Here is a 115343-nt window from a genome sequence, read left to right as displayed (position 1 = left end):
AGGCGATGTATGAATATTTTTTATATAGTCAGAATTGATGATGAACTGTCTATTGACACGGAAAAACTTTTTCTCATCCAAAAGATCCTCCAACTCATCCAGCGTAAAATCTGACGGATAGGTACGATCTTCTGTTTGTAAATAGACAATCTTATTTTCACTGAAAAAGCAACTTATTTCCTGTGCCTGAACAATTTTCAGATTATATCCTATCTTCACCAAGACTCTTGAAAGGGTAGATTTCTCTTTCCTGATCAGCTGCTTGATATCCTGCGAGCCATTGACATCGTTTGCCGGAATAAATGATTTAAATTTTTCTACAGCACCCGCAAGATCTTCTTCAAGGATTGGTTTCAAAAGATAGTCTATACTATTTAGTTTAAAGGCTTTTAATGTATATTGATCAAACGCAGTGGTATAAATGATAAATCCCTTGGTAGGAATTTTTTCAAAGATATCGAACGACAGCCCATCTCCCAGAACAATGTCAGAAAAGATCAGCTGAGGATGTTCGTTCTCAGAAAACCAGGCTACTCCCTCTTCTACTGATTCTATTTTAGTAACTACTTCAATTTCAGGAAAATTACTTAACATTCTTTCTAATTTCCTTGAAGCTGGTTTTTCGTCTTCGATAATAACCGTTTTGATCATTGAGTTTACAGTTTTAGTTTTAGAATTTTGGAAATAAAATTAGATAAAAAACAGGAGGTTTTAAAAATCAATTGGCTTTTTATCTTTTTTAAGTTCCTTATTCAGGATTTCATTTTCCCATGAGTCATCAAAAACAAAAAGAGAAAATGCTTTTATGATGAGAAAAATTGCCCAGATAGTCAATATCAAATGTCCGCTCAACACATTATAATGCATTCCGTTCTTAATAAGATCATTCCCGATAATGATTGCTGAAATAATTCCAAACCACATAAGGTTTTTATAGAATTTTTTCAATTGTTGAACTCTGTTGTGTGCTCTGTTATAATCCATGATATTGATTTTAAAAGTTATTATAAAGTTTTTGTTTTTCCTCTTTCCTGATCCATCAGCTCCTTAATTTTCTTCTCTTCCCAGTTTTTTCCAATTCCAAATATATTGACTGCATGAAACGCGATTCCTATTCCCCAGCCTAACATTGGCCATAAAAACCATAAATATCCGGGTGCCGTTATAATATTCAATAAGGCTAGAAAGGGAATTACAATACAGAAAGAAGTAAGGTTTCCATAGAATTCTTTTAATTCTTTTACTCTTTTTGAGGCTCTTTCGTAAGCGGTTGTTTCTTTGCTAAAAGTTTCCATAATATTTTGATTTAAGAGTTAATTTGTTTTTTTCTTGAATCAAAGGTATGATGGAAAAGAGCCTCAAATCAATTTTATATTACCGAATGGTAGATTATGCTTCCCGAATGGTAAAAACCTCAGATTAATGGATCCAGACAAGGTTTTTAATAAATAAAAGGGATTAGTTTTTTTGTCGTTTTACGGTATTCAACATATTCTTCCCCAAACTGTTCTACTAAAGCCTGTTCTTCAATTTTAATTCTATAGGCGAAAGCTAAAAACGGAGGAATAAAAGCAAATAGCAATGACAACCAGTTATTTAAATATAATCCCAGACCAAGTGATGTAAGTAAAGAAAAGGCATAAGACGGATGTCTCAGATATTTGTAGAAACCCTCTTTTTTTATCTTATGATCCTGTCTGATGGTCACATCAACTGTAAAATATTTCCCTAAGGATCTGATGATAACAAACCTGAAAATAATACCTATAAGAATAAATGCTTCACCTACATATAAAATCCATTTTTCTCCGGTAATTGGCAGTGTAGACAAATTGGAAATTGCTAGGGCTGCTACAATAGAAAATGGAATGGCCAGCCATAGGATATTAAGCGTGGATTTATCCTTGCCTTTTCTATCTTCTTTATTGGATTTCAAGATGTTTTTGTAAAGAAATTCACTAAGGAACCATGCAGCCATGGAAATAGAGAATAGTATTTGTAAGGGATTCATATCGTGATTTTTTAGTGTGAAAAAGGTAAAATTGTAAAAGACTGAATAATATCTTTTTATCGAATAAACTTATCTCCTATTCTGCTTACTTTGCAGCGGTATTAGTTCTTATTCTCTTTTTTCATCAGCTCACGGATTTTTCTCTCTTCCCATTTCTGCAGATAGCTGGTTTTGGAAAGAAAAACGACTGCAGCATGTGCTAAAATCCCAATACCCCAAAACGTTGCTGTAAAAAAGTTTTTAAACTGAAAATAGCTTTCTCCGGGTTTTAAATGGGTGTAATTGTAATAAACAATCACCAGATTGATAATAATATAGATGAAAAGATGGCTATAAAACCCTCTTAACCTTTCTACCTGGCGTTTTGCTTTCTGATATTGAATATCATCTTCATCAAATGTTTCCATCGTTTCTATTTTTTTGTTTGTCCATAATTTCACGAATCTTTTTTTCCTGCCAGGATTCTCCTATCCCAAACACCTGAAACGCATGGGACGCCAATCCAATTCCCCAGCCAAATACCGGAAACCAAAACCAATGACTTCGATTTCCTGTAAAAAGATTGATAAAAATCAAAAAGGGAATAACGATGCAATAAGAGATCAGATTGGTGTAGAATCCTCTGATTTCCTTTACTCTTTTTTGTGCTTTTTTGTAAGCTTTATAATCATCGTCCGGTTTCGCATTGACAATATTCGGTTTATCCGCAAGCATTGGAAGTTTTACTTTAAAATAATCCTCAGATTTTTCTATAAAAACATTTCGTTTGGTAAGCAATGAATAACGTTGTACAATATTGGCCAATCCAATTCCTGAACTCTCCTTAATCTGCTCTCTTACCTGTAGATTATTCTCAATACAAAGGATATCTCCCTCTGAAAATATTCTAATGACCAGCGGTTTTGAAGAGGTCGCAAAATTATGTTTGATGCAGTTTTCCAACAGAAGCTGCAGCGATAATGGTACTACATATTTCCGATAGTCTTCTTTTTTAACATCAAAGTTAAAATCTACACTATCTTCAAATCTTGTTTTTAAAAGGTCACAATACGTTTTTGCAAATTCCATTTCATCCTCTACGGTTACCAGTTCTTTATCTTTTTGTTCAAGTACATACCGATAAATCTTTGACATTGAAGCGGTAAACTTTTGTGCCTGATGCGGATTTTCGTCAATCAGGGAGCTTAAAACATTTAAAGAATTAAAAAGGAAATGAGGATCCAGTTGGTTCTTAAGGCTTTCAAATTGTGCGTTTGCAGACTTGGCGATAAGCTTCTGTTCTACCACTTCTTTTCTGGAAGTTTTCTTCAACTCTTCCATAAATCCTTTTGCGTGTAGGAAAGCTGAAATAAGCAATGCAATATTGATGGTAAACCAGTTGGCAAGGTTATATTTTCCTGAGAAAAACTCCTCGGTAGTACTTGCTTTCTGAATCAATACAAAATTGATATAGTTACACAAATAGACCAATACAATGTTAGCAATAACAATGGAGATAATACTTATAACTGCTCTTTTGGTTGTATCTTCAGACCAGGGAAATCTTTTATTGAGAAAACTATTGAGGAACCCATTCCCGCCTCCCAATACCACAGTATAGAGCAGGGAAATAAGTATGGTAAGTACAAAGCTCTCTATACTTTTCTCTGATGTAAAGGCAAAAAAGAAAAACATGGAGACTATGAGTGATACCCAAAATAGCGTTATAATTTCCTTACGTTTCATGATTCGTTTTCTTGATTCAAAATTAGCTTTTATTAAAGGTATGTAAAATTATTTCTTACTGAATAGTAGCTTTTCGTTTCTGAATGGTAATTGAAGTCATGATCGAAAAAGACTTTCCAATACTAGCTTTATTTTAACAATTAGAATTAACAATTCATTACACAAACAAAGCCTTTACATATATTATTCACTATAAAATAAACATTTCATTAAAAATAATTTTGTTCATTCCAATATTTATCCTAATTTAGGGAAATACAAATTAGCGTTATCCGAAAAGCTTAAAGAGTAGGAAACATCAAAAAAACAAACTAAAATGAAAAAACAAACCAAGCTAAAAGAACTAAAAAAATTAACCAGAGACGAGCAAAAGAAAGTCGGAGGAGGATTAATGATAAAAGATCCATTTGAAGATGATGGATGCGGATGGAACATGTGCAGAAACCAATTTGGAAGATGCTCAGTTTTTGCATGCTAATATTCAATTAGTTTAAAGTATAAAATAGGCTGCCTCAAAATGAGGCAGCCTATTTATTTTAATCTGTAATAAATGATGTTATTTACTATTTCTGAACTGTAGAAAAATGAAAAACAATCCATTACTTGCTCTTTTCAGCAGACAAACTCATGAAATACTCTGCTTCTCCTCTTCCCCAGTTCGGGTCTAAAACTGTTTTAGGTTTATAAGCATTAAATTTTGCAATTGCCTCCTTAAACATTTCTATTCCCTTGATTTTACTCCCTCCATATTGTTCTGGGGTAAAATAAATATCCTCTGCCTTAATAAGAGCAATTCTTGGGTTGGCAGGATCCAGTTTATCGGCTCTACTAAGCTCTTCAGATGCTCTTGCACCATCTGTCATAAAACGTTGCTGTGGATTAACCATCATTCTTAGGGAATAAGCCATTTTTTTCAATAGATGAATTTCTGCATTGTCTGCTCCGGCAAGATTCTGTGCAGTCCCTAGATATTTTTCAGCCTGTCCTGCTACGCCATCCAGCTCCTGCATATTTCCATCTCTCATCATGATTCTTCCTTTTTGAATGTAGGAAAAAGCAGCGTAGTATGACGGAAGCCATTGTCCACTTTCTTTACTTGCTATTCTCTGAAAATCATTTGCCAGAGCCTGAAATTCTTCTGTTGTTTTACAGGCTTCTATCTTTCCTATCTTTTCAGACATAATTTTTTCATAATCTGACTGAGCAAAAGCGGTTAAGCTCATCAAAACTAAAGCAAAACTTAAAATGTATTTTTTCATTATATTAATTTTAAAAAGTTAGTTATATTGTTTTTCCGAAGATATGTTTTTATAAATTACTGTTGATTACATCCTCTGTTTTATCTACTCCAAAGATGAAAAATACACCTACAAATACAAAGGTATTTACTGGAGGTAAAACAGCTGAACTTCTGGACCCGTCTGTTGAAAAATTATATCCATACACATTTTTTGATCCTAAAATATTGGAAACACTCAAAACAAATATGGGAAACACCTTTGCATCTTTCTTCCCGATATTAGGCAGATAATTAAAGCTGAGATTAAGACTATTATAATCTTTTAATTGCCCCTCATTTCTAGTATAATTAACTGCTTTTCCGTCTTCCCATCTTGATGCAATGTCGTAGTAAGGTCGCCCTTTTGTGTACAGGTAAGATAGGTTGGCTCCCACTTTCCATTCCGGAATAAATCTTTTAACCACTACCGATAATGTATGCTCTGCAGCAAAGTTAGGCTTCATGCTTACCGGATAATTAAGAAAGTCTCTTTTGGTATCCAGATAAGAGTAAGTAATCCAATAGTCAATGTTTTTAAAGGTTTTATTGTTATCTCTCCAGAATACTTCTACTCCTTTTGCGTAGCCGTAACCATCATTGTTTAAGGCTGTTTGTACCTGCTGTTGCTGATCTTTCCCCGGAATGATATTGTAGGTTTTGATCAGCTGATCATATTTTTTGTAAAAAGCCTCCAGACGTAGTGATCTTCCCTCTGAACTTCTTTGCACCTGAAGAACATAGTGTTCTGATTTTTGAAAACCAAGCTTAGCAGGTCCATTAATGTATTTGCTTTCTGGGTTTTGGTAGAAAATTCCATAAGCTAATGATGATGTCCAGTTCTTTGCTAAACGGTATGCCAGAGCAAATCGGGGTGCAAAATTATTCTTTCCCAAATAAGATGAATTCTCTGCCCTCACTCCTATTTTTGCTGATAATGCATTACTGAATCCCAAATCTGTTTCTACAAAGGCTGAGGAAATTAGATCTTTATAATGCTTTCGAACATCTTCAAAGTTCAATTTTTCATCGGCATTATTCAACTCAAAACCCCCTCTGATAGCACTGATTCTATTGATTTTTCTTTCAAGAACAGCTTTAAGGTTGATATAGTTTCCTTCTGTAAGCAATTTGGTTCTTTCTGATTCTACATTGTTGGTTTCTGTAGAAAAATTAAGGTCTGATCTGTTAAACGCATATGAGGTTCCCACATTCAGCAAATATTTTCCGAATTTCTGTCTAAAGGTCAAATTATGATAGGTGCTTTTTCCTTTCAATCTTACGAGAGAAAAATCACTTCCAGGTTCCAGACTTTCTGATTTCACACCCATATTATTACCGGTATACATTCCATAGTATTTTATGAATCCACCTGATTTTGTCTTAATTCTAAAATTAAAGTTACCATTCAGACCTTTTGGAGAGTCTACGAAGTTTGTATTATAATTGAATACTTTTTGCATTAGGTTTAAATCTGAATAATTCAAAGAAACCCCATAGGAATGTCTGTTGTCATTGGATAATTTTTGAAATCCACCACCAATAAAAATTGGTGAAACTGAAACATCATAGGAAGTCTGGTCCGGTAAATCAACACTTTCCAACAATAATGCTCCGGAAAGAGCCTGTCCGTATAATGCAGAATATCCACCACTTGAAAATACATTCCCTTTAAAAATAGAGGTATTAAACTGATCTCTTCCTGCTATTCCTGATACTGAATTGGAGAAATAATTGTTGATTAAAATTCCATCCATAAATATTTTAGCTTCTGTTCCTGTACCTCCTCTGATAAAAACCCCCTCTGTTCCTCCTACTTTCTGGACTCCAGGAAGATAGTTTAATGCAGAGGAAACCTGTGCATCAGCCCCTGCGATGGTATAAATATCCGTTGGTGTAAGTAAAGCACTTGCTCTTTTCTTATCACTCGCTTCAATGGACCCTGCAGAAACCACTATAGCATCAATCTCACTTACCTGTTCTTTAATTTCAATATTCCCTAATGAAATAGCCTGATTATCAATTACAATAGTTTTATTAATTTCCTCATACTTCGGGTGGGTAAAGGTTACAATATGACTCCCTTTTTCTGAAGTTTCAAAAGAAAAATTTCCTTGTACATCTGTTGTTGCTCCGTCATAGGTGTCTTTTAGGGTGACATTTACCTCGTTTATTCCCTTATTTTTAAAGGTTACTTTCCCGGATATCTTTATCTGAGAATATCCTATTGCAAAAGAGAGGAGAGCAATAAGAAAGAATATTTTATGAGCTTGTGCTTTCATGGCTATGTTTTCTGGATCAAAAGTAATACGATAAATACCCTTCTATAAAAAATTTATTACTGAAGGGTATTCTTTTGTTACCGAATGGGAAATTAATGAATCGGAATACAAAAATCTACGATCATTTTTCCTTCCGGATGTTCTTTAAAGTTGGAATGATAGATCTCAAACGGGAATGTTCTTCTCATGGAATGATGATGCTCATTCATCCACAGGAACAATGATACCCAGCATTGTTCAAAGTCATTGAGGGCTACTTCTCCAGTTCCTACAATAAATCTTCCGGCCTCTATGGTTTCTGAAAAAACTTCGCCCTGTGACATTTCCAGCTTTTCATCCAGGAGAATACAGGCATGAATTCTGACCTTATCCGGAGGAGTTACTTTGAAGCTATCATGGTACACTGAGATCATTTTTACATTTTCCCGAGGAAATAGATTCTTACTTTTTGCCCAATCTATCAATACATTGTAAGAGGGTTCTACTTGAGCAATCCCAAGGCTCATTACTGCCGCCAGATTCATTTTCGGCATTTGCTTCACTTCGATTTTTAAATTCATTGTTGTCCAATTTAATAGGTTTTCAATAGTGCAAATGTATTGGCTGAAAACGGTATCAATTTGTCCATTCTTGCTCTGTGTTTGTAAAATCTTGTGAAATGCTTCAGGAGCTGTTTTGCGGAATTCTGATGGAGGCAGTCCGTAATATTTTTTAAAGGTCTTGCTGAAAACAGAATGGTTTGAGAATCCAAAGTCAAGATAAATTTCCTTGATCTCCACCTGCTTATTTATGGCAAGAAAAAAGGCACTCTTTTCTATTTTTTTCCTAGTAATATAACTTTGAAGTGTTTCTCCTGTAATGAGTTTAAATATTCTGTGAAAATGAAACGGTGAATAGGCACTGATCTCTGCAATTCTTTCCAAAGAGAGATCTGCATCAAGATTTTCATCAATGTATTGAATTGTTTTTACAATCCTTTTTTTATATTCTTTCACTTCAGGATATTAATCTACAAAGTTATTGATCTGAAATAGGTATCATTTGTCTTTTATTGCTCTTTTTCAGGCTTTCTTTTAACCTCATTTAAAAATAATTATCTTGGTGCCCAACCAGCAGGTTTAGAGGGTAAAACAAGGTATATTACAATTCTGAACAATCAGATCTTTCGAAAAAAGACTGAAATCATAAAGGGTTCTGGAAAATCTTTTTTAAATTTATCATAAAATCATTATAAATCATTTAAAAATGAAAGTACAAACATTAGCATTATTGGCGGGATGTGCGCTTTTTGCCGTTTCTTGTGGAACTACGAAAACGTACAGCGTAAATGCCAAAAGCGGAACACAGACAGGCGGAACAGCAAAGTTTACCCAACAAGGAAATGATGTCATCATGAAGCTGGACATAACGAACCTTACCCCTGGAATACATGCTGTACACATTCATGAAAAAGGAGATTGTTCTGCTGCCGACGGAACCTCTACAGGCGGACATTGGAACCCATCCAAGAACGATCACGGAAAATGGGGTGCTGAGCATTTCCATATGGGAGATATAGGAAATTTGGTTGCTGACCAAAGCGGAACTGCAACACTTACATTCAAGACAGATAAATGGTGTCTTGGTTGTACAGATGAATCTAAGAACATTATCGGAAAAGGCCTAATTGTACATGCTGCTGCCGATGATTTCCATACTCAGCCTACAGGAAATGCTGGAGGAAGAGTGGGATGTGTAGAAATTAAGTAATCCTTTTATTCAATAAAAAAACCGCTAATTTTCATTAGCGGTTTTTTTATGTTTATGATTTTGTTCCCATATCTGAAACAATATTCATTGCTTCCTGTAGGTAAAGATCCTTTTTAAGGTTCTTGATCCACATTTCAGATTTTTTCTTGAACGCTTCATCTTTTTTCTCTCTTTCAACCTCACTTGGATACATGATAAACTGAAGTCCGTTTTCAAACTTAGTCAGTACCTTGAATTTTTCAATCTGAGATTTTCTATGTTTCATCACTTCATTGAATTTATTGATATTCAAAGTGATGCTTTCCTCTTTATCTAATTTTTCTCTCCATTGAGCAGATTCTAACAATAACTGGTAATTGTTGTTCTTAGCCATTCTGCCTGCGCTTGCCTTTTCAAGAGCCTGAATATTAAAGAAATTCAGTTTCTCGAATTTGGTAGCTGGAATTTTATCCCATGCCAGGGCATAATCATCATATCTCTCTCCTACTTCTGCATAGGTAAAGAAATCTTTCATCTGGATATCTGAAACAATTCCTTTTCTCTGTGTAGATTCTCCTGTAATTCTATAGAATTTCTGAATGGTTAGTTTTAAAGATCCAAAATCATCCTCAGTATTCAGGAATCTGTTCAGATCAACAAAAGTCTGTACTGTACCTTTTCCAAAAGATTGTGGAGATCCTATGATCATTGCTCTTCCGTTGTCCTGCATTACTCCGGCTAAAATCTCTGAAGCCGAAGCAGAAAGTTCATTCTGCATAATAACTAAAGGACCTGTCCAGATTGGAGTTTCATTTTTATTCTTTAGAGTCTGTATTTTTCCATTTCCATCCTTTACCTGAACATAAGGTCCGGCATCCATGAAAAGTCCCATAATATCTCCTACTTCTGTTAGGGAACCTCCACCATTATTTCTAAGGTCTAAGACAATTCCTTCAATATTCTGAGCTTTAAGCTTAACGATTTCATTTTTAATGTCATCTGAAGCATTTCTTCCTTTAGCGTTCTCAAAATCTGCATTAAAGCTAGGAAGATTGATAAACCCATATTTTTTTCCATTAGGAGCATTCACTACAATACTTCTTGCAAAAGTATCTTCAATAGCAACTTCCTCACGGATCATGGTTACATCTTTTATGGTGCCGTCTTTCTTCTGAACCGTTAGGGTAACAGGTGTTCCTTTTTCTCCTCGGATTAATCTTACAGCTTCATCAGAAAGCATTCCTACGACATTTACAGCATCATCTTTCGGCTTAGATTTTACTTTTAGAATCTTATCTCCTTCAGAAAGTTGCTTAGATTTCCATGCTGGAGCACCAATGGTAAGGGCACCCAGATAAAGATTTCCTTTTTTCTCCTGGATTAAAGCTCCAATACCTATTACTTTTCCGGTAAACTGGGTATCAAAATCTTCTTTATCCTTTGGAGAATAATAGTTGGTGTGTGGATCAAATACTTCGGTATATGAATTCATATACACTGTAAACCAATCCATTTTCTTTCTCTTTTTGAATCTGGTAAACGTATCTTTTACAAGATCTTTTACTTCATCTGTAGCTTTTTTGATCTTTTCGTCCTGAGTAAGAGGCTTAAATTTGATCGTATCCTGTAGTTTGTACTTCTGAACTGAATCTTTCTTTTCTTTTTGAGCCTCTTCCTTACTGTTCATAGATTCAATTTCCTGAAGGATATTGTATTTGATGAACTTTTTCCACTCATTATACTGTTCCTGCTTGTTGGCAGGTACCTTTTTAAGCTTTGGCTCTAGAGTAAGTGTTTCGTCTTCCTGAAGATTAAGCGGCTTACTGAAAATGTCCTGTGTAATCTTATCAATTTCATCTACTCTCTGGTAAAGTCTGTCTATGGTAAGCTTATAGAATGTAAGATCTCCCTGGTTGATATAATCATCAAGCTTGGTTTCATGCTTGCCGAATTCATCCATATCAGATTGAAGGAAATATCTTTTTGCAGGATCTACTAATTCAAAATAGTGCTTATAAACATCCTTTGAATAGGCATCGTTAATAGTTTTGGGACTATAGTGCAGGTAAGAAAGGGTATTTTTTACGCTCACCATTATTGTCTGCATCTTTTCATCATCGTTCTTTGGCGAGTTGAAGCAAAACATTAGACTGGTTAATGGAATCAGTAGTAAAAATTTATTCAGTTTGAAATTTTTCCACATAAACTGTCTTTATTTATAATTTTAAAATATAAGTATTGTAATGAGTAGCAATAATTAGCAGACTGTTACAAACTATCAAATTTAATACCTTATTTACAAATATCGTATAGTTTTAAGGTTTTTTTATTCAATAGGTGTACGTCTTTTTTTATTACAGAATCTTTCATCCTAAATATAGGATAAAAAAGTGAACCTGCTTTCATCAGTTAAGTTTCATTCTCCGAAAAGCATTGAATCTGTTGACATTTAAAGAAAAAGGTAGGAAACAATTATTTCCTACCCTAAGTATATTTATGAAATCAATACTTTTTAAAAAAGCTTATTTATCATCTTTTACAGTATCAAAAGCCATCACTTCCTCCAACTTCTTCATATATTCATAAGCTGTAAGGTCAAACTTAACAGGTACAATAGAGATATATCCGTTGGCCAAAGCTGTTTCATCAGCATCCTCAGAATCATCCATATTATTGAAATAACCGGTTAACCAGTAATATTTTTTTCCATGTGGATTTACTCTCTCATCGAAACTTTCTTCCCATTTAGCATTAGCTTGCTTACATACCTTTATTCCTTTTATCTCCTCTTTAGGAAGTTTTGGAATATTTACATTCAGAACAATTCCCTTTGGCATTGGGTTTTCCAGTGTTCTTTTTACTATATTCTGAATAAATTCTTTAGCCTGACTAAAATCTGCTTCCCAACTGAAATCCAGCAATGAGAATCCTATGGCAGGAATTCCCTCTACTCCTGCTTCTACAGCAGCAGACATTGTTCCTGAATAGATTACATTGATCGATGAGTTTGCTCCGTGATTAATTCCAGAAACTACGATGTCCGGTCTTCTTGTTAAAATTTTATCAAGAGCCATTTTTACACAGTCTACAGGAGTTCCGCTACAAGAAAAATCAACCTGTGCCCCGTCTAGGGTTACTTCTTCGTAACTTAGGGTAGAATTAATTGTGATAGCGTGGCCTTTTCCACTTTGGGGCGAGTTCGGAGCTACAACAATTACTTCTCCGATTTCATTCATAAAATTGACAAGGTTTCTGATACCTGGTGCTGTAATCCCGTCATCATTAGTAACCAGAATAAGTGGTCTTTCCATATATTATCTTAATTTTTTTTAATACAAATGCGTGCAATCTGTTCATTTTGAGAATTGAACAAAAAGAATTTTCACCCATCAAATGTAGCTAAAAATAAGATGTTATAAAACAGCAGATTTGTTATCATTGAAATAAATAGAGAGATTTCTATACTCAATTTGGAAGGAAACCTGTTGTAGAAATAGATAATGCCTCCAACTTAAAACAATACTCTATCTTCTTTTCTTAATTCTTCTAAATAGCTTTTCTTATCATCACGGTAGAAAAGGTTCATGGTTTCAAATGGAATCAGTTTAAGGTCTTTATTGACAATGTGAACACACGACTTTTTCACAGCCCGAACATCAAAATCATGGGCATCCATAAAATTCATGATAATAATTCTGAACAGATTATCATAATCGAGGTCAGGAGCACAGACCTCCGGAAGACAACAGAGTAACTGGTTGACCTTAGGTTTTACTTTATCTACAGAAATACCAGTACTGAATATATCCAGCAACTGCATGTGAAGCCCTTTATCTTGCTCGTAGACAATGGTATTTCTGGATTCATTATTCAGAAGATCAGCAGGATTAATATAACGTGTTAAAGGAATGGTTTCGTCTTCAAGCTTTAAAATATATCCCATTGCCAAGGCATCCGGATTACATGGAACCGGAATCATATCATCAGAATTCAAGATCGGAAACTGATTGATGATTTCCTGTCTCACTTCCGTTAAAGTGATTTTCTCGTGAGCCGAATCTTCCCTATTTCTCCCTGCAATTTCCACAGGCTGGAATGTAATTCCTCTTACACATTTTTGCTTCAGGGCAAATTCAATGATCTTCCCTATTTCATCTATATTTTTATCTTTTTGAAGAACAATAACTAAGGTAGTGGAAAGATTGAGTTCATTCAGCTTTTCCAATGCTTTCATCCTTACCGAACTGAGATCCTTTCCCCTAAATTCCTCTAAAACTTCCACTTTAAAAGAGTCGAACTGAAGATACACCTCAAATTCGGGAGCATACGTTGCCAGTTTTTCTGCAAAACCTGGATCATTGGCAATTCTTATCCCATTGGTATTCAACATTAAATGTTTAATAGGCTTGGTCTTGGCTATGTCCATAATTTTAAAAAACTCAGGATGGATGGTGGGTTCTCCCCCACTGATCTGAACAACATCCGGCTCACCCTCATTTTTAACAATAACATCAAACATCGCCTCAATTTCCTCCAGACTTCTATGACTGCCATAATGAGGTGATGACATTGCATAGCAGGTAGGACAGGTCAGATTACAACGATCTGTAACCTCCACAATGGAAAGGCAGCTGTGTTGTTCATGATCTATACAAAGCCCACAGTCATAAGGACATCCGTACTCCACGTCTGTTCCGAAGTGAAGTGGCATTTCCGAAGCTTTATTGTAGTTTCTTATATTTTTGTAATAGGCTACGTCTGAAGCAATTTTTGTTTTAAAGAAACCATGATCAGGACATCTTTTGGTCATAAAAACGGCTTCATCCTCTATAATAATCTTTGCACCTACTCTCTTCAGACATTCCGGGCAAAGACTAATGGTATAATCGTAGTATGTATAATTTCTTATCGGCATAATTAATTTTAAATTCCTTATCCACAAATATATCCGCTAATCAGGCCACAGATCAACAGACTAATCACAAAGGTTTGTATAAACTGTTTTCTGCTGAACTTCTTATCATCCTTTCTTTCGTAGATTAGCTTTACAACAAAGGTAACAATGATAGAAAAGAACAAGGCGCCTAAAATCATAATACCAACGATCATGATTACTAAACTCGTCAGGTCACCGGCTTCTAAAAGTGTTAAAGATTTCATCTTGAATATTTTAAATAGTGGATTGAGTGTTTTTCATAGTATAAATGTAGTAAATAATTACACAAATACATACTAATTGAATAGTTCCGAAATTTCCTAAAATTTCAACCCTGGGTTTAATAAAATCCAGCAAAAGCCTAAAGGTAAAGTAACTCAGCATAAAGATCTGAAAAAGAAACCCTGATGGATATCTTTTCAGTTTTTGAATATACTTCAGGCAAATCCAAAGAATGATTAAAAAACCAATCTCATACAAGGCAACAGGATGTCTGAGATACTGATCTCCCAGATTCATTCCAAAGATGGAATCTGTAGGAATACCATAGGTCTCCTCATAAATTCCCGTAAGGAAACAGCCGATTCGTCCAATGATCATGGCCAGCATTAAGGGAAAAACGATTAAATCACCTGTACTTTCCTTATGATTAACGACCTTTTTGGCAAGCTCCACACCTAATAATCCCAAGGCTAATCCACCCACAATGGTATTACTTGACCAGAATTTTTGAACACTAAAGCGAACAAACATTAAATAAGGATTTTCCAGATTTCCAATAAGTTTAGAGCCTAGTAAAGCGCCTGCTGTTGCCCCTATCAAAACTGCTGCAGAAATGTTGAATGATAGCTTTTCCTTTGATTTTCTTTTGAGATAAAAATAATACCGCATGCCCAGAAACATTCCTACCGCCTCAAAAAGAGGATGTGCAAGGATCGTTTTACCGAAAATATGAAAAGCTACAGGAAAATCCATTGCTCCAAAAATAATCCATTTCAGATTATTTACTACCTTTATTCTGACAAATAATTACCAAATGCGTATAGAATATGACATAAAACTGGGGTTTAAGGATGTAATGTTCCGCCCTAAACGTTCAACATTAAAGTCCCGCTCAGAAGTAGATCTGGAAAGGGAGTTTATTTTCAAACACACTAAAAAAAAATGGAGCGGCGTTCCTGTTATTGCTGCCAATATGGATACCGTAGGAACTTTTGAAATGGCTGTAGAACTGGCTAAGGATAAAATTATCACTGCTGTACACAAACATTATACTCCCGAAGAATGGAGTCAGTTTCTGCAAAGCCAGCCAGAAAGTATTCATCAATATATTGCCTTAAGTACCGGAACAGGAAAAGCAGATGAAGAAAAAATCCGGATAATTCTTGAAAAGCATCCCAAAATAGAGTTTCTATGCATCGATGTTGCCAATGGATATTCGGAACATTTTGTTCAGTTTGTGAAGTCGGCAAGAGCAAATTTTCCGGATAAAATCATCATTGCCGGAAATGTGGTTACTGGAGAAATGGTAGAAGAGCTTCTTTTGGTAGGAGCAGATATCATCAAAGTTGGGATTGGCCCCGGGTCCGTATGTACAACCCGTGTAAAAACGGGGGTAGGTTATCCTCAACTTTCAGCAATTATCGAATGTGCTGATGCCGCTCACGGATTAGGAGGTCACATTATTGCAGATGGAGGCTGTAAAGTTCCCGGAGATGTCGCTAAGGCTTTTGGTGGCGGTGCAGATTTCGTTATGCTGGGGGGAATGTTTGCCGGTCATGATGAAAGTGGCGGCGAAATGATTGAAGAAAATGGTAAAAAATACCGTTCATTCTATGGAATGAGTTCCAAAACAGCAATGGATAAGCATTCCGGAGGGGTAGCTGAATACCGTGCCTCTGAAGGAAAAACTGTGAAAGTGGCTTATAAAGGTCCTGTTGCAGAAACAGTAAAGGATATTTTAGGAGGAGTAAGATCTACCTGTACTTATGTGGGGGCTTCTAAACTTAAAGAACTTTCCAAAAGAACTACTTTTATCAGAGTTCAGGAACAGGAAAACCAAGTTTTTAATTAAAATTGAAATAAAAAAAAGAGGCTACACATTTTGTATAGCCTCTTTCTATTTTTTAAGTTAGCATTCCGCCATCTACGTTTAATGTCTGTCCGGTAATATATGCTGACATATCACTTCCGAAGAATACACAAGCATTAGCAATATCTTCCGGCTGCCCCCCTCTTTTCATTGGAACACCGTCTCTCCATCCCTGAACTGTTTTTTCATCCAAAACAGCTGTCATTTCAGTTTCAATAAAACCAGGAGCAATTGCATTACATCTGATATTTCTTGATCCTAGCTCCAATGCAACAGACTTCGTAAATCCAATTACTCCGGCCTTAGAAGCTGCATAGTTAGCTTGTCCTGCATTTCCTTTTACTCCAACTACTGAAGTCATATTGATGATAGATCCTGATTTTGCTTTCATCATCGGCTTAATCACTGCCTTTGTAAGGTTAAAAACTGAATCCAGATTTACCTTGATTACTTTATCCCAATCGTCCTTGGACATTCTTAATAACAGGTTATCTTTTGTAATCCCTGCATTGTTTATCAAAATATCAATCTTTCCAAACTCCTCCATTACGTCTTCTACTAGTTTTTGAGCTGCATCATAATCTGATGCGTCAGACTGATATCCTTTAATTTGGGTTACAGAACTTAAAGCTGCTTCTAATTCTTTAGCTTTGTCTACAGAGCCGGCATAGGTAAATGCTACTTTTGCTCCTTGCTGAGCAAACATTTCAGCGATCCCCTTTCCGATTCCTCTTGTAGCTCCGGTAATTAGTGCTACTTTTCCTTCTAATATTTTCATATCTATTGATAATTATTTTCTTTATAACTCGTTCAGCTTGTGATTGCTGACTCACTTAGTATTCATAATTCCTTTCCGGAATTAAACGGTTTGCAAAGATATTATAAATTGTTATTCAACACATTTAATTCATTAAAATACTGAACTTTTTTATGTGTTTTTTGTAAGTTTTATTAAAGTTCAGTCGAATTATTTCTAAATCTGGTGAAATAAATAAAGTCTGTCGTCTTATCTTTACTTACTTTCAATACTTCTTTCATCCAAAAATAAGAGTCATAAATAATCTCTGTTAAAGGCTCATTCTGAAAATTTAAAACGCCGTATTTGCTGTCTTTTTTTACAACAATTTCATTTTCAAAATTTTCAAATGCAATAATATCTTCGTAGACAAATGGTACAATTTCCGTTCCCTTTCCATCCAGAATACCATAAAGATTACTGGTATTCTTACATACAAGAGGCTTTGAATATTCATTAAGAATGTTAAAATATTCTATATCCTGACTTCTGACAAAATCAATTCCTTTGAGTTCAGCTCTAGATTGGGATGCCACTGAGAATTTGTAATATTTATTTTTATTGCTGATAATCAAACTTTCAGGGTAAAAACCAAGTACCTGATCATCTTCATTTAAAATATTTTTAAGTTCAGTAGTAAGAAGCTGATCTTCGTTTCCTTTTTTAAGGTAAATAAAATCCTTTCCTGAAATGGTAAAATCTTTAATGAAATCATACTCATGGGGCTTTATTACATTCCCCTGGAGGTCAACAATACCATATTTTCTTGATTTATCATTATAGATACTTAGAAAGTTATTAAATAAAGGAGTAAGGTGTTCAAAATTACTAGCGTATAATTGTCTATCCTTTTTAGAAAAAACCGTTGTCTTATTCTTTTTTTTAAGATAAATATATTCTTTCTTACCAAAGTACTCAGGGGTGATATCATTAAAAACTTCATCAGCAATGACATTTTCATCAGTATCAATCAATCCGTATTTTCCGGTGGACTTATTTTTTGTAATCAGAAATGGATATGCATTGATATTATCAATCTGCTTTGAAAACTTATGCAATGTCTGTCCATCATTTCCTATAATTTCACTCTGATTTTCTTCATTGATTATAAGTGCTTTTCCATTTTCAAAACTGTAGTCATCCTTAAATTCACGATCACTGGTTTGTTTACCATTAAAGTCGTACAAAAACCATTTCTTATCTTTCAAAACAAAGAATCTTTCTTTTCCCGCAAACCTAATTTTATCGGAATAAGGGATTATCTGCTTTCCATTGTAATCATAAACCGCATCCTTACCCTGCTTGGAAGAAATAATACGCTCTCTGCTCCACCACGGAGTGTTGAACTCATGATCATCTAAAGAAACAAGTTCATTCCCTTTTTCATCAATAATAGCAGACTTTCTCTTGTTATTGGCTTCTTCTGAGTAAAGGATAAATCTTTTTTTGAAAATGTGTGAAATTCCTCCTTTGTAGGGAGATTCAAAAGTGATACTTCCTGATGCATCTATAATTCCCTGCTTTTTGGAAACAGGGTCATACACCGTTCCGAATCCATCTGAATATGAACTTACCTCCTTTCCTGTTTTTTTGGAAAGGAGAACCTTCGTGTATTGGTTAGTTTGCGCAATACAAACTGTAGAACACAATACAAAAATTAGTTTTTTCAATTAAAATTTAAATAGAATTATTGACAATAAGAACGATCTCTCCTTTTAAAGTTTTACTCTTAGAAAATTCAATTAATTCATTGATAGTTCCTCTTTTAGTCTCTTCAAATTTTTTGGAAATTTCGCGGCTTAAACTTGCTTTTGTTTCTTCACCAAAGAATTCCTTGATCTGTTCTAATGTAGTATTGATCTTATGTGGACTTTCATAAAGGACAATCGTTTTTTTCTCCTCTGCAAGCTGTTTAAGTTTGGTTTGTCTTCCTTTTTTCTGGGGTAAAAATCCTGCAAATAAAAATTCATTATTGGGAAGTCCGGAAACCACCAGAGCCGGAATTAGTGCAGTTGCTCCAGGAAGACAGATCATTTCTATATTATTATCTGCTCCTGCTTTGGCCAATAAATAGCCCGGATCTGAAATTCCAGGGGTTCCGGCATCAGTAATAATTGCAATATTCTGACCGCTTTTAAGGTCTGTAATCACTTTCTCTGTTGCCTGGTGCTCATTGTGTAAATGATAAGATTTTAAAGGCTTAGAGATTTCAAAATGCTTTAAAAGTATTCCAGAAGTTCTGGTGTCTTCACATAAAATATAATCAACTTCCTTAAGAACATTTACTGCTCTGAAGGTCATATCTTCAAGGTTCCCAACGGGTGTAGGAACAAAATATAAGATTCCGCTCAAAATTATAAGAATTTATTTTCCACTAATATCCAAAGTCTCTGAGCATATTCATCCACTCCATTCCATTTTCTTTCATAGTAAAGGTCACTCAGATATTCCTTGGCTTCCTCCAGCGTTTTGAATTGGTTCAGATAGGCTACCGTTTCATTAAGGTCTGCCTGACTTCCGCCAAACAGCATTTTTGAAAAAGCAATTCTATCATTCAAATCCAGTCTAAACTCTGGTTTCGGCTTTTCAGCCTCCATAAAATTGGTAGGAATATTAGATTTTAAAACACTTCCTGTGTCTTCCTTTACAGATGTAGGTTGATTTTCCATTGGAAATTCTCTTTCCAGCGGATCATCGTCAAAGAGGGATTGAACAGCTTTCAACCCTTTGATATTAGCTAATTTTATTTTTTTCTCCTGATGATATTCATCTAAGTTTTCAAAACTTTCATCAGAAGGATGTCTTTCTGTTTCTTCCGGAACAGGTTTGTCTATTTCAACAATTTTTCTTCGGTCATAAACTTCTGCAAGAATATTTTCTTCCTTAGTTTCTTTTTCAGAATGATCATTTTTAATCTCATTCAGAATATTTTCTACATTAGAGGTTTCTGTTACCAGCTCTCCTTGTTCTAATGATATATTTGAAGTAGTAAATTGCTCTTCATTTTCCTCAATCAGCATTTCATCATCAAGCATTTCTGTATCGAAAATACTTGGAATTGTTTCAGTAATTACTTTGTTTTCTTTAAGTTCATTTACTGCCGCATAATCCACATCATTTTTTTCTTCGGATTCATTATCACCATCTATTTCATTCAGTTGATTGTTGAATATTGCCTCCTCTTCTGTAATGTCATCACTAAACATATCTTCATTAATATCCTCATCTGAATCAGGCTTAGCTTCTGAAAGAATTTTTTCTTCGTCTACAAAGCTCAGAATTGCATCCGGAACAATTGAATGTTCATTTTCATCAATTTCATTCAATTGATTGTTGAAGATTGCTTCTTCCTCTGTAACTTCTGTAGAAGAAATTGACGTTGGAGTACTTTTAACAGGCTCTTCTTGATTATTTTCTCCCACGAAATTTACTATGTTTTCATGGAATTCATTTTCAACAATCTCATTCAATTGGTTAGTGAAAACAACTTCTTCTTCATCAGACGCCACAATAAAACTGTCGTTTTCATGTTCATCAATTTCATTCAGCTCATTATTAAAGATCGCTTCCTCCTCCGTTACTTCATTTCCGGAATCATGATGTTCCAATTCTCCTGAAGCAAAAGAAATAGAATGATTATCCGAATGTTTAGACGGTTCATCTGCTATGAAATATTCGATGTTTTTTTCCAGCAGTTTCAAAAAAGAAATCCTGTTAGCAAGCTCATCTACAAGATCTTGCTTGGAAAGTAACTCGTCTACATTGTTTATTTTGTCCAGATTATCAATGATATTCTTGGATTCAAAAAGAATTTTTTCCTTTAAATCTTGGATATTTTGCATAATAAGATTCTTATTAAAATTGCTTACTTTTGATTTTGAAAATATACGGCTAATTTAACAAATGTTTTTAGAAAATACAATTAATCATTCCAAACAAAGTGGTTGGATGGAAGTGATTTGTGGCTCTATGTTTTCGGGTAAAACCGAGGAGTTGATCCGAAGATTACGGAGAGCTGAAATGGCAGGACAAAATGTGGAAATTTTTAAACCGAAACTGGATATCCGGTATTCTGAGGAGGATGTAGTTTCTCATAATCAGAATAAAATACGCAGCAGTGCAGTAGAAAACCCGAATGAAATTCTTCTATTGGCATCCAATTGTGATGTGGTAGGAATAGATGAAGCTCAGTTTTTTGACGAAAGCATTGTTGAGATTGCTAATCAACTGGCCAATAGCGGCGTAAGAGTAGTTGTTGCAGGATTGGACATGGACTTTTTGGGTCGTCCTTTTGGACCGATGCCTAATCTGATGGCTACCGCAGAATATGTAACAAAAGTGCATGCTATTTGCAAGAGAACGGGTAATCTCGCCAACTATTCTATGAGAACTTCTCAGGGAGATGATCTGGTAGAATTGGGAGAGACTGAAAGCTATGAAGCAGTAAGCCGTCGTGTATTTATTGATGAAGTCCTTTCAAAAAGGAAGTAATACATACACAAATTAAAATTGCAAAAAAGCAATAAAATATAGCAGTCAATAAAATACATTCACAGAATATTAATAAATGAAAAACGAAAAAGCAATATTATAAAATTTCAATAAAGGAGATATCAGCTAAAAATAAGCTTTTCTATTCCCTTTGCAGTTTTATCTTTTTGCATTTTCACTTAAAATAAAGCAGAAAGGGCACCAATGAACTACACAGTACATCAAATTGCAGAAATCACCAATTCACAGGTTATTGGAGATAATAATTTAATGGTTAAAAATATAGCTTATGACAGCAGGATTATTTATTCTACAAAGAATACTGCGTTTATTGCCATTAATACCCATAAGAATTCTGGTGAAAAGTTCATTGAATCTGCCATTGATAAAGGAATTACTATTATTATTTCCGAACATCAATATCCACAGTTTGAAAATATAACATGGATTATTGTTAAAAATTCTGTGGATTTTCTTCAACAATTAGCAAAATATCACTTTGAAAATTCGCATTTACGATCCATAGGAATTACAGGAAGTAATGGAAAAACCATTTTAAAGGAATGGTTATATCAATGTTTATGGAATGAATTCCCTACTGTAAAAAGTCCAAAGAGTTTTAATTCTCAAATTGGTCTCCCCCTTTCATTACTTCAAATTAATGATTCTCATCAGTTGGGAATTTTTGAGGTAGGAATTTCCAAGCCGGATGAAATGGAAAAACTTGAAAATATTTTCCACCCACAAATCGGATTGTTGACCCATATCGGAACTGCCCATGCTGCCAACTTTTCTTCTGAGCAAGAATTGATAGATGATAAGATCAAACTTTTTAAAGATTCTGAAGTGATCATTTATAATGGTGACCATACTTTGGTAGATCAAAAAATTAAAAAATTATATTCAGATAGAAAATTAATCTCTTACGGATATAAAGAAGGAAACCAAGTTTTTATCAAAAACAATATTTCCAAGGATGAAAACATCGTTGTGGAATATTTTGGTGAAGAAATCAGTTTTCCTGCCCACCAAAGAGACGAAGCAACGTTAACCAATGCTACAGCGCTTATCGCTGTTCTTAAAGAGTTAGGAGTCGAAAATAAAAAGATCGTTGAAAAAATCAACCTTTTAAAGGCCGTCGAAATGAGGCTTGAAGCCATCGAAGGAATTAAGGGCAATATTGTCATCAATGATTCATTTAACCTTGACCTCGATTCTTTGAAAACTGCCCTGCAATTTTTAAATGAATACAATAAACCTAAAAAATCATTGGTCTTAACGGATATTGTAGGGGTGAATGCTAATTCTCAGGAACTTTATGAAGAGGTTTCCGAATTGGTAAATGATCAACATTTTGATTCTGTCTTTCTAATTGGTGATGAAATTTCAAAGTTCAGTGAATTATTTAAGTCTAAAACGTATACTTTCATAGATACCAAAGAACTTATTGAAAGTAAACATCTTGCTGAAATAGAAAATCAAATCATTCTTTTAAAAGGAGCTAGAAAATTTGAAATAGAGAAGCTTAAAGATATCCTTGAACTCAGAAAGCATGATACTGTTTTAGAGATTAATCTAAACGCTATTCTTCATAATATCAATTATCACAAGTCGCTATTGAAACCCGGAACGAAAATGATGGCTATGGTAAAAGCTAATGCCTACGGTTTGGGTAGTTATGAAATCTCAGAGTTCCTACAACATCATCACATCGACTATCTTGGGGTAGCCTTTGCTGATGAAGGAGTAGAACTGCGTAAAAAGGGAATCACTACTCCTATTATAGTGATGAATCCTGAGCAACACAGTTATCAAACAATCATTGAATATAATCTTGAACCTGAAATTTACAGTTTCAGGGTGTTGGAACTATTTTATGAAGCTGTGCAGAAATCAGGATATGATAAAAAATATCCAATTCATATTAAACTGGAAACGGGAATGCACCGTCTTGGTTTTAAAGATTTTGAGTTGGATGAGCTAAGTGAAACTTTAAGCCATAAAAATCTTAAAGTTCAAAGTATGTTTAGTCATTTATCTTCCTCAGATATGCCGGAAGAGAAAGAATTTACTTTAAAGCAGCTGGAGGTTTTTGAAAAAAATTCTAGTTATTTAACTGAAAAATTAGGCTACGCTCCTATCCGACATATTTTAAATTCATCTGGAATTACAAGCTATACTGATCATCAGCATGATATGGTGAGAATTGGGATCGGGATGCTTGGAGAGTCACCAGATAGTGAAATACAAAAACAATTACAATCTGTTGTAAGTTTTAAAACAGTTATCTCTCAGATTTCCATGGTTGAAAGCGGAGAATCTGTAGGCTACAGCAGAAAATATAAAGCAGATCACAAGACGAAGATTGCAACAATCCCTGTTGGATATGCTGACGGTATTCCAAGACTGATCGGAAATCAGGTAGGACATTTGGGTGTTAATAAAACATTGGTACCCATTGTTGGAAATATCTGCATGGACATGATGATGATTAATGTCGAAAATGCTCCTTATGTAAAGGAAGGAGATACTGTAACAGTCTTCAACGCACAACCAAGTTTAAAAGAATTCGCAGGCTACTGCAAAACTATAACCTATGAAGTATTAACGTCCATTTCACCTCGGGTGAAACGGATTTATATAAAAGATTAACTATGAGAAAACTCCTGATTCTTCTTTTCGTATTCCAATTGCTATTGTTCAACTCTCAGGTAAAAAAAGACTTAGTAATTCCGAAGAACCCCAAAATAGGACTATCGCTAGCCGGTGGTGGTGCCAAAGGTTTTTCACATGTCGGAGTACTAAAGGTATTAGATTCATTGGGAGTAAAGGTAGATTATATTGCCGGAACAAGTATGGGAGCCATCGTTGGTGGTCTGTATGCTTCCGGTTATTCTGGGAAAGAAATAGAAAAAATCGTTATGGATACGGATTTCTATTCTTTGATTATGGATCCTAAATCTAGACAAGAAGGTAGTTTCTTCAATAAATCTGTAGACAAATATCTTTTATCTATACCATTAAAAAATGGGAAAATTACACTTCCCTCTTCCATTAGTACAGGCCAGAGAAATGTTTATCTTCTAAAGGAGCTTTTCAAAAACGTTTCCAATATTGAGGACTTTTCAAAAATGCCAATCCCTTTTTTATGTGTTGCTACCAATCTTGAAAGTGGAAATATGCAGATCTTTGAAAAGGGTGATCTAGTACAATCTATAATGGCAAGTTCTGCTTTCCCATCTTTAATGGATCCTATTAAGATAGGCGACAGTATTTATATTGATGGAGCTATGACGGTAAACTATCCTTCAAAGCCATTAAAAGATAAAGGAATTGATATCGTTATTGGGGTGGACCTTAATCAGGATCTATCAAAAAGAGAAGATTTAAACAATATTATTTCCATTCTGAATCAGGTTATTGACTTTGGAATAAAAAGGGATACAAAAAAACAATATCAGTATACAGATATCAATATTAAGCCTGACCTTAAAGGGATGTCTGCCACAAGCTATGATGACAAGAAAAAAATTCTTGACAGTGGCTATGTGGAAGGCTTAAAATACACTCAAATTCTGGATCAATTACCCAAACGTCCATTTGACCGCCTTAGACAGCGCGTAAATCCTATATATTCCAATGTATATAAGATAGACAGTATTTCTATTGAAGGAAGCAAAATATTCGGTAAAAACTATACGCTGGGGAAAATGGGATTGCGTCTTCCCTCTTTACAAACTTATGGCAGTATCAATAAGATGATTGATAAACTTGTTGCTACAAATAATTATAAATTCATCAACTATGATATCGTTCAGGAGAATGATGCTAATTATCTAAAGCTTTATGTAACGGAAGATGATGCCCGACATTTCTTAAGATTTGGATTGCATTATGATGAAGTTTTTAAAACTGGATTGCTATTAAACTACTCTGCAAAGAGACTTTTATTCAAAAATTCAAACCTTTCGGTAGATGTAATTGTAGGTGATAAGCTCAGATACTATGTAAATTATTTTATTGATAACGGATATATTCCAGGATTTGGTATTTATTCTTCAGGAATGAGCTTTGATCTGAAGAATGCCGATAATTATGTTATCGACAAATGGGAATGGGCCAGAAATGAGGCTTATATACAGTCCATTTGGAAAGATAAATTCGCTATTGGTGGTGGTATTAGCCACGACTACTTTAGAGCGGAAATTAATGGGGAAAACAGGCGTTATAGCCGCTTTTTAAATCCTTACATATTCTTGAAGACAGATACGCAAGATGACAAGGAATTTCCGACCAAAGGGGTTTACTTTGCAGCAGAAGGAAAAGTAATTGATCTTTTAAAATCTGAAGTAGAAAGAAGGATTGTCCAGATAAAAGCGGATTTGAAAGTAAATATCCCTTTAGGTAAACAGTTTACCTACCGTCTTAACTTATTTGGAGGTGTTACCCTTGGAGAGCATCTTCCCTCCTATTATCAATACAGACTGGGGGGACTTTTTGAACAGAATATTATTAACTTCAAAAGCTTTGGAGGATTTTATTTTGCTCAGTTGCATACAAATAATGTGATATTAGCATCCAATGATCTTCAGTTTAAATTCAATAAGAACTATTTTATCAGCGGAAACTTTACCTTTGCCAACCTTTCAAATGATATTAAATTTGAAGATGCAGTTAAAGTAAATTTTAGTTCACTTGGACTTACAGCTGGATATAAATCTCCTTTCGGGCAGATTAAAGTAAACTTCAGCCACTCACTTAAAAACAATCAAAAAGGCATATTCAGTGTTATTTTAGGACACTGGTTTTAATACAATGATACAATTCTTTTACGAAAATTTACCAGAGTCGGTAAACACAGATTACAAAAAATGGCTGGAAGATCTTATTCTTTCAGAAGGAAAAAAACTAGGAGAAATCAATTACATTTTCTGTGATGACGAATATCTTTTGAAGATTAATCAGGATTATTTACAACATGATTATTATACCGATATCATCACTTTTGATTATGTAAAAGGCAAGACAATAAGCGCTGAGATTTTCGTATCTTTGCAGCGCATTTCTGATAACGCCTCTACCCTTTCCCGAGATTCTGAAGAAGAATTAAGAAGGGTTTTAGCCCACGGTATTTTACACCTTGCAGGCTATAAAGACAAGACGGAAGAGGAAGAAAAAGAGATGCGAAGAATGGAAGATTTGTACTTAGCTAAATACAAGGATTTAAAGAATTGAAATTGAACAATCACTTAAAGTCCCATATCTAAAGTACTCTATTCTAGTAATAATACAAGTTTACTTAGAGTGCATTCTTCAAAAATGTTTCACGTGAAACATTGGTAATAAAGATAAGGTTTAAAGCTTAAACAAGCGAGATAAAAATGATTTCAGAAATATATGATGTGATCGTAGTAGGTGCAGGACACGCAGGATGTGAAGCAGCAGCAGCAGCAGCCAACCTGGGTTCAAAAACACTATTGATTACAATGAATATGCAGACCATCGGACAGATGAGTTGCAACCCCGCAATGGGTGGAATCGCAAAAGGACAGATCGTAAGAGAGATTGATGCAATGGGAGGATATTCCGGAATTATTGCAGACAAATCAGCAATCCAATTCAAGATGCTGAATCTTTCAAAAGGTCCCGCCATGTGGTCCCCAAGAACCCAAAATGATAGAATGCTTTTCGCAGAAGAATGGCGACTTGCATTAGAGAATACTCCTAATCTTGATTTCTTTCAGGATATGGTGAAACAGCTAATTGTAGAAAACAATAAAGTAACCGGAGTCATCAGTTCTTTAGGAATTGAAATCAAAGGAAAATCAGTAGTTCTTACCAACGGAACTTTTCTTAACGGATTAATTCACGTTGGAGATAAACAATTAGGTGGTGGAAGAATGGGCGAACCTAGAGCATTTGGAATTACCGAGCAATTGGTAACTTTAGGTTTCGAAGCCGGGAGAATGAAAACTGGTACCCCACCAAGAGTTGATGGAAGAAGTTTAGATTATTCTAAAATGGAAGAACAAAAAGGAGATGAAAATCCTCAAAAGTTCAGCTATCTTGATACTCCGAAATTAACAAAACAATTAAGCTGTCATATTGTTTATACCAACGAAACAGTTCATGATATTCTTCGTGAAGGATTCGACAGGAGTCCAATGTTCAATGGTACCATCCAAAGTTTAGGTCCAAGATATTGTCCAAGTATTGAAGATAAGATCAATCGTTTCGCAGAAAGAAACAGACACCAGCTTTTCGTAGAACCGGAAGGATGGAAAACTGTAGAGATCTATGTAAACGGATTCAGTTCATCTCTTCCTGAAGATGTACAGATCAAAGCGATGAGACATATTCCAGGATTTGAAAATGTAAAAGTTTTCCGTCCGGGTTACGCTATTGAATATGATTACTTCCCTCCTACCCAGTTGAAGCATACCCTAGAAACAAAATTAATTGATAATTTATATTTCGCAGGACAGATCAATGGAACCACAGGATACGAAGAAGCAGCAGGCCAAGGTTTAATTGCCGGAATCAACGCACACAATAAAGTTCATGAGAAAGGAGACTTTATCCTTAATAGAGATGAAGCCTATATTGGAGTATTGATCGATGACCTAATTACAAAAGGAACCGAGGAACCTTACAGAATGTTTACTTCACGTGCGGAATACAGACTTCTTTTAAGACAAGATAATGCCGATATCAGGTTAACTGAAAAAGCTTACCATTTAGGGCTTGCAAAAGAAGAAAGATTAAGAAAAGTAGAATCTAAAATAGCTGATAGTCAGTCACTTGAAGAGTTTCTTAAAGAAACTTCTTTAAAACCGGGTGTTATTAACCCTATTTTAGAATCTGTAGAAAGTAATCCTGTAGATCAAGCCTATAGAGCAGCTCAAATTCTTACAAGACCCAATATTACATTAGAGAAATTAGATGAAATTGATTTCATTAAAGAAGTTTCTAGTCAATATAATGATGAAGTAAGAGAGCAGGCACAAATTAATATCAAGTATAGAGGCTATATTGAGAAAGAAAAGGAAAATGTGGCTAAACTTAATCGTTTAGAAAACATTAAAATTCCTGAAGACTTTGATTATATCAAGCTTTCAAGCCTTTCTGCAGAAGCAAAACAGAAGATGTCAAACATACGTCCTAAGACTATTGCACAAGCAGGAAGAATAAGCGGGGTTTCTCCGGCTGATATTAACGTTTTACTAGTGTATTTAGGGCGTTAAAAAAGAAATGTTTCACGTGAAACATCAAAACAAATAAAATAGAAATTAGGGTATTTATGAGCGTACAACAACTCTCTGAATATCTTAATTTTTTAAATATAACAGATAGCGAATTCAATGAAAATAAAAGATCATTTTCTTTCACAGGAAATATTTGAGATTAAGGAAACAGAAACAAAAGGTGTATATAAAACATCCCCTATCCCATCCAATATTTCCAAATACTACGAAAGCGAAGATTATATTTCCCATCATCAGGATTCCGGAAGTTTGAAAGAAAAGCTTTACAAATTTCTTCAGTCTTTCAATTTACAATACAAGAAAAATATTCTTGTTGACAGAATTAAAAAAGGATCCAAAGTACTAGACTATGGATGTGGTGCAGGAGAGTTTGTAAGATATATAGAAAATGATTTTGAAACATTCGGTTTTGAACCCGATGCAGATGCAAGAAATGCGGCACAAGGAAAAATAGCAAAAGCGAAGATTCTAGATGATATCAATAAAATCAAAGAAAACAGCTTAGATGCTATTACGCTTTGGCATGTATTTGAACACATCGAGAACCAAGATGAAATGTTGAATGCTTTTCACGGGAAATTAAAAGAAAAAGGAATTCTCATTATTGCCGTACCCAACCCTACTTCTTACGATGCAAAACATTACAAAGAATATTGGGCAGCTTATGATGTTCCAAGACACGTCTACCATTTTTCAAAAAATGGAATGGAAAATTTGATTTCAAAAAAATCAGACTGGAAAATGAGAAAGATTAAACCATTGGTCCTGGATTCCTATTATATCTCGATGCTTAGCGAAAAATATAAAAAATCTCCTCTATTTTGGTTAAAAGCGACAATCTACGGAACGATTTCGAACATAAAAGCCCTTTTTTCGAACGAATTTTCAAGTTTGATATACATTATCGAAAAAAGATAGAAAATCGATTTTTAAGCCATTTCTGAAAGCCAAATTTCAGTATTTTCATCAAAAAAATTAAAAAACTCAGGATAATTACTCCTGAGTTTTTATTTTTATAAAAGAATGCATCTTAGATTTATTTAAAAATTCATTCATAAAAAATTCAAAAAAGAAAATTAGATTTCTAAATAATCAAATTTTGCATTTTCCCTCCTACTCTATTTTCACATGAAAAGTATTTAGTACTTTTCAGATAGAGATAAATTTGGAAAATAAATAAAAATTCAAAAAAAATGAAATTTTAATAAAATCATCTTTCTAACGAGCAAAAAATCAAAAAACCAACTTCAAAAGAAAAAAAACAAATAGAAACCTATCATTTCAAGCTTTATTTCTTGTTGAACATACAAATACTCGAAAATATATAGTTTTTTGATTTTTAAAGCATTTATGAATGTCAATTTTCGCACTATAAAAAAATAAAGACCGGAATAGTTCCGGTCTTCGTTTTATAAGTTAACAATCAAGTTACTAACTAAATTTGGATTTCCTACAAAATTAGTTGATGTCATGTTATCAACTTTAAATTTTACATCCGAAGTTCCTCCGGCACCAAAAGTATGCGCATTGAAGAAAAGTTCAGGGAATGGATATGTTGGCTGAATTGTGTACATCCCCCCTACCCTCTTGTGGTTACTTGAAAGGACAGGACTAATAAAAGCAGATCCTCCACCATTCACGGTAGGTACTGGTGTACTAACTAATGACAGAACATATTTAGCCTTATTAGATGGATCAGCCAAAAACACTGAGGATGGTGCAAACTCAACTTTTGGCTGGTTTGAAATATAAATATTATCTCTTACCGTTGTAGATTGAATAATATCACTATTAATTTCAATTAAGTTTTCCATAGAGCTATTATCAAGAACTGTAGAATTGTAAGCAATTAAACAATAATCTAATTTTCTCGCCTCAATTTTAACTAACTTAGATGAAGAAGTAAAATTATTACCTGAAATTTTAATAAATGAGTATTCACTTAAAACAGGATTAAGTTCGTCATGATCTAAATCAAATGAAATTCCTAAAGAATGTCCAATAAAGTGATTATCACATATTTCTAATGATTCAACATTACTAGCAATACCAGCAGCATATCTGGAATAATTACCGTTAGTATACAAAATATGAGAAACATTATTACGAACCGTAATCCTTTTACAATCGCCACCTTTTCCTTGAATAATAAATAGGCATTGAGTTCCATTATACCACATATCCTTTCCTGGAACATGTATATGTTTAATGTTATTTGAAGAAATTAATAAGTTTGATACACTTGCTTTCGAATTTGGCCATATATACACTCCACCACTCGTAACCTCTGCAATATTATCTGAAATTGAAATATCTGAAACACTTCCTTTTTCACCAATATTCCCTACTACAAAATTCATTCTCAAATAGTTGTATATTTTATTATTTGAGAATGATGCATTGCTGCCATGAATCTCACATGCACATCCAACTAATTTCATCTGTTCATTCCCTATAAATATATTATTGTGAACAGTTAAAAAATTAGCATTTCCGTAGATTGTAGAATGGTCATAGTTAGATTCTTCATGACTTTTAGTTAACTCCTCAAAAATACAATTTTGAATTATAAATTTATTGCCATTTTCAGCCCAACCAGTTCCAATACAATTACTTAGATCTCCATTTACCCAATGTAGCCCATCTATAAGAACATTAGTACAATTACCTCCTTCAAAACCAAATCTTCTAATAATGCGATTTCTATCTTTTCCTCTAATCTGTGACAAATTTCCATTGAAGTCGATTGTTCCCTTTCCTTTAAGTGTAATATTGGATATAGGTGTTAACATATTCGATTCTTCATGATTAAAACCTGAAAATAAAACAAAATTTTTATTATCAAAATAAGTTCCCAATTGAATGACACTGTATTCTTCAAACTCAATATCCAAATTAGATTTAAGCTCAAGGATATTACTATGTGCCCCTCTTAATTTAATATCGTCAGTATATGAATTAATAAGAAAATAACCGTTTGGAAAAACGAGCTTTAACCTGAGTTCTGAGCAAATATTAATCGCTTTTTGTACAGAAGATCTTTGATCAAAACGTAAATCCGATACTACTCCAAAAGTTGTAACATAAACTCTTTTTGAAGAAAAAACTACCGTGTTTACATAGTATTCACTACCCCTTGATCGATAAATAATCTCATCATTCAAGACTTTGGGATCATTCACACCAAGAGTTTGTCCATCAATCCAAGTATTTACTTTTCTAAAGTTAACATTCTCTCCTGTAAAGCTATCAATTAGCTGTACAAGATCATCATTAGGAGCTGTATTTCCTACCGCAAAAAATTCATTTGTATACATCATAATATTCTAATTTGGTATTGCAAATGTATTTCCTGGTAACGTCAAAACTTGACGTATAAAAAAATATTCAGAAAGAAAAACAAAGCCTTTTAAATAAAAAAAGATTTCATTTCTATTCTTAAAATAATTAGTGTTCTAATCAAAATCTGAAATTTAAATAATCATTTATTGATCTAAGAAGCTTGTTATAGTATAACTTTCTATCAATGAATCAAGTATATTTAGTATAACTTAAGGTTATATCTAAAAGTAATAGAAACCACGATCAATTCAGGATTTATCAATAGAATTTCAAACACAAAAAAGCCTGCTAATATAATTAGCAGGCTTTAAAATATAGATACTTATTTCTTATTAATTGTTGATAGCAGCTACCCCAGGAAGCTCAAGTCCTTCAAGACTTTCAAGCATTGCTCCACCTCCGGTAGAAACATAACTTACTTTATCAGCATATCCAAATTGCTTAACGAATGCAACACTGTCTCCTCCTCCAACTAAAGAGAAAGCACCTAATCTTGTTGCTTCAGCAATGCTCTCGCCAAGAGCAACAGTTCCTCCGGCAAAATGTGACATTTCAAAAACTCCGATTGGACCATTCCAAAGAATTGTTCTTGAATTTAATAATACATCATTAAACTGATCTCTTGATTTGTGACCAGCATCCAATCCCATCCATCCTTCAGGAATTGCATAAATATCTGCTTCTTTTCTTTCAACATCATTACTGAAACTTTCAGCGATGATAGCATCAGAAGGAAGATAAATCTTAACTTTATGTTCTTTTGCTTTACCTAAGATTTCAAGAGCTAAAGGAATTTTATCCTCTTCTACTAATGAATTTCCAATTTTACCTCCAAGTGCCTTAATAAATGTGAAAGCCATTCCGCCTCCAATAATCAAATTATCTACAGCCGGAAGAATGTTTTCTATAATGGTAATCTTAGTTGAAACCTTAGATCCACCTAAGATTGCAGTGATAGGTTTCTCACCACTTTTCAAAACTTTATCGATTGCTTGAAGTTCTTTAGCCATTAATAAACCGAAAAACCTAGTTGAATTAAAGAATTTAGCGATTACAGCAGTTGAAGCGTGAGCTCTGTGTGCCGTTCCAAAAGCATCGTTTACAAAAGCATCCCCAAGCTTGGAAAGTTGTTCAGCAAAACCTTCATCTCCTTTCTCCTCTTCATTGTGAAAACGTACATTCTCTAATAATAAAATTTCACCCGGCTTAAGCTCAGAAGCTGCTTTTTCTGCCTTTTCTCCAATACACTCATCAACGAACTTCACTTCCTGGCCAAGAACACTAGAAACTTCTCCTAAGATATGTTTTAGAGAAAACTCATCCTTAACCTCTCCTTTCGGTCTTCCAAGGTGTGTCATTAGGATAACAGATCCGCCATCTTTAAGGATTTTCTCTACTGTTGGTTTCACTGCAACAATTCTGGTATTGTCCGTCACCTTCAGTTGGTCATCCTGTGGAACATTGAAATCAACTCTTACAAGAGCTTTCTTATCTTTAAAATTGAAGTCGTTAATTGTTTTCATTTTTATATTTAGATTTATTTTTTTCTGAGATCACCTCGGAACAGCTAATCCAGCTCTAATGGCTTTTCAGCAAATTTCGCCAGAGGCAATTCCATTCATTTCTTTGATTTTTCGTTTCACAAATGTAAGGTTTTAAACTTTTTCAACAGATTGATTAAAATAAAAGTTTTCAAAAACTTTCCCAGAACCCAATCACCCATTAATCAACATTTCTTCTCTCTTTAAAAAAAAGAATAATGTAGTTGTTGTTGTATATTGTTAGTATCGGGGATAAGTTTTTAGCTAAAAATTGATAATACTCAACTGGTACTCAATTCATATTTAACTCACAATATAAATAACTGTAAACCTGCATATTCAGACACTTATTCACAATTGTTGATAACTTTGCCAAGAAATCATTATTAGTTATTTTATTATGGAGAAATCTGGGGATAGCTTGAGAAAAGATCTGGAAAGTTGTGGTGAAAACTTTCGGAAGGATTTTCTATTACGAAATAAATTTATCTTTAAAAATAGAAAGTTGAAAAAAGTTTTCCACAGTTATTAACATACCTTTTCACAATTAACTCACGGTTTACTAACACGAATTGTTATTATTCTTACCTTTGTAAGGAAATAAAATCTAAAAAAGCTTAATAAGAGTATTATGAAAAGAAAAATTGCTATCGCAGCGGACCATGCAGGCTATGAATATAAGGAGATTGTTAAGAACTACCTTTCAGAACAGTTTGAAGTTCAAGATTTTGGAACGTTTTCCACAAACAGTGTGGATTATCCAGACTTTGTTCACCCTGCTGCAACCTCTGTGGAAAACGGAGAAAATGAGCTGGGAATTTTGATCTGTGGAAGCGGAAATGGCGTTCAGATCACTGCGAACAAACATCAGAAGATTAGATGCGCACTTTGCTGGATGCCGGAGATTGCAACATTGGCAAGACTGCATAATGATGCGAATATGATTTCCATGCCGGCAAGGTTTATATCAAAGGAACTAGCAATTGAAATTGTAGATAAATTTCTTTCTACAGATTTCGAAGGTGGAAGACACCAAAACAGGGTTGATAAGATTGCTGTTTGCTAAATATACTAAGGCTTGTAATTCAAATTACAAGCCTTATTTATTTTTTATTCGTACATTTGCAGTGTTCAATAGAAGTTATATTCTATTCTTCTTCCAGAACCTTTATAATATTAAAACATATTAAATAGAAGGTTTTTCTCCTTTCTTCTCGATATTTGTATTAAATTTATACAAAACTAAAGCTTCCGTTATTAAGTAGATTTAGAAAAATAAGGTTGAATTAAACATTAAGGTTTGATGAAAAAAAGAATATCTGTAGTATTGTTTTTTGTGGCTTGCTGTTTCCAGGCTTATGAAATAATAGTGAAGAATTCTTAAAAAAGTGTAGAATCATTTTCAAAACAAAGCTCACCCGAATGGATGAATTTGAAATATGAAAATGTTATATATTAAGTAAAGAATAGAATATTGAAAAGTTACCATTGATAATACTTATATTCGATCAGAATATGACCATGATTTATAATCAATGAAAGAAGGTAATTGAAATGTTTACCAATAGAGATGGTAACTTATCTCATATTAAATTCAATCTTTAAAAAAGATTGGCTTCTGACTTAGGGAGGAAGTAAAAAACGAATTAAAAAAGAAAATTAAATGTCAAAAAAAAGAAAATATATAAGTCATAAAAATGATTTGAAACTCATGGAAATCGGAAGATTGATCCTACGTTTCATGAATGCAAATGCATCAAAAATTTATAATTATAAGCAGATTTCGGACGGAATAGAATACAAGAATCCAAGACAAAGAGAACTTGTGATCCAGGCTTTGCATAAACTTCAGGGGTCTGAAAAAATCCAGGAAGTAGAAAAAGGAAAGTACATCGTGAATATGAAAATTGCAGGAACATTAACTGGAATTATTGATTTCAACCAAAGCGGAAATGCTTACGTAAGTGTGGAAGGGGTGGAAAATGATGTCTTCATTCACGCTAAAAATGTAAAGGATGCTTTACAGGGAGATAAGGTTCTTATTATAACTTATCATTATAAAGGAAAGAAATTGGAAGGCTCTGTTTTGGAAGTTTTGGAAAGAACAAGAACAGAGTTTGTAGGAACTTTTCAAAAGGTTGCTCACAAGGATTTCGGGTTTGTAGTTTGTGATAAAAAATCTATCAATACAGATATTTTTATTCCGAAAGATAAATTCAATAATGTTGAAGATGGAGACAAGGTAATTGTAAAAATGACGGAATGGAGACCCGGAGATAAAAATCCTGAAGGTGAAATTCTACAAGTACTAGGTGCTCCGGGAGAACATGAAACTGAAATCCATTCTATCCTTGCCGAATATGGTTTGCCATATGAATTCCCAAAAGAAGTAGAGGTTGATGCAGATAAGATTGACAGAAGCATTACTGATGAAGAAGTGGCAAAACGTTGGGATATGCGTGATATATGCACATTTACTATTGACCCTAAGGATGCGAAGGACTTTGATGATGCCCTATCCATGAGAAAACTAGAAAACGGAAACTGGGAAATTGGTGTTCACATTGCCGATGTATCTCATTATGTGGTTCCGGGAACGATCTTGGATGATGAAGCATATAAGAGAGCTACTTCAGTTTACCTTGTAGATAGGGTTGTTCCGATGCTACCGGAAGTATTGAGTAATGATGTTTGTTCTCTTCGTCCAAACGAAGATAAATATACATTCTCTGCCGTTTTTGAATTGAATGATGAGGCTGAAATCCAAAAACAATGGTTTGGAAGAACAGTGATTCATTCCGACAGAAGATTTACTTATGAGGAAGCTCAGGAGCGTATTGAAACTGGTGAAGGAGATCTGGCTGAAGAAATCAATACCCTTGATAAACTTGCTAAGATCATGCGTAATGAACGTATCAGAAGAGGCGCAATTACATTTGACAGAAGCGAAGTAAGATTCAATCTGGATGAAAATAATGAACCCATCGGGGTTTACTTTAAAATAAGCAAGGATTCCAATCACCTGATCGAGGAATTTATGCTTTTAGCGAATAAAAAAGTATCTGAGTTTGTATCCTTAACAAAGAAAAAGGAGATTACTAATAATACCTTTATTTACAGGGTTCACGATGATCCGGATCCGGCAAAACTGGAAGCTTTAAGAGACTTTGTTTCCACATTCGGATATAAAATGGACCTTGCCAATACCAAGAAAGTTGCAGAATCTTTGAATAAACTTCTTCATGATGTAAAAGGAAAAGGCGAAGAAAACATGATTGAAACACTGGCGATGAGAAGTATGAGTAAAGCAGTGTATTCTACAGAACCAATAGGCCACTATGGTTTAGGTTTTGAGTACTATAGCCACTTCACCTCTCCTATCCGTCGTTATCCGGATTTATTGGCCCACCGTCTTCTTCAGCATTATCTGGACGGAGGAAAATCTCCGGCTAAACCTGAATTGGAAGAAAAAGCAAAGCATTGCAGTGCTATGGAAAGACTGGCAGCAGATGCTGAGAGAGATTCTATTAAGTATATGCAGGTTAAATTTATGGAAAAACACCTTGGTGAAACTTTCACAGGAGTAATTTCCGGGGTTGCTGAATTTGGATTCTGGGTAGAAATTCCTGAAAATGGTGCTGAAGGTTTGATCAAATTAAGAGACTTAGTGGATGATTCCTATACGTATGATGCAAAAACTCATGCTGTATACGGAAACAGACACGGAAATAGGTATCAATTAGGAGATCAGGTTCAGATTAAGGTTGTAAAGGCTAATTTGATTCAAAAACAATTAGACTTTAAGGTGGTTAACTAACATCAATAATCAAGATATAACAATAAAAAGAGATTGTTCCTTATAGGAATGATCTCTTTTATTTTTAAGACCTATTAAAAATCATAAAAGTGAGTTTTAGTTGCTTGTTCATACTTTTGGGACTTCCCTACTTCCCATCTACAGCTTATTTTCTTGGAAAAATCTTTTTCCCAACTCGTGTCAAATACAATTGATATATCACAACTTTATTGAATAATTAAATCATAAAGTATAACTTTGTATAAAACGGAATGAATTTTTTTCATTTTAAAATATATTAAATGCTTGAACTTGTACTATCTGCCGTCATATTAGGATTCATGCTGAGTCTGGTTTTTATAGGACCTATTTTCTTCCTGTTAATAGAAACCAGCTTCTCAAGAGGCCCAAAGCATGCCTTATCATTGGATCTTGGTGTTATCACTGCAGATTTATTATGTATTGTGGCTGCATATTATGCCAGTACGGATATTGTAACTTTAATTGACAAGCATCCCGGATTCTATAGGATTACATCTATCCTTATTTTTATTTACGGGATTGTGATGCTGGTTACTAAGACCAAAATGCATATGCCTGGTGAAGAAAGAATCATTGGTCAAAACTATTTTAAGACCTTTTTTAATGGTTTTTTCTTTAATCTTTTAAATGTTGGAGTTATCCTTTTCTGGCTGGTAACGGTAATTTCCGTAAGGAATCAATACCCGGACACCAGCAGTTTTATTTTATACATAGGAATAGTACTTGCGACCTATCTTTCTATTGATCTCGCTAAAATATTTCTTGCTAAACAATTTCACGATAAATTGACACAAAAACTGGCCAACCAGATCAGAAGAGTTGTTGGCTGTATTCTTATTATATTCAGTTTCTTTATCTTTTTACAGAGCTTCAAGAAGTTTAATCAGTTTGAAAGACAACTTGAGGAAGCAGAGAAAAAAGAAGTAAAATATCAAAAAACAAAATGAAAAAAATAGTCTTTCCAAAACCTCTTAAAAAAGGGGCAAAAATAGCTGTTATCTCCCCTGCCGGAGCCGTAGATACCACTCAACTCGAAAAGGGTATAAGATTGATTAAAAGTAAAGGATTTGAACCCGTTTTAGGAGAACATCTTTACACAAAGTTTGCCAACGGCTACAATTATGCAGGAACAGAAAAGGAAAGAATAAAAGATATCAATTGGGCATTAAATGATAAGGAAATTGGAGCGATATGGGCTTCCAGAGGTGGCTATGGATGTCAGCATCTCATTCAGCATCTGAAGTTGAAAAACTTTACAGAAAATCCAAAATGGTATATCGGTTATTCCGATAATACAGTTATCCAAAGTTATCTATTGAAAAAAGGTTTTGCTTCCATTCACGGACAAACCATTAAAACATCAAGCTTCGGAGTTACTGAAGAAAGCTACAATTTAATTTTTGATATTTTAAAGGGTAAAATGCCTAATTATAGCCTAAAATCTCATCAATTAAATATAAAAGGCAATATTGAGGGAGAATTGGTTGGAGGAAATTTAGCCCTGATCTACGCCCTTTTAGGAACCAAATATTCCTTTGACTTTAAAGATAAGATTCTGTTCATTGAAGATATCGGAGAAAACTTTTATGCGCTGGATCGTATGATCATGAGCTTGGAGCTGGTGGGTGTCTTTAATAAAATCAAAGGACTTATTATCGGTGGAATGACCAATATGGGTGACGAAAAAGAGAACAAAAGCTATGAAGAAAGCTTTGACGAATTTGCCTATAAACTGATCTCCGAGAGAATTTCAAAATATAAATTCCCTGTAGTATTCGCATTCCCAAATGGTCACATAAAGGACAACAGACCTCTTATTATCGGAGGAAAAGTTAAGATGAAAGTTGATACTAAGGTAAAGATTGAATTTTAAATATTAGCACTCTCCCACTCTGATATACTCAAACAAAAGATATGGCTGATCATAATGACTTTGGAAAAATAGCAGAGGATATGGCTGCTGATTATCTTCAAAAAAATGGCTATAAAGTTATAGCCAGAAACTTCAGATTTCAGAAAGCAGAGATTGATATTATTGCTGAAAAAGATGATTTAACAGTAATTGTTGAAGTGAAAGCCAGATCTACTGATGCATTTATGCTGCCTCAAGAAGCTGTTACCAAAACGAAGATTAAATCAATTGTAACCGCAGCTAACCATTATCTGGAAGAATCTGAAAAACAAAGCGAAGTAAGATTTGATATTATCTCCGTTCTTCCCGATGAAAAAAGAAACTTAATTATTGACCATATACCCGATGCTTTTCAGGCGTTGGATGCAAATTAGTAATCAATAAAATAATGTGTGAATGTAGCAATGTCATACCATGAGTAAAGTTCTATATTCATACATCTAATAAACAATTTTATGAAGACAATATTAATCACCGGAGCCACTTCTGGAATAGGTAAATCCACAGCAGAGCTTTTGGCAAAACAAGGAAATAGAATTATCATTTGTGGAAGAAGAGATGAAGTACTTAAAACTTTAGATACTGAGTTATCTCAACATACCGAAATATTTAGTTTAAAGTTTGATGTAAGGAATCTTGAGGAAGTTGAAGCCGCGATCAATTCTCTTCCTGAAGAATGGAAAGATATTGATGTTCTGATCAATAATGCCGGAAATGCTCACGGACTTGATCCTCTCTCCGCTGGAAAGACCAATGACTGGGATTCTATGATTGATGGGAATGTAAAAGGATTGTTGTATGTTTCCAAAATGATCATCCCATCCATGAAAACTAAAAATTTAGGTCATATTGTAAACATTAGTTCTGTGGCTGCAAGACAAACCTACGCCAATGGAGTAGTGTATTGTGCTAGCAAAAAAGCAGTAGATGTTATTTCAGAAGGAATGAGACTGGAGCTTACCGAGTTTGGAATTAAGGTGACCAATATTCAGCCGGGAGCAGTAGAGACAGATTTCTCATTGATCAGATTCAAGGGAGATAATGAAAAGGCTGCTAATGTGTATGCCGGCTATGATGCATTGAAAGCTGAGGATATTGCAGATGCCATTGCTTATTGTGTAAACGCTCCAAAACATGTTACTATTGCGGATATGACTATTTACCCAAGCGCTCAGGCTGAACCAAGAACAATCTACAGAAAATAGTCTCAAAATAATGGAGTAAATTTGCAGAATAAAAGCGATTTTGCTTTTTTGCAATTTTGCAGTTTAGCTTAAAACGATACAATGAAAATCCTATATCTCGAAACATCATCTAAAAACTGTTCAGTAGCCGTATCTGATGATGACAAACTACTGTGTCTCTGCGAAGAGGTTTCCGAAAACTATAAACAATCTGAAAGTCTTCACACTTATGTAGAGTGGGCGCTGGAAGGGGCTGGAATTTTACTTAAGGACATTGAAGCCGTTTCTCTGGGAAAAGGACCGGGGTCTTATACCGGTCTTAGAATTGGTGCAGCCTCTGCAAAGGGGTTCTGCTACGGACTGAAAGTTCCTTTTATAGCAGTAAATTCTCTTGAAAGCATGATAGAGCCATTTTTAGGACATAACTATGACTTCATAGTGCCTTTGATTGATGCGAGGAGAATGGAGGTGTATACAGCCGTTTATGATGGTTCTACCGGAAAAGAACTCTCTGCTACCGAAGCAAAGATTTTAGATGAGAGCTCTTTTGAAGAATTAAGGGATAAAAAAGTAATCTTTGTAGGAGACGGAGCAAAGAAAGCTAAAGATATCTTACATCTTCCTGATGCAGATTTTAACGAGAATATTTATCCATCTGCACAATACCTTATCAAAAAGACGCTGGAAAAGATAAACAACAAGGACTTTGAAGATATAGCTTATTTTGAGCCTTTCTATCTCAAGGATTTCCATGGGGTAAAGAAAAAGAAAAGCGAAGAGTAAATCTTCGCTTTTTTATTTTTATTGTGGCCCTCCCGGAGGGACATTTGATTTTACCGTACCATTTGGACTTCCAATGCTGTTTTTCTGCTGTTGGACATTATTGGGAGGATTTTTTTGAGGAGGGGTTAATTCGAAATTTTGCGAATTATTGATACCCGTTGGTTTCTTTACTCCTTCATTATTCATTTGTGGAGAATAATTATTCTGGTTACCAGATTGAACAGGGGAGGACGGCTGCTGCAGAACAGCATTTCCTTTATTGTCAGTAGCCTGGAAGCTTAGTTCACTTTTCAAATAGTTAAGCATTTCCTTGGCTCTTATCCCTTCTGGTGTTTTAGAATAGTTCAATGCGATCTGCTCAAGTTGAAGAATCATGACCTCTTTTCCACTGGACTTTCCTGCGTTAAAAGCATTTAATAAATATAGTTTTGGAACTAATGCATCTTTCGGAAATTTCTGAAGAGTCTGATCTATAACTTGTCTGCTTTCTCCAAATTTTTCTGATTCGTAAAGTGCATACGCCCTTTTATATTCATTTTCAACATCTTCCGTAGATTTTACAAAAGAAACATTTTTAGGGTTTCTTGCAAACTCTGCGTAGGAAGTGTAAGGATAATCAGTCAAAAGAATTTGTTTTGCCCTGTCTGATGCTTGAGGGTTTCTCTCATAATTCATGGCAAATATCTCATACAATGCCTGTAGCATTACTTTTTCTTCCGGTTTTACATCTACAAGATCGTAAAGTGTTTTAGTCGCTAGGGGAGTATTGGTAAAATAATTCTGATACATGATACCAAGTCCTAAGGAAGCCGTATCCCTATCCTTTTTTAATTGGCCTAATTTGCCTTGGTCAGTAGGAATCTGTTCAATATAATAGCTCGGTTCAAAACGCCTTGGATTAGGCGCTGAAGTTACCCCAAGAGCTTCATTTTTCATATCCTCAATAGAAGCCATCTTTTTGGAGAAACGCCAGTTATCAGAAAGAGCTCTGTCTCCCCAGACCTGTTTAAACGAAGATGTTCCCTTACTTACAGTTCCGGTATTATTGAAATAAAAACCTTTCGTAGTTACCCCAAAATCTTCAAATGCATTGGAATTATTATTAGCAAAAATCGAATTAGAGTTATAGTCTCCGGTGTCAAAACCTTTAATTCTTTCAGCACGTTTTCTTTCCAGTTCTTCCTTTTCTTCCTTGATCTTTAATTTTGCAATATGCTTTGAGAAAAAATCTGTTTTCTGAGCGTCATTCATTCTTGCCAAAGAAAGAATACTGTCATTCTTCTTGATAAGATAATAGTTTTTTGAGATCTTTTTGATGTATTCAGACTGATCTTTCAATAATATTTTTGACGGTTCATAGGTCATTACAGCAAGTGCAGAATCATAATAACTGCCCGCTCCGATATAGTCATTCTTGTCCAGATAGCTTTTTCCTATTTCGTAATAAGCCAAACCACGGACTTGCGGATCGGAAACCTTTTCAAATAAAGACTTTCTGAAAAATTGCTGTGCTTCATCTTTTTTTCCTGCTTTATTGGCCATTAGACCCAAAGCATAGTAAAATTCATTCTTTCTGGAACCATAAGTTCCTTTTTTACTGATTCCTTCCAGATAGTTTTTAGCCCCATTATAATCTCCCTTACCATTAAAAGTTTTGGCAATGGCAATTTGAGATTTTACTTCAAATTCAAAATCACTGGAATACTTGTAGGCAGCAGTGTAACTTTCTCTGGCCTTATCATTTTGACCCAAATTTTCAAGAACCTGACCTCTCAGATAAGCAATTCTGCTCTTCAGTTTTCTGTTGGAATTCAGTTCAAAAGCAAGATCAAGTTCCTTAGATGCCTCTTCTTTTTTACCAGCATCTAAAAGAGATTCAGCATAATAAATACTTAATAGTTTTGCATAAGTTTTACTAATATCCTCGCCCTTTAGCTTGGCAAAAGTTTCATGAGCTCTGTGATAATCTTTGATTTTATCATAAGCAACTCCCTGATAAATTCTTGCCAATGGAACCCTTTTGTCATCTTTCATATGAGTGAAAACATAATTGAGGGCATCCATTGCCTGTAGAGGCTTATTCTGGTAAATTCTAGACTGTGCAAGAATCATATAGGCATCAAAAATCTGCTTGTTTTTTTCTTCACCGTTTCGGGTTACAGAATATTTGTTGATTGCTTTTAAAGCCTTAGCTTCAGCAATTTCTAATGTCGTAGCACCTTTATTCTGACCTTCATCAGGATTATTTTGACCAGGTCCTCCCGGTGGTCCCTGCATATTGGGAACTCCTGAATTGCTTCTTGACGAAGATCTGTTGGCTACTTCAGCCATTTTCATCGAATTCTCTGCAAAAGCGGTTGATTGGCCAAGATCACTTCCTAAAGGCTGATCTTCAAAAGTAAGGATAGGGATATAAGGAGCATAAAAATTGTCCTTATGTCCTTTATCTCGGGCGGTAAACTCACTGTTCAATGCATCTTTGGCATTAAATAGAGTGTTATAATATGTGGAAAATCCTTTTAATAGTTTTGATCGTTGTTCCGGCTTTTTTGTTTTGGTAGCACAGGAAGCAACGAGACAGATTACTAAAAGGAACAATATATTCTTTTTCATTATTCAATATAACTCGCTAATTTGCTTTTTATTATCAGCAGTTTGATGATTTTGTAAAAATAATAAAATTTTATAATGAATAATATTTATATTTCTTTCTGAAATATTTTATTTCATCTTTACATAGGTCAGGAACCTCATAATTTTTTAAATTATTGAAGTTTCTTTCAAAATTTTATATACAATATGAGTAGGAAGACCCATAATGGTATAAAAGCTTCCTGTCATTTTACTGATTTTTGCCATTCCTAGCCATTCCTGAATACCATAGCTGCCGGCTTTATCAAAAGGTTTGTAATTTTGAATGTAATATTTTATTTCATCATCACTGATGTCATCCAGTGTTACATCTGCTACATCCGTTTCGGTAAAGACTTTATCAACAGTTTTAATCGTAATTCCGGTATATACCTGATGGGTTTTTCCCGAAAGACTGCGAAGCATATTGAAAGCATCTGTTTCATCCTTGGGTTTGCCAAGAATCTGATGATCAACAGCAACTACTGTATCTGCGGTCAATAATACTTCGTCAGTTGTTAAGCTTCTGAATGCGTCTGCTTTTAATTCAGACAAATACGCTGCTGCTGCTTCTATCTTAATGTGTTCAGGAAGAATTTCCTCACAGTCAATTTTTACAACTTCAAATTCAAAACCAAGGCTGGAAAGAAGTTCCTTTCTTCTTGGTGATTGGGATGCTAAAAGTAATTTCATGAATAAAGATTATACAGATTGAGTGTTATCATCATGCCAGTTTCCCTGAACTTTCATTACCTGTTCTATCACATCACGTACAGCGCCACTTCCTCCTTTTTTGGGAGAAATATAATCAGATACCCCCTTTACCTCAGGAACAGCATTTTCAGGACACGCCGCAATCGCAGAACTTTCCATAATATGAATATCCGGAAGATCATCACCCATGGTTAGAATCTCCTCATTTTTAAGGTTGTACTTCTTTTTAAAATCTTCAAAATCCTCAATCTTGTTATGAGATTTAGGGTAATAATCCTGAATTCCAAGATAATTGATCCTGTGTTTTACCATTTCATCATTTCCACCAGTGATTACACCTATTAAATAATTGTTTTTTAATGCTTTAACTACTGCATATCCGTCCAGAACATTCATTACTCTGCACATATTTCCTCCAGGCATCAGATACACACTTCCATCTGTGAAAACTCCGTCTACATCAAATACAAATGCCTTAATATCTTTTAATTTCTCTTTATAACTCATACATTTTTTGAATAGAATGATTCATTGTCTTGTAAATTTCAAGACTCTCTTCGTTTTTTATTAGCTGCTCATGTAACTCTAAAACCCTTAGGTCATTTCTCACAGCGGGTCCGGTTTGGGCCATTTTAGGTTCTATTTCGTGGATCTTCTGAATTGTTTCATCAATCAACGGTAAAAAGTAATCAAACGGAATCTCCTGAGAATCCGAAATTTCTTTTGCTCTTGAAAAAAGATGATTCACAAAATTGCAGGCAAAAACAGCTGTCAAATGAATGTATTTTCTTTTTTCATGATTGCTTTCCATTACATTTTTTGAAATTCTCGAAGCAAGTTCAAAAAGAGTTTTCTGATCTGCTTCATTTTCAGTTTCAATGAAAAACGGAATTTTTTCATATTCCAGTTCTTTTGATTTTGAAAAGGTCTGCAAAGGATAAAAACTTGATTTTCTGTATTCACCAATCAGAGCTTCCTTCGGAAGCGAACCTGAAGTATGAGCTACCAAACAATCTTTTTTAGTAATGATTTTTGATACCTGCTCTACAGAATTATCGCTTACACAGATAATGTAAAGATCTGCATTTTCCAAGTGTTCTGTGGAATAGGGAATACTCAATTCTTCAGAAATCTTACTTAATTCTTTTTCGTTCCTGCCAAAAATCTGGGCCAGAGAAATCCCTTTCAAAGTGAAAGCTTTTGCCATGTGATAGGCAACATTTCCGGAACCGATAATTACAATTTGCATCTAACAAATATAGGATTTTAAGCTGAGTCAGGAAAGGAAGAAGAGTACAGATGCTATGAAGATAAATATAGGCACGTTTATTGCGTAACTGTCTCATATTATTTTTAATATTTAAACTGAAAATTGAATAATTAATTTAACTTTCAGCTATTTTTGTAATCCAAAACAATGAAAGGCATCTTATGAAGATTAAGGACGCGGAAATTATTTCGTTGATGCAGAATCCACGGACCCAGGATAAAGGTGTCCGTGCCTTGATGGATGCCTATCAAAGCAGATTGTACTGGCACATAAGAAGAATTATTGTGGACGGGGATCTTGCCCAGGATACTTTGCAGGAAACTTTTATTAAAGCTTATCAGAATTTTCATCAGTTCAAGAATGATAGCCAGTTGTATACCTGGCTGTACAGAATTGCTACCAATGAAGCCCTGCAGCAGGTTAATAAAATGAAAAAAATGCAGAAGACAGATGAAGACCCGGAGTATCACATGCAAAATCTTGTTGCAGATAATACTGATGACGATGCCGAAGAAATACAAATCTTGCTTCAGAACGCTATACAAAGCCTGCCCGAAAAACAGAAACTGGTATTTATGATGCGGTATTATGATGATTTACCTTATGAGGAAATCTCAAAAATTGTAGACATGTCTGTAGGGACATTAAAGACCAATTATCATTATGCCAAGCAGAAAATAGAAGATTATATTAAGAAAAATTACGAAAGATAATTTTTGAGAAAACAAAGATGAAAGAGTTCGACATAGAAAAACTAGAACGTAAAAACATTTACACAGTCCCTGATAATTTGTTTGAAAATATTCAGGAGAGCATTTTGAATGATATAAAGACAGAAAAAAAAGCGCCTGTCTTTAAGTTAAACTGGATGTATGCTGTAGCTGCGTCACTGGCTTTGATCTTTGGAATAACCTTTGTTTTTAATTACAATAATGATTCAACAGATAAAGGATTAGATTCACAAGAAACATATGCGGTGAATAAAGGAGAACCCAAAACTGAGGGAGAAATTGCATATGAAACCTTGAAAGAAGATTTAACTTCAGTGGAAAATAATGATCAAACATTTGTAAATCAGAAGAATAATGCTGATTTTTCCATCAATGCTAAAAGCGGGAATGAAAAAGAAGCAGTATCACAAAAACCAGTGAAAGCTGTAGTGAAAAAAGAAGAAAGCAGAATGAATGAATATCTGGATTCATTTTCCAATTCTGAAATTGCAGAATTGGCCAGTAACTCAACTCAGGACGTTTATTTGGATTTATATAACTAATAAAGAAAGATGAAAAAGATAATATTGACGTTTTTTATTATTTATGGTTTTGGCTTTAATGCTCAAATCAATGATTATGATTGGAAAAAGATGGATCCTAAACAAAGAAAGGAAGTCATCAACAATCTTTCTCCTGAAGAAAGAAAGGAACTTCTGAAGAAATTCAGAAACAATATGATCATGGATAATTTGAATGTTGATGCCGGTGATAAAGCAGAATTTACACAGCTTTATAACGAGTATCTGGACAGTCAGAAACAGATAAAAAGTCAGTTTGATCCAGGCTTTAATCCTGAAACTTTATCAGATGATGAAGCTAAAGCAAAACTGCAACAAAGTTTTGAAATAGGACAGAGACTTCTGGATAACAGAAAAAAATATGCAGAAAAAATGCAACAGGTAATTCCCTGCCAGAAAGTTCTGAAGCTGTTTCAGTCTGAGGGTATGATGCGGGATAAAATGAATGAAAGAAAACCTCACGGAAACAATAATGCTACGGGACCTAAACAGACCCCATAATAGTTTATTTTTTTAATGTTGGACGGCTCTCACAGATCTTTTTGTGGGAGCCGTTTGATTAAATTTATATTTTTGTGGAAACTGATTTTATGAAGAAGATGCTTCAAATTGTACTTATTTGTATTACCATAATCACTTTCGCTCAAAAGAAAGAAATTATAAAATTGAAAGGCAATATTCCAAATAACGGAGACCGTGAATACAGCGCATTACACGTTATAGACCAGAGAATAGATAAAACCATCGGAATCCTCCCTTTTGATGATCAAAAAGAAACCAGAGAGGTTGTTTTTGAAACTTCTCCTAATGAAGATTTAGGAAATTGGTATCGTAAAAGCAACTATAAAGGAGGAAAACAAGAACTGATTTTGGTTTTAAAAGAGTTGAAACTGTCTGTAAAAGAGTCGGGAGGTACAAGAGATTTTGGGACCATTGATTTCTCAGTACAAGCTTTTGCAAAAGAAATAGACCAATATCATTTTTTGTATAAAAAGGATACTGTTTTTGCCTTCAGTGGTAAAAATGTCTCCGATATTATGGTTAAAAATATTCACCATATTTTCTCCGGATTTCTTTCATTAACCTATAATAAAAAGCCAAATATGGATATTTTAACCATTAATGAGGCTTCAGACTACGAGGGTTATATTAAAAATAACTATAAAATCTTTAAAACAGAAATTCTTAAAGATGGAGTGTACCTAGATTATATATCATTTTTTAAACAGATTCCTGAGGAGGGAACTGTTACTCTGGAAAAAAGTGAACATAGTGGAGGTGTTGTTAAAGCAATATTAGATAAAGATGGGAAAAAGAGGAAGATTTCGGCCTCTAAGATGTTTGCTTACGTAGAAAATGGAAAAGCTTTTAAAAAAGTATTTGAAAGGTTTTTAGAATTAAACAGAAATGAAAAAGGGTTTTATCTCTTATCTAAACCTGCTGATATTTTTTCAACACAAGTAAGTCCTTTTGCCATGATGGGTCTGGCGGGAGTATTAATACAAAGTATAGCAACAGACAGAACAAATAATGATGCTGTGAAAGAAATTTATATTGATCCTCTTACTGGAGAATATGACATTTCTGATGAAAATTTAAATAAATTGATACAATAAGATGATGAAAGACAATAATCTCTCTCTTTTTTTTATCTTTGCAAATTACAAGATTCTTAAATGAAAAACATACGAAATTTTTGCATAATCGCTCATATCGACCACGGTAAAAGTACCTTGGCAGACCGTCTTTTGGAGTATACGAATACAGTTACTCAAAGAGAATTACAGTCTCAGACGCTTGATGATATGGATTTGGAAAAAGAACGTGGGATTACAATTAAATCTCACGCGATCCAGATGGATTATGAATATAAAGGCGAAAAATATATCTTAAACCTGATTGATACACCGGGGCACGTTGACTTCTCTTATGAGGTTTCCCGTTCCATTGCTGCCTGTGAAGGCGCACTTCTTATTGTAGATGCTGCACAGAGCATTCAGGCACAAACGATCAGTAATTTATATTTGGCCCTGGAAAATGATTTAACAATCATTCCGATTTTAAATAAAATTGACCTTCCATCAGCAAATCCTGAAGAAGTAACCGATGAGATCATGAACCTGATTGGTTGCGAATATGAGGATGTATTAAGAGTTTCAGGAAAAACAGGAGAGGGAGTTCATCATTTATTAGAGCAGATCGTAGAGAGAATTCCCGCACCTGTAGGAAACCCTGATGGTCCGCTTCAAGCATTGATTTTTGACTCTGTTTACAATCCATTTAGAGGAATTGAAGCCTATTTCAAAGTAGTAAACGGAAGCATTACTAAAAATGAAAAAATTAAATTCTTTGCTACCGGTAAAGAATATGGAGCAGATGAAGTAGGTACCTTAAAATTAAAGCAGGTTCCAAAGAAGAGTGTGCAGTGTGGAGATGTAGGATACTTGGTTTCCGGTATTAAGGATGCCCGTGAAGTAAAAGTAGGAGATACGATTACTTCATTTGACAAACCGGCTGCTGGCCCAATCGATGGATTTGAGGAAGTGAAGCCAATGGTATTTGCTGGTATTTATCCAATTGATTCTGAAGACTTTGAGGAGCTAAGATTCTCCTTAGAAAAATTAAGATTGAATGATGCTTCCCTTGTTTTCGAACCGGAAAGTTCTGCAGCTCTTGGTTTTGGATTCCGTTGCGGATTCTTAGGAATGCTTCACATGGAGATTGTTCAGGAACGTCTTGATAGAGAGTTCAATATGAACGTAATCACAACGGTACCCAACGTTTCTTATTTTGGATATACTAAAAAAGAACCTGAAGTTCCAATCTTGATTAATAACCCATCAGAAATGATGGATCCATCAACAATGGATAGAGTAGAAGAGCCATTCATTAAGGCGTCTATCATTACAAAATCTGACTTTGTAGGAGCTGTAATGACTCTATGTATTGAAAAAAGAGGAGAGATCGTTAATCAAAGTTATTTAACATCAGAAAGAGTAGAATTGATTTTCAATATGCCTTTGGCTGAAGTTGTTTTTGACTTCTATGACAGATTAAAATCAATCTCTAAAGGATATGCATCATTCGATTACCATCCAATTGGTTTCAGAGCTTCTAAACTTGTAAAAATGGATATCCTGATCAATGGTGATATGGTAGATGCGCTTTCATCTTTGATTCACGACAGTAATGCATACTACATCGGTAAAAGAATGTGTGAAAAACTTCGTGAGCTAATTCCAAGACAACAGTTTGATATTGCTGTTCAGGCAGCTTTGGGAACTAAGGTTATTGCAAGAGAAACAATTAAGGCCTTAAGAAAAGACGTTACGGCAAAATGTTACGGAGGAGATATTTCCAGAAAGCGTAAACTATTGGAAAAGCAGAAAGAAGGTAAGAAGAAAATGAAGCAGATCGGAAGGGTAGAAGTACCACAATCTGCGTTCATGGCTGTATTAAAGCTTAATGATTAAGACAAACATTAATGATATTAAAACCGGTAGTTATACCGGTTTTTTTGTGTTTTATCTTCATAATTGAAATATATTTTCCTTTTAAAAAGGTGTTTTTATAACAATGCAATTAACATAATATAAGTTTTTATATTCTGATATTTCTTTATACTATATTTACGCAAAATTAATTTCCATGAAAAAAATCTATTTGCTTGGCGGGATATTGTGCTCCGCCTGGTTTTATTCCCAGAGTCTGGTGGGAGGGCTCAATTCTGGTGGGGTATCCAATGAGAATCTTATTCATACTGTTGGAGAAATTTATGTAGTACCTACTAATCCAGATGAACAGAATTCTGGTACGTTGGGAGTACTTTCTCAGACTGTATTAACCGTCTTAGGCGTTAATGAGGTTGTTACCAATCAAGAAAAAATAAATGTTTTTCCTAATCCAACAGCAGATTATATTACCATAACTGTCTCTTCAAAGACAAAACCGAAAGATGTTTCGATATATGACATGTCAGGAAAATTGGTTTCTCAAAAGGAAATTAATAACAGTCGTATTGACCTTTCGTTCTTGCCTAAGGGAGTTTATATGCTTACATTCAATAATTTAGAACTAAAACCTGTGAAAATTATAAAAAAATAAACGAGTACCATGAAAAAACTATACACTCTTATTCTAGCTCTTTCCACAGCCGTGGTTTTTGCACAGCTTCCTGATGCATTTTCTTATCAAGCTATTGCTTTTAATTCTGGCGGAGTACCCGTAGCGAATAGCAATGTATCTGTGAGAATCAGTATTTTAAATAATTCTGTGAACGGAACTAATCTTTATACTGAGACCCATTCTAAAACAACTAATTCCAAGGGATTAATTAATCTGAATATCGGACAAGGAACTCCTGTTTCCGGAGTATTTTCAGGAATAAACTGGTCTGTAAATTCCAAATTCATCAAAGTGGAAATGGATCCTGCAGGAGGCAGCAATTATACTAATGTTGGTACAAATCAGTTAATGAGTGTCCCTTATGCCATGGTCGCTCAAAAAATTGATGTTTCTTCCCCAAATTCTTCAATAGGAGATGATATTATTGAGGGAAAAAGCAGTAATTATTATTTTCTGGATAAGTTTGATCGCAAGATATATGCTTTTAATTCCAAAACAGGAACATGGTCTTCCAAACTATATAATGTAGGATATAGTAACAATAATATACTTCCCACTATTACGGCTTCCAATGGTAATATTATATTCACAGACAAATATGAACGAACGGTAAACGTTTTCAACTCCAAGACTGGAAATTGGTCTTCCCAGCTTTATAATGTTTGGTATTATAACAACGGCCTTTCGAGTCCTAGTGTGGTAACCTTAGATAGCGGTAATGTAATGTTTATTGATAATCATGATCATAAAGTATATACATTCAATTATATTAGCGGAGGATGGGCAGAAAAAGAATTCAACATTGGCTATCCTAACAATAATATTGCTCCTACCGTTATCTATTCAGGAAGTAACTTCGCATTCGTAGACAAATATGAACATAGTGTAAAAGTGTTCAACTCAAAAACGATGGAATGGAAGACTCAGGAATTTAGCCTTGGATATTTTTACAATGATGGAGGTTTAGGAAATCCGGAAATCACAGTTTCCAATGGGAATTTCCTTTTTACGGATAAATATGACCATAAAGTTTATGTATTTAATTCAAAAACAGGAAATTGGGTGGTTCAGGAATTCAATGTAGGATACTTTAATAATAATATGAGTACTCCGACTACCTTGGTGTCGGAAACTAAATAAATAAAAAACCCGCTTCAGTTGAAGCGGGTTTTTTATTTTATTTTTTACGGGTGAATTTTATTTCCATTGTTTTCATTTCTTTTCCTGTTTTAGGATTAGGACCATACATTTCCAAGGTATGGTTATTGTCATCAGTAAAAGTATAGACCTCCCTTACTTCACATTCTTTTCCTGGCTGGCTAGGGTCTGTCATTTTACCTTTAAAATCAATTGATTTTTTAGTTGGGTTCCAGTCTCCTTCTGCATGCATTAATCCTGTTCCCATATTGTCTATCCACGTACTTACAAACTTTTTCTTGGAATTATCGTATCCCATAATGCTCATTCCTTCAAATGGCATTCCCATGAAATTTCCTTTGTAATTACTTACCTGATATCGGCCTTCAAAAATCATTTTATTAGTGCATTCAGAAGTACTTGTCGCTGCCTTTCCGCTATCGTCCATCCACATACTGGTAGCACCAGTCCAATTTCCATCAAATTTGGCTAGCATTTTATGCATGTCACCCGGGGTTGCAAATTCCATCCATGCTTTCGTTGCAGTAGCAGAATCTACAGGCTTCCATTCAGAAGCTGAAGTCATAGAATCTTTTTTCTCCGAATTTTCAGAGCTAGAGGTTTTTCCTTTTTCACATGAGATAAGTAGAAAACCGATTGTGATAATTGTTAGGAGATTTTTCATAAATATTTAATTTTAAGTTGGTTAGAATGATAACTTAAAGGTATGAACTTTTATTATAGATGAAAATATTTTTTATTCCTGCGATAAATCGTAACTTTGTGTATTCGTAACGCAAATTAATTTATGGAGTCTCCTAAAAAATTACAAGATATAAAAGTAGCTGTAGATGCTGTTATTTTCGGCTACTTCGATAAGAAAGACCTGCAAATACTTCTCATCAAAAGAAATATTGAGCCTTTTAAAGGAGGATGGGCGCTTCCCGGCGGATTGGTTCTGGATGATGAGAACTTGGATGATGCCGTGAAAAGAGAGCTGCATGAAGAAGCCGGTATTAAACCTGATTTTTTAGAACAACTCTATACATTTGGTAACATAGGTCGGGATCCCCGAAATAGAGTGGTTTCTGTGGCTTATCTGGGGCTTGTAAACCCCTCTTACCATGAACTGTTTGCAGATTCTGATGCAGATGATGCCCAATGGTTCAGCATCAATAAGCTCCCATCGGTTGCCTTTGATCATAAAACGATTATTGATATTGCACTCAAAAGACTTCGTACAAAAATTCAATACCAACCGATCGGCTTCAACCTTCTCAATGAAGAATTTCCTTTCTCGGATCTTGAAAACCTTTATAAAACAATTGTAGGACAGGAAATAGACCGAAGAAACTTTCGTAAAAAAATTATGAGTTACGGGCTGCTTAATGAAACTAATAATGTTAAAAAAGAAGGAAGCGGAAGACCAGGTAAACTCTTTACGTTCAATCAGGAAAAATATAAAGAACTTGAAGAAGAGGGATTCTACTTTGAAATCAAATAGTTTTATTTAAAAGATTCATGATACCATACAAATGGCATTCAATAGGAACGGGCTTTAGCCCGTTTTTTTATAAATATACATTCCGTTAGCTTCAGCCAAAATCTATTTAATTCTTGTTATTTGTATAAATATTTTACCATTTTATTTTTTCTGGATTAAAATTTATTCATTGTAAATCAGATAATTATGTTTATTAGTGTAAAAATAACGCAAATAAATTTGGCTGGGAAAATAATAATCCTTTAAATTTGTGTAAAAATAACACATAATGAATTACACCATACAAAATATTAAAGACAAATTTCAGAGGAAGGAAAGAATTAAGCTCTTGTTTTTCTGGGGACACACTGTTAAAGATGAAATTACCAAGTCATGCTTTAGCCAATGGTTTTTAGGAAGATTTGAAGAAAACGGAATCATTTATAAAACTGCGGAACATTATATGATGGCCGGAAAAGCAAGATTATTTAATGATACTGAAACCCTGGAAGAGATATTGCAGGCGGCTACTCCCAATCAGGTAAAAAGTTTGGGTAGAAAGGTAAAGAACTTTGATCCAAAAATCTGGGATGAACACAAATATGAAATTGTGAGAAAAGGCAATCTTTTAAAATTTTCCCAGAATAAAGAATTTAAAGACTTTCTTTTATCTACCAATGATAAAATCCTTGTAGAAGCCAGTCCTTATGATAAAATATGGGGAATAGGAATGCTGGAAACAGATCCAAGAGCAGAAAACCCATTGCTATGGAACGGCGAAAATCTTTTAGGATTTGCACTGATGGAGGTAAGGGATGAATTGAGAGGGTAAAAACACAATAACCAGTCACAAAATATTAATCATGGAAAAAACAGAATTACACCCACAGATATTTCTGATTGAGGATTTTCTCACAGAAGCTGAATGTAATGATTATATAGCTTTGTCACACGAAAAGGTTTTTGAAGAAGCAAAGATTAATGTTGGAGGGAGACAGCTTATGAGCAAAGGGATCAGAAATAATGAACGACTGATGATTTTTGATAATAATCTGGCAGAAGACCTTTTCAAAAAAGCGGCTGAATTTCTTCCACAGGATCATGAAGATTTTAGCCTTCTGAATTTCAACGAAATGTTCAGAGTATATAAGTATTCAGTGGGACAACAATTCAAAATGCATCGGGACGGAAGTTACATCAGAAATGAAAAGGAGAAAAGCTTCTACACATTTTTGATCTATCTGAATGATGACTTTGAGGGTGGAGAAACAGAATTTGAAAATTTGTTTACGGTAGCCCCTAAAAAAGGAACAGCATTAATCTTTTATCACCCTTTAAGACACGAAGGAAAAACACTAATCAGTGGTTTGAAGTATGTTTTGAGAACAGACGTAATGTATTCCAGTAAAAAGTAAAGAACTTAATGCAGGAATAATGCATAGCTATGTCTTTTTTAATTAGCGTAATAATAACACAAAAAAAATAATCAGATATGGAAGATGAATTAAAACCAAGATTTATCGAATCATTACAAAGAAATAATGACCAGATCAGAGAAGACCGTGCAAGAACAATCGGAGAAGATTCAGAACTGATTTACAGGCGCAGGGTTGAAGATCTCGAGTTGAAAATAAAAAGACTTGAGCGCGAGCAGGAGGGGCTTATTGATATCAGCCCTTTGGACAGAAACAGTTTGACTTTTGTGGATTTTAATCCCGAAGCATTCGTTCAGAAAGACATGGAATTATCATTAACAATCAGAAATCTAAATATCCAACTCGAAGTTACCCAAAAGCGATTTGAATATTTATTTGGAAAAACATTTTAGTCATGGGAAGTACAAGATACGATATAGATGCTCGTTATGACAGAGCAAGCAGAGCAGGTTACGGAACAAAATCTGCGGGAGAAATCTTCACACAGAACGCCAAAAGAATGGCACATAAAACAATGATTCCTCATGGAATAACCTTCAGAGAATCCAGAGATTCTGAGGTACATCCAAATTCGGTTCCGATTATTTTAGGACTGGATGTAACCGGAAGTATGGGACATATTCCGCATGAACTGATTAGGGAAGGGCTGCCTAAGCTGATGGGTGGAATTATTCAGGGTGGAGTTCCAGATCCGGCACTGCTTTTCCTGGGAATCGGGGATCATGAATGTGATAGCTACCCATTACAGGTAGGGCAGTTTGAATCAGGTGATGAAGAATTGGATATGTGGCTTACCCGCACTTATATTGAATCCGGCGGGGGTGGAAATGCTGGTGAAAGCTATCTTTTGGCCTGGTATTTCGCAGCATTCCATACCAGAACAGATGCTTTTGAGAAAAGAAACCAAAAAGGATTGCTATTCACGGTAGGAGATGAGCCTTGTCTTAAAGTGCTTTCAGCATCTGCCATTCGGGAGATTATGGGATCCGGACAACAAACCTACACGCATTATGAATTACTGGAGGAAGTAAAAAAGCGATACGAAGTTTATCACATTAATGTTCTCCATTCTGATCAGGCACTAAGAGCAAACAGGGATTGGAAAGAATTGTTGGGACAAAACTGTATATCAATAGAAGACCATAGAGAAATTCCGAATGTTATTAAAAAAATTATCTGTGAAAAATATAAAGATAAAACCTTTAGAACAACAGATATTGAAGGATTAGACAACGTTGAAATGCTTTAGATCATGAAAAAAGCGCAAATAGTTATAGGCTTGGGTTTCGGTGATGAGGGAAAAGGAATTACGACAGATTTTTTAGCTTCTCAGAATCAAAATTCCGTAGTAATAAGATTTTCAGGAGGGCAGCAGGCTGCTCATACGGTAATGATTGATGATCAGAAACACGTTCATTCCAGCTTTGCAAGCGGAGCACTTCGAGGATTAGCCTCTTATTTTACTGAACATTGCACTATTCACCCTACATTTTTACTGAATGAAAGAGAGGAATTAAAGGCAAAAAACGGAAACATAGAGCTTCATATTCATCCATTAGCTAAGGTAACCACTCCTTTTGATGTCTGGCAAAACAGAACAAATTCAAAAAATCTGGAGCACGGGACCTGTGGTAAAGGAATAGGAGCCACCATGAAAAGACACGAAAGCCCTTATAAACTATTTGCCATTGATCTTATTGCCCCACGGGAAATGTTGATAGAAAAACTGAAAGGAATTGCTTATTACTATGGTTTTATGGAAGAAAATCAGATACAAGAACAGCTAAAGCCCTTTTTAGAAGCCATTGATCAGATAGATTGGAAAATTGATGATTATAACTATCTGAAGTCATTTGAAAATCTCATTTTCGAGGGAAGTCAGGGTGTTTTACTCGATATGGATCATGGTATTTTTCCGAATGTAACCTATGCTCACACGACCTCAAAAAATGCATATGAGATCTGTAAACAGCTTAAAATTGAAGAAATTGAAATGTACTACGTGACGAGAAGCTATGGGACACGCCACGGAAATGGCTGGATGAGCAATGAAAAGGAGATCATTTTAAAAAACAACCAAGAAGAAACCTGTACTTTTAATGAATACCAGAAAGAACTTCGGTTTGGGGATTTAGATTACAATTTATTGAATTATGCCTTGAAATTAGATGGGGCATATATCTGTTCAACGAAAAACAACCTTGTTGTAACCTGTTTAGATCAGATGGATGAAAAATTTAAAATTGATAAGCTGGAAATGAAGTTTGATACTGTTTACGGATCATATTCTCCTTATGCAAAGGATTTTGAAAATCTCTCTGAAATCCTGTAAGATAGAGGGATTAATTCTATATTTAGTGTGAAAATAGAATGAGGTTGGGAATAATGAATTAAAAATAAAAGATGAAAGAATTTGAAATAAGAGCAGATTATAACAGAGATACTATTGTCGTATATCAGGCTTATAATAATGAAATTGCAAAATCTGCAGTAGAAAATCAGAAATTTTGTGCTCCTTTTTCGTTTAACAGAATGACTTGGATTAAACCGTCTTTTCTTTGGATGATGGAACGGAGTAACTACGGGCAAAAATCAAATCAGGAATGCATTCTGGCAATACATATTAAGAGAGAAACCTGGGAAAAAGCACTAAGTTTAGCCATTTTAACCTCTCCCGAAAAAAGGGTTTACTCCAATCCTAAAACCTGGGAGGAACAATTTGAAAACGCAAAAGTGTATATACAATGGGATCCGGAAAGGAATATCAGAGGAAACAAATTAGATTATCGTTCAATTCAGATAGGAATTAGTCGTTATTTGATAGAAGAGTTCAACGAAGAATGGATTGTAAAAATAGAAGATTATACGCCTCTGGTAAAAAAGATTTTAAATTTTACCAAGCAGGGAGATTACAATAAAGCGAAGAAGCTATTGCCAATAGAAAAAATATATCCATTATCAGAGGAATTTGCCCACAAAATAGGAGCAGATGTTTAAAAATAGAGATGATGAAAACAAAAAGACTTTACAGACCGGTAGGAGAAAAAGAAATGATTCTGATTATAGACAGTGGATATAAAGGTTTCCCACCAAGGTTAGGATGGCAGCCTATTTTCTATCCTGTTTTGGATGAAGCTTATGCCTCTGAAATTGCTGAGAAATGGAATACCAGAGACGAAGCCGGGAACTATCTTGGTTTTGTAATCCAATTTGACGTGCAGGAAGAAGTGGCAGATCAATATCCTGCCCAAAATGTAGGAGCCAGAAACCACAACGAACTATGGGTGCCATCAGAAGAATTGGATGGTTTTAATAAAGCAATTGTCGGAAATATTGAAGTGATAAAAGTTTTTATCGGAAATGAATTTAAAGGATCTGCAAATAGCGAAATAGTTGAACTTATAGGAGTTTTAAAACAATAGCAATGAATACACTAATGAAAAAATAGTGTATTCGTGACAAAAAAGACACAATGGAAATTAAATTAAAAAAATATAAAGAACAATTACAAAACTGGCCTCAGAAAGGATACCATATCATGGTTCAATATGATGATGAAAAAATTATAGTATATCAGTCATATAAAAAAGAGATAGGTGAATTTGCGGTTAGAAATCAATATTTTGGTGGTGGATTTAGCATGGAAAGAATGACTTGGATAAAACCAAATTTCCTTTGGATGATGTATCGCAATGGCTGGGGTACAAAAGACGATCAGGAGTGTGTATTGGCAATTCACCTAAAACTGAATGCTTTTAAAAGGTATCTAGAAAATGCAGTGTATTCTTCCTATAATGTTAATTTAGGAATGTCAAGAGAAGAATGGCAGGATCAGGTGAAAGAATCTTCTGCAAGGTTACAATGGGATCCAGATCATGATCCCCATGGAAATAAATTAGAAAGAAGAGCCATACAAATTGGTTTGAGAAATGAGCTTATCCATTCTTTTGCTAAGGAAGATATTCTTTTAATTGAAGATATTTCAGATTTTGTAAAAGAACAATATAATTTTGTTTTGAATGATGACTTGGATAACCTGATTATGCCAGAGGAAAATTCATTATTATTTGAGGATGAAGAATTAAATAGAAAACTCAATTTGGCATAAAATGATTTACAAAAAACTATTAGATTAAACCAATGAAAAAACTAACCATATTAAGCGGTGCAGGAATCAGTGCCGAAAGCGGAATACAAACATTCAGAGACGGAGATGGCCTCTGGGAAAATCATAAAGTAACGGATGTGGCAAGTCCGGAAGGATGGAGAAGAAATAGAGAGATGGTTTTGGAATTTTACAACCAAAGAAGACGTCAGCTTCATGAAGTAGAACCTAACGAAGCACATCAATTGCTAGCAGAACTGGAAAAACATTTTGAGGTTCAAATCATTACCCAAAATATAGACGATCTGCACGAAAGAGCAGGCTCCACCAATATTCTTCACATTCATGGAGAGTTGTTCAAGTCTTGCTCATGTAATAATAAAAGCCTGATTTATGAACAAAAAGGAGATATAAACCCAGGCGACAAAGCTGAAGACGGAGCGCAGTTAAGACCTTTTATTGTCTGGTTTGGGGAAGATGTTCCTTTGTATCAGACGGGGAGAGATCTTGTAAAAGATTCAGATATCTTAGTGGTTATCGGAACTTCATTGCAAGTATATCCTGCGGCTGGACTGATTCATGATATCAAGGATGATTGTCTTTTAATTGTCATCAATCCCAACGAAACAGGCTTTGGCTACGGTCAGAGAGCCGTAGTGATGAAAGAACCCGCAACAAAAGGAATGAAACTATTATTTGATAAACTGGTTAATCTTGCCTAATGGAAAATAAAGTTAAGGCCGGAATTATTGGTGTCTGTATTGGTGATGCCCTCGGTGTTCCGGTAGAGTTTAAGAAAAGAGAGGATTTAAAGAAATTTCCAGTAACTAAAATGCTTGAATTTATGTCCTGGAATCAGCCTAAAGGAACATGGAGTGACGATAGCTCGTTGACGCTCTGCGTTGCTGAAGAACTTACAAAAGGATATGATCTTGAAAAGATAGGACAAAGCTTTGTAAAATGGAATAAATATGGACATTGGACCGCCCATGGAAAACTTTTCGATATAGGGGGAACAACAAGGCATTCCATTGCGAGACTTATTAAAGGTGAAAGTGCCAGATTTTCAGGAAATATCTTTGAAGAAGACAACGGAAGCGGTTCTCTAATGAGGATTCTTCCCCTTGCTTTTTATCTTGAAAAAGAAAATGATATCCAAAAGGTTTATCATACAGTAAAAGAAGTTTCATCAATTACTCACGGTCATTTTCGTTCTGTTTTTGCATGCTTTATCTATGTAATTTTTGCCATCCAATTGTTGAAAGGACACCGCAAAAAAGAAGCATATACTTATACACAGAAAGTAGCATTGAAATATTCTGAAGAACAGGGTTTTAACCCGAATGAAATTGAGCTTTTTAATAGAATTTTGAAAAAGGATATTTCTGGTTATTCCGAAGATGAAATTAAAAGTAGCGGATATGTCTTACACAGCCTGGAAGCGTCTCTATGGTGTTTTCTAAATTCAGAAAGTTATTCTAAGGCTGTTTTAAAAGCTGTAAACCTAGGAGAAGATACAGACACCACAGGAGCCATTACAGGAGGCATTGCAGGAATTTATTATGGATATGAAGATATTCCTAAAGAATGGATTTCCGAGCTGATGAGGAAAGATAATATTGAAGTATTGTGTGAAAGATTAGCTAAAAAATTGTACAACATTGATAGAACTATATAGCCTTATTTCAGAAAAGGAATTGTTGGAAATTAAGAACAAGAACTTTAAAGAGTTTCCTTGTTATCTTCCACTGCATTTTTACATTGGAAAGATGCCGGGAATTTCTGAAGAGCATTTACAATTTCTTGTAAAATTTGAAATAAACAAGAAAGACATATCTTACTTTACTACGCTTAATGAGGGAGAAATAATTACTAAAGGAACTGAAGATTTAGATAATGTTAATTCTTTGATTGAGGATAAGATTAAGATCATCGGTTTTTTTGGAAAGAACAAAGATCTCAGTCAGGACATCATGGGGATATTAGAAAATGAAAAAAGGTTTTTTGAATTCAGGTTAAAGACATATTTGGATACAAATAACAGAGAAATCATTCCTTATGATTATTTTGAACGAGAAATTGACTCTGATGATAATATATCCGAACTTACCGATGAAGAAGAAGACGCTTCTGCAAAATATTATGATGAGAAACGGTCAAAAATAAATACTTTGGAAGAAGTAGTTGGTTTTTTGATTAATGAAGAGTTAAGTGAAGATAACATCAATGAAATCAAGAATAAATCATTAGCCTCAAAGTTTGACAGTCTGGGAGGTCTTTTCGGTTTAGGAATGTATCTTAGGAACGTATTTATTTACCCTAATAAAAACGAAAACTTTATACGGTATCTAAAGACTTATGATCCGGAGTATATGGTAGATCGCGGGGAGTTTGGGGAAGGGCTTATTGAAGATTTTTTGTGGAGGAAACTCAATGATTATCTGATAACAGAGGATAGCAAAAAGAAAATTGCTGAGCTTCGGAAAGAGCAGTATGATGAAGATTCTTTTTGGGCAAACTATATCAAGGAGCAATTGCTTTCGTATAATCTTGATGAAGCAATTATTAGGGAATATCTGGATATGGAAGAAAAAAAAGATACCAGCGATGAAGATTTTGAACGTTATTATTTTGAACAGAAAAGAATTCTGACAGGAATATCCGAAGAGGAAAGATCAGTTTATGATCAGATGAAACAGGATTATTTTACGATTAGACATCTTATTAAAAAATTAAAAAACAAACCATGAACGAAATAGAAACAAAGAAAATAAGTAAATTTTTAAGCCTTATTCTAAGGCACCAACCTGAAAGTATAGGACTAAAGCTGGATGAAAACGGCTGGGCAGATGTAGAAGAGCTGAGAACAAAATCAGCTAAAAAAAGGATGCATTTTACCTTGGAGGAACTGGATGAGGTAGTGGAAACCAATAATAAAAAAAGGTTTGCTTTTAATGATGATAAAACCAAAATCAGAGCCAGCCAGGGACATTCTATTGATATAGATCTGGCCCTGGAAACATTACAACCGCCTGAATTTCTTTATCATGGAACCGCAGAAACCAATATTTCTTCCATTTTAGAAAAAGGAATCGAAAAAAGAAGCCGTCAACACGTGCACTTAAGTGCTGATAAAGAGACCGCTACAAAGGTGGGAATGAGACACGGGAAACCCATTATTCTGACCATTAGAACCGGGACAATGCATGAAGATGGGCTGTTCTTTTATCAATCTGCCAATGGAGTATGGCTGACTGAGTTTGTAGATTCAAAATATATATCAAAATAGAAAGAATAAAAAGCTTGATTGAAGCCATAAAAAATGTAGATTCCCGTCAAATGATAAGTGAAAAATAACAAAATGAACAGAACTTTAGTAATAGGTGATATCCACGGAGGATTTAAAGCATTACAGCAGATTTTTGAACGTGCTGAGGTTACTCCAAATGATAAATTGATCTTCCTGGGAGACTATGTAGATGGCTGGAGTGAATCTTCCCGAATTATTCAGTTTCTAATAGACCTTTCTCAAAAGCAGGAATGTATTTTCATCAAAGGAAATCATGATGTCTGGTGTGAAGATTGGCTGGCATTGGGACAAAGTCCTGATATGTGGCTTTTTAATGGTGGAAAAAGCACAGTAGAAAGCTATGCAGAGTATCCGCTGGAAGTTCTGGATAATCATCTTGAGTTCTTTCAAAGAATGAAAAGCTATCATGTGGATGATCAGAACCGACTGTTTATTCATGCAGGATATGCTTCCATGCACGGTCCTGAAAAAGAAGTGTATTCCAGTAACTACCGTTGGGATAGAACCCTTTGGGAAACAGCAGTAGCAATGGATAAAAAATTAGAAAGGAATTCTGAATTATACCCTAAAAGGCTGCTTTTATTCAAGGAAATATTTATCGGGCATACCCCAACATTGGATATTGGAAGTAAAATACCAACTAACAAAGCTAATGTCTGGAATATGGATACCGGAGCGGCTTTCACAGGAGCCCTATCCATTATGGATATAGACACTAGAGAATTCTGGCAAAGTGATCCGCTTCCATCCCTATACCCTGATGAAAAAGGAAGGAATTAATGATTTTTTAAATAAGCCTCATACGTTTTCAAAACCTATGGGGTTTTTCATTTTTACAGAACAATTTTGCCTTTTTGTCATTTTACTTTTTCTGACAACTTCATATTGACTAATTTTAAATCCTGAAAATAATACGTTAATGAAACTGAAATACCTCCTGCTTACACTGAGTTCGTCTCTACTTTTTGCTCAGAAAACATTTCAGACTCCTTTTGAGAAAGGAAATGGTAACCAAACCGTTACCTATGATGAGATGAATTCTTATTATGAAGATTTAGCCAAAAATTTTAATACCATTCAGTATCTTAAAAAAGGAGAAGACGATAATGGGAAACCCATTTATGTTGTCGTTTATAATCCATTTCCAGAAAAGGATATTGATAAACTGAGAAAAAATAAAGCGATTCTCTTCGTCAATAACGGAATCCATCCCGGAGAACCCGATGGAATTGATGCAACTATGATGTTGATGCGTGATCTGGCAACCAAGAAGATTAAGACCCCACAAAACTTTGTTATAGCTGCTATTTCTGCCTACAATGTCAGCGGAATGCTGAATAGAGGATCCCATTCCAGAGCTAATCAGAACGGACCGGAACAATATGGTTTTAGGGGAAATGCAAGAAACTACGACCTGAATAGAGACTTCATTAAGGCAGACTCTAAAAATGCCAGAAGCTTTCAGGAAATTTATCAATGGTTACAACCCGATGTTTTTATTGACAATCACGTAAGTAATGGGGCAGACTATCAATACACATTTACTTATATTTCAACATTTAAGGAACGTTTGGGAAATGTTCTTGGTGCCTATTTTTATAACGACTATCAAGCTAAAAACCTTGATGATATGAAGAAATTAGGATATGAAAGTACACCTTACGTAAACATTCACGGTGATGTTCCCGAAGTTGGTTTTGCTTCTTTTGAAGACTCTCCAAGATATTCTACAGGGTATACCACTTTGTTCAATTCATTGGGAACTGTTCCTGAGACCCATATGCTGAAGCCCTATGACAAAAGAGTAGATGCTACCTATAAATATATGCTGGTTAATCTGCAGAATTTAGACAAAGATTATCAAAAAATAAAACAGCTTCGTCTGGATAATCTGAAACAATATCAGGCAGGAAAACAATACGGAATCCGATGGAAAATCGACTCTACAAAGTTTACAACGATGGATTTTAAGGGCTACGAAGGAAAATATAAACCCAGTGAAGTTTCCGGAAAACCAAGACTCTATTATGACAGAAGCAAACCCTTTACAAAAAACATAAAGCTTTTTACCACAGCTGTTCCTACAGGATATATTACCATTCCTAAATACTATATAATTCCACAGTCACAATACAGGGTTATTGATGAATTTAAAAGAAACGGAATTCAGATGAAACCTATTCAAAAAGACAGCGTTGTCTTAGTAGAATCTTACAAGATCAGAGATTTTAAAACAGTAAAAAATCCTTACGAAGGACATTATCTGCATTATGAAACCACAGTTGACAAAGCTTCTAAAAATAGAACATTTACTACAGGGGATTACATGGTTTCTACAGATCAGCCTGGTATAAAATATATTATTGAAACCCTTGAACCTGAAGCGTTAGACTCTTTTTTTAATTGGAATTTTTTTGATGGAATTCTCGCTCAGAAAGAATATTATTCAGCCTATATTTTTGAAGATACCGCTGCAGAACTGTTGAAAAATGATAAAAAGCTAAAAGAAGCCTTTGAAGAAGCTAAAAGATCAGATAAAAAACTATCTGAAGATGGAGAATCACAGCTGGATTGGGTCTACAGACATTCTCCTTATTTTGAAGAAAAAACCTTTAGGCAGTATCCTGTTTATAGGGTGTTGTAATATGCTGTAAATCAAATAATAAACTAAAAAAAGACGTTTCAGTTGAAACGTCTTTTTACTTATTTTGGAAGGCCTCTTTTTAAAGCTATTTCTGCTCTTTTGATGGCAACCTTTTCTTTCCAGTCCATATATTTATTTCTGAAATTGGACTTCATGATATCATCAAATTTACGCTGTACAGTAAGATTCCATAGAGAATGCGCCTTTACTGCCCACGATTTGTCCCAAGCTCTTAATGAAATAGAGAATGAACCATCCAGATACTTCATCCAATGCCACCATCCTGTAGGCATAAACAAAGTATCTCCATGCTCAAGGAAGCATTCAATACCCTCTACACCATCCAATGCGGGAAATTTTGTAAGGTCAGGGTTCTCAATATCATAATCCTCAAGAGCATACGTAGCATATGGAATTTGATATAATCTTTCTCGCCATTTATAATCAAAAAGAAGAACACGCTTCCTTCCATTAAAGTGAGTGTGGAAAATATGCGCCATATCTATATCAAAATGGAGAAATGTTACAGATCCTTTTCCTCCAAAGAACATATTAGGATACTTATCAAGGAAGCCTCCCATTAATTTTTTGGGAGAAATATAATCTTCAAGAAGCTTTGGAGCATATTTTATAGGGTCGAACAGGAAAATTCTTAGATCAGTAGGTTCACGCTGGATAAGATCTATATAATCACTGAACTTCATTTTGGCTGCAGAAGCATTGATGGGAGCAGAGGGATCTGCCTTTGAACTGTCATATAATGGAACTTCCACATCTCCTACGACCTCTTTCATGTATTCCATCGTCCATTTTTGGTAAGCCGGCCAGTTTTTTGCCATATTTTTGATGACAACGGGCCTTCTTGGCTTTAGATATTTTTCGTAGAATTCTTCTTTAGAAATATCATCTACAATATCTATAGGCTTTAAAATTATTCCCATTTTGTAAATTTTATGTTACAAAATTATTAAATAATTATTTACGAACCCAGATTTAAGCTTTTTTTAATATATACCTTAAGTTTAATTTATTATTTAGAATCAATTAAAATAATTATTTTTTTATTTTGTGATAAAAAAGCCATTTTTCTTATATAAATATCAACAAAAATACCCTGCAACAATGTACAGGGTAAAAACACTATTTAATGAATAGAAATCTATTCAGCGCCTAAAATATTGATTTTACTTAAAGGAAAGAACTTGGGTAAAGTTGATAAAATAAAGAATAAATGGCTGTTGAGTTATATTAATTCAATAAATAAAGCAGTGTTTTTAATTTAAATTTTAATTATTGTAAATCAGCTAAATATTTTTAATTTGAGAATAAAATACACTATTTTTTACAATTAATTTAAACGCTGATAATGTGGCTGTTATGTGTTTAATTATTCAATGAATGGTGATTTTGAATAAAAAACCATAAATTTTATCTCTGCAAATCTAAAAACTAAGGATCTTTTCTGTCCTTAATAAAATCAAAATTATGACGATGCTTGTAGTGATATGATTTAACTTTCGAAGATAAAATGCATCTTTAAAAAAGTGTAACGAAAAACCACAATGATTAACTAATTAATCAAATAGTAAATATGAAAAAAAATATTTCCCTATTTCTGATGCTTTTTTTTACTGTGTTTACATTTGCACAGAAAACGGTTTCAGGAAAGATCACTGATGATGACGGGGTAGCTATACCAAGTGCCAGTGTAACCATTGAAGAGCCTGGTAAAGATGCCATTCTTGCCTATGGAATTACCAACTCTAAAGGAGAATACAAGGTGACTTTTACTTCTCCAGAACCCAACGTGGACCTTAAGGTAAAAGCATTCAACCAAAAACCTCTTACAAAACAGGTCGGAAATAGTGATCAGGTTCTGAATTTTAAAATGCAGTCTGAGGCTACAGAAATAAAGGAAGTACAGTTGAAAACCAAAATGATTACGGCAAGAGGAGACACCATCTCTTATGATCTAAAGGCATTCAACAGCAAAAACGACAGAACCCTAGCAGATGTAATGAAAAAGATTCCGGGTATTGAAGTCAATACAGATGGAACCATTCTTTACCAAGGAAATGCCATCAATAAATTCTATGTGAATGGAAAAGACCTTATGGAAGGGGGATATGGTACTATCAACAACTCACTTCCAAAAGATGCTGTACAAAAGGTAGAAGTCCTTGAAAACCACCAACCGGTAAAAATTCTTCAGGATAAAGTACCCTCTGATCAGGCAGCAATCAACATAAAACTTAAAAACTCCGTAACCATGACGGGTAGAGGAGAAGTAGGAACCGGTTTTGGAGATCCATGGCTTTGGAATGTAAAATTGACACCCATGTTTTTCGGACAGAAAAGCCAATGGGTAGTCAACTATAAAACCAATAACATGGGCGAGCAGGTTGAAAATGAGGGAAATATTTTAGCTTTTGGAAGCGGATGGGAAGGGAAAAGATCAAATATCTCTCAAAATAACTGGCTAAGTGTAGAAAATGCTGAAGCCCCCAATCTTCCGGTAAAAAGATATTTACTGAATAACGTACATTACCTTTCTGCCAATTACCTTACCAATATTGACAAGAAAAAAGAATGGGAGCTTAAGGCCAGTGCCAACTATACTAATAACGCGGTAGAAAGAGAATCAAACAGTATTACTACAGATATTCAACAAGGAACACAATATAACACCAGATTTCTGAATAACTTTTATACAGATAAATTAAAAGGAGAGTTGATTTTTACTAAAAATGCTAAAAAAGGATTCTTTAAAAACACTACCACTTTTTCTCAGTTTTGGAATGCAGACCGGGCTGTTGCGGAAAGAAGTGATAGATTTGGAAATGAAGCTTTGGAATCACCTACTACATCATTTCAGAACTCCTTGAGTACAATTATCCCCTGGAAAGAGAAAATGGTAAATTTCAAATCCTATATCAGTTATCAGAATGACAAACAAATTCTGGAAATTTCCCCTGCCAATTATTTGCAGTTTCCTTATCGAGAGGAAGCAACAGATGCATTTACAACCATTAAGTTCACACCCGGATCTACCGCTTTACAAAGTTTCAGAATTAAAAGTTTAGATACATCCCATTCAGCAAACATCAGCTTTTCTACAAAAGGCTGGACTTTCACGCCACAAGTCGGAATTGATTTTTCTACAGATAAGCTAACCACTAATTTTGATGGAATTACAGATGACAACAAACCTGATTTCAGTACTCCGGCATATGAAAATGATTTAAAATTCACAAGAGTTAATCCATCGGCTTCTGTTGGGATTAATTATAAATCAGAAGCATGGAGCTTATTTTCCAGCTTTCCTGTAAATTTTAATAATATAAAAGCAGAGGATGAGTTCAGAAACGTTTCAAAGTCTTTAAGTAAAGTAACCTTTACCCCCAATATTTTTGCTCAATATTCTTTTGCTTCTTTCTTTAAAGCAAGTATGAGTGGAGGCATCAACAATAATTTTGGAGATATACAGACCGCCTATGCCGGATATATTCTGACAAGTCCGGGAGGATTTAATGTTATGAATCCTAAAAACCCAATCCCACAAACAACTACAAAAAATGCAGGAGTAAGACTGGAATATAGAAACCCACTTAATAATCTTTTCTTTAATGTGGGGTATAGATTAAGTGATGCTAAAAATAATTTATTGGCCTCCAGTGCCGTAAACAAATTAGGTTTTAGCGTTATTGAATATATTGAACGGGAGAATAAAAGAACAAGCAATAGCTATTATGCAGAAATAGGAAAATATTTTCCAAAATTTAAATCCAACGCTTCCCTATCATTTAGTAATACCAATTCAAAATCCGAATCCAGAAGAAATGAACAGGATCTTAGCACTAAAAATGATGCAAACTCCTTAGGGTTTAAATTCAACAACACTTATTTCTCTTGGATGAGTGTAGATTTCAACATGACAAAATCATGGAATAAGCAGTCTAACGGAGTTATTCAAAACAATTTAGGAAAAACAGAGGGTTACACACACAATTTGAATGTATTCTTCTATCCACTGGAAAGCCATACAATAGGTTTTTACTGGGATCAAATCAATTCAAAATTAGGGGATACAAAACTAAATAATGGCTTTTTTGATGTTTCATACCAATTTAGCTGGACTAAGAAAAAAGTTGACTTTGAATTAAAGTGGATGAATATTGCCAACAGAAAAGTATTTGAAAAAATCAGTGTAGGAGATGCAACAATTATCCAAACAACAATGCAGCTTCGCCCAAGTCAGGTTATGTTTAGCGTAAAATTCAATTTTAAATAAAGTAAAAACCAATCCCTAGAGATTGGTTTTTTATTGAGATATACTGATTTATTAAAAGCCTTGATAATCGGCAGACGGCCCATAACTTCCAGGCAAAGGAATGTCATTTAGTCTGTAATAAACACCTAATTGTGCTCTGTGATGGGTAATTTGATTTAATGCATGACGAATCGATTCATATTTTGTCCATTTTGCCAGTTCCTGTCCATTGTTTTTCAGTGCCCAGCTTCCATTAAGGTCATTTTCATTGGCATTTTCGAGAGCTTCCTTACCTGATTGGAAATTTTGGTCAAGTGACTGTAAGAGATCTTCTTTGGTTGAAAATTTCTTGGGTTGATAATCACCCTTTCCAAAATCTAGATCAGAGGTTTTGAGCATCGTATTAGGCCATTCAAAGATTTCAGCAATATGGGTGGCAAGAGGCATCAGTTTCATGCTTTTTTCATGAGGAGCATACTCATTTTTTCCGTCAGGATAAGTTTCAAAGAATTTTCTGGTGGTTTGATATTCCGTCTCCAGCTCATTTTTAAATTGTGATAAAGTGTCCATAATATTTTGTTTTTGAGAAAGTTAAAGTTAAAACTTTTACCCCTGAAAATGTTTTAACGGAATCATAATTTTTAATGTTTTACTCTAACCTCTGAAAGAAAATTGAAAAAAACTGTAACAAAATTCCATAATCTATTACTAATTAATAAAACTTGGAAAATGAAAAAGTTATTTTCAGTATTTCTTATCACTCTTTTTGCTTTTGCTGGTGCTCAGGATACCAAAGAAACGGCCAACCGATTCTTTTATGAACTGACTTTTAAACCTAAGAAAGATTCTACAAAACTAGACAAGGTAATTACAATCTTAGACATTACAGATAAAAACCGATCAGTTTATCAGGATTATACTGTAATAGCACAGGATTCTATCATGAAAGTTGAAATAGAAGCCATGAAAAAAGCCGGGATGATGAAAGACCTTAGCAAGTCACTTAAAACCCCAAAAATTTCTGCAAGAATATATAAGGCTTATCCAAGCATGAAAGCTCAGTATGTAGACAAAATTGCCAATGGTTTTACACCAAGTAATATTGGGTACAGTGAAGATCTAAAGTTCAACTGGAATATTCTTAGCGACAAGCAAAAGATTGGAGAATACAATACTCAAAAGGCAACTACTGAGTTTGGAGGAAGAAAATGGACGGCATGGTTTAGTACAGATATCCCTTTTCAGGATGGGCCATATAAATTTTCAGGACTTCCGGGTTTAATCGTAAAGATTGAAGATGCAGATAAAAACTATTCTTGGGTATTGCAAGGGAATAAAAAAGTAAAAGATTATACAGAGTTTTCCTACATTGAAAGCTTGATGGGAGCTTCCGGAGGAAAAGTAAATGAATTATCAAGAGAAAAATTTGAAAAAACATTCAATGATTTCAAAAAAGATCCATTTGCTTCTGTACGTCCAATGATGACACAGGACATGATGTCTAAAACAATTCCCGGAATGGACGGAACACTGGGGGACATGATGAAGAAACAGGAGAAGCAGTACAAGGAGTTTTATAACGCCAACGATAATCCTATCGAAAAAGAGCAACCTGCTTCAGAAAAAAAGAAAAAATAAGCATTCATATCAACTAAATTATATTTCGAGTCAACCCAGATACAGTAATGTATTTGGGTTGATTTCTTTTATGAGCAATCGTTATTTAGATTAAATTTAAATAGCGTATATTTGCAAGACAAAAATTTAGGCTTTGAAAGAGAACGAATTACATAAATTAAGTGGATTTCCTAAGAACAAAATGGGAAAGATATTGGGATATGATAATGACCATCTGAAAATGCCCAATAAAATCATTGAAATGGGCCTCCTTCCGGAGACTGTATTCAGGATTTTGTACCAGGCTCCGTTCAATGGGCCAATGTATGTGGAATTTGGAGCAGAGAAAAGCCGGATTGCTCTTCGTGAGGAAGAAGGAGATTATATCATTGTTGAAGAATTGAATTAATGCAGGCAAACAAGAAAAAACAAATACTTTTAGTTGGGAATCCTAATGTAGGGAAGTCGACGGTTTTTAATGCACTTTGTAACAAAAAGCAGAAAACCGGAAACTATGCAGGTGTTACCGTTGCAAGTCATTCGGGAAATTACGCCTATAAAAATGAAGACGTTGAGGTTGTTGACCTTCCGGGTTCTTATAGTGTATATCCAAGTTCAGAAGATGAGGCTATTTTTTCAAAATACCTTATTGACGAACAAAAAAACTATGCAGGAGTTGTTTATATTCTTGAAGCATTAAGCCTAAAAAGAGGTCTTCTTTTATTTCAGCAGATTCAGGATCTTGGAATTCCCATGATTTTGATTGTGAATCAGATAGATCAGGCAGAACGAAGAGGAATTACCATAGATATTCAAAAGTTTTCTGAAGCATTAGGGATTAAAATTATTCAAACCAATGCCAAAGAACAGATTGGTATCAATGAAGTAAGAGATGCTGTTTATAACAATGAATTTGTAAAGACAGATAAACTTTCTTTTGAAACCCCTGCCGAACACAGAGATTTTATCCAAAAACTGACCTCTCATAAAGGGCTGGATAATGAATATAAAGCATGGATGAGCCTTTCATTAGGAACAGATCTTGGAAAGATAGGATCTGTAATGGAACAGATCAATGAATCTGATGCTAAAAGTTTGGTTCCAAAAAGATTACAGGTTCAGGAGACCGTTAGGAGATACCAAACCGTTGATAAAATATTAGAGAATGTAATTTCCAAGAAGCCGCAGTTCAAAGAATTGCTAACGGAAAAACTGGATAAGGTTTTAGTTCATAAGTTCTGGGGTTACATTGTTTTCTTAGCCATCTTATTGGTAATTTTCCAAAGTGTTTTCTTCCTTGCAGAATATCCAATGAACTGGATTGAAGAAACTTTCTCGTGGTTGGCTGCATTTACCAATGAACATCTTCCTGAAGGACCTGTTAATTCACTAATTTCTAACGGAATTGTTCCGGGAATCGGTGGAATTGTAGTTTTTGCACCACAAATCGGAATTTTATTATATTTCCTCTACTTATTGGAGGATTCAGGTTATATGGCAAGGGTTGTTTTCCTTATGGATAGACTTCTTCGCCCATTTGGACTTAACGGAAAAAGTATCGTTCCTCTTGTTTCAGGAACAGCTTGTGCAATCCCGGCGGTAATTTCTACAAGGAACATTGAAAACGTTAAAGAAAGATTACTGACGATATTGGTAACGCCGTTCATGACGTGTTCAGCGAGACTTCCGGTGTACAGTATCATTATTGGATTAATCATTTCTGAAGGATCTTTCCTGGGTATAAAATATAAGGCACTCGTATTGATGGGAATGTATTTGCTGGGCTTTTTAGTCGCACTACTTTCTGCAGCAATTCTTAAAGGATTTATTAAAGACAAAGGAAAAACATATTTGGTAATGGACCTTCCTGCTTATAAAAAACCACTTTTTGGCTATGACTTTAAAATGGTTTTGGGTAAAGTATGGGATTTCATCACTGGAGCAGGTAAAATTATCTTCATTGTAAGTATTATTATCTGGTTTTTAAGCTATTTCGGACCTAAGCAGAATCCAAACGAATTGGTAGCCGCAAATGTTGAACTAGACCATTCTTACCTTGCCAAAATGGGTAAAGGAATAGAGCCGGTAATTGCTCCATTGGGCTACGACTGGAAAATGGGAGTAGGGATTCTTACAAGTTTCGTGGCAAGAGAAGTGTTTGTGGGAACAATGTCTACACTTTATAGCCTTGAAGATGATGCTCCTGAGGTAAAAGTGATTGATAAAATGAGACGAGATGTGAAGCCAAACGGAGAGAAAGTCTTCAGTTTTGCAACAGGAATCTCGGTCCTTTTATTCTATGCATTTGCAATGCAGTGTATTTCTACACTGGCAGTAGTCTATAGAGAAACCAAAAGCTGGAAATGGACAGGCTTTCAGGTGGCTATGATGACAGGTTTGGCATATTTTGTGTCGATGATAGCATATCAAATTTTAAAGTAATGGATTCTTCATTAATTTTTCAGTACATACTTGTTGCATTAATTGTAGCTTTTGCTTGTTTCTCTCTATTTAAGGTGCTTAAAAAGAACTTTGCTCCAAAGAAATTTAGCTCCAAAAGAACAAATTGCGATAAAGATTGCGGTTGTTCTTAACATAACATTCAGCGGATAATTGAAAAAAATGTAGTAATTTCATTTTTTTAATTTAAAATATCCAGTTTGAGCGTTCCAAGAATAGTACTTGCATTATTATTTTTTTTATTTGCTATTCCGGCAAATGCACAAAAGGATACTACTGATATCAAGTCCTACGCAGATCAGGTAATGATTCGCGCCAATCTGGATACCAATATTGAAAGCTTTATTTTCTCAGAAGGAGAGGAGGGAAAGGGGCAACAGCAGATATTTACAATCAACAATAAAACAAAAGTTTCCTTATCTGTTGACTATAAGATCATCAGTGCAACCGTATCGTTTGCGCCTAAGTTTTTTTCAGAAAATAAGGACAATGAACTAAAAGGAAACAGTTCCTATACGGATTTTAGTTTCAGATTATTCCCCAAAAGATTCATCCAGACTCTTTATTACAAAAACGTTAAAGGGTTTTATATTGAAAACATGCAGGATCTTTTCCCCAATTGGAGGGAGGGTGATCCTTATATGCAGTTTCCAGACTTAAGAGTACAGAGTTTTGGTGGTTCTACGTCGTATATCCTCAACAAAAATTTTTCAGCAAAAAGTATCTATACCCAAGGCGAATGGCAGAGTAAAAGCTCAGGAAGCTGGGTTCCGTTTCTAGATTATGACCTTACTGTTTTCAGAAATAAGGTAGATGAGAAAAAAGTTAAAGAAACACAGTATAAAATTGGTGGGAATATCGGCTACTTCTACAATTGGGTGCTCGGGAAGAATGTAAATATTTCACCCTATCTTGCCCTTGGGCTTGGTGGGAAATTTTCAACCTATCGGGATGCTCAGGAGGATAATTCAAGAGTAAATGCACAATATTTAACGTTAAGAATGGAAGGCGGTCTTCATGTGGGATATAACACGGATCGGTTTTTATTTGGTGGGAAAATGAATTTTAATGCCTACACTTATAATCAGGCAAAAAATCAAGCTATACAAAATAATAATGTGTATGGTTTGCTGTACATTGGTTATCGTTTTGCACCTCCCAGAGTGGTAAAGAATACCTATGACAAAATTCAAAAAAAGATTCCTGTTTTATAAGTTGAAAATCTTTTTAAGTATCTTTGTTTCGGACAAATTATAATACTAACAATAAGAAATAAAAAACATAATGTCGTTAATAAAATCTATTTCAGGAATTCGCGGAACCATTGGCGGAAGAGTTAATGATAACCTTACACCGCTGGATGTGGTAAAATTTGCATCCGCATTCGGAACCTGGCTTCAGAACAATAAAAATAAAAAAGACCTTACCCTTATCATCGGAAGAGATGCCAGAATTTCTGGTCAGATGGTTTCTTCCTTAGTTACTGCTACATTGCAAGGGTTAGGGATCAACGTGGTAGATTTAGGACTTTCTACAACGCCTACCGTGGAAATAATGGTGCCTGAATTGAATGCTGACGGAGGAATTATCCTTACAGCATCTCACAACCCAAAACAATGGAATGCCCTTAAGCTTTTAAACGAAAAAGGAGAATTCATCAGTGGGGAAAACGGTGCTGAAGTTCTTGCTCTTGCAGAAAACGAAGACTTCAATTATGCTGAGGTAGATGATCTTGGGAAGTATGAAACAAGAGAAGACGCTTTCGATATCCATATTCAGCAGATTCTTGATTTGCCGATGGTAGATGTTGAAGCCATTAAAGCAAAAAACTTCAAGGTAGTACTGGATGCTGTAAACTCTACAGGAGGTATTGCAATTCCAATGCTATTGGATAAATTAGGTTGCGAAACTATTAAATTATACTGTGAACCAACAGGTCACTTCCCTCACAATCCGGAACCTTTAAAAGAACATTTGGGAGACATTTGCGAGTTAGTTAAAAAAGAAAATGCAGATTTTGGAGTAGTTGTAGACCCGGATGTAGACAGATTAGCCCTTATTGATGAAAAGGGAGAAATGTTCGGAGAAGAATATACATTAGTTGCTATTGCAGATTACTTATTAAAACATAAAAACGGGGTAGCAATCTCTAATCTTTCTTCAAGCCGTGCCTTGAGGGATGTAGCACAGTCACATAACTCAGAATACTTTGCAAGTGCTGTAGGAGAAGTAAATGTAGTGACCTTAATGAAAGAGAAAAATGCTGTCATTGGAGGCGAAGGTAACGGAGGTATTATTTATCCGGAATTACACTACGGAAGAGACTCTTTAGTAGGAGTAGCCCTATTCTTAACTCATTTAGCAAAGGAAAACAAAACCGTTTCTGAACTAAGAGCAGGATATCCAAGCTATTTCATGGGTAAAAAGAAAATAGAACTGACACCGGAGATTGATGTAGATGCTATTTTAAGCAAAATGGAACAAGAGTACCAAAATGAAGAGGTTTCTACTGTAGATGGTGTTAAAATAGACTTTGAAAACAATTGGGTTCACCTTAGAAAATCCAATACAGAACCGATCATCAGAATTTATACAGAAGCTAAATCTCAGGAAGAAGCTGATAAATTAGGAGATGATATCATTGCCAAAATTAAAAGTTTAATTTAAATAAATCAAAAGAACGGAGCTTTATGGGTTCCGTTCTTTTTTTATACTGATATGTTTGAGCACATCAAGAACAAATTCCCTTTCCCAAAGGAAAAATGGAGAAAGTTTTTAGGAAGTTTTGAAAGAATGGAAGTTCCTGCTAAAACCTTGCTTTTACACGAGGGAGAGGTTTCATACAATGCTTTTTATATAGAGAAGGGAATCATAAGAGCATGGTATAATAATGACGGTAAGGATGTGACATTTCAGTTCTTTCTGGAAAACACGATGTTTTCTTCTTTGGAAAGCTTTAAAAAAGGTCTTCCCAGTATGGTTTCCTTTGAAACAATAGAACCTTGTATTCTGTATAAAATCAAGAAGCCTGATGTTGAAAACTTTCTGGAAGAGGTTTATGATAACCAGGAACTTAGAACCCTATTTATGGATGCCCTTTTCGAAAGGATATTCGATTATATGAAACATTTCTTTTCATTCATCAAAGATACTCCACAGCAGCGATATCTTAATCTGGTTAAAGCAAAACCAGAGATCATCAAAAGGGTTCCTCAACATTATATCGCTTCCTATCTTGGGATTACAACAGTGCATCTCAGCAGGATAAAAAGCAAAATTTTGAAAGAAAATCTTTTATAATACAAAGCACACAAAGAATTTATTACGTCTATTGATAGAGCTTGATAAGTTCAAGGTTTCGTATTGCTTTTAAAACTGATAACAAATGTTATTGCACGGCATGTCTTTCCGGAAATAATTTTGCAGGAAAATTTAATATAATGAAAGCAGCAGTCGTATTTGAAAAAGGGCAAACCCCTCAATATGCAGATTTTCCGGAACCGAAAGTAATACAGGAGAATGAAGTTCTGGTATCTGTAAAGGCAGCATCCATCAAAAACCTTGATAAAGCAAGAGCTAGTGGAAAGCATTATTCTACCGAAAATAAAACACATCAACCAACTATTGTAGGGTCTGATGGAGTGGGGTACTTGGAAAATGGTTCAAAAGTTTATTTTTTTAGTAAAAAAGGAACCGTTGCAGAGAAAGCAGTCGCAGATAAGAAAATGATGGTTGAAATTCCTGAAGAATTAGACTTTTCTACAGCCGCAGCATTGCCAAACGCTGTTATGGGGTCTGCAATGGCTTTAAGGTTTAAGGCAAAAATACAACCCGGAGATGTTGTACTAGTGAATGGCGCAACAGGAATTACGGGCAGAATAGCCGTACAGATTGCAAAACTGTATGGCGCTAAAAAAATTATTGTCACCGGAAGAAATGAAAAATCCCTACAAGTACTTCACGAATTGGGAGCTGATGAGGCTATATCCCTGCATCTAAGCGATGAAGACTTTAAAGAAAAAATAAAAAATATTCACAAGGAAACACCTATAGATATTGTACTGGACTATATCTGGGGACATTCTGTGGAGATGATTTTATCAGCATTTAAAGGGGATGGAACATTCTCTCATAAGGTGAAGCTGGTTACGATAGGAGGAATGAGTGGAGATACCATTCAATTATCTTCACAAATTCTTAGAGGAACCGATATTCAAATTTCAGGGTCAGGGTTGGGAAGTTGGACCAAAGAAGAATCTGCCCTTTTATTTTCAGAAATCATTCCGGAAATGTTTCAGGCAGCCGTAGATGGAAACATTAAAATAGAAACAGAAGAGGCTGATATTAAAAATATCGAAGCGGTATGGAATGAAGAGATACAAACCGGAAAAAGGCTTGTAATAAGAATTTAACCCCAATTTCCATTTTTTTATCCACAATCCTTTTATTGGTTTTCTTTTTTTACTATTTTTATAATAGAAATTTATGAAATGGTTAATTCAAAAAAAAATCGCAACTTTGCATAAATATTTGAATATCAGTTTCAGATGTATTATTAATTAAACGTTTGCCGGGGTCTGTAAGTAACTTCAGGCATCGGGCCGACAAAGAGGACACTATTGGAAGAGTATTTTGGAAATGAACTTGTAAAAAAGTTCGAGGAAATGATGGAAAACAATGACGAATTCTACTTCGATACAGAAGAGTTAGAAGATATCATTGTTTATTATTTGGAGCTTGGTGATTTTAATTACGCCGATATGGCTGTTAATTATGGACTGAAGCTTCATCCTAATTCATTGGATATCAAGATTAAAAAGCTTGAGATTCTTTTGGAGTGGGAAGAGTATAATACGGCTAAAGATCTTATCAATGAGCTGAAAGGTTCCTCCATGGAAAATACAGACTTTTTGGTATGCTACGCCAAGTATTATTCGAACCTGGGAAATCCCAGAAAATCCATTGAAATCTGCAAGAAAGCCTTGACCTTAGAAGAAGAAGAAAATTTTCTTCACAACTTTATTGCGGATGAATATGTGAATCTTGGAGATCCCTTTAACGCTCTTAAGCACTATAGAAAAGCATTGAAGGAAGATCCTTCCGACGAATATGCCCTTGAAAATTCTATGGTGTGCTTCAGTGATCTGAACAAGAGTGAGGAGGCTATTGCCTTTCTTAATGAATATTTAGATGATTTCCCTTATTCCGAGATTGCATGGTTTGAATATGGGCAGTTCTATTTTAATAGAAAAAACTACGAAGAATCAATAAGAGGGTATGACTATTTAATAGCCATCAATTCAAATTCTGTAGGAGTATATGCCAATAAAGCAGCATGTTATGAAGCTTTAGGACAATATCAAAAAGCAATCGAAACTTATGAGGAAATGCTTGAACTTGAATATACCAAGGCATTTACCTTTTATAAGATCGGATTATGTAATAAAGCACTAAAGCAACCTATTGTAGCTTTGAATGCTTTCCAGAAATCGTTAAGAGAAGACCCACAGTTTTATCTTGCGATGATGGAGCAATCCTACCTGTATGAAGAAATGGGTGGGATGACAGAGGCACTACATTTTGCTAAGGAAGCAACCCAATTGAATGAAGACAACCTTGATTATCAAAAAAGATTGGCATTTTTATTTATTGATTCAGGAAAATTTGAAGAAAGTCTTTCCTGTCTTAAAAAATTAGTAGATGCAGAGCCTTCAAGGTTTTACAATTGGTATGCTTATTCTGAAGTATTGATGCTTGTAGGTGAATATGAAGAAGCCGTAACGGTTTTGAATGCAGCAGTAAAGAGCCATCACAGAGCAGAATTGTTTTATCAGCTAAGCAACTGTTTTTTTAATCTAAAGCAACAGGATAAAGGAGTGGAATCTCTTCAGAAAGCCTTGGAACTTGACCCATCTCTGGTTAAGGATATGCAAAAAAAATATCCGTTCATCAAGGATGAAGTGAAAAAGGTTAAGACAACCAAAGTGAAGAAAAAGAACTAGATTTAATCTAAAATAATAAAAAACCTGCAGAAATGTGGGTTTTTTTGTTGAAAACTATGTCAAATATAATTCTATTTTTTTTGATTTGTCCTTAAAAATATCAATCCAGCAATGATGATTCCGGCACCTATAAACTGTATATAGGTTAGCTTTTCTCCATCAATAATTCCCCATATGATAGCAACGATAGGCATAACCAAAGTAACTGTTGAGGCAAAAAGAGGGGTAGAAACTTTTAATAAACGATAATTCATCATCATGGCCAGTCCTGTTCCGAATACGGATAATAAACTCACAAACATTAACCCTATCAGATTATCTCTTGAAAAAGAGAATTCAGAAAAGAACCCCGTACTGGTTAATGCTATAATGGATGGGAAAAGCAAAACAAAGGAAAATACAAATGCAGATAAAACTGTGGAAGAAACTTCCATAAGCTTTGATTTTACTGTTGTTGTGCTTAGTGCATAACATAAGGTGGCCAATAAAAGGAGTAGGATAGGTATTATCTTAAGCTCCCCACTGTCACCGCCCCCAAAGGCAAGAATACAAACTCCCGTAAAACTTATTAATGTTCCTACAATTTGTTTCTTCGTTGTTTCAAATTTCCAAACCAACGCCCCAACGATAATCACAAAAATGGGCATCATAGAATTAACAATTCCCGCAATACTGCTACTTATTTCCGTTTCAGCGATAGGAAACAGGAACATTGGGATGAAATTCCCTGTAAATGCAGCTAAAATAAGCCACTTTAAATGTTTTTTCGGAAAAAGCTTGTAGTTGGCAATAGCTATAGGAAGCAAGATAATTCCGGCAATAAGAACCCTTAATGATCCTACCTGAAACGGGTTAAAATGTTCCAGCGATTTTTTGATTAAGATAAAAGAAGATCCCCAGATAATACTAAGGATAACCAGAAGAAGCCATTTTTCTTTATCTGCGTTCATTGTTTTCGTGTAGGATTTTTAAAAATTCTTTTTTAGGAATCATTTTAGCTCCCAAGCTTTCCAAATGCTCGGTATGAGATTGGCAGTCAATTAATTCAATCTGATCTTTGTTGTTTTCCACAAAGTGAATAAATCCAGCCTTTGAAGCATTGCTTACCTTGGCAAACATGCTTTCTCCGCAGAAAACATTGCCGATTTGCAGACCATAGAATCCACCAACCAACTCTCCATCCTGCCAAACTTCAATACTTTTCGCCAGGCCATATTCGTGAAGTTTAATGAAAGAATTCATCAATTCATCAGAAAGCCATGTTCCCGATTGTCCTTTTCGATGAGATTGCTGACAATTTTTAATCACTTCCCTGAAATTTTGATTCTCAGAAAAGGTGAAAGTATTTCTATTCATTATCTTTCTCATCGATTTTGAAACCTTAATTTCTTCAGGAATCAAAATAAATCTAGGGTCCGGGCACCACCATAGAATCTCCTCTCCTGGATTATACCAAGGAAAAATTCCTAATTGATAAGCAAACCAGATGCGCTCCAAAGACAAATCGCCCCCATAAGCAATAAGTCCATCATGCCCATCATACAGCTCAGGATCAGGAAATGAAATCTCGTTTTCGTCTAGTCGGACCATTTTTTAGCAAAAAAATCCCACTTAATAAAGTAGGATTTATATTTGATTTTTATTCTTTAATTAAAAAGGTAAATCGTCGTCATCGTCTCCGGCAAACGGATTCTCATTAGAAACAGGAGAAGCTGACTGCTGAGGCATTGCCTGAGTAGGTTCAGATCCATTATCAAAAACTTTCTCTACTTTCCATCCTGTAATAGAATTGAAGTACTTAGTTTCACCTTGTGGAGAAACCCATTCTCTTCCTCTGATATTGATTCCTATCTTTACATTCTCACCTTCCTTAATGTTGTCTAATAAACTGATCTTATCAGACAAAAATTCTATGTTTATCGGCTGTGGATACTGTTCTTGAGTTAAAATAACCAATTCTCTTTTTTGAAACCCACTTGCAAATGTTTGAGTTTCAGAAAGTTTCTTTACCGTTCCTTGTAATTCCATATTGTAATTATTAACGCTGTAAAAGTAAGAAAAGGAAATGTAATAATAGGTGCCATGGGTGAAAAATGTAGAAATTTTAATTTTTTTTCTGAAAAAGTTTGGAGGTAAAGGAAATTGTCCTATATTTGCACTCACAAAAACGAAGCAAGCTCTTTAAACTTACAATATAAAAAAAACCAGCGGATGTGGTGTAATTGGTAGCCATGCCAGACTTAGGATCTGGTGCCGTGAGGCGTGGGGGTTCGAGTCCCTTCATCCGCACTATGCGAAAATAGCTCAGCTGGTAGAGCACAACCTTGCCAAGGTTGGGGTCGCGGGTTCGAATCCCGTTTTTCGCTCCACACCTGCCCTGGTGGTGGAACTGGTAGACACGCAGGACTTAAAATCCTGTGCCTTTGGCGTGCGGGTTCAAGTCCCGCCTGGGGTACAAAGCCCTCTGTATTTCGTTACGGAGGGTTTTTTGTTTTTATAGAGAGTATAGAGTTCTTTTAAATTAAAAAAATATTCTTATATTTGTAAGAATTATAGATTGTATCTGTAAAAGCAGATCAATATAACAAGCGGATGTGGTGTAATTGGTAGCCATGCCAGACTTAGGATCTGGTGCCGTGAGGCGTGGGGGTTCGAGTCCCTTCATCCGCACTACGCGAAAAATTAGGATTTGAAGCAAATCCTAATTTTTTCGCTCCACACCAGCCCTGGTGGTGGAACTGGTAGACACGCAGGACTTAAAATCCTGTGTTCGTAAGAACGTGCGGGTTCAAGTCCCGCCCGGGGTACTAAAACCCTCTGTAACTTCGGTTAACAGAGGGTTTTTTGTTTTTAGGGGTGGCTGAAAGGGTGGCTATTTATTTAAGAACATTTAGTTTATCATTTGTGTTTTCATTTATAAATTGTTTAAAACTTGATATTCTGTGTATTGTGTTATATATTTATATTAAAATTATAACCATATGACAAAAAAATCACATTTAAAATTTTTAAATGATCAACAAAGACCTGAGGTAAAAGAATTTAAATATAACTATGGCTTTGATTCTAATAGAGAGGAGGAGCTTGATAATACCCCAAAAAATTACTATAACTTAGCGATATCATTTCGAGCTGATTTGGCGAAATATAGAGATGATGTAGATTTAAAGTATCAGGAAAGAGACTTTAGCTTAGAAATCCCCCACGATATAGATTATATTTTATTTACTTTTCAAGATCAATTTGTTATAGATAAATATTTTAGAGATTATTATAATAATTTTGGTTTAGAGGCGGCTGCTTTTTATGATTTTGGAAAAAAAGGATTATTTGCTGTTATAGACGAAGATAAATTTGCTGACTTTGTTAGGCAAATCTCTCTTTTTATTAAAAGTGAGCTTGATAAAAGGTTTGATTTAGAATATAATAATTATGTTAAATATATTTCCCATTTTCAATTATTAAGAACTAAGGATATTTTAAAATTTCAGTTGGATCAAATAGGAGATGTAGTATATCTCTCATTGATTGATCTTCCGTTGGATGAGAATATAAAACAGACAATAGTAGAGTCTTTACTTGATTATCTTAATAAAAATAAAGTTGAATATGAATTTGATTACGAAAATAATAGAATAGAACTTCATAATCCTTCAGGTGAACAAATTCAAAAAATTATTCAAAATTTTGATATTATAGAAAGTGTAACTTGTTCTGCATTTACTACTATTAGACCAGGGAAATTCAATACTGTACAGCGTCAGTTTGCATTTAATATTGAGAATGCTCATGAAGATTTGCCAATAGTTGGAATAATTGATACAGGAATTAGTTTTGATTCAGCATTGAATCCTTTAATTATTGAAGATACAACCTTTAGTCTTGAAGGAAATCCTTTGATTGACGAAGCTGGAAGAAATAGGCTAGGACATGGTACAGCAGTTGCAGGTTTAGTTGCATTAGGAAAATATAACCATAGAAATAATTTTGAAGGGAAGGTTATAGCTGACGCGAAGGTGCTTTCTATAAAAATTAGCGACACAGGTGCTGGATATATTTCTGAAGTAAATTTATTAAAAATGCTTTATGATGTGAAGGCTAAATATCCTAATATTAGATTTTTTACTTTGACTACTTGTTATGGAAAATTTTTGCAGAATAATGAGTCTTTCTCTGATTATACATTTGCTTTAGATAAATTTTCTTATGAAACAGATAGCTTAATTTTTATAAGCACAGGAAATAATCATAATTGTATTGATGAAAATACACAATATGATTTAAACTACTTTAATAGAGAGGACACTAATTTATCAACACCTGCAGATAGTCTTAATAATATTACTGTTGGAGCGGCAGCTGATAACTTGAATGAGGGAGCTTTTCTAGGAATAGCAACAACACGAGAATTTCCGACATTATATACTAGAAAAGGGCATATTGATCTATCAACCATTTATAATTCTAAGAAAACAAATAAAAACTATTTTAAGCCAGATGTTATTGATAGCGGAGGAGATATGGGGTATTTTGATGAAAATGCTTTAGATTGGATGGATGAGCCTGCACTTACATTATTATCAGCACGTAAAGAGATAGGTGTAATGCAGGAAGTGGGAACAAGTTTTGCAACTCCATTAGTTGCTAATCTTGCTGTGAGAATTTTAAAAAATTATCCAACGTTATCAAATGAAAGTATAAAAGCATTAATAATTAATGGAGCCTCATTAAAATTAATTCCTTTCCCTGATGGTGTTGTAAACTTGCATAAAAGAGTAGTGGGGAATGGAATTGTTAACGAAATTAAAAGTCTTTATTCTGATGAAAATACAGCGACTCTAATTCTTGAAGATGCTATTGGAAATGATAAAATAAGAGTATATCCGATTAACTTTCCAAAGTATCTACTTGAAGATGATTTTGGAAAAGTGAAAAAGAGATTTAAAATTACAGCAACGTTATGTTTTAAATTTTTACCAATTAAAAATAATCAACTTTCTTACAACCCTATACATATGGCTTTTAGCATTTTTAAAAATCATTCTGCAGAAGATATAATGAAAGCCGATGATAAGGATATAGGTTTTACTTCTAAGCTTCGTACTTCATTGCCGTGGTCTGAAAATGGGAGATATGTTTCCAAACCTTTACCATATTCTAATACTCAAAAAATTGAATTAAATGCTACCGTAGATGATTTAGTTAATGAAGAAAATACTTTTAAATTGGCAATACATACAAAAATATCAAAACAAATAGTCGGAGGACTACCAGATGATTATCCGACAGAGTTTCCTTTTTCAATTGTGTTTACTATTGAGGAAAATGTTAAAAATCCGACAGAGAAGCTATATGATCATATACAATTAGTTAATAAATTGGAAGCTATCCAAAATATTGATATAGAGTCCACGTTAGAAGCAAATGAATTAGATATTTAGAGAGAGTTTTTCAGTTTCAACGAGTTGAGCCCATATTGACGTATCTATTTTTGTAGATAATGTTTTTTCTGGCTCTTCAGAAGCGAATAGAGTCCTTTTAATAGCTGTAATAAGTGTTTTTTGAATACTATAATAAGACAGACCTAAACATTGTTTAATTACTCTATTTGCTACAGTTTTACTGTCAAATTTGAAATTTCCATTTTGTAAAATTAAATCAATTAGTCTTTTAACTTCCTGTTCGTTTGGAAGTTGGAAGGCTATAATATTATCAAACCTTCTTAATAAGGCTTCATCTAGCATGTCTTTTTGATTTGTAGCTGCAATCACAATACTACTTTGAGGAAGATAATCGAATAATTGTAAAATCGTATTAACTACTCGTTTCATTTCTCCATGATCTTGGCTATAGTCTCTAATTTTACCTAAGCTATCAAACTCATCTAAGAAAATTATACAATCTTCAATAGCTGCTTTTTTGAAGATTTTAGATAAATTTTTGCTGGTTTCCCCTAATTTAGAAGAAACAATAGCTCCTAAATTGATAACAATCATCATTTTATGTAACTCTCCTCCTATGACATACGAAGCTAAGGTTTTGCCACAGCCCGAAGGACCATGCAAGAGAAGTTTATTTGAAACGGGTAAATTAAATTGTTGTAAAATATCTATTTTATGGTGTTCTTCAATGAAAAATTTTAACTCACTATATACTTTTTCATTGGCAATTATATTATCAAGAGTATAATCGGAAGTTATTTTTTCTAAAATAAGCTCTGAAATTTCTTTATCTTCAATTCTATTTAGATGAATTTCAGATCCAACTTTCGTTAGTGCGTTAGTTTTTTGAAAACGTAATGAATCCTTTAAAATTGATTGAAGTTGAATTGCGAAGTTGAGTTTTTTATTTTTTTTTGAAAATTCAATTAAATCATTAACCACGGACAATAAGCGCTCCTGGTCATTTTCAAGACCATATTTAGCTATATCTTTTATGTAATCTAATTGTGCCATTTTATTGGTGCAAAGTTAACTTATTTTGATTCAATAATTAAATTTAATAATTTAAAATATAATTATAATTGTTTAGTACGTCAAAACATGTCGCCTTAAACTTATTTTTAATAAATACTTTCTATGCAATAGTTATTAATTACTTTCAGAATTTGGGGTTTCATTATTTTCCACAGAAATACTAGCTTCGGCATCCGTTTGATTATCTGGAAGAAAGGTACTCATTAAAATCAAAAATCCAAACTCTAAACTTAAAACCCAATACCATTTAAGAAAATTAAAAAGCCATATATAAGGAAGAAGAAACGATATAAAAAAGTAAATATTAGTAGTTTTTAAAGTGGACCATTGGCCAGATAATACTTTTTTAACATTTTTATTTAGAATTAAAATTAACAAAACTCCACAAATTACAAAAACTGACTTACGCAAAAAAGTACTTGTATAAATGTAAATGTCGCTAAAAAACATTGTTGAAATCACACCAATAAATAGCAATATAAAAATAGTATTTACTATTCTGTAAATCCATTTATAAACTTTATTTTCATCTTTTCTTTCATAGATGTAAGTGAAATTGATATTTAAAATTCTTTCTTTCTCAATAATAAAATTGTGCCCAGGAATACTTTTTATTTCAAAACCTCCATCATCTAATTTTTTATATCTTTTAGCATCTGATAATACAATTGTTTGAAGCTGATTTGTTTGTAAATCTAAATAATAATTAATAACTCTTCCTGAATATAATTTTGTGGTGTCATTTTGTTCAGTCAATACGTCTGCAGTAGTATATCCATAAGTTAAAGTATCATCATTATTTGAATTATATGTACCTTTTACCAAATCTTGCCAATAATTAAGATACTTTAAAATTCCTATAGATTTCACAAATGTTGTACGTGTCACTAAGTAAGTGATAACTCCTAAGATAATTGATAATGTATAAATAGAAATCATCAAAAGGAAAAAGTGCTTATAAACATATTTATCTTTTGGTGTAAACTTTTTATCTGGATCTGGGAGTTTATTATTAGATAGGTCATTAAATGTATCCCAAATCGTTTTATAAGAAATAGATGGTAATAAGTCTAAGTTTAATATATTTTTTAAAAAAAGGAAAATAGAGAAAGTAACAATTAGTATGATAATGCTTGTCAAGATTGTCCAAATAAATCTTTCAAATAGATTTCCCTTATCGAACTCTTTTGAATATTCTCTTATAAAAAGAAATTTCCGGAAAATTATTCCCGGAAATAAAAATATCATTAAATAGACAATAGTATTTAAAGCTATATTAAATTCCATAAACCTAATTTACAACAATTGTAACTTCTTTATTATTTTTTAATGTAATTTTATGTGGCTTGTTATCATTGTCTGCTTTTAATTGTGCCACTATTTTTTCTAATTTTTCTTTATCTTGTGGATCAGAAAACTTATCCATAAAATCTTTATTAAATAAAGGATCCTCTGCAACTAAAGAAGCTGTAGTTTTAAATAAAGATTCTATCAAAAAGAACATATTATTGACAATTCTTACCATTTTATTATGTTTTTTCATTACAAAGATATATACAAAAAGTTATCCACAGATATTGTGTATTAATTATTTTTTTTTAATTTAAATATTGATTATATAAATTTTTCTCAAAAATATTCTCCGTTAACGTCAAAACTTGACGCATAATAGGTTAAATTTTTTTTTCTATATATCCTTCAGTACGGCTATCATTTAGATAAATATTAAATCCCATTTTTTCATAAAAAGCAATTTGCCTATCTCTATTAAGGAAATCTGCTGGCACAAGTTCTCCGATTATTTTTGATATATTTTCTTTTTCTGCTAACTCAATCAATTTTTTCATGGCTATTTCTCCGTGTCCATTACCATTACCTCCTTGAATATCAGCAATAAAGTATTCATTGCCCATTTTTTCACACCATAGTACTAATTCTCTATGTTTTGCGAAAAAATCACATTCAATATCAAATATTTCTATTTCCATTTTATTACGTGAATTATTAATAACTAGTGCTACGAAGGTATCAACTCCCTTATTGGTTGTTTCGTAAGTTACAATAGCATTCTTGTGAATTCTCTCCTTTAATAAATATTCAATTCTTAGCAGTTTATTTTTTAAAATTTTATTCTTGCTATTTAAACTATTTATCTCTTTATAATATCGACTGCTTTTCTGTTGGAGGTCTTCCCTTAACTTTTTTTCAAATCTAATCTCGCTACGCAGGATTCTACGTGATACTTCTTTAATCAATAGGTAAAAGAATGGAAAAAGCACGGCGGCTAATAGTATAAATAAAATGGACTGTATTAAGATTTTCATATAAGTAATATCAATTTACATACTTTTGATATCAAAAGAGTTCTAAAGATAGTACAAAACAGATATGTATAAAGGTTGCTACTTCAAAAGCATTTGTAGATCACAAACTCTCCATAATCTATATCATACTATTTTTAATTCACAGGCTATTTTATTTTGATAAATTGAGAGCATTTTCAAGTGTAATTTTGATACAAAAGAGAACGTTAAAAGTGTTTTTTTTAAGCATAAAAACATTACATTTGTCAATAATTGACAAGTTAAAATTGACAAGTCCATGAAAGTAATGTTCGGTGAATATATCAGAGAGTTAAGGACCAATAATCATTTGACCTTAACGCAGCTTGCAGCAAGACTTGAGCTTGATTCTGCAAACCTTAGTAAAATTGAAAACGGGAAAAGAGATTTTGACGAAAGGCGATTGGAAAAGTTGGCTGATGTTTTTAATCTTGATATTGAAAAATTGAAAGTAGAATATTTTAGCGATCAATTCGCAAAAAAAATGGTTAAATACAATTGCTTGCCTGAAGCTTTGAATGTAGCTAAGGAAAAGATTAATTACATGAGGAATATGAACGTAAAACAAACCGAAATAGAATTCTAAACGATGAAAAAGTCACTAACTTATATTAGTTTATTCAGCAGTGCAGGAGTAGGTTGTTTTGGGTTTAAAGAAAATGGATTTGAATGTATCGCAACAAATGAGCTGCTTTCAAAACGTTTAAAGATTCAGGAGCACAATCAAAAATGTAAATATGAATCAGGATATTTGGATGGAGATATAACCTCTGAGGAAGTTCAAAATCAATTATTTACAGAAATAGAAATGTGGAGAAAGAAACACCATATTTCTGAACCGGATATTATTATCGCAACGCCTCCATGCCAGGGAATGTCTGTTGCCAATCATAAAAAGAATGATGAATTAGGCCGAAATTCATTAGTGGTTGAATCCATCAAGATTACAAAAAAGGTTAATCCAAGATTTTTTGTTTTTGAAAATGTAAGAGCATTTTTAACGACAACCTGTACGGATACGGATGGATTAGAGAAAACTATTGGTGAAGCCATTGTACAAAACCTTGGTGGGCATTATAATATTTTATCTAAAGTGATCAATTTCAAGGATTACGGGGCCAATTCAAGCAGAACGAGAACTTTGGTAATTGGGGTCAGAAAAGATTTACAAAATGTAAGTCCGTTTGATATTTTTCCTCAAAAACAGAAGCCTAAAACATTAAGAGAACTTTTTGCAGGTCTGGAGCAGCTTAATAAGATGGGGACTATTTCTGAAAATGATATTTTTCATTCATTCAGAGAATATGATGTAAAGATGCTTCCCTGGATTGAAAAATTAAAAGAGGGTGAATCTGCTTTTCAAAATGAAGAAAAGGAAAGAATTCCTCATCAGATAAAGGATGGTGAAATTGTTTTTAATAAAAGCAAGAATGGAGATAAATATGCCCGCTGGTATTGGGATAGAGAAGGGCCGTGTGTCCACACAAGAAATGATATTTTAGCCAGCCAGAATACAGTTCATCCCTCTGAGAATAGGGTTTTCAGTATCAGAGAATTGATGCTGATGATGAGTATTCCGGAAAATTTCATATGGACCAATGTGTCTGTGGAAACATTGAATGAATTGGACTTTGAAGAGCAGAAAAAGTTTTTGAAGAAAGAAGAACTTAATATCAGACATTGTATAGGAGAAGCTGTTCCTACAGGTGTTTTTGCTAATATTGCCAAGAGAATTAGAGAGGTTGTCAATCAAAAATTTCTTTCAGTAGCAGAACTCAATACGATTATTAAAAAAGAAGAGCTGCATATCACTGAGAATCTGATTTCTTTAATACAGTCTGATTTCAAAAAGTTTGGACTTGAAAATATCTATCAGATTGCTGAATATGCCAACTCAAGCCGTCAGGAAAATGCTGCATTTTTTACACGAAAAGATATTGCTTTTACGGTAGTAAAGGATCTTCCTGAGTTTAAAGGCAAGAAAAAAATAAGAATTTTGGAGCCGTCTGTCGGAATTGGAAACTTTATTCCGCTTCTTGTTGCAAAATATGAAGATAAAGACGAGGTTATTTTTGACCTTGTAGATATTGACGGAAATTCTTTTGTGGTTTTAAAGGAAATCCTGAGCCACTTAAAGTTACCGAAGAAGTTTAAGTTTAACTTTATCAATGCAGACTTTCTGACCCATCAGTTTGAGGTAAAGTATGATCTTGTAGTGGGAAATCCACCCTATAAAAAGCTTACCAATAGTCAGGCATTACTGGCAACCTATAAAGGGCAATCTCAAAATAAAGAAACGAACAATCTGTTTTCTTTCTTTATTGAAAAGGCCATTGCAATGGGTAAATTTGTGTCATTAATTGTTCCTAAAAGCCTTATTAATGCTCCTGAATTTAACATGACCCGTGAAATCTTAAAGGAACAAAATCTTTTGAAGATTTGTGATTACGGAGAAAAAGGATTTAAAGGAGTTAAAATAGAAACCATCAGCTTTTTGCTTGAAACTTCGGCAAAAAAGATTTCTGAGACCATTTTAATTGAAAGTTATATTACAGAGACGGTAAAGGAGAGCAAAAAAGACTATTTATTTTCCGCTCAGTTTCCCTACTGGCTGTTGTATAGAAATGAAGAATTTGATCAGATTTTTAATAAAATGAAGTTTGATATTTTCCAGAGCTTCAGAGACAGACAGATCACCAAGCTGCTAACAAAAGATAGTGGTAAATACAGGGTTTTAAAGTCTAGAAATGTAGGAACTAATCAGATCATAGAAATTGATAACTATGACAGCTATATTGATGATGCCGAGAAGTTGGCTGTCTCTAAATACTTAAATAAGGATGGAGTAGTGATGGTTCCTAATTTGACTTACTACCCAAGAGCTAGTTTTTTGCCTAAAAATACCATTGCAGACGGATCTGTTGCATTGTTAACATTGAAAAATGGAAGCAGGATGCCAACGGAAACTGATCTGGAATATTATGGAACAAAAGAATTCGAAAAATTTTATAGAGTGGCCAGAAATTATGGTACCCGCTCATTGAATATTGACAACAATTCCGTATTTTTCTTTGGTCTTTTAAAAACCATGGAATGATCAAAGTACGGATATCAAGCAAAGAGATGAATTAGGTATTGGGAAGAACTTGCTTATGATCATCTGTATGGAGGTGGATATCCATTTCCTGGATCAGCTGTTCCCACATCATTGCTAAAACCATTCAATGACTTATTGATATGATTGAATTATTTACTGATTTTTTTGCTTCCTTTGATTTTGACGTCAGAAAGTCAAAAGATGCCAGATTCATGGATCAAAAGGTAACACCTGATGTACTTTGTATTATAGCAGACTGTGTACTTAATTTTGTTGCAGACAGAGATATCGAATTTACTAAGGATGACATCTGGAATGATGATTATTTTAATCATAATGTAAAAGCAATTTTTAATAAACCGGATGCTGGGAATGAAACAACCAAACAGGAATATGATAAATTTACCTCGCAACCATTAAGAACACTGGCCTATGCAAATGTTCTGACGATGCGTAAAGATGGTAAAAGAAACCTTTACAGGATTAATAAACAGATAATTCTGGAATTTGTATCGATGAAAGAAAGGAATGCCTATATTTTCCTGTATCATTATCTCGTAAAAGTGCTATCAGACAGCGGACAGATTATATATTTTGAAGACTTTAAGGAGAAGTGCAAGAATAAATCTGTTACGAATCATGATTTTTTAGAACTTAAAGAGAGATTCCGAAGATTTATCATTGGTAATACTGCCATCAACGGAGAAACTGAGGTCAATAGAATTTTTCCAAAGATTCTGAATGTATATGCATGTGAGAATAACATTCAAGGGGCTGCGAAAGGAAGAATATCCCCTAATCAATTCTACTATACCGACCTGATGTATAATCGTCCCAATTGGAGGGATATAGGAAAAAACAAAAATACTTCCAGAAACGAAGCGATAGAAACGCATGAATCATTACTAATGAAGCAAAGCGAAGCCTATTCTGATTACATGGTTCAAAAAGCGATGAAAATAATTCGTAAGATGTACAGAGAAAGTGAAATTAAAGATCAATGGGGCAATGCAGAAGCCACTCAGGTACATCATATTTTCCCTAAGTCTGGATTTCCGGAATTAGCTCATTATATTGAAAATTTAATTAAACTTACTCCAACACAACATTATGTAAAGGCTCATCCCGGGAATAAAACTGATGCTATTAACAAGGATTATCAGCTTGTTTGCCTGCTGGCCAAGACCAATAATATAGAAACATCATTGAATGAGGGTGAGTTCCTATACAGAAAAGAGTCTTTGATCTATGTTATCAATACAGGTCTATCTCAAAATCTGGAGTATGGCTTAGATTTTAGAGGAATTAAGGAAGAATTGACAAGAATTTATAATGAAATGTAAGCAGATCTGTTTAATTCTTTCTGTAGTAGCTTGGTCCCATTCCAATTTCATTTTTAAAAGCAACATTAAAAGAAGAGGGGGATGAATAGCCAAGGTGATAGGCAATTTCCTTTATAGAGAAATCAGAATTCTTAAGCAGATAAAGGGCTTCTTTCATCCTAAGTTTTGAAGCATAGTGAAAAACTCCGTCTCCAAATAACTCCTTGAAGCCGTTTTTTAATTTAAACTCATTAATCCCAAATTTCAGTGAAAGCTGCTCAATAGTGTAAAATGACTTCAGATTCCCTTCTATGAAATCCTTTATATCCATCAATTTATTGATTTCAACAGTAGTAATGGAGCTTTTATTTTTAGTTTCCGGCTCTTTCTTATCTTTCGCAAATTCAAAAATAAGCAGAAGCAGGTTTAGAATTCTGCTTTTGATGTAATAATCTCTGTAAAAGCCTTCCAGCTTACATTTTTTAATTTCTAGCAGTATTCCCATCATTTGCGGAGTTATGGGGAGACCGTCGGGAAAAAGGCTTGCCGGCTTTTCCTGATCTACCTTTTTGATGAAGTTCTGTAAAGCGTTGCTGCCCTCGGCCAGTTCATGAAAATAATCCCTTGAGACATAAATATCCAGATTTCTATAAGAGATTCCTTTCTGGAAATAAATCTCGATATCGGCATTTTCCGGAGTAAAATAAATATAATGATGATACAGCTTATAGGCTCCAGGTTGATCATTCACTGAATCGTGGATCACCTCCGCGCCATCAAGAAAGAAAGCCAGTTCAATATACTTTATTTCTTCCGTTCGAAACTTCATGGTATAATCTTCATCATAGAAAGACCTATACTCCTTTACCAGAAATTCATCACCGTTATACAACGTTGAGGATTCGAATTTTCCTAATTCATTAACAAAGGTTTCCTGCGCGCCAATGCTATTCTCTTCCGAGAAGAAATCCATAATCTGCTTTGCAATGGTATGCTCCGGTATTTGTTCTCCCAAAATCTAAAGTATTTATCCTAAACTCAAAAGTTTTTCCTGTTGGCAACCGCTAATTTTGCCAGCGTAAATTTAATTAAACTAATTCTAAATAACAATTTATGAATAAGAACAAATTCCTTTTCTCCGCATTGCTTTTTCCGGCTGTTATGTGGGCACAAAGTACTACGCAGATTACAGGAAAAGTTGTGAACTCTCAAAAAAAGCCAATTCCGGCTGTAAAGGTTGTCCTGAATAACGGACAGGCAGAAACCTATACCGATGAAAATGGGAATTACCGATTCAATAATATGCCGGTAGGAAATTATGTACTTAAGGTTGATGATCCGGATGTTACCAAGACTTATTCATTCACATTAAAGGAAAATGATAGTATTACCCATGATTTTACACAAATAACTGATAGTTATCAAATTCTTGCCGTAAATGTTACTGCAAATCGTAAGACCATCCCTTCTTCTACTTTAAGACTAGGAGAAAACCTGTTGGTAACCCCTCAGAATATTCAGGTTATTGACCAGCGTTTACTGAGTGATCAGCAGATTCTTACCACCGCTGAAGGACTTAGTAGAAATGTAAGTGGTGTACGTACCATTACCCATCAAGAAGAGGGAAGTGTAGGGATTGCTGTACGTGGGTTCTCGGCTTCCAATCTTAGAAACGGGATGGATGTAAGTGGAAGCTTTGGACCGCTTCGTGAAGATATGTCTTTTGTAGACCGTGTAGAGTTTGTAAAAGGTCCTGCGGGATTTATGATGGGAAATACACAACCTGGTGGATTTTATAATATTGTAACCAAGAAACCCGTAGGGAGAGAAAAAGGAAATATCCAGCTTACCCTTGGAAGTTATAATCTGTATCGTGCTACAGCAGATATAGAAAAAAAATTGAGTAAGGATGGTAAATTCTGGGGAAGACTTAACCTGATGGGAGCAAAGAAAGGCTCATACCAGCAATATGTAGAGCATGAGCAGTTTGTTATTAATCCATCTTTCAAATATATAGCATCAGAGAATACCAACATCACCTTTGAATACATTTTGTCTCAAAATAACTTTCAGGGCGGGTTTGCCAAATATGTGTATGGCCTTGATGGTTTTAAAGAGCTAAAAAGATCCTTTACGTTTTCAGATCCAATCATGGATCCAACCCGTTCATGGGAACACAATGTTTATGGAACGATCAATCATAATTTTAATGATAACTGGCTTATTACCGGACAATTTGGATATATTCGCTCTCAAATGCAGGGGGAATCTCTCTATGCAAAATACAATACCATTGCACTGGTAGATAATCCGGTTACAGGAAGAAAGAGAGGAGATGTAGACCGTGGTATCAGTATCAATGATGCATTGAATACATCAACAATCGGACAGGTGTTTACACGAGGGAAGTTTGAAACTGGAAAAATCAATCATAATATTCTGGCAGGAATAGATATGGGAAAAAAATTCTATGTGGCAGACTGGTCAGTGCTTTCACCTAATATAGGCCCTGTATTCAATATTTACAATCCTGTTTATGGAAACCTTAGAAAGTCTGATATTCCGGAATATGATCGTTCAAAATCTCTTCGTGAGCGTGGAGCGAATTATTTAAATGAATATTCCTATACTTCCATTCATCTTCAGGATGAAGTACGTTTTATAGAAGATAAATTACGTGTTGCAGCAGGATTCCGTTATACTTCTACTGTAAAAACGAGTGGAGCCAGCAAGGGTGAACAAGTGAAAAATAATGCAGTGACCCCACGTTTTAGTGTTACAGGATTGTTGTTGCCAACATTTACCATTTACGGGTTATACGATGAAAGCTTTGAAGAGCAAACAGGAAAGCTTCTCAACGGAAATACAGCCGACCCGTCATATGGGAAAAATAAAGAGATTGGGTTAAAGAAAACATGGTTTAAAGGACAGTTGATGACCAACCTTACTTTTTACCACCTTACCAAGACAAATATGCTTACCTCTGCAGGAATAGATTATCCGGGGCTATTCGAACAGTCAGGAGAAAGCACTTCTAAGGGAATTGAATTTGATCTGAATGGTAATATCAGCAAGAACTGGAGTATTCTCTTCAACTATGCCTATACAGATGCAAAAGTGACTAAAGATAATGATCCTAAAAAAGTTGGGGGAATGCTATACGGAACCGCCCGACACATCACCAATGCATGGCTAAAATATACCATTGCCGAAGGTGATCTTGAGGGACTTGGATTTTCCCTTGGATATGAATATCAGGCTAAAAGAGCTGCGTGGCCCGTGGTAACAGGAAAACCCTATCTTCCCAATGATTATTTCACACTTGATCTTGGAGTTTCCTATAAAAGAGACAATTATCAGCTATCATTCCTTGTGAACAATCTTACAGACCGTTATAACTATGTAGGATTCTATCCTGGAGCATGGGGATATACTCACTATGGATGGAGAGCTTTGAATCCAATCAACTTCAGACTGAATCTTTCTTATAATTTCTAAATGAACACCGGAAAACCCAAAATTAAAAAGAAAAATAACAGAAGCTTGTTCTACAGAATATCAGCCTGGCTACATTTGTGGCTGGGCCTTGCTTCAGGAATTATTATTGTCATTATTTGTTTAACAGGGATTACCTGGTCTTTTCGGGATGAGATTAAAGATTGGCTCAACCCTGATCTGAAAATCGACTATGTTTCCGGAAAGAAGATGATCAATCCTGCAGATCTTTACTTAAAAGCAAATAAATTATATCCCAAACAGGAAATTTCCTTTGTATGGCGACCTACTGGCAAAGCTGCAATGGTTGGTTTTGGAAAGAGAAATCCGGGATTTGTTTTGTATCTTCATCCTTATACCGGAGAAATCATCAGGAAACCCACCTTTAAGAAAGAGTTTGATTTCTTTGAATGGACGTTAAAGGGACATCGTTTTCTTTGGCTGCCTTCTGAAATTGGCAGACCCATCATTAATTATTCTACTTTTATATTCTTTATCACCCTGATTTCAGGATTAGTACTTTGGTGGCCTAAAAAATGGACAAAAGCGATGAGAAAGCAGAGCTTTTCGGTAAAATGGGATGCCAAAATCAAAAGACTGAACTATGATCTGCACAATGTTTTTGGTTTTTATTCCATGATCATCCTTTTGATAATATCAATGACCGGAATGTATTATGGGCTTCCGTGGTTTAATAAGTTTCTCTATTTCACTACTTCTCTAGGGAAGCCCCTCCCAACAGAACGTGAAGAACTGAAAAATATAAATCCCTATCAGCCTGAAAATTTGCCACAGTCATTGTATATTGCGTGGGAAGATGCAATAAAGAGCGTAGATGCAAAAGGATATTACTTATCTGTTCCTGAGGATTCTACAGGAACCATAGGTTTGTATTTGTACCCATCACACCGTCAGTTTTATAATCTTCAAAGCTTTAATTATGACAGAAATACAGGAGTTCGGCTGGCAAATAATTCAGCATATGCAGCTCCGTTTAAAGATGCAGAGTTTGCTACCAAGGTTCAGAAACTGAATTATGATTTGCATGTAGGTTCGGCTCTGGGAGGAATTTGGGGAAGAATTTTATATTTTTTTATTACCATTATAGGATGTTCACTTCCGATTACCGGTTTCTTGGTATGGTGGTTCAAGAAAAAGAAGAATGGGAAGTAATTAGTTGTGAATATTTGTGTTTTTTTGTAATTTATTTAATTATAATATAAATAAATTTCCTATGTATTGATTTTATTTTATATTTGTTTAAATGATTATCATTTAGGAATATAGTATATCTGATATTCAAAAGCAAAGATAAAATATGCGGTTAAAATCAAATAGAATAATAATTAAAACTAGCTATTATGTACAAACAACTTTTTGGTATAGAAAATAAAATGAGATTTGATTCTCCAGAAGAATATTATGAAACATTAGGATTTCTTGCAAAATCGGATGGCTCTATGGCTCTTGTTTGGGAGGATAATCAAAATCAAGGAGCACGAGGAAGAGAAGTAAGAATCCATTGCTTATCTAATATTGATAGTTTTACGCCCCCATTAGTGAGAAAATTTACTGCAGGAAGAGATAAAATTATTCATAGAATCAACTGTAATGAATTTGTTGAAGACCTTTTAACAAATCATAATTTTGCTCTTGGAAGTATTCAGGATACCACACTTATAAGAAATACTATTCCTCAACAATATTTAGTTGATTTTGACAGAGGATTTAGTATTTAACCTTTCCTTTCTAATTTTTCTAGCCTCTTAAAAATGGTTGTAAAAATATTTTTTTCAGATATTGAAACCTGTCCTACAATTTTATAAAGGTTCTGGCTATCTGCACGGGAAGCATATTGTAAATTACCATCAGTATAAATCAATAGATTATAGGTTGGATCAATTTTAAGATCAGCCTTATTCAGAAATAAAATATCTCCATAATTGTATTGAGGAAGCAATGGGTTTTCTGTGGTAAATTCATAGATCAGATCTACGGATGCTAATATTTTTTGCAAAACAGGATGATTTTGAGAATTATTGTCCTGTAATGATGATCCCTCATTGCTTTCATTAATAACCGTTTCTGGGAAAAGCATTAGCTGATCTGAACCTGAAACATTGAGTAATTGCGCTGTCTGTAGAGCTTCAGTCAATAATTTGTCGAGATCAAGACTAAAGTGGTTAGCTACCTTTAATATTGTTTCAATCTTTGGTTCCGCACGTCCTTCTTCATAAGAGCTTATCACTCCTCTGTTTAAGTCAAGTAAATCAGCAAAAGCCTTTTGGCTCAGTCCTTTAACTTGCCTTATTTTCTTAATGTTAGTTCCAAAGAAACTCATTTACTGTCTAATATTTTTTGCAAATATAAAAAATCCCAAAAGAATGCTTAAATTATTTGCACTGTGATAATTGATTGGTAATAATGAAAATTTTCACATCTATCTGTACCCATGATATTGTATTCTTCTGTATCTGTGTCCAAACTTTAATACTCCATAATTTTGTTTGAGTAAAGCAGAATACTATGGAAACCAATATTCAACATCAGGAATCACTTCAATATGCTGAGGTCTACATTTCAGACATGTTGGCACTTAAAGATATATTTCTACAAACCCTCAATCTAAAAAAAGTAAACCATGATTTTGGGATTCCTTTTCTTTTGGTGAAAAAAGAGAATAAGATAGCTTCATTTGCCAGCCTTATCATTAATGAAAATGGAGAGATAGGTTTTAAGATCTATGATAAAAAGGAGATAAAAGAATCAGAAAAGAAAAACTTCATGATTCGTGCAGAGAACTATTTTAGAAGAAGCAATACCCCTAATTTTCGAGATCCCAAACAGCTAAAAAGCAGCATTAATGGAATGATTAGCTGGCTTAATCCTTAGAAAAATAGGGATAAAATTGTACATTTACTTAAAACCGTGATTCATGCACAAAGATGTTCTTTACCTTAAAATAGCCAATGCTGTCACTGAGCAGATTAAAAGTGAAACATTGCAGTTTGGAGACAGATTGCCCTCATTGAGAAGTGCCCAAAAGTTGTATAATGTTAGCTTAAATACTGTAAAACAAGCATATATGGAGCTTGAAAGTCGTTCTCTGGTAGAATCACGCCCAAAATACGGATATTTTGTAAGCCAAACCTCACAACGTAAGTTAGCATTGCCCTCTGTGGCTAAAATGAAAATTTCTGAGGGAAAGAATACCCCTGAAGATCTTATTGGGAAAGTATTCGGAACCATTGGAGGAACGGATGTAACACAATTTGCATTGGGTATTCCGGGAAAAAGCCTTCTTCCTGTTGCCAAGATGAAGAAATGCATGATTGATGTAATAAAAAGGAAAAGCGACAGCGGAACCAATTATGAACCCGTACAGGGGAATGAACAGCTTCGTCGGGAAATAGCCAAATGGTCCATCGTGATGGAGGGAAAAATTACAGAAAAGGATTTGGTCATCACTTCGGGAGCTATGAACGGGGTGTATAACTGTCTGATGGCCGTTACGCAGCCCGGAGATTCCGTAGCGGTGGAAAGCCCTGTTTATTTTGGGATTCTTCAGGCTATTCAGCTATTGGGGTTGAAAGCGGTGGAGATCCCAACCCATCCAATTACAGGAGTAGATCTGGATGAATTGAAAAAAGTTCTTCCAAAGCTCTCTGCCTGTTGTTTTGTGGTTAATTATAATAATCCACTGGGTTTTCAAATGCCTGATGAGAACAAGAAAGAATTAGTAAGAATGCTTACAGAACACAATGTTCCCTTGGTAGAAGATGATGTGTATGGAAATATTTATTTCGGAGCCGGAAGACCAAAACCCTGTAAATTTTATGATGAAGCAGGTATTGTGATGTGGGTAGGCTCAGTGTCTAAGACGTTGGCGCCCGGCTATAGGGTCGGATGGGTTGCTCCCGGAAAATTTAAGGAAAAGATTATCCGTCAGAAACTGGTTCAAACAGTTTCCAGCCCGTCTTTGTTTTCAGATGTAATAGCTGATTTTCTTGAACATGGGCGGTATGATCATCACTTAAGGATGTTTAGGAAAAAACTTTATGCCAATTATCTTCAGATTCAAAAATCTGTTACCCAGTATTTTCCTGACAATACTAAGATTTCAGAACCTAAAGGAGGGTTTATGTTGTGGCTGGAACTAGATAAAAGGATCTGTACAGAAGACCTTTACGATGAAGCCGTTAGCCAAAAGGTAAATTTTGCCCCCGGAAGAATGTTTTCACAGTATAATCAGTATCAAAACTGTATGCGTCTGAATTATGCTCTGGAGTGGACAGACCGTGTAGAAAGTGACCTTGAGAAATTGGGGAAAATGATAAAAAATAGAATTTAATAAACCAATAGAGATGAATGATACTCATAATGAAGTAAAAATTATAGCTTACGAACCTCAATATAAGGAAGCTTTTAAGGCTTTAAATGAAGAATGGATCAGAACATTCTTTGTCATGGAGGCAAGCGATTATAAGCTTTTGGACAACCCTGAAGAACAAATTTTGAATAAGGGTGGACATATTGCTTTCGCATTGCTTAATGGTGAAGTGGTGGGAACATGCGCACTGGTAAAAGCCAAAGAAGAGCCCCTTACTTTTGAATTGTCAAAAATGGCAGTAAGCCCTAAAGCACAAGGAAAGAAAATTGGATATCTGCTGGGGAATGCCTTGGTAGAGAAAGCCAGAGAACTAAAAGCAGAGAAAGTATTTCTGGAGACCAATTCTGTCTTAGTTCCTGCCATCAAACTCTATGAAAAATTAGGCTTCAGACATATGCCGATCACTAATCCCGGATATGACAGGGTAGATGTACAAATGGAACTTGATCTTAAAGCCTAGCTGAAATAAAAAATATTAGAACTCGGATAGTAATATCCTTGTTCTAATATCAAAAATTAATCTAATTGCTTTATTGTTTTATTTCTTTACAAAAGTCTTTGTGTGGGAATTCTTACTTCCGCTGAGCTTAATAAAGTATACTCCTGACGGAATATTTTCGATATTTATTTTCTCATCAAAAAGACCATTGGAAGATTTTAAATTTCTTGTAGAAATAAGAGACCCTTTGGTATCAATAATTTCTGCTTTAACTTCTTTATCTATAGATTGATACAGGATGCCAATACTTGTTGAAGCAGGGTTAGGATAAACTTTAAAATCATCAACTGATTTTTGGGCTTCTTTCGTGGCTAAACTTCCGTTGGAACATTCAGGGATCCTGTTTACCCCATCTATTCCCCATGAAGAAAGAACCGGAATACAAAGCCAGTTCAAAACCGTTGGGAAATGATCTGTTTCTCTGGTTGTTGAGGTATAGTCGTAGATTTTAAAATTGCCTGTAGTATTATCATTATATGCAGGAGATCCTGTTATGGTCATATTATTTGCATTGGAGCCAGAGTCTGTCAGAGTATTTCCGGATGTTTCATTACATTTCCAATTGGAAAGAAGCTGAGCGTAATAAGGATGTGAGGATGTAATCTCCTGATTTGCCCAATTAACGATTACATTCCCTGGAAGAGCAGATTTCCAGATTCTGATGTCTTTGTAGGAAGCAGCAAGGTTTATTCCATAGGTATTGGTTCCGTCTTGGTTTAATGTTAAGGGAAGTCCGGAATCAATATTTCCGATGGTATTCATTTTAGCAAAAGTTACAGGAACACCATCTTCATATAAAGTTACCAGCCCATCTCTGTCAAAGCTGGCTGCAATATGTTTCCATTTGTTCGTTTCCACTTTTCCACCTACCAGATCAATTCTGTTAGTTCCGTCTCCTATATTCATTTTAAAGTTTTGTCCGGTATATCCTGAGAAAATGATTCCTTTGTTTTTTCCATTTGCCCAATTTTTATTGCCCATCATTACCGGATCACTTGTGTAAGCGGCGTTAGGCTTCACCCAAAATTCAATCGTAAAGTCCTGATTAGCTCCGAAATTATAAGGGGTCTGATTGTTTGGCTTCGCATAAGTTCCTGCCGGAAAATTAAGCTGGTTAAAGGTTTTATTGGATTCAATAATCGTTTTGCTGATCTGCTGAGGAGTAAATCCGGGATTGGAATAAACGGTAAAAATATTTCGCTCAGAAAGGTTTCCGCCACCGTGAGAACTTTCTACCGCACCGTGATCTGTCGTTAAAACAACCAGCCAGTCCTCATTATTGTAGGTAGCCCTGTTTTTCATAGCATTCACGATCTCGCCAATATAAGAATCGGTGGTTTGAATAGAAGAAACATATTGAGGAACAGAAGACGAAAAGCCATAAGAATGCCCCGCATGATCTACATCATCAAAGTCTACAAAAAGAATATCAGGGTTATCACTCTGTAATGCGCTCACCGCAGCATTTTTTACTGCAAGGTCTGTGGGCAGATTAGTCTTTACATCAGCCGTTTTTATAATTTTATCATTAATGGGTGCCCAGTTTGCCAAAGAAATTGTTCTAAGATTAGGATTGTAAGCTTCCGCTCTTGTCATAAAATCCGGATAATTGATGTAGTTAGGATTAGTAAAACTATTATCCTGAACATTGTGTTTGGTATGCCATACACCCGTAAGCATCGTACTCCAGCCGTTTCCGCTCCAGGTGGTAGCAGCACAAAGGCCGTCAAGAGAATAAATAGATTGGTTGATGAGGTTTTGAATGTTTGGAGTAGGGGTAGACATCATGACATCTGCACGGCATCCATCAATGCCAATAAAAAGGACTTTCTTGGTTTGCGCTCCAAGGAAACAGCTCATTACAACAGCCATTGAGAATAGTTTTGTTTTCATGGGATAAAAAGGTTTTAAAATAGAAAAGTTTACAAATAGTAATTTATTTTTAACTATTGTAAAATTAATTTACTATTTGTAAACATGTGTGAACTGAAAATTAATTAATTGATAATTAAAAAGTTCCTGTTTCTCTGAAGATTATAGCAGTAAGCATGAGCTAAAAACACCAATGACACAAATACAGATCTGTGCCATTAGTAGTTGAAAAAGAAATTTTTTAAAGAATGTTTTCAGCCTCAGAAATGGTTTTCAAAATATAGTCAGGCTTGGCCTTTTCTAATTCTGCTCTGCTCTGTGCCCCTGAAAGTACAGCAATGGTAAGTCCACAGCCAGCATTTTTGCCTTCTTCCACATCAATGACAGAATCTCCGGCCTTTAAGACCTTATCAGCTTCAGTAATATTGAATTTTTTCATCGCAAGATGAATCATGTCAGGGCTTGGGCGGCTTTCCAAAACATCATCTGCCGTAATAAGTGCATCAAAATGGACATTTTGCAGCCAGTTTAATTTGTTTAAAAGCTGATGAGCAATTTCAGAAGTATACCCCGTATTTAAAACTATTTTTTTATTCTTCGCTTTCATTTTAAGAAGAAAATCCTCTGTCCCGTTGATTGGTTTCACTTCAAGTTTTCTATAAGCCTCCTTGAGCTGATCTGAAAAGTTCTCAAAAATAGCGGGAGCATCTTCTTCATTACCATTAATTTCCCTTAGCAGGCTTGTGATGGCCTCCAGTTTCTCCATACCGGCACAGGTAGATAATACTTTATCCAAACTTACCTCATATCCATAATCGGTTACAGCATTTGTCAATGTTTTGTATACTACATTGTCCTCGTCAATTGTTGTTCCGGCCATATCCAGAACTAATAATTCTATATTTTTCATTTAAATTTATGCGTAGATTTTTTCAATATTAAACTTGGAGAAGCCCCCGCTTCCCGTCATTCCTTTTCCTCCGATACCCGTTACAATGTGAACATTAGGAGATGGGCTGTGCTCAAAAATATCTTTCGTTTTGCACTGAGAATACACCCCAAACCATCTTCTCTGAATTTCATAGGTGGGAAGATCAATAATTTTCCTGGCTTCATGGATCATAAACTCATCAATTTCCATATTAAGATCATAGCCAAGGTCATCTGCATTTTTGGCATCTGCGTATTCATGAGAATCCCCAAGAATGATAGATCCGTCCAATGCCTGCTTGAATAAAATATGAACACCATACCTTTTTTCAAACGAATTAGGATCTTCCAGTGATTTGATTTTTTGGAAAGACGGACACTCCCCAAACGATTCATACCTTCTGATGGAAAGGCCTGTAAGAATATTTCCCTGAAGAGAATAAATTCCCTGTGGTTTTGTCTGAAGCATTTGAAGCTTACTTACCTCCAGATCACTTTCATTGAATACATTAGGATATAATGTTTTAAATTCATGACCGCCGCAGATAATGATTTTTGAAGCAGTGAATTCAGTCTTGTCTGTTGCAATAGCAGTACATTTTTGGTTATCTTCATACGTCTCAGAGATGGTTGTATTATAGAAGATCTGCAATCCCATCTTTTCCTGCAAAAGCTTATGAAGCTTTACAATCATCTCTGCAGAATCTACAGAAAGTTCCTGAGGAAAGAAAAGTCCGCCTTTGCAATAGTCTGAACGAAGCCCGTCAAATTTCTTGATACAGTCATTTTTGGATAATAAAACAGATTCATAGTCATTGTTTCTGTTGATTTCATACAGCTCTTCAATCAACTGAAGCTCTTCATCATTGGAAGCAATGTATATGGAACCGTTTTTTCTGATGGTAAGATCTGCCTGGGTATGAAGTTCATTATATATTTCAAGACTTTCTCTTCCAAAGTTTTGCCATTTAAGATCCATTCCGGAGGGCACTACCTGTCCGAAGTTTCTTACAGTTGCACCCTGAGGCACAGCGTTTTTTTCAAGGATGGCTACCTTAAGATTTCTCTTCAAGGCATGATAAGCATGGAATGTTCCAAGAATTCCGCCTCCCACAACGAGTAAATCAAATTTTGTTGTCATTGTACTATAATTTATAAGATTTTCGAAGTATCGAAATTGATGAATTGGTTAGAGTTTGATTTCGGTTTTGACTTTTTTCTGAAAGAAAGAAATGCAATGACCGAAAGAATTAAAACAGTGAATGTTATGATATAATTTAAGGTGATATAAAAGCTAAGCCATGAAGTCTGGGCAGAACCAAAGTTCTTGTACAACAGGATCAAAACGCTTCCAAGATATCCAAAGGAATCTACAATATAGATCAGGAATCCTACATTACCCTTAATATCAAAGGCGGCAATCATCCTGTCAAAATAAATTCCGTTAAAAGGAATATAGCAGATATACATTCCAAAGCCTGAAATAGTCATCCACAGAAAAGGAGATAATGAGTTTTGCTGAAACAGATAGGTTGAAAGTCCTACGGTAAGAATTCCCGCAAAAAGAATGTAGTGATAATAGGCAAATGCCCTTTTATTGTTTTTAACCCTTACCATGAAGCTTAATATTAATAATACCATCGCTGCAATTGGAATTTCCGTTAAGGTGAAGATAGAACTGTCAAAAGTGAAATGCAATCCGTCCCAGATCTCACGGTTGAAGTTATCTCTGAAATCTCTTAAAATCGTTAAGCAGATATAAAGAAAAATAACACATACTATTGGAATGAAAAACTGATAAATAAGCGCTTTTCTACCTTTTCCGTTAAGGGGTTCCCTTTTACTTTTAAGCAAAATATCTTCTTCTGTGGGCTGAGGAATTTTTTCCAAAAGCATTCCGAAAATCAGTAATGGAACAATAAAGATCAGTCCGGCAGAAAAAGGCATCCAGAATTCCGAAATAGAAAATGTGTCCATTAAAAACTTTCCTACAGACTTTGTAAATCCTGAAGAAATTACAAAACTTGAGCATAAAAACAATCCGATAATTTCAGTCGTTTTACGCCCCTCAATGTATGAAAAAACAATTCCCCAGATCATTCCCAACGGAATACCATTAATGAACATAAAGAGAATATTATAAGGTGCGGGAACGACTGCAAATCCTAGTAGAGCAAGCTCAGCCACAGCAATGAATGTAAATAAATATCCAATTCTTTTTTGTGGTTTTAATTCTGAAATGAATTTGATCCCAATGAATTTCGAAATAAAGTAACCCACTGCTTGGGCGATAATAATCAATATTTTATAATCAACACCCCAATAAGAAAGTCCTTCAAAGGAGGCTACAGTAAAAGGCTTTCGAAATCCATACATGCAGAAGTAAACACCGAAAGCGGCAAAGGCGGCTTTCAGCGTTACTATTGTTTTTTTATTGATGGTTTTGGCCATTGTTGTGGTTTAGAAGTTCAGTTTTATTCCAAGATTAAATCTTACTCCATAATATTCCACCTGTTCAGGGCGGTCTTCGTTTTTACCGAAGTGATAGATCAGGGGCTTGTTCAGAATATTGTTGACATCTGCATATAGTGTAAGGAACTTGGTCAACTGATAAGATCCTCCAAAGTCCAGATTGCTGTATTTCCCGTAATAAGAATCATTGATGTCATCCTCAGCATATTCCACGGCATATTTTCCTTTATAGTTGTAGGCAAGCCTTGCATTGAATCCTTTTTTCTCAAAGAATAGTTGTACGTTATACAATTCCTTGGCTTGGTAAGGAAGTTTTACTTTTCTTCCGCTTGGTTTTTCCATTTCTGAAGTCATGAAAGTTGCATTTACCTGTGCCCCAAAATATTGAAGAAAACCTGGCAAAAAGTCAAATCTTTTATTGATGCCTAGCTCAATTCCTCCCAACCATGCTGCTTTTCCGTTATTGGGAGCAGAAAACTGTACTCCGTTCATCCCATTATAGCTTCCGGTGAATGAATCCTGAAAGATGGGATCTGTAATGGATTTATAGAAAACGCCACCACTCAGAATACCCACATTTGAGAAATAGTATTCTCCCATCAGGTCAAAATTTAAAGAATAAGTAGGATTGAGATTCGGGTTTCCACCTTTGAACTCATTATCTGCTTCAATATAAGTTCCCCCAGGGGTCAGATCTCCGAAATTAGGTCTTGAAAATGTTCTCGTAGCGGCAAATCGGAGGTTGGCTTTATCATTTAAGGTATATTTTAAATGAAGCATTGGTAAAACAGCAAGATAATTTTTAGTATGCTCCACAGGAGTAAGAACATCATCAACTACATTATATCCTTTTACTTTTGTATTGGTATTGGATAATCTGACACCTCCTAAAAGAGTGATCTTGTCATTCAGTTTATAGGTTGCCATTCCGTATGCGTCGGCATGTTTTTCAAAAACATCAAAGTTTCTTCCTAACGCCTTGTTGTATTCTAATGCTTCAGAATCAGTAGTGTTGATCTTTAGATTTCCCTGATTCTGATACCAGAACTGATTCATTCCGGAAGTAGAAAGTACCGGCCCAAAAGAGTTCCCGATATGAGCGTTCATTTCGCTTAAATACTTGGGTCCGTTTGCTTGTGTAGTAACATACTGTCCATAATCGGATAAAAGAGGGGCTGTTCCGTTGCTCCAGTTGTAGAAAATATCAGAGAACTTTGCATTACGCTCCTTATCTCTATACTTTAATCCGTATTTTAAGGTAAGCCTGTCGGAAGCATTGATCTCATGGTTAAAAGCAGCAACGATTTTATCTTTTTCTTCTACAAAAACCTTATAGAATTCAAGATCTGTAAATCTCATTTTAGTAGCATCCATTTTGAAATTAGGATCGCTGTAGAACCCAAATAAGGCATCGGGATTTTTATAATCTAATTTTCCGCCATCTGCTTTCCAGTATGCTCTTGGGCCATTTCCGTGATCGGAAATATAATCAGGGTTTATTCCTACTCCTGACTGGGTATACTTGATTACATAATAAGAGTTATTCTGCTTATCAGGAATGTTTCCATACTTGAACTGATTGTCATAATAAGAAAGATCCCAGTCAATTTTTCCCTTACTTAAACTGTGAATACCACCCAATGAAACTGAAGTAAGTTCTGTGATCAATAAGTTATGGATATTCTGAAGCTCTACTCTCGCCGTATTATTGGCAGAACTGAATTTATCAAATCTGATTCTGTGCTTGTAATGTGTTTCATCATCAGAAAGAGTTCCATACATTCCTTTTAGATAGAAAGTATTTTTCGGAGAAAGTACATATTCAAAAGCGGCATTGATCCCTGTTGTTTTGCGGACTCCATTATAATCACGAAGCTCTAACCTGAAAACACCTTCGTCACCACTTCTTCTTGCTTCGAAGTTATCTGTAGACCAGTTTCTGATGAAATGGGCAAAATTAAAAAGATACCCGAATTTTTTATCCTTTGTTCTTCCGCCATATAATAAGCCGAGATTATAAACTCCTTTATCTGCTTTGGCATTGTAACCACTTCCTAACGTAGCTTTAAACTCAGTTTTCATAGGTGGTGTCTTGGTAATAAAGTTGACACCGCCACCAATTCCATCAGCTTCCATATCAGGCGTAAAAGATTTGTTTACATGCACATAAGAAATAAGCTCTGTAGGGAAAAAATCAAAAGCTGTAGCTCTGGATGTTGTTTCCTCTTCAGCAGTTGGCAGCCTGTTTCCATTAATTGTAGTGGAGGCCCAGAAAGGAGGGAGTCCTCTTAAGGAAACAAATCTTCCCTCGCCCTGATCTCTTTCAATGGATACGCCTTGTACACGCTGTACGGTTTCCGCAGCATTTCTGTCCGGAAGTTTACCGATACCATCTGATGCGATGACGTTGGTAATGTTAATGGCATTCTTTTGTAGATTTAAAGCTCTAGCTTCTGTGTTCTTTAGGGTTCCGGTTACTACAACTTCATCAAGGTTTTTTCTTGGTTGTGATAATCTTATGGTTCCCAGATCTATAGTGGCTCCGGATTTTAAGTCAATATCAACATCCGAAGATTCGTAGCCAATGTAGCTGATTTGTAGACTGTATTGGCCTTCTTTAATGTCATTGATTGTAAATTTTCCGTCAATATCTGTGGTTATACTCTTCGATAAACCTTTTATTTTAACGGTTGCACCGGGAAGCGGTTGACTGTCATCAAGAACAGTTCCTATAATTAACTGCTTTTGTGCTGAAACAAGAATGATAAAACAGACAAAAACAAGGGTAAGTAATTTCTCTAAATTTGTTTTCATTTTTACATATATTAAATTTTTTATGCAAAACAAGCTAATAATTTTAATATATATAAATATTTCGTGTTAAGTATTGTTTAATAAATTATGGGGATTTGTTACTGATTTCTTACTCTGAAAATGATTCAAAAAGTAGAAAAAAGAAGTTACGTGTTATCAAAAAATCCTTTATTTAAAGGGATTATAAAGTAATTTTGATAGAATGTTATTATTTGGATTTTTTCTGTAAAAAGAACGTTTGTCATTAACATAGCGTTAATTTAAACCATAACAGGAAAATCAAAAGTTTACAAATAGTAAACTTTTTAGAAAATAAAAGATAAAAATAAATGGGGTGTATATAGAATTTATGCAGTGTAAAAATAAAGAACAAGCATTACACAGCTTTCATTGCTGATGCTTACAGGAACGTGTGGAAATTTACCATTGAAATAAAGAGAATCTCCCTCTTTTAAGATAATTTCTTCGTTATCAATGATGTATTTTACCTCTCCTTTCAGGATATATTTAAACTCCCAGGCATCAGTAATCACCTTTTCTCTTTTAGAGTTGGGTTCAATAGTAAGCAATACAGCTTCAAATCCTAAAGAGTGAAGACTTTTACTGAAGATGTGCATATACTTGAACCCTTCGGCTTCCACTTCTTTTTCTATAAGCTGCTGGTTTTCCTTGGGAACATAAATGAATTTTGCATTGGACTTTTTCTCAACGCCTTCAAAGAAATAACTTGCATCAATTTCAAGAGACTGAATAAGATCGAGTAAAACAGGAAGGGAGGGAATGGTTCTGCCGTTTTCGATACGGGAAACAAGCCCGTTACTTACATTGGCCTTGAAAGCCAGTTCATTAATGGTTAAATTATTCTTTTTTCTAATATCCTTTAATCTCTTACCGATACCTATTAAAAAGTCATTCATGCTGTATTCAATTTAACCTAAATTATTTTCGTCATTATATGAAAGGCAAAGGTAATACTATTCTATATAGGTTGTATGGTGTGCAGTATCAATTCATTTAAAATTATTGTTGAGGTTTAAAATTAAAATGCAAAGAAATAAAATAGCAGATTTGAACAGGGGGCTTTTCGCTTTCCCAATAAAATTTCCTTATTTTTGTAAAACTCCTTATTTCATTTCATGAAAAAAATTATTCTTATCGAAGACGAAACCAGCGTAGTTTCTTTTATTAAAAAAGGACTGCAGGAAAATGGATATGAAATTTCTGTTGCTTTTGATGGGCGTACCGGTGTACAATTGGTACAAGCGAACGATTTCGATTTAGTAATTTTAGATATTATGCTACCTGAAATGAATGGGCTGGATGTGTGTAAAGAAATCAGGAAAACCAATAAGGGTGTTCCGATTTTATTTTTAACAGCCCTGGGAACTTCAGAAAATATTGTTCTTGGGTTAGAAAGTGGTGGTGATGATTATCTGGTAAAACCATTCAAATTTATTGAATTGGTTGCCCGTGTAAAATCCCTTTTGAGAAGAAGTCATAACAATGGTCCACAGGAAATAGCTGAACCGGAGCCGGATAACGAACACGTATTTCAGTTTTCTGATCTTACAGTGAATGATTACACTAAAAAAGTTACCCGTGGCGGAGAAGAAATTACACTTACTTCTACTGAATATAAACTTTTGCTGTATTTCCTTAATAACCCTGAAAAAGTAATTTCCAGAGCTGAAATTCTGGATGCGGTATGGGGAGTGAACTATGAACTGGGAACCAATGTGGTAGATGTTTATGTGAACTATTTAAGGAAAAAGCTAGATAGTCAGGATGATAATAAATTGATCCATACGGTAATAGGGATGGGTTATGTATTGAAAAAAGCGTAATGAATGTTTAACAGAGTGATTACAAATCAGACCAAAACGATGGTGCTTTTAATGTTGGTTTTTACCGCCATTATTTTGCTATTCAGTGGTTTGGTTTACTTTTCAATTGTTAATTTTTCACATCAGAGGTTTTATGAGCTGCTAAAGATCCGTACAACTACCATTGTTCAGATTGAAAAAAGTAAGGATCATCTTGATCTTCCCGAAAATTATATCCTTAATAGCCTGAATGATGAGGAGCTTCCTATGGAAAAAGACTATGTCTTTGCGGTTCCTGCAGACTCCAATTTCAGAAAAATCTCCCAGGAGGTTCACATTCCGGATTATTTTTTCAAAAATATCATCAGAAAAGGAGAGGATAATTATAACGACAAAGAATTCTACTATATTGGTCAGAGCTTTAAGTATGATGATAAAGATTATATTGCTATTGCTTCTGCCAAGAACCATTATGTGATCTATTATCTTGGATTCTTGAAAAGAACACTGCTTACATGTATTGTTCTTTCGCTGTTCTTCAGTATGATATTTTCTTTTTACCTCTCGAAGACATTATTTAGGCCCATCTTAAAGATTACCGGAAAGGTAAAGGAAATAAGTTCAGAAAATCTTCACCTTCGATTAGAAGCACAGCCTGATAATAAGGAACTGAATGAGCTTGTAGATACCTTTAATGGTATGCTGAACAGAATTGAAACCTCTTTTGAAACTCAAAATCACCTGATTGGAAACGTCTCTCATGAGTTGAGAACACCTTTGACTTCCATTATGGGCGAAGCAGATGTTGCTCTTTCAATAAGCAGAACGACTGAAGAATACAAGGAAACTTTGGAAATCATTCTGGATGAAGCCGAAAAGCTTGATAAAAAGATCAAAGCCTTATTAATGATTGCCCAAACCGGTTTTGATGGCAAGATCCAAAAAATGGATAAGGTAAGAATAGATCAGCTGCTTTGGGATGTTATTGAAACCTTGAGAAAAATTGATTCCAGAAATAATATCTATCTGGATATCAGTATGCTTCCTGATAACCCAAAAAAGCTGAAAGTACAAGGGAACGAACAGCTTCTACATCTTGCCGTTGCCAATATTATCAGTAATGGCTGTAAGTATTCCAATTTCCAGCAGGTAAAAGTTTCTCTCGGAGCCACAGATACAGATGTCTACATTATTGTAAAGGACAATGGTATCGGAATTCCTCAGGAAGAAATGAATAAAATATATGACCCTTTCTTCAGGGCATCTAATACCAACAACTATGAGGGCTATGGAATTGGACTTCCATTGGCAAGAAACATTGTACGCATGCATCACGGAGAATTGATCGTAAGTTCTCACGAAAATCAAGGAACCACGGTGCAAATGCGCTTCCCAAACTTCTATAGTACACAGAGGGAGAATGTTTAATACAAAGATGAGAATTTGCAAATTTGCGATTTCTTTCCTTATAATTTTATCCACATTAATTTCCATTAACAATTTTCTAATCTCATTTTAATCTCTTTAATCACATTTTAATTCCGTTCCAAAGAACTTCTAATTTGGCCACTTTAGTTTTGTATCATCAAAAAAGATCAACACAAAACAAAATAATAAGAACATGGCTAAAACAATTTTAATTGCTACAGATTACTCTCTTGAGTCATTAAACATATTAAAAAAAGTACTAAAGGAAAAAGATGCATCCGAGGATCAAAATCAATATAATATTCTTTTGACCTCAGGATATGATTCGGGAGATTCTATCAGAGACCTTTTGTTCAATACGAAAACAACCATCTTCAATAAGATAAGACCTGCAGAGTTCTGTGATGCCTTTGGGATCATAAAGAATAAATATCCTCATCTGGTTAATAAAATCATCTGTGATATTTTCACAGGAAGCTTTCAGAGAACTTTCAACCAATATGTGATTGCTGAAAATATTGAGGAAGCATACTATTCTTCATCCATCAAAAGCAAGGGTAAAGGTAAGTTTGATATTATCCCTTACATCAAAAAGTGCAAAGATCTGAAATCCCATGAAATAGCAGTTGGGGTCAGAGAAAGACTTCCAGAAAGAGGAAGACTGGCTGAGATCTTTGTAGAGGTTTAAAAGCACAAAAACAATTTAAAAAGTAAAACAATGTTAAGAAATTATAGTAACAGCAGGACACTGGGAGACAATATCAGGTTGGGGACGCTGACTGCATTTACGGCAGGTACTATAAATATAGCATCCCTACTCATATTTCTTTCTTTTACGTCCAATGTAACAGGGCATTACGCCATTTTAGCAGCGGAAATAAGTAAAGGTAACTGGACACAGGTGGCAGTAGTTGGAGGATGGATTTTCTTATTCTTCTTCGGAAGTTTTCTATCCAACTTTATAGTCATCAACTTTAATAAAAAAAGTAAATACTTTGCCCACTCACTACCAATTGTACTGGAAATAATATGTCTGCTCTTTGTGGGAGTATATGGACAGTTTTATTACCAGAAAACCTTGGAAGAAACAGAATATCTGGTGGCCCTGATGCTTTTTGCAACAGGATTACAGAATGGCTTAACGGCAAGTATCTCGAACTTCTCTGTGAAAACAACCCATCTTACCGGAACAACAACCGACCTGGGAATTCTTGTTTCTATGTTTACTCAAAAGAAGTATAGAAAAAACGGAGAACTGATAGGAAGAGCTAAATTATTATTGAGCATCATGCTTGCTTATGTTTTGGGAGCCGTTTTTTCAGGATTAACATATTACTATCTGGAATTCAGGGTGTTCTATGTAATCAGTGTATGTCTTCTGATCGTTATAGGATACGATGCTTATAAAATTCATGTACGACATTTTAACACAAAGTACAGATACAACAGGATTTACAGAAAGCCTAATCTTTTAGCTTTTCTGTATGAAAAAATCCATGGAATCCCTAAAAGAAAGGAAAAGAGGAAACTCGCCTTCGAAGACTAAATATCAGGTGAAATATTTTTCACTATTATTTTTTGTATAAACTAGCTGTGAATCAACCCTCTATTGGTATAAAGCAATAGGGGGTTGTTCTATTTGAAAAACAATGGTAATGGATGGTTTGGAACGGGATTTGTAAAAAGGAGTATTGTTGAAATGTTGATAATTAAATATTAATTCACGGTTTTAATGTTTTAATTCCCATTTTCATTGACTATTTTTGTAAGTTGATTTACGTTTTTATGTCAGATATTATTCAGCTTTTACCGGATCATGTAGCGAACCAAATTGCAGCGGGAGAGGTGGTGCAGAGACCTGCATCCATCGTGAAAGAACTTTTGGAAAACGCTATAGATGCAGATGCAACGAAAATTGAATTGATCATCAGAGATTCCGGGAAAAACCTCATACAGGTGGTGGACGACGGAAAAGGGATGTCCGAAACAGATGCCAGGCTGGCATTTGAAAGGCATGCTACGTCCAAGATCAGAGGAACGGAAGATATCTTTAAGATCGCAACCAAGGGATTCCGTGGAGAAGCGTTGGCTTCCATTGCTGCGGTTTCACAGGTTGAGCTGAGAACAAAACAGAAAGACTCTTCTATTGGAACCAATATTTACATTGAAGGTGGTGTTTTCCAGTTTCAAGACCCGGTTCAGACGGCAGAGGGATCAAACTTTTTAGTAAAGAACCTTTTCTATAATGTTCCTGCAAGAAGAAAATTCCTAAAAAATAATAATATTGAATTCAGACATGTAATTGATGAATTTCAACGGGTGGCATTGGCGCATGAGGGACTTGAATTCTCTTTGTTTCATGATGATGAACCTGTTTTCAGGTTAAGAAAAGGAAGCCAGATGCAACGTATTGTGGATGTTTTTGGAAGAAAATTACAACCCCTTTTGATTCCTATAAAGGAAGATATTATCTGGTGTAAGCTTCACGGATTTGTTGCTAAACCTGAAGGATCAAAGAAAGCCAGAGGAGAACAGTTTCTTTTTGTAAACGGAAGATATTTTAGAAGTCCGTATTTCAACAAAGCTGTCCAGGAAGCATTTGAGGGACTACTTTTACCAGGGTATGTTCCGTCATTCTTCCTTTTTCTGGAACTTGATCCGGAAAAAATAGATGTGAATATTCATC

At 34.6% G+C, this 115343-nt stretch carries 104 protein-coding genes and 5 tRNA genes (2 of these 109 cut by a window edge); 67 read left to right on the top strand and 42 right to left on the bottom strand.

Going from position 1 to position 115343, the window contains the following annotated elements; genetic code table 11:
- From C1638_RS11015 to C1638_RS10990, 6 genes are all read right to left on the bottom strand, one after another.
- A protein-coding gene (locus C1638_RS11015; protein ID WP_109620923.1) for a LytR/AlgR family response regulator transcription factor crosses the window boundary here: on the bottom strand, positions 1 to 651 show its 5' portion. The gene continues 93 nt to the left of window position 1, outside the view; 651 of the gene's 744 nt are visible here — the first part of the coding sequence; its start codon is at positions 649 to 651; its stop codon lies beyond the left edge, outside the window.
- A gap of 60 nt (positions 652 to 711) precedes the next feature.
- A complete protein-coding gene (locus tag C1638_RS11010; RefSeq protein ID WP_109620921.1) occupies positions 712 to 984 on the bottom strand; it encodes a 2TM domain-containing protein in 273 nt (90 codons plus the stop codon).
- 20 nt (positions 985 to 1004) lie between these two features.
- The gene (locus C1638_RS11005) at positions 1005 to 1295 is read right to left on the bottom strand and encodes a 2TM domain-containing protein (protein WP_076352906.1); all 291 of its coding nucleotides are present in this window, start codon (positions 1293 to 1295) and stop codon (positions 1005 to 1007) included.
- Positions 1296 to 1441: 146 nt separating this feature from the next.
- Entirely contained in the window at positions 1442 to 2011 is a 570-nt protein-coding gene (locus C1638_RS11000) for a methyltransferase family protein (protein ID WP_109620920.1), read from the bottom strand.
- A 101-nt stretch (positions 2012 to 2112) separates the two neighbouring features.
- Complete coding sequence (locus C1638_RS10995) at positions 2113 to 2418, bottom strand: 2TM domain-containing protein (RefSeq protein ID WP_109620918.1); 306 nt, start codon at positions 2416 to 2418, stop codon at positions 2113 to 2115.
- Positions 2405 to 3736 carry a 2TM domain-containing protein gene (locus C1638_RS10990; RefSeq protein WP_109620916.1) on the bottom strand — a complete coding sequence of 444 codons (1332 nt, stop codon included), beginning with the start codon at positions 3734 to 3736 and terminating at the stop codon, positions 2405 to 2407. The genes C1638_RS10995 and C1638_RS10990 overlap by 14 nt, the downstream gene beginning before the upstream one ends.
- A gap of 316 nt (positions 3737 to 4052) precedes the next feature.
- Between C1638_RS10990 and C1638_RS22335 the strand changes: the two genes are divergently transcribed.
- Positions 4053 to 4214: a hypothetical protein gene (locus C1638_RS22335; protein WP_164463069.1), complete on the top strand. Its 162-nt coding sequence runs from the start codon at positions 4053 to 4055 to the stop codon at positions 4212 to 4214.
- Between the two features lie 121 nt (positions 4215 to 4335).
- Here the strand turns inward: C1638_RS22335 and C1638_RS10985 are convergent, their stop codons facing one another.
- From C1638_RS10985 to C1638_RS10975, 3 genes are all read right to left on the bottom strand, one after another.
- A complete protein-coding gene (locus C1638_RS10985; RefSeq protein ID WP_109620914.1) occupies positions 4336 to 4995 on the bottom strand; it encodes a hypothetical protein in 660 nt (219 codons plus the stop codon).
- Between the two features lie 49 nt (positions 4996 to 5044).
- Complete coding sequence (locus C1638_RS10980) at positions 5045 to 7294, bottom strand: TonB-dependent receptor (RefSeq protein ID WP_109620912.1); 2250 nt, start codon at positions 7292 to 7294, stop codon at positions 5045 to 5047.
- Between the two features lie 92 nt (positions 7295 to 7386).
- Positions 7387 to 8289 (bottom strand): AraC family transcriptional regulator, encoded by a 903-nt coding sequence (locus tag C1638_RS10975; protein ID WP_109620910.1) that lies wholly within the window; start codon positions 8287 to 8289, stop codon positions 7387 to 7389.
- Positions 8290 to 8539: 250 nt separating this feature from the next.
- Here C1638_RS10975 and C1638_RS10970 point away from each other — a divergent pair, with 250 nt between their 5' ends.
- A complete protein-coding gene (locus tag C1638_RS10970; RefSeq protein WP_109620908.1) occupies positions 8540 to 9043 on the top strand; it encodes a superoxide dismutase family protein in 504 nt (167 codons plus the stop codon).
- Positions 9044 to 9095: 52 nt separating this feature from the next.
- Here the strand turns inward: C1638_RS10970 and C1638_RS10965 are convergent, their stop codons facing one another.
- From C1638_RS10965 to C1638_RS10945, 5 genes are all read right to left on the bottom strand, one after another.
- Entirely contained in the window at positions 9096 to 11225 is a 2130-nt protein-coding gene (locus C1638_RS10965) for a carboxy terminal-processing peptidase (protein WP_109620907.1), read from the bottom strand.
- A gap of 319 nt (positions 11226 to 11544) precedes the next feature.
- A complete protein-coding gene (surE, locus tag C1638_RS10960) occupies positions 11545 to 12333 on the bottom strand; it encodes a 5'/3'-nucleotidase SurE (RefSeq protein WP_109620905.1) in 789 nt (262 codons plus the stop codon).
- A 200-nt stretch (positions 12334 to 12533) separates the two neighbouring features.
- Positions 12534 to 13937 carry a radical SAM protein gene (locus C1638_RS10955; RefSeq protein ID WP_109620903.1) on the bottom strand — a complete coding sequence of 468 codons (1404 nt, stop codon included), beginning with the start codon at positions 13935 to 13937 and terminating at the stop codon, positions 12534 to 12536.
- A gap of 17 nt (positions 13938 to 13954) precedes the next feature.
- A complete protein-coding gene (locus tag C1638_RS10950; protein ID WP_109620901.1) occupies positions 13955 to 14182 on the bottom strand; it encodes a hypothetical protein in 228 nt (75 codons plus the stop codon).
- A gap of 10 nt (positions 14183 to 14192) precedes the next feature.
- On the bottom strand, positions 14193 to 14933 hold the full coding sequence (locus C1638_RS10945; RefSeq protein WP_109620899.1) for a prolipoprotein diacylglyceryl transferase: 741 nt from the start codon (positions 14931 to 14933) through the stop codon (positions 14193 to 14195).
- 61 nt (positions 14934 to 14994) lie between these two features.
- On the opposite strand from C1638_RS10945, the gene C1638_RS10940 reads away from it, so the two are divergent.
- Positions 14995 to 16032, top strand: coding sequence for a GMP reductase (locus tag C1638_RS10940; RefSeq protein ID WP_109620897.1), 1038 nt, complete (start codon positions 14995 to 14997; stop codon positions 16030 to 16032).
- Positions 16033 to 16084: 52 nt separating this feature from the next.
- Here C1638_RS10940 and fabG read toward each other — a convergent pair whose 3' ends face one another.
- The 4 genes from fabG to C1638_RS10920 all read right to left on the bottom strand — a co-directional run bounded on the left by fabG (position 16085) and on the right by C1638_RS10920 (position 20688).
- Positions 16085 to 16828 (bottom strand): 3-oxoacyl-[acyl-carrier-protein] reductase, encoded by a 744-nt coding sequence (gene fabG / locus C1638_RS10935; RefSeq protein WP_109620895.1) that lies wholly within the window; start codon positions 16826 to 16828, stop codon positions 16085 to 16087.
- A 173-nt stretch (positions 16829 to 17001) separates the two neighbouring features.
- Positions 17002 to 18516, bottom strand: coding sequence for a WG repeat-containing protein (locus C1638_RS10930; protein WP_109620893.1), 1515 nt, complete (start codon positions 18514 to 18516; stop codon positions 17002 to 17004).
- Between the two features lie 7 nt (positions 18517 to 18523).
- The gene (rsmI, locus tag C1638_RS10925) at positions 18524 to 19198 is read right to left on the bottom strand and encodes a 16S rRNA (cytidine(1402)-2'-O)-methyltransferase (protein ID WP_109620892.1); all 675 of its coding nucleotides are present in this window, start codon (positions 19196 to 19198) and stop codon (positions 18524 to 18526) included.
- 2 nt (positions 19199 to 19200) lie between these two features.
- Positions 19201 to 20688: a DUF8457 domain-containing protein gene (locus C1638_RS10920; protein ID WP_109620889.1), complete on the bottom strand. Its 1488-nt coding sequence runs from the start codon at positions 20686 to 20688 to the stop codon at positions 19201 to 19203.
- A gap of 61 nt (positions 20689 to 20749) precedes the next feature.
- Here C1638_RS10920 and C1638_RS10915 point away from each other — a divergent pair, with 61 nt between their 5' ends.
- From C1638_RS10915 to C1638_RS10890, 6 genes are all read left to right on the top strand, one after another.
- On the top strand, positions 20750 to 21337 hold the full coding sequence (locus tag C1638_RS10915; RefSeq protein WP_076352889.1) for a thymidine kinase: 588 nt from the start codon (positions 20750 to 20752) through the stop codon (positions 21335 to 21337).
- A 204-nt stretch (positions 21338 to 21541) separates the two neighbouring features.
- Complete coding sequence (locus tag C1638_RS10910) at positions 21542 to 23989, top strand: bifunctional UDP-N-acetylmuramoyl-tripeptide:D-alanyl-D-alanine ligase/alanine racemase (RefSeq protein WP_109620888.1); 2448 nt, start codon at positions 21542 to 21544, stop codon at positions 23987 to 23989.
- 2 nt (positions 23990 to 23991) lie between these two features.
- The gene (locus C1638_RS10905) at positions 23992 to 26148 is read left to right on the top strand and encodes a patatin-like phospholipase family protein (protein WP_109620886.1); all 2157 of its coding nucleotides are present in this window, start codon (positions 23992 to 23994) and stop codon (positions 26146 to 26148) included.
- 4 nt (positions 26149 to 26152) lie between these two features.
- Entirely contained in the window at positions 26153 to 26572 is a 420-nt protein-coding gene (gene ybeY, locus C1638_RS10900) for an rRNA maturation RNase YbeY (protein WP_109620885.1), read from the top strand.
- A 146-nt stretch (positions 26573 to 26718) separates the two neighbouring features.
- Positions 26719 to 28581: a tRNA uridine-5-carboxymethylaminomethyl(34) synthesis enzyme MnmG gene (gene mnmG, locus C1638_RS10895; RefSeq protein ID WP_109620883.1), complete on the top strand. Its 1863-nt coding sequence runs from the start codon at positions 26719 to 26721 to the stop codon at positions 28579 to 28581.
- Between the two features lie 117 nt (positions 28582 to 28698).
- A complete protein-coding gene (locus tag C1638_RS10890) occupies positions 28699 to 29520 on the top strand; it encodes a class I SAM-dependent methyltransferase (protein ID WP_109620881.1) in 822 nt (273 codons plus the stop codon).
- Positions 29521 to 30011: 491 nt separating this feature from the next.
- Here the strand turns inward: C1638_RS10890 and C1638_RS10885 are convergent, their stop codons facing one another.
- Both C1638_RS10885 and C1638_RS10880 read right to left on the bottom strand, forming a co-directional pair.
- On the bottom strand, positions 30012 to 31922 hold the full coding sequence (locus C1638_RS10885; RefSeq protein ID WP_123838370.1) for a glycoside hydrolase family protein: 1911 nt from the start codon (positions 31920 to 31922) through the stop codon (positions 30012 to 30014).
- 354 nt (positions 31923 to 32276) lie between these two features.
- Complete coding sequence (locus tag C1638_RS10880; RefSeq protein ID WP_109620877.1) at positions 32277 to 33467, bottom strand: phosphoglycerate kinase; 1191 nt, start codon at positions 33465 to 33467, stop codon at positions 32277 to 32279.
- Positions 33468 to 34116: 649 nt separating this feature from the next.
- Between C1638_RS10880 and rpiB the strand changes: the two genes are divergently transcribed.
- From rpiB to tsaB, 7 genes are all read left to right on the top strand, one after another.
- Entirely contained in the window at positions 34117 to 34551 is a 435-nt protein-coding gene (gene rpiB, locus C1638_RS10875) for a ribose 5-phosphate isomerase B (RefSeq protein ID WP_076352881.1), read from the top strand.
- A 597-nt stretch (positions 34552 to 35148) separates the two neighbouring features.
- Positions 35149 to 37302: a ribonuclease R gene (rnr, locus tag C1638_RS10870; protein WP_109620875.1), complete on the top strand. Its 2154-nt coding sequence runs from the start codon at positions 35149 to 35151 to the stop codon at positions 37300 to 37302.
- Positions 37303 to 37583: 281 nt separating this feature from the next.
- Complete coding sequence (locus C1638_RS10865; RefSeq protein ID WP_109620873.1) at positions 37584 to 38270, top strand: LysE family translocator; 687 nt, start codon at positions 37584 to 37586, stop codon at positions 38268 to 38270.
- Entirely contained in the window at positions 38267 to 39196 is a 930-nt protein-coding gene (locus tag C1638_RS10860; RefSeq protein ID WP_109620871.1) for a S66 peptidase family protein, read from the top strand. The genes C1638_RS10865 and C1638_RS10860 overlap by 4 nt, the downstream gene beginning before the upstream one ends.
- Positions 39197 to 39237: 41 nt before the next feature.
- Positions 39238 to 39609, top strand: coding sequence for a YraN family protein (locus tag C1638_RS10855; RefSeq protein WP_109620870.1), 372 nt, complete (start codon positions 39238 to 39240; stop codon positions 39607 to 39609).
- A gap of 81 nt (positions 39610 to 39690) precedes the next feature.
- Positions 39691 to 40440, top strand: a complete 750-nt coding sequence (locus tag C1638_RS10850) for an SDR family NAD(P)-dependent oxidoreductase (RefSeq protein ID WP_109620868.1) — start codon at positions 39691 to 39693, stop codon at positions 40438 to 40440.
- Positions 40441 to 40521: 81 nt separating this feature from the next.
- The gene (tsaB, locus tag C1638_RS10845) at positions 40522 to 41202 is read left to right on the top strand and encodes a tRNA (adenosine(37)-N6)-threonylcarbamoyltransferase complex dimerization subunit type 1 TsaB (protein WP_109620866.1); all 681 of its coding nucleotides are present in this window, start codon (positions 40522 to 40524) and stop codon (positions 41200 to 41202) included.
- Between the two features lie 18 nt (positions 41203 to 41220).
- On the opposite strand, the gene porW is transcribed toward tsaB, so the two are convergent.
- From porW to C1638_RS10825, 4 genes are all read right to left on the bottom strand, one after another.
- Positions 41221 to 43815 (bottom strand): type IX secretion system periplasmic lipoprotein PorW/SprE, encoded by a 2595-nt coding sequence (gene porW, locus C1638_RS10840; protein ID WP_109620864.1) that lies wholly within the window; start codon positions 43813 to 43815, stop codon positions 41221 to 41223.
- 147 nt (positions 43816 to 43962) lie between these two features.
- Entirely contained in the window at positions 43963 to 44526 is a 564-nt protein-coding gene (locus C1638_RS10835; protein ID WP_109620862.1) for a Maf family protein, read from the bottom strand.
- Between the two features lie 9 nt (positions 44527 to 44535).
- Positions 44536 to 45054, bottom strand: a complete 519-nt coding sequence (locus C1638_RS10830; protein WP_076352872.1) for a KdsC family phosphatase — start codon at positions 45052 to 45054, stop codon at positions 44536 to 44538.
- Entirely contained in the window at positions 45044 to 45796 is a 753-nt protein-coding gene (locus tag C1638_RS10825; RefSeq protein ID WP_109620860.1) for a Rossmann-like and DUF2520 domain-containing protein, read from the bottom strand. Before C1638_RS10825 ends, C1638_RS10830 begins: the two co-directional genes overlap by 11 nt.
- Positions 45797 to 45978: 182 nt before the next feature.
- On the opposite strand from C1638_RS10825, the gene C1638_RS10820 reads away from it, so the two are divergent.
- The 7 genes from C1638_RS10820 to C1638_RS10790 all read left to right on the top strand — a co-directional run bounded on the left by C1638_RS10820 (position 45979) and on the right by C1638_RS10790 (position 52373).
- Positions 45979 to 46530, top strand: a complete 552-nt coding sequence (locus C1638_RS10820) for an RNA polymerase sigma factor (RefSeq protein WP_109620858.1) — start codon at positions 45979 to 45981, stop codon at positions 46528 to 46530.
- Positions 46531 to 46547: 17 nt separating this feature from the next.
- Complete coding sequence (locus C1638_RS10815; protein WP_109620856.1) at positions 46548 to 47090, top strand: hypothetical protein; 543 nt, start codon at positions 46548 to 46550, stop codon at positions 47088 to 47090.
- 9 nt (positions 47091 to 47099) lie between these two features.
- Positions 47100 to 47609 carry a hypothetical protein gene (locus C1638_RS10810; RefSeq protein WP_109620854.1) on the top strand — a complete coding sequence of 170 codons (510 nt, stop codon included), beginning with the start codon at positions 47100 to 47102 and terminating at the stop codon, positions 47607 to 47609.
- An 89-nt stretch (positions 47610 to 47698) separates the two neighbouring features.
- Entirely contained in the window at positions 47699 to 48724 is a 1026-nt protein-coding gene (locus tag C1638_RS10805; protein WP_109620852.1) for a hypothetical protein, read from the top strand.
- 60 nt (positions 48725 to 48784) lie between these two features.
- Positions 48785 to 50581, top strand: coding sequence for a translation elongation factor 4 (gene lepA, locus C1638_RS10800; RefSeq protein WP_109620850.1), 1797 nt, complete (start codon positions 48785 to 48787; stop codon positions 50579 to 50581).
- 175 nt (positions 50582 to 50756) lie between these two features.
- Positions 50757 to 51212 (top strand): T9SS type A sorting domain-containing protein, encoded by a 456-nt coding sequence (locus C1638_RS10795; protein WP_109620848.1) that lies wholly within the window; start codon positions 50757 to 50759, stop codon positions 51210 to 51212.
- A 9-nt stretch (positions 51213 to 51221) separates the two neighbouring features.
- Positions 51222 to 52373 (top strand): DUF8740 domain-containing protein, encoded by a 1152-nt coding sequence (locus tag C1638_RS10790; RefSeq protein ID WP_109620846.1) that lies wholly within the window; start codon positions 51222 to 51224, stop codon positions 52371 to 52373.
- 37 nt (positions 52374 to 52410) lie between these two features.
- Here the strand turns inward: C1638_RS10790 and C1638_RS10785 are convergent, their stop codons facing one another.
- Entirely contained in the window at positions 52411 to 53055 is a 645-nt protein-coding gene (locus C1638_RS10785; protein WP_109620843.1) for a DUF1579 domain-containing protein, read from the bottom strand.
- A gap of 123 nt (positions 53056 to 53178) precedes the next feature.
- Between C1638_RS10785 and C1638_RS10780 the strand changes: the two genes are divergently transcribed.
- The 15 genes from C1638_RS10780 to C1638_RS10710 all read left to right on the top strand — a co-directional run bounded on the left by C1638_RS10780 (position 53179) and on the right by C1638_RS10710 (position 65348).
- A complete protein-coding gene (locus C1638_RS10780) occupies positions 53179 to 53874 on the top strand; it encodes an NUDIX hydrolase (protein WP_109620841.1) in 696 nt (231 codons plus the stop codon).
- Between the two features lie 268 nt (positions 53875 to 54142).
- Positions 54143 to 54685, top strand: a complete 543-nt coding sequence (ybiA, locus tag C1638_RS10775; protein ID WP_109620839.1) for a riboflavin biosynthesis intermediates N-glycosidase — start codon at positions 54143 to 54145, stop codon at positions 54683 to 54685.
- A 31-nt stretch (positions 54686 to 54716) separates the two neighbouring features.
- A complete protein-coding gene (locus C1638_RS10770) occupies positions 54717 to 55268 on the top strand; it encodes a 2OG-Fe(II) oxygenase (protein WP_109620837.1) in 552 nt (183 codons plus the stop codon).
- 77 nt (positions 55269 to 55345) lie between these two features.
- Positions 55346 to 55681 carry a hypothetical protein gene (locus tag C1638_RS10765; protein WP_076352861.1) on the top strand — a complete coding sequence of 112 codons (336 nt, stop codon included), beginning with the start codon at positions 55346 to 55348 and terminating at the stop codon, positions 55679 to 55681.
- Positions 55682 to 55683: 2 nt separating this feature from the next.
- The gene (locus tag C1638_RS10760; RefSeq protein ID WP_109620835.1) at positions 55684 to 56538 is read left to right on the top strand and encodes a hypothetical protein; all 855 of its coding nucleotides are present in this window, start codon (positions 55684 to 55686) and stop codon (positions 56536 to 56538) included.
- A gap of 3 nt (positions 56539 to 56541) precedes the next feature.
- Positions 56542 to 57621 carry an adenylosuccinate synthetase gene (locus C1638_RS10755; protein ID WP_109620833.1) on the top strand — a complete coding sequence of 360 codons (1080 nt, stop codon included), beginning with the start codon at positions 56542 to 56544 and terminating at the stop codon, positions 57619 to 57621.
- Positions 57622 to 57692: 71 nt separating this feature from the next.
- Positions 57693 to 58286 carry a DUF4291 domain-containing protein gene (locus tag C1638_RS10750; RefSeq protein ID WP_109620830.1) on the top strand — a complete coding sequence of 198 codons (594 nt, stop codon included), beginning with the start codon at positions 57693 to 57695 and terminating at the stop codon, positions 58284 to 58286.
- 11 nt (positions 58287 to 58297) lie between these two features.
- Positions 58298 to 58711, top strand: a complete 414-nt coding sequence (locus C1638_RS10745; protein WP_109621734.1) for an ADP-ribosylation/crystallin J1 — start codon at positions 58298 to 58300, stop codon at positions 58709 to 58711.
- A 50-nt stretch (positions 58712 to 58761) separates the two neighbouring features.
- Complete coding sequence (locus C1638_RS10740; RefSeq protein ID WP_109620828.1) at positions 58762 to 59397, top strand: DUF4291 domain-containing protein; 636 nt, start codon at positions 58762 to 58764, stop codon at positions 59395 to 59397.
- A 32-nt stretch (positions 59398 to 59429) separates the two neighbouring features.
- Positions 59430 to 60116, top strand: coding sequence for an SIR2 family NAD-dependent protein deacylase (locus C1638_RS10735; RefSeq protein WP_109620827.1), 687 nt, complete (start codon positions 59430 to 59432; stop codon positions 60114 to 60116).
- Positions 60116 to 61072: an ADP-ribosylglycohydrolase family protein gene (locus tag C1638_RS10730; protein WP_109620825.1), complete on the top strand. Its 957-nt coding sequence runs from the start codon at positions 60116 to 60118 to the stop codon at positions 61070 to 61072. The genes C1638_RS10735 and C1638_RS10730 overlap by 1 nt, the downstream gene beginning before the upstream one ends.
- A complete protein-coding gene (locus C1638_RS10725) occupies positions 61056 to 62144 on the top strand; it encodes a hypothetical protein (protein WP_109620823.1) in 1089 nt (362 codons plus the stop codon). The genes C1638_RS10730 and C1638_RS10725 overlap by 17 nt, the downstream gene beginning before the upstream one ends.
- The gene (locus C1638_RS10720; RefSeq protein WP_109620821.1) at positions 62141 to 62683 is read left to right on the top strand and encodes an RNA 2'-phosphotransferase; all 543 of its coding nucleotides are present in this window, start codon (positions 62141 to 62143) and stop codon (positions 62681 to 62683) included. Before C1638_RS10725 ends, C1638_RS10720 begins: the two co-directional genes overlap by 4 nt.
- 72 nt (positions 62684 to 62755) lie before the next feature.
- Positions 62756 to 63484, top strand: a complete 729-nt coding sequence (locus C1638_RS10715) for a metallophosphoesterase family protein (protein ID WP_109621732.1) — start codon at positions 62756 to 62758, stop codon at positions 63482 to 63484.
- A gap of 139 nt (positions 63485 to 63623) precedes the next feature.
- Positions 63624 to 65348, top strand: coding sequence for a M14 family metallopeptidase (locus C1638_RS10710; protein WP_109620819.1), 1725 nt, complete (start codon positions 63624 to 63626; stop codon positions 65346 to 65348).
- A 59-nt stretch (positions 65349 to 65407) separates the two neighbouring features.
- Here C1638_RS10710 and C1638_RS10705 read toward each other — a convergent pair whose 3' ends face one another.
- Positions 65408 to 66289, bottom strand: coding sequence for a cupin-like domain-containing protein (locus C1638_RS10705; RefSeq protein ID WP_109620817.1), 882 nt, complete (start codon positions 66287 to 66289; stop codon positions 65408 to 65410).
- 650 nt (positions 66290 to 66939) lie between these two features.
- Here C1638_RS10705 and C1638_RS10700 point away from each other — a divergent pair.
- Positions 66940 to 69639: a Plug and carboxypeptidase regulatory-like domain-containing protein gene (locus C1638_RS10700; RefSeq protein WP_109620815.1), complete on the top strand. Its 2700-nt coding sequence runs from the start codon at positions 66940 to 66942 to the stop codon at positions 69637 to 69639.
- 51 nt (positions 69640 to 69690) lie between these two features.
- Here the strand turns inward: C1638_RS10700 and C1638_RS10695 are convergent, their stop codons facing one another.
- Positions 69691 to 70188, bottom strand: a complete 498-nt coding sequence (locus C1638_RS10695; protein ID WP_109620813.1) for a DinB family protein — start codon at positions 70186 to 70188, stop codon at positions 69691 to 69693.
- Positions 70189 to 70347: 159 nt separating this feature from the next.
- Here C1638_RS10695 and C1638_RS10690 point away from each other — a divergent pair, with 159 nt between their 5' ends.
- From C1638_RS10690 to C1638_RS10655, 8 genes are all read left to right on the top strand, one after another.
- A complete protein-coding gene (locus tag C1638_RS10690) occupies positions 70348 to 71256 on the top strand; it encodes a GLPGLI family protein (protein ID WP_109621730.1) in 909 nt (302 codons plus the stop codon).
- Positions 71257 to 71389: 133 nt separating this feature from the next.
- Complete coding sequence (locus tag C1638_RS10685; RefSeq protein ID WP_076352849.1) at positions 71390 to 71644, top strand: FeoA family protein; 255 nt, start codon at positions 71390 to 71392, stop codon at positions 71642 to 71644.
- Positions 71644 to 73677, top strand: a complete 2034-nt coding sequence (feoB, locus tag C1638_RS10680; protein WP_109620811.1) for a ferrous iron transport protein B — start codon at positions 71644 to 71646, stop codon at positions 73675 to 73677. The genes C1638_RS10685 and feoB overlap by 1 nt, the downstream gene beginning before the upstream one ends.
- A gap of 218 nt (positions 73678 to 73895) precedes the next feature.
- Positions 73896 to 74909, top strand: coding sequence for a DUF4421 family protein (locus tag C1638_RS10675; RefSeq protein ID WP_109620809.1), 1014 nt, complete (start codon positions 73896 to 73898; stop codon positions 74907 to 74909).
- A 70-nt stretch (positions 74910 to 74979) separates the two neighbouring features.
- Entirely contained in the window at positions 74980 to 76362 is a 1383-nt protein-coding gene (glmM, locus tag C1638_RS10670) for a phosphoglucosamine mutase (protein WP_109620807.1), read from the top strand.
- Positions 76363 to 76413: 51 nt separating this feature from the next.
- Complete coding sequence (locus tag C1638_RS10665) at positions 76414 to 76995, top strand: Crp/Fnr family transcriptional regulator (RefSeq protein ID WP_109620805.1); 582 nt, start codon at positions 76414 to 76416, stop codon at positions 76993 to 76995.
- A gap of 140 nt (positions 76996 to 77135) precedes the next feature.
- Entirely contained in the window at positions 77136 to 78107 is a 972-nt protein-coding gene (locus C1638_RS10660) for a quinone oxidoreductase family protein (RefSeq protein ID WP_109620803.1), read from the top strand.
- Between the two features lie 207 nt (positions 78108 to 78314).
- On the top strand, positions 78315 to 79697 hold the full coding sequence (locus C1638_RS10655) for a tetratricopeptide repeat protein (RefSeq protein WP_109620801.1): 1383 nt from the start codon (positions 78315 to 78317) through the stop codon (positions 79695 to 79697).
- Between the two features lie 71 nt (positions 79698 to 79768).
- Here C1638_RS10655 and C1638_RS10650 read toward each other — a convergent pair whose 3' ends face one another.
- Genes C1638_RS10650 through C1638_RS10640 form a run of 3 tightly spaced genes read right to left on the bottom strand, consistent with a single transcriptional unit; the run spans position 79769 to position 81725 of the window.
- Entirely contained in the window at positions 79769 to 80647 is an 879-nt protein-coding gene (locus tag C1638_RS10650; RefSeq protein ID WP_109620799.1) for a DMT family transporter, read from the bottom strand.
- Positions 80634 to 81287 (bottom strand): leucyl/phenylalanyl-tRNA--protein transferase, encoded by a 654-nt coding sequence (aat, locus tag C1638_RS10645; protein WP_109620797.1) that lies wholly within the window; start codon positions 81285 to 81287, stop codon positions 80634 to 80636. The genes C1638_RS10650 and aat overlap by 14 nt, the downstream gene beginning before the upstream one ends.
- 60 nt (positions 81288 to 81347) lie before the next feature.
- Positions 81348 to 81725, bottom strand: a complete 378-nt coding sequence (locus C1638_RS10640) for a DUF3127 domain-containing protein (RefSeq protein WP_109621728.1) — start codon at positions 81723 to 81725, stop codon at positions 81348 to 81350.
- A gap of 179 nt (positions 81726 to 81904) precedes the next feature.
- On the opposite strand from C1638_RS10640, the gene C1638_RS10635 reads away from it, so the two are divergent.
- The 6 genes from C1638_RS10635 to C1638_RS10610 all read left to right on the top strand — a co-directional run bounded on the left by C1638_RS10635 (position 81905) and on the right by C1638_RS10610 (position 85138).
- Positions 81905 to 81986: transfer RNA gene (locus C1638_RS10635), tRNA-Leu, on the top strand.
- A 4-nt stretch (positions 81987 to 81990) separates the two neighbouring features.
- Positions 81991 to 82066 (top strand) — tRNA-Gly (locus C1638_RS10630).
- 5 nt (positions 82067 to 82071) lie between these two features.
- Positions 82072 to 82152 (top strand) — tRNA-Leu (locus C1638_RS10625).
- A gap of 133 nt (positions 82153 to 82285) precedes the next feature.
- Positions 82286 to 82367: transfer RNA gene (locus C1638_RS10620), tRNA-Leu, on the top strand.
- Between the two features lie 53 nt (positions 82368 to 82420).
- Positions 82421 to 82504 (top strand) — tRNA-Leu (locus tag C1638_RS10615).
- A 174-nt stretch (positions 82505 to 82678) separates the two neighbouring features.
- Complete coding sequence (locus C1638_RS10610; RefSeq protein WP_109620795.1) at positions 82679 to 85138, top strand: S8 family peptidase; 2460 nt, start codon at positions 82679 to 82681, stop codon at positions 85136 to 85138.
- On the opposite strand, the gene C1638_RS10605 is transcribed toward C1638_RS10610, so the two are convergent.
- The 4 genes from C1638_RS10605 to C1638_RS10590 form a co-directional block, all read right to left on the bottom strand.
- Complete coding sequence (locus C1638_RS10605) at positions 85127 to 86152, bottom strand: AAA family ATPase (RefSeq protein ID WP_109620793.1); 1026 nt, start codon at positions 86150 to 86152, stop codon at positions 85127 to 85129. The two genes, C1638_RS10610 and C1638_RS10605, sit on opposite strands and share 12 nt — an antisense overlap.
- A gap of 135 nt (positions 86153 to 86287) precedes the next feature.
- A complete protein-coding gene (locus C1638_RS10600; RefSeq protein WP_123838369.1) occupies positions 86288 to 87460 on the bottom strand; it encodes a hypothetical protein in 1173 nt (390 codons plus the stop codon).
- Between the two features lie 4 nt (positions 87461 to 87464).
- Positions 87465 to 87716 (bottom strand): hypothetical protein, encoded by a 252-nt coding sequence (locus tag C1638_RS10595; protein ID WP_109620789.1) that lies wholly within the window; start codon positions 87714 to 87716, stop codon positions 87465 to 87467.
- Positions 87717 to 87846: 130 nt separating this feature from the next.
- Positions 87847 to 88497, bottom strand: coding sequence for a GNAT family protein (locus C1638_RS10590; RefSeq protein ID WP_109620787.1), 651 nt, complete (start codon positions 88495 to 88497; stop codon positions 87847 to 87849).
- A 277-nt stretch (positions 88498 to 88774) separates the two neighbouring features.
- Between C1638_RS10590 and C1638_RS10585 the strand changes: the two genes are divergently transcribed.
- The 3 genes from C1638_RS10585 to C1638_RS10575 all read left to right on the top strand — a co-directional run bounded on the left by C1638_RS10585 (position 88775) and on the right by C1638_RS10575 (position 92955).
- Positions 88775 to 89101: a helix-turn-helix domain-containing protein gene (locus C1638_RS10585; protein WP_109620785.1), complete on the top strand. Its 327-nt coding sequence runs from the start codon at positions 88775 to 88777 to the stop codon at positions 89099 to 89101.
- Positions 89102 to 89104: 3 nt separating this feature from the next.
- Complete coding sequence (locus C1638_RS10580; RefSeq protein ID WP_109620783.1) at positions 89105 to 91612, top strand: DNA cytosine methyltransferase; 2508 nt, start codon at positions 89105 to 89107, stop codon at positions 91610 to 91612.
- A gap of 140 nt (positions 91613 to 91752) precedes the next feature.
- A complete protein-coding gene (locus tag C1638_RS10575) occupies positions 91753 to 92955 on the top strand; it encodes a hypothetical protein (RefSeq protein ID WP_109620781.1) in 1203 nt (400 codons plus the stop codon).
- A 10-nt stretch (positions 92956 to 92965) separates the two neighbouring features.
- Here C1638_RS10575 and C1638_RS10570 read toward each other — a convergent pair whose 3' ends face one another.
- Positions 92966 to 93949, bottom strand: a complete 984-nt coding sequence (locus tag C1638_RS10570; protein ID WP_228428121.1) for a helix-turn-helix domain-containing protein — start codon at positions 93947 to 93949, stop codon at positions 92966 to 92968.
- Positions 93950 to 94047: 98 nt separating this feature from the next.
- Here C1638_RS10570 and C1638_RS10565 point away from each other — a divergent pair, with 98 nt between their 5' ends.
- The 3 genes from C1638_RS10565 (at position 94048) to C1638_RS10555 (ending at position 98168) form a co-directional block, all read left to right on the top strand.
- Positions 94048 to 96432 carry a TonB-dependent receptor gene (locus tag C1638_RS10565; protein WP_109620779.1) on the top strand — a complete coding sequence of 795 codons (2385 nt, stop codon included), beginning with the start codon at positions 94048 to 94050 and terminating at the stop codon, positions 96430 to 96432.
- Positions 96433 to 97602, top strand: coding sequence for a PepSY-associated TM helix domain-containing protein (locus C1638_RS10560; protein ID WP_109620777.1), 1170 nt, complete (start codon positions 96433 to 96435; stop codon positions 97600 to 97602).
- Positions 97603 to 97790: 188 nt separating this feature from the next.
- The gene (locus C1638_RS10555) at positions 97791 to 98168 is read left to right on the top strand and encodes a hypothetical protein (protein WP_123838368.1); all 378 of its coding nucleotides are present in this window, start codon (positions 97791 to 97793) and stop codon (positions 98166 to 98168) included.
- Here C1638_RS10555 and C1638_RS10550 read toward each other — a convergent pair.
- Positions 98165 to 98770, bottom strand: coding sequence for a helix-turn-helix domain-containing protein (locus C1638_RS10550; protein WP_109620773.1), 606 nt, complete (start codon positions 98768 to 98770; stop codon positions 98165 to 98167). The genes C1638_RS10555 and C1638_RS10550 overlap by 4 nt on opposite strands.
- A 185-nt stretch (positions 98771 to 98955) precedes the next feature.
- On the opposite strand from C1638_RS10550, the gene C1638_RS10545 reads away from it, so the two are divergent.
- The 3 genes from C1638_RS10545 to C1638_RS10535 are packed head-to-tail and all read left to right on the top strand — an operon-like array spanning position 98956 to position 101279.
- Positions 98956 to 99321 carry a hypothetical protein gene (locus C1638_RS10545; protein ID WP_109620771.1) on the top strand — a complete coding sequence of 122 codons (366 nt, stop codon included), beginning with the start codon at positions 98956 to 98958 and terminating at the stop codon, positions 99319 to 99321.
- A 43-nt stretch (positions 99322 to 99364) separates the two neighbouring features.
- Entirely contained in the window at positions 99365 to 100780 is a 1416-nt protein-coding gene (locus C1638_RS10540; protein ID WP_109620769.1) for an aminotransferase-like domain-containing protein, read from the top strand.
- Between the two features lie 13 nt (positions 100781 to 100793).
- Complete coding sequence (locus tag C1638_RS10535; RefSeq protein WP_109620768.1) at positions 100794 to 101279, top strand: GNAT family N-acetyltransferase; 486 nt, start codon at positions 100794 to 100796, stop codon at positions 101277 to 101279.
- A 78-nt stretch (positions 101280 to 101357) separates the two neighbouring features.
- Here C1638_RS10535 and C1638_RS10530 read toward each other — a convergent pair whose 3' ends face one another.
- From C1638_RS10530 to C1638_RS10505, 6 genes are all read right to left on the bottom strand, one after another.
- Positions 101358 to 103211: an alkaline phosphatase family protein gene (locus tag C1638_RS10530; protein ID WP_109620765.1), complete on the bottom strand. Its 1854-nt coding sequence runs from the start codon at positions 103209 to 103211 to the stop codon at positions 101358 to 101360.
- 220 nt (positions 103212 to 103431) lie between these two features.
- On the bottom strand, positions 103432 to 104100 hold the full coding sequence (locus C1638_RS10525; protein ID WP_109620764.1) for an HAD-IA family hydrolase: 669 nt from the start codon (positions 104098 to 104100) through the stop codon (positions 103432 to 103434).
- Positions 104101 to 104106: 6 nt separating this feature from the next.
- Positions 104107 to 105261 (bottom strand): TIGR03364 family FAD-dependent oxidoreductase, encoded by a 1155-nt coding sequence (locus C1638_RS10520; RefSeq protein WP_109620763.1) that lies wholly within the window; start codon positions 105259 to 105261, stop codon positions 104107 to 104109.
- A gap of 11 nt (positions 105262 to 105272) precedes the next feature.
- The gene (locus C1638_RS10515; RefSeq protein WP_109620762.1) at positions 105273 to 106571 is read right to left on the bottom strand and encodes a DUF5690 family protein; all 1299 of its coding nucleotides are present in this window, start codon (positions 106569 to 106571) and stop codon (positions 105273 to 105275) included.
- Positions 106572 to 106580: 9 nt separating this feature from the next.
- Positions 106581 to 109406, bottom strand: coding sequence for a TonB-dependent receptor (locus C1638_RS10510; protein WP_109620761.1), 2826 nt, complete (start codon positions 109404 to 109406; stop codon positions 106581 to 106583).
- A 347-nt stretch (positions 109407 to 109753) separates the two neighbouring features.
- Positions 109754 to 110323 (bottom strand): helix-turn-helix domain-containing protein, encoded by a 570-nt coding sequence (locus tag C1638_RS10505; RefSeq protein WP_109620760.1) that lies wholly within the window; start codon positions 110321 to 110323, stop codon positions 109754 to 109756.
- Between the two features lie 219 nt (positions 110324 to 110542).
- Between C1638_RS10505 and C1638_RS10500 the strand changes: the two genes are divergently transcribed.
- From C1638_RS10500 to mutL, 5 genes are all read left to right on the top strand, one after another.
- Complete coding sequence (locus tag C1638_RS10500) at positions 110543 to 111250, top strand: response regulator transcription factor (RefSeq protein WP_109620759.1); 708 nt, start codon at positions 110543 to 110545, stop codon at positions 111248 to 111250.
- A 3-nt stretch (positions 111251 to 111253) separates the two neighbouring features.
- Complete coding sequence (locus C1638_RS10495; protein WP_109620758.1) at positions 111254 to 112657, top strand: sensor histidine kinase; 1404 nt, start codon at positions 111254 to 111256, stop codon at positions 112655 to 112657.
- Between the two features lie 193 nt (positions 112658 to 112850).
- Positions 112851 to 113345, top strand: a complete 495-nt coding sequence (locus tag C1638_RS10490; RefSeq protein ID WP_109620757.1) for a hypothetical protein — start codon at positions 112851 to 112853, stop codon at positions 113343 to 113345.
- A gap of 30 nt (positions 113346 to 113375) precedes the next feature.
- Positions 113376 to 114203 (top strand): YoaK family protein, encoded by an 828-nt coding sequence (locus C1638_RS10485; RefSeq protein WP_109620756.1) that lies wholly within the window; start codon positions 113376 to 113378, stop codon positions 114201 to 114203.
- A gap of 239 nt (positions 114204 to 114442) precedes the next feature.
- A protein-coding gene (gene mutL, locus C1638_RS10480) for a DNA mismatch repair endonuclease MutL (RefSeq protein ID WP_109620755.1) crosses the window boundary here: on the top strand, positions 114443 to 115343 show its 5' portion. 887 nt of this gene lie beyond the right edge of the window; 901 of the gene's 1788 nt are visible here — the first part of the coding sequence; the start codon lies at positions 114443 to 114445; its stop codon lies off the right edge, out of view.

The organism is Chryseobacterium oncorhynchi, assembly GCF_002899895.1.
Lineage (GTDB): Bacteria > Bacteroidota > Bacteroidia > Flavobacteriales > Weeksellaceae > Chryseobacterium > Chryseobacterium oncorhynchi.
The sequence above is the reverse complement of the archived record's forward strand: the minus strand, read 5'-3'. Positions and strand labels throughout refer to the sequence as shown.

Bases quoted from the DNA above. Each gene is read 5' to 3' on its own strand.
- C1638_RS10750 (WP_109620830.1), top strand. From the start codon at position 57,693: ATGAAAGAATTTGAAATAAGAGCAGATTATAACAGAGATACTATTGTC.
- rpiB (WP_076352881.1), top strand. From the start codon at position 34,117: ATGAAAAGAAAAATTGCTATCGCAGCGGACCATGCAGGCTATGAATAT.
- C1638_RS10735 (WP_109620827.1), top strand. From the start codon at position 59,430: ATGAAAAAACTAACCATATTAAGCGGTGCAGGAATCAGTGCCGAAAGC.
- C1638_RS10770 (WP_109620837.1), top strand. From the start codon at position 54,717: ATGGAAAAAACAGAATTACACCCACAGATATTTCTGATTGAGGATTTT.
- C1638_RS10515 (WP_109620762.1), bottom strand. From the start codon at position 106,571: ATGGCCAAAACCATCAATAAAAAAACAATAGTAACGCTGAAAGCCGCC.
- C1638_RS10755 (WP_109620833.1), top strand. From the start codon at position 56,542: ATGAAAAAAGCGCAAATAGTTATAGGCTTGGGTTTCGGTGATGAGGGA.
- C1638_RS10590 (WP_109620787.1), bottom strand. From the start codon at position 88,497: ATGAAAATCTTAATACAGTCCATTTTATTTATACTATTAGCCGCCGTG.
- C1638_RS10945 (WP_109620899.1), bottom strand. From the start codon at position 14,933: ATGGATTTTCCTGTAGCTTTTCATATTTTCGGTAAAACGATCCTTGCA.
- C1638_RS10850 (WP_109620868.1), top strand. From the start codon at position 39,691: ATGAAGACAATATTAATCACCGGAGCCACTTCTGGAATAGGTAAATCC.
- C1638_RS10830 (WP_076352872.1), bottom strand. From the start codon at position 45,054: ATGAGTTATAAAGAGAAATTAAAAGATATTAAGGCATTTGTATTTGAT.
- C1638_RS10555 (WP_123838368.1), top strand. From the start codon at position 97,791: ATGTACAAACAACTTTTTGGTATAGAAAATAAAATGAGATTTGATTCT.
- C1638_RS10600 (WP_123838369.1), bottom strand. From the start codon at position 87,460: ATGGAATTTAATATAGCTTTAAATACTATTGTCTATTTAATGATATTT.
- porW (WP_109620864.1), bottom strand. From the start codon at position 43,815: ATGAAAAAGAATATATTGTTCCTTTTAGTAATCTGTCTCGTTGCTTCC.
- C1638_RS10970 (WP_109620908.1), top strand. From the start codon at position 8,540: ATGAAAGTACAAACATTAGCATTATTGGCGGGATGTGCGCTTTTTGCC.
- surE (WP_109620905.1), bottom strand. From the start codon at position 12,333: ATGGAAAGACCACTTATTCTGGTTACTAATGATGACGGGATTACAGCA.
- C1638_RS10695 (WP_109620813.1), bottom strand. From the start codon at position 70,188: ATGGACACTTTATCACAATTTAAAAATGAGCTGGAGACGGAATATCAA.
- C1638_RS10955 (WP_109620903.1), bottom strand. From the start codon at position 13,937: ATGCCGATAAGAAATTATACATACTACGATTATACCATTAGTCTTTGC.
- C1638_RS10690 (WP_109621730.1), top strand. From the start codon at position 70,348: ATGAAAAAGTTATTTTCAGTATTTCTTATCACTCTTTTTGCTTTTGCT.
- C1638_RS10910 (WP_109620888.1), top strand. From the start codon at position 21,542: ATGAACTACACAGTACATCAAATTGCAGAAATCACCAATTCACAGGTT.
- C1638_RS10815 (WP_109620856.1), top strand. From the start codon at position 46,548: ATGAAAGAGTTCGACATAGAAAAACTAGAACGTAAAAACATTTACACA.
- glmM (WP_109620807.1), top strand. From the start codon at position 74,980: ATGTCGTTAATAAAATCTATTTCAGGAATTCGCGGAACCATTGGCGGA.
- C1638_RS10810 (WP_109620854.1), top strand. From the start codon at position 47,100: ATGAAAAAGATAATATTGACGTTTTTTATTATTTATGGTTTTGGCTTT.
- C1638_RS10530 (WP_109620765.1), bottom strand. From the start codon at position 103,211: ATGAAAACAAAACTATTCTCAATGGCTGTTGTAATGAGCTGTTTCCTT.
- C1638_RS10700 (WP_109620815.1), top strand. From the start codon at position 66,940: ATGAAAAAAAATATTTCCCTATTTCTGATGCTTTTTTTTACTGTGTTT.
- C1638_RS10820 (WP_109620858.1), top strand. From the start codon at position 45,979: ATGAAGATTAAGGACGCGGAAATTATTTCGTTGATGCAGAATCCACGG.
- C1638_RS10510 (WP_109620761.1), bottom strand. From the start codon at position 109,406: ATGAAAACAAATTTAGAGAAATTACTTACCCTTGTTTTTGTCTGTTTT.
- fabG (WP_109620895.1), bottom strand. From the start codon at position 16,828: ATGAAAATATTAGAAGGAAAAGTAGCACTAATTACCGGAGCTACAAGA.
- C1638_RS10795 (WP_109620848.1), top strand. From the start codon at position 50,757: ATGAAAAAAATCTATTTGCTTGGCGGGATATTGTGCTCCGCCTGGTTT.
- C1638_RS22335 (WP_164463069.1), top strand. From the start codon at position 4,053: ATGAAAAAACAAACCAAGCTAAAAGAACTAAAAAAATTAACCAGAGAC.
- C1638_RS10785 (WP_109620843.1), bottom strand. From the start codon at position 53,055: ATGAAAAATCTCCTAACAATTATCACAATCGGTTTTCTACTTATCTCA.
- C1638_RS10835 (WP_109620862.1), bottom strand. From the start codon at position 44,526: ATGAAATTACTTTTAGCATCCCAATCACCAAGAAGAAAGGAACTTCTT.
- C1638_RS11005 (WP_076352906.1), bottom strand. From the start codon at position 1,295: ATGGAAACTTTTAGCAAAGAAACAACCGCTTACGAAAGAGCCTCAAAA.
- C1638_RS10525 (WP_109620764.1), bottom strand. From the start codon at position 104,100: ATGAAAAATATAGAATTATTAGTTCTGGATATGGCCGGAACAACAATT.
- aat (WP_109620797.1), bottom strand. From the start codon at position 81,287: ATGGTCCGACTAGACGAAAACGAGATTTCATTTCCTGATCCTGAGCTG.
- C1638_RS10650 (WP_109620799.1), bottom strand. From the start codon at position 80,647: ATGAACGCAGATAAAGAAAAATGGCTTCTTCTGGTTATCCTTAGTATT.
- feoB (WP_109620811.1), top strand. From the start codon at position 71,644: ATGCAGGCAAACAAGAAAAAACAAATACTTTTAGTTGGGAATCCTAAT.
- C1638_RS10765 (WP_076352861.1), top strand. From the start codon at position 55,346: ATGGAAGATGAATTAAAACCAAGATTTATCGAATCATTACAAAGAAAT.
- C1638_RS10880 (WP_109620877.1), bottom strand. From the start codon at position 33,467: ATGAAAACAATTAACGACTTCAATTTTAAAGATAAGAAAGCTCTTGTA.
- C1638_RS10500 (WP_109620759.1), top strand. From the start codon at position 110,543: ATGAAAAAAATTATTCTTATCGAAGACGAAACCAGCGTAGTTTCTTTT.
- C1638_RS10730 (WP_109620825.1), top strand. From the start codon at position 60,116: ATGGAAAATAAAGTTAAGGCCGGAATTATTGGTGTCTGTATTGGTGAT.
- C1638_RS10865 (WP_109620873.1), top strand. From the start codon at position 37,584: ATGCTTGAACTTGTACTATCTGCCGTCATATTAGGATTCATGCTGAGT.
- C1638_RS10520 (WP_109620763.1), bottom strand. From the start codon at position 105,261: ATGACAACAAAATTTGATTTACTCGTTGTGGGAGGCGGAATTCTTGGA.
- C1638_RS10995 (WP_109620918.1), bottom strand. From the start codon at position 2,418: ATGGAAACATTTGATGAAGATGATATTCAATATCAGAAAGCAAAACGC.
- C1638_RS10805 (WP_109620852.1), top strand. From the start codon at position 47,699: ATGAAGAAGATGCTTCAAATTGTACTTATTTGTATTACCATAATCACT.
- C1638_RS10825 (WP_109620860.1), bottom strand. From the start codon at position 45,796: ATGCAAATTGTAATTATCGGTTCCGGAAATGTTGCCTATCACATGGCA.
- C1638_RS10745 (WP_109621734.1), top strand. From the start codon at position 58,298: ATGAAAACAAAAAGACTTTACAGACCGGTAGGAGAAAAAGAAATGATT.
- C1638_RS10790 (WP_109620846.1), top strand. From the start codon at position 51,222: ATGAAAAAACTATACACTCTTATTCTAGCTCTTTCCACAGCCGTGGTT.
- C1638_RS10580 (WP_109620783.1), top strand. From the start codon at position 89,105: ATGAAAAAGTCACTAACTTATATTAGTTTATTCAGCAGTGCAGGAGTA.
- ybeY (WP_109620885.1), top strand. From the start codon at position 26,153: ATGATACAATTCTTTTACGAAAATTTACCAGAGTCGGTAAACACAGAT.
- C1638_RS10490 (WP_109620757.1), top strand. From the start codon at position 112,851: ATGGCTAAAACAATTTTAATTGCTACAGATTACTCTCTTGAGTCATTA.
- C1638_RS10885 (WP_123838370.1), bottom strand. From the start codon at position 31,922: ATGATGTATACAAATGAATTTTTTGCGGTAGGAAATACAGCTCCTAAT.
- lepA (WP_109620850.1), top strand. From the start codon at position 48,785: ATGAAAAACATACGAAATTTTTGCATAATCGCTCATATCGACCACGGT.
- C1638_RS10545 (WP_109620771.1), top strand. From the start codon at position 98,956: ATGGAAACCAATATTCAACATCAGGAATCACTTCAATATGCTGAGGTC.
- C1638_RS10540 (WP_109620769.1), top strand. From the start codon at position 99,365: ATGCACAAAGATGTTCTTTACCTTAAAATAGCCAATGCTGTCACTGAG.
- C1638_RS10915 (WP_076352889.1), top strand. From the start codon at position 20,750: ATGTTTTTAGAAAATACAATTAATCATTCCAAACAAAGTGGTTGGATG.
- C1638_RS10610 (WP_109620795.1), top strand. From the start codon at position 82,679: ATGACAAAAAAATCACATTTAAAATTTTTAAATGATCAACAAAGACCT.
- mnmG (WP_109620883.1), top strand. From the start codon at position 26,719: ATGATTTCAGAAATATATGATGTGATCGTAGTAGGTGCAGGACACGCA.
- C1638_RS10560 (WP_109620777.1), top strand. From the start codon at position 96,433: ATGAACACCGGAAAACCCAAAATTAAAAAGAAAAATAACAGAAGCTTG.
- C1638_RS10965 (WP_109620907.1), bottom strand. From the start codon at position 11,225: ATGTGGAAAAATTTCAAACTGAATAAATTTTTACTACTGATTCCATTA.
- C1638_RS10980 (WP_109620912.1), bottom strand. From the start codon at position 7,294: ATGAAAGCACAAGCTCATAAAATATTCTTTCTTATTGCTCTCCTCTCT.
- C1638_RS10985 (WP_109620914.1), bottom strand. From the start codon at position 4,995: ATGAAAAAATACATTTTAAGTTTTGCTTTAGTTTTGATGAGCTTAACC.
- C1638_RS10860 (WP_109620871.1), top strand. From the start codon at position 38,267: ATGAAAAAAATAGTCTTTCCAAAACCTCTTAAAAAAGGGGCAAAAATA.
- C1638_RS10495 (WP_109620758.1), top strand. From the start codon at position 111,254: ATGTTTAACAGAGTGATTACAAATCAGACCAAAACGATGGTGCTTTTA.
- ybiA (WP_109620839.1), top strand. From the start codon at position 54,143: ATGAATTACACCATACAAAATATTAAAGACAAATTTCAGAGGAAGGAA.
- C1638_RS10780 (WP_109620841.1), top strand. From the start codon at position 53,179: ATGGAGTCTCCTAAAAAATTACAAGATATAAAAGTAGCTGTAGATGCT.
- C1638_RS10505 (WP_109620760.1), bottom strand. From the start codon at position 110,323: ATGAATGACTTTTTAATAGGTATCGGTAAGAGATTAAAGGATATTAGA.
- C1638_RS11000 (WP_109620920.1), bottom strand. From the start codon at position 2,011: ATGAATCCCTTACAAATACTATTCTCTATTTCCATGGCTGCATGGTTC.
- C1638_RS10920 (WP_109620889.1), bottom strand. From the start codon at position 20,688: ATGCAAAATATCCAAGATTTAAAGGAAAAAATTCTTTTTGAATCCAAG.
- C1638_RS11010 (WP_109620921.1), bottom strand. From the start codon at position 984: ATGGATTATAACAGAGCACACAACAGAGTTCAACAATTGAAAAAATTC.
- tsaB (WP_109620866.1), top strand. From the start codon at position 40,522: ATGAAAATCCTATATCTCGAAACATCATCTAAAAACTGTTCAGTAGCC.
- C1638_RS10990 (WP_109620916.1), bottom strand. From the start codon at position 3,736: ATGAAACGTAAGGAAATTATAACGCTATTTTGGGTATCACTCATAGTC.
- C1638_RS10740 (WP_109620828.1), top strand. From the start codon at position 58,762: ATGGAAATTAAATTAAAAAAATATAAAGAACAATTACAAAACTGGCCT.
- C1638_RS10565 (WP_109620779.1), top strand. From the start codon at position 94,048: ATGAATAAGAACAAATTCCTTTTCTCCGCATTGCTTTTTCCGGCTGTT.
- C1638_RS10535 (WP_109620768.1), top strand. From the start codon at position 100,794: ATGAATGATACTCATAATGAAGTAAAAATTATAGCTTACGAACCTCAA.
- C1638_RS10890 (WP_109620881.1), top strand. From the start codon at position 28,699: ATGAAAATAAAAGATCATTTTCTTTCACAGGAAATATTTGAGATTAAG.
- C1638_RS10640 (WP_109621728.1), bottom strand. From the start codon at position 81,725: ATGGAATTACAAGGAACGGTAAAGAAACTTTCTGAAACTCAAACATTT.
- C1638_RS10940 (WP_109620897.1), top strand. From the start codon at position 14,995: ATGCGTATAGAATATGACATAAAACTGGGGTTTAAGGATGTAATGTTC.
- C1638_RS10665 (WP_109620805.1), top strand. From the start codon at position 76,414: ATGTTTGAGCACATCAAGAACAAATTCCCTTTCCCAAAGGAAAAATGG.
- C1638_RS10585 (WP_109620785.1), top strand. From the start codon at position 88,775: ATGAAAGTAATGTTCGGTGAATATATCAGAGAGTTAAGGACCAATAAT.
- C1638_RS10605 (WP_109620793.1), bottom strand. From the start codon at position 86,152: ATGGCACAATTAGATTACATAAAAGATATAGCTAAATATGGTCTTGAA.
- rnr (WP_109620875.1), top strand. From the start codon at position 35,149: ATGTCAAAAAAAAGAAAATATATAAGTCATAAAAATGATTTGAAACTC.
- C1638_RS10705 (WP_109620817.1), bottom strand. From the start codon at position 66,289: ATGGGAATAATTTTAAAGCCTATAGATATTGTAGATGATATTTCTAAA.
- C1638_RS10595 (WP_109620789.1), bottom strand. From the start codon at position 87,716: ATGAAAAAACATAATAAAATGGTAAGAATTGTCAATAATATGTTCTTT.
- C1638_RS10660 (WP_109620803.1), top strand. From the start codon at position 77,136: ATGAAAGCAGCAGTCGTATTTGAAAAAGGGCAAACCCCTCAATATGCA.
- C1638_RS10550 (WP_109620773.1), bottom strand. From the start codon at position 98,770: ATGAGTTTCTTTGGAACTAACATTAAGAAAATAAGGCAAGTTAAAGGA.
- C1638_RS10485 (WP_109620756.1), top strand. From the start codon at position 113,376: ATGTTAAGAAATTATAGTAACAGCAGGACACTGGGAGACAATATCAGG.
- C1638_RS10855 (WP_109620870.1), top strand. From the start codon at position 39,238: ATGGCTGATCATAATGACTTTGGAAAAATAGCAGAGGATATGGCTGCT.
- C1638_RS10905 (WP_109620886.1), top strand. From the start codon at position 23,992: ATGAGAAAACTCCTGATTCTTCTTTTCGTATTCCAATTGCTATTGTTC.
- C1638_RS10710 (WP_109620819.1), top strand. From the start codon at position 63,624: ATGAAACTGAAATACCTCCTGCTTACACTGAGTTCGTCTCTACTTTTT.
- C1638_RS10575 (WP_109620781.1), top strand. From the start codon at position 91,753: ATGATTGAATTATTTACTGATTTTTTTGCTTCCTTTGATTTTGACGTC.
- C1638_RS10720 (WP_109620821.1), top strand. From the start codon at position 62,141: ATGAACGAAATAGAAACAAAGAAAATAAGTAAATTTTTAAGCCTTATT.
- C1638_RS10760 (WP_109620835.1), top strand. From the start codon at position 55,684: ATGGGAAGTACAAGATACGATATAGATGCTCGTTATGACAGAGCAAGC.
- C1638_RS10715 (WP_109621732.1), top strand. From the start codon at position 62,756: ATGAACAGAACTTTAGTAATAGGTGATATCCACGGAGGATTTAAAGCA.
- C1638_RS10950 (WP_109620901.1), bottom strand. From the start codon at position 14,182: ATGAAATCTTTAACACTTTTAGAAGCCGGTGACCTGACGAGTTTAGTA.